This window comes from Planococcus sp. VCh962, from assembly GCF_057748275.1.
The window spans coordinates 1321727-1428184 of the sequence record NZ_JBYLHS010000001.1 but is presented as its reverse complement, the minus strand read 5'-3'; the positions used below and the strand labels follow the sequence as shown (position 1 = coordinate 1428184).

The 106458-nt window shown below is 42.8% G+C and carries 102 protein-coding genes, 1 pseudogene, 1 riboswitch and 1 other annotated feature (1 of these 105 running past the window's edge); of the genes and pseudogenes, 81 read left to right on the top strand and 22 right to left on the bottom strand.

What is annotated here, in order from left to right; genetic code table 11:
- From AC3AQ9_RS07200 to ccpA, 7 genes are all read left to right on the top strand, one after another.
- A partial coding sequence (locus AC3AQ9_RS07200; RefSeq protein WP_488306741.1) for a DNA translocase FtsK occupies nt 1–1958 on the top strand: 1958 nt, incomplete at its 5' end.
- Nucleotides 1959–2114: 156 nt separating this feature from the next.
- Nucleotides 2115–3428 (top strand): UDP-N-acetylmuramate--L-alanine ligase, encoded by a 1314-nt coding sequence (murC, locus tag AC3AQ9_RS07195; protein WP_488306740.1) that lies wholly within the window; start codon nt 2115–2117, stop codon nt 3426–3428.
- Nucleotides 3429–3566: 138 nt separating this feature from the next.
- Nucleotides 3567–4058 carry a DUF948 domain-containing protein gene (locus tag AC3AQ9_RS07190; protein ID WP_488306739.1) on the top strand — a complete coding sequence of 164 codons (492 nt, stop codon included), beginning with the start codon at nt 3567–3569 and terminating at the stop codon, nt 4056–4058.
- A 30-nt stretch (nt 4059–4088) separates the two neighbouring features.
- Nucleotides 4089–5030 (top strand): YtxH domain-containing protein, encoded by a 942-nt coding sequence (locus AC3AQ9_RS07185; RefSeq protein WP_488306738.1) that lies wholly within the window; start codon nt 4089–4091, stop codon nt 5028–5030.
- 16 nt (nt 5031–5046) lie between these two features.
- Nucleotides 5047–5376, top strand: coding sequence for a bacillithiol system redox-active protein YtxJ (gene ytxJ / locus AC3AQ9_RS07180; protein ID WP_488306737.1), 330 nt, complete (start codon nt 5047–5049; stop codon nt 5374–5376).
- A gap of 169 nt (nt 5377–5545) precedes the next feature.
- Entirely contained in the window at nt 5546–6631 is a 1086-nt protein-coding gene (locus tag AC3AQ9_RS07175; RefSeq protein WP_488306736.1) for a bifunctional 3-deoxy-7-phosphoheptulonate synthase/chorismate mutase, read from the top strand.
- A gap of 368 nt (nt 6632–6999) precedes the next feature.
- A complete protein-coding gene (gene ccpA / locus AC3AQ9_RS07170) occupies nt 7000–8001 on the top strand; it encodes a catabolite control protein A (RefSeq protein WP_488306735.1) in 1002 nt (333 codons plus the stop codon).
- Nucleotides 8002–8623: 622 nt separating this feature from the next.
- Here ccpA and AC3AQ9_RS07165 read toward each other — a convergent pair.
- From AC3AQ9_RS07165 to AC3AQ9_RS07155, 3 genes are read right to left on the bottom strand one after another with little or no spacing between them, the layout of a single operon-like run.
- Nucleotides 8624–9802, bottom strand: a complete 1179-nt coding sequence (locus tag AC3AQ9_RS07165; protein ID WP_488306734.1) for an acetoin utilization protein AcuC — start codon at nt 9800–9802, stop codon at nt 8624–8626.
- Nucleotides 9772–10416 (bottom strand): acetoin utilization AcuB family protein, encoded by a 645-nt coding sequence (locus AC3AQ9_RS07160; protein WP_488306733.1) that lies wholly within the window; start codon nt 10414–10416, stop codon nt 9772–9774. Before AC3AQ9_RS07160 ends, AC3AQ9_RS07165 begins: the two co-directional genes overlap by 31 nt.
- Before the next feature lie 21 nt (nt 10417–10437).
- Nucleotides 10438–11070 carry a GNAT family N-acetyltransferase gene (locus tag AC3AQ9_RS07155; RefSeq protein ID WP_488306732.1) on the bottom strand — a complete coding sequence of 211 codons (633 nt, stop codon included), beginning with the start codon at nt 11068–11070 and terminating at the stop codon, nt 10438–10440.
- A gap of 167 nt (nt 11071–11237) precedes the next feature.
- Here AC3AQ9_RS07155 and acsA point away from each other — a divergent pair, with 167 nt between their 5' ends.
- On the top strand, nt 11238–12956 hold the full coding sequence (acsA, locus tag AC3AQ9_RS07150; protein WP_488306731.1) for an acetate--CoA ligase: 1719 nt from the start codon (nt 11238–11240) through the stop codon (nt 12954–12956).
- 71 nt (nt 12957–13027) lie between these two features.
- On the opposite strand, the gene AC3AQ9_RS07145 is transcribed toward acsA, so the two are convergent.
- Entirely contained in the window at nt 13028–16000 is a 2973-nt protein-coding gene (locus AC3AQ9_RS07145) for a transglycosylase domain-containing protein (protein ID WP_488306730.1), read from the bottom strand.
- A 404-nt stretch (nt 16001–16404) separates the two neighbouring features.
- Between AC3AQ9_RS07145 and tyrS the strand changes: the two genes are divergently transcribed.
- Nucleotides 16405–17670, top strand: a complete 1266-nt coding sequence (gene tyrS / locus AC3AQ9_RS07140; protein WP_488306729.1) for a tyrosine--tRNA ligase — start codon at nt 16405–16407, stop codon at nt 17668–17670.
- Nucleotides 17671–17713: 43 nt separating this feature from the next.
- Here tyrS and AC3AQ9_RS07135 read toward each other — a convergent pair whose 3' ends face one another.
- Nucleotides 17714–17983 carry a hypothetical protein gene (locus AC3AQ9_RS07135; protein WP_488306728.1) on the bottom strand — a complete coding sequence of 90 codons (270 nt, stop codon included), beginning with the start codon at nt 17981–17983 and terminating at the stop codon, nt 17714–17716.
- Between the two features lie 485 nt (nt 17984–18468).
- Here AC3AQ9_RS07135 and AC3AQ9_RS07130 point away from each other — a divergent pair, with 485 nt between their 5' ends.
- A complete protein-coding gene (locus AC3AQ9_RS07130; protein ID WP_488306727.1) occupies nt 18469–19350 on the top strand; it encodes a YflT domain-containing protein in 882 nt (293 codons plus the stop codon).
- A gap of 78 nt (nt 19351–19428) precedes the next feature.
- On the opposite strand, the gene AC3AQ9_RS07125 is transcribed toward AC3AQ9_RS07130, so the two are convergent.
- The gene (locus AC3AQ9_RS07125; protein ID WP_488306726.1) at nt 19429–20235 is read right to left on the bottom strand and encodes a cobalamin-binding protein; all 807 of its coding nucleotides are present in this window, start codon (nt 20233–20235) and stop codon (nt 19429–19431) included.
- Nucleotides 20236–20469: 234 nt separating this feature from the next.
- Here AC3AQ9_RS07125 and AC3AQ9_RS07120 point away from each other — a divergent pair, with 234 nt between their 5' ends.
- Nucleotides 20470–21315, top strand: a complete 846-nt coding sequence (locus AC3AQ9_RS07120; protein ID WP_488306725.1) for an STAS domain-containing protein — start codon at nt 20470–20472, stop codon at nt 21313–21315.
- A gap of 283 nt (nt 21316–21598) precedes the next feature.
- Here AC3AQ9_RS07120 and AC3AQ9_RS07115 read toward each other — a convergent pair whose 3' ends face one another.
- On the bottom strand, nt 21599–22699 hold the full coding sequence (locus tag AC3AQ9_RS07115; protein ID WP_488306724.1) for a metallophosphoesterase family protein: 1101 nt from the start codon (nt 22697–22699) through the stop codon (nt 21599–21601).
- Nucleotides 22700–22920: 221 nt separating this feature from the next.
- Between AC3AQ9_RS07115 and AC3AQ9_RS07110 the strand changes: the two genes are divergently transcribed.
- Entirely contained in the window at nt 22921–23055 is a 135-nt protein-coding gene (locus AC3AQ9_RS07110) for a hypothetical protein (RefSeq protein ID WP_488306723.1), read from the top strand.
- A gap of 703 nt (nt 23056–23758) precedes the next feature.
- On the opposite strand, the gene rpsD is transcribed toward AC3AQ9_RS07110, so the two are convergent.
- Complete coding sequence (gene rpsD, locus AC3AQ9_RS07105; protein WP_488306722.1) at nt 23759–24361, bottom strand: 30S ribosomal protein S4; 603 nt, start codon at nt 24359–24361, stop codon at nt 23759–23761.
- Nucleotides 24362–24687: 326 nt separating this feature from the next.
- Between rpsD and megL the strand changes: the two genes are divergently transcribed.
- Complete coding sequence (gene megL, locus AC3AQ9_RS07100) at nt 24688–25896, top strand: methionine gamma-lyase (RefSeq protein ID WP_488306721.1); 1209 nt, start codon at nt 24688–24690, stop codon at nt 25894–25896.
- A gap of 47 nt (nt 25897–25943) precedes the next feature.
- Here the strand turns inward: megL and msrC are convergent, their stop codons facing one another.
- Together msrC and hisJ are read right to left on the bottom strand one after the other, a co-directional pair.
- Nucleotides 25944–26423: a free L-methionine (R)-S-oxide reductase MsrC gene (gene msrC / locus AC3AQ9_RS07095; RefSeq protein ID WP_488306720.1), complete on the bottom strand. Its 480-nt coding sequence runs from the start codon at nt 26421–26423 to the stop codon at nt 25944–25946.
- Between the two features lie 77 nt (nt 26424–26500).
- Complete coding sequence (hisJ, locus tag AC3AQ9_RS07090; RefSeq protein ID WP_488306719.1) at nt 26501–27292, bottom strand: histidinol-phosphatase HisJ; 792 nt, start codon at nt 27290–27292, stop codon at nt 26501–26503.
- 156 nt (nt 27293–27448) lie between these two features.
- Here hisJ and ezrA point away from each other — a divergent pair, with 156 nt between their 5' ends.
- From ezrA to AC3AQ9_RS07030, 12 genes are all read left to right on the top strand, one after another.
- Nucleotides 27449–29152, top strand: a complete 1704-nt coding sequence (gene ezrA, locus AC3AQ9_RS07085; protein WP_488306718.1) for a septation ring formation regulator EzrA — start codon at nt 27449–27451, stop codon at nt 29150–29152.
- A 59-nt stretch (nt 29153–29211) separates the two neighbouring features.
- Nucleotides 29212–30306: a cysteine desulfurase family protein gene (locus AC3AQ9_RS07080; protein ID WP_488306717.1), complete on the top strand. Its 1095-nt coding sequence runs from the start codon at nt 29212–29214 to the stop codon at nt 30304–30306.
- Nucleotides 30307–30340: 34 nt separating this feature from the next.
- Nucleotides 30341–31543, top strand: coding sequence for a tRNA uracil 4-sulfurtransferase ThiI (thiI, locus tag AC3AQ9_RS07075; RefSeq protein ID WP_488306716.1), 1203 nt, complete (start codon nt 30341–30343; stop codon nt 31541–31543).
- Between the two features lie 143 nt (nt 31544–31686).
- Entirely contained in the window at nt 31687–33261 is a 1575-nt protein-coding gene (mbcS, locus tag AC3AQ9_RS07070) for an acyl-CoA synthetase MbcS (protein ID WP_488306715.1), read from the top strand.
- 258 nt (nt 33262–33519) lie between these two features.
- Nucleotides 33520–34437, top strand: coding sequence for an EamA family transporter RarD (gene rarD / locus AC3AQ9_RS07065; protein WP_488306714.1), 918 nt, complete (start codon nt 33520–33522; stop codon nt 34435–34437).
- A gap of 79 nt (nt 34438–34516) precedes the next feature.
- Entirely contained in the window at nt 34517–35530 is a 1014-nt protein-coding gene (gene sppA / locus AC3AQ9_RS07060) for a signal peptide peptidase SppA (RefSeq protein ID WP_488306713.1), read from the top strand.
- A gap of 15 nt (nt 35531–35545) precedes the next feature.
- Entirely contained in the window at nt 35546–36124 is a 579-nt protein-coding gene (locus tag AC3AQ9_RS07055; RefSeq protein WP_488306712.1) for an RDD family protein, read from the top strand.
- Between the two features lie 35 nt (nt 36125–36159).
- On the top strand, nt 36160–36666 hold the full coding sequence (tpx, locus tag AC3AQ9_RS07050) for a thiol peroxidase (RefSeq protein ID WP_488306711.1): 507 nt from the start codon (nt 36160–36162) through the stop codon (nt 36664–36666).
- A 53-nt stretch (nt 36667–36719) separates the two neighbouring features.
- Complete coding sequence (locus AC3AQ9_RS07045) at nt 36720–37643, top strand: class I SAM-dependent methyltransferase (protein WP_488306710.1); 924 nt, start codon at nt 36720–36722, stop codon at nt 37641–37643.
- 78 nt (nt 37644–37721) lie between these two features.
- On the top strand, nt 37722–37907 hold the full coding sequence (locus tag AC3AQ9_RS07040) for a hypothetical protein (RefSeq protein ID WP_488306709.1): 186 nt from the start codon (nt 37722–37724) through the stop codon (nt 37905–37907).
- 101 nt (nt 37908–38008) lie between these two features.
- The gene (locus AC3AQ9_RS07035; RefSeq protein WP_488306708.1) at nt 38009–38869 is read left to right on the top strand and encodes an alpha/beta fold hydrolase; all 861 of its coding nucleotides are present in this window, start codon (nt 38009–38011) and stop codon (nt 38867–38869) included.
- Nucleotides 38870–38915: 46 nt separating this feature from the next.
- A complete protein-coding gene (locus tag AC3AQ9_RS07030; protein ID WP_488306707.1) occupies nt 38916–39530 on the top strand; it encodes a histidine phosphatase family protein in 615 nt (204 codons plus the stop codon).
- 51 nt (nt 39531–39581) lie between these two features.
- Here AC3AQ9_RS07030 and AC3AQ9_RS07025 read toward each other — a convergent pair whose 3' ends face one another.
- Nucleotides 39582–40787: an MFS transporter gene (locus AC3AQ9_RS07025; RefSeq protein WP_488306706.1), complete on the bottom strand. Its 1206-nt coding sequence runs from the start codon at nt 40785–40787 to the stop codon at nt 39582–39584.
- Nucleotides 40788–41301: 514 nt separating this feature from the next.
- Here AC3AQ9_RS07025 and AC3AQ9_RS07020 point away from each other — a divergent pair.
- The 3 genes from AC3AQ9_RS07020 (at nt 41302) to AC3AQ9_RS07010 (ending at nt 43595) form a co-directional block, all read left to right on the top strand.
- The gene (locus AC3AQ9_RS07020) at nt 41302–42186 is read left to right on the top strand and encodes a pentapeptide repeat-containing protein (RefSeq protein WP_488306705.1); all 885 of its coding nucleotides are present in this window, start codon (nt 41302–41304) and stop codon (nt 42184–42186) included.
- A 33-nt stretch (nt 42187–42219) separates the two neighbouring features.
- Entirely contained in the window at nt 42220–43011 is a 792-nt protein-coding gene (locus AC3AQ9_RS07015; protein ID WP_488306704.1) for an aminoglycoside 6-adenylyltransferase, read from the top strand.
- A gap of 185 nt (nt 43012–43196) precedes the next feature.
- The gene (locus AC3AQ9_RS07010; RefSeq protein WP_488306703.1) at nt 43197–43595 is read left to right on the top strand and encodes a GNAT family N-acetyltransferase; all 399 of its coding nucleotides are present in this window, start codon (nt 43197–43199) and stop codon (nt 43593–43595) included.
- Nucleotides 43596–43672: 77 nt separating this feature from the next.
- Here the strand turns inward: AC3AQ9_RS07010 and AC3AQ9_RS07005 are convergent, their stop codons facing one another.
- The 3 genes from AC3AQ9_RS07005 to AC3AQ9_RS06995 form a co-directional block, all read right to left on the bottom strand.
- Nucleotides 43673–44137 carry a DMP19 family protein gene (locus AC3AQ9_RS07005; protein ID WP_488306702.1) on the bottom strand — a complete coding sequence of 155 codons (465 nt, stop codon included), beginning with the start codon at nt 44135–44137 and terminating at the stop codon, nt 43673–43675.
- A 28-nt stretch (nt 44138–44165) separates the two neighbouring features.
- Nucleotides 44166–44612 (bottom strand): GNAT family N-acetyltransferase, encoded by a 447-nt coding sequence (locus tag AC3AQ9_RS07000; protein ID WP_488306701.1) that lies wholly within the window; start codon nt 44610–44612, stop codon nt 44166–44168.
- A 148-nt stretch (nt 44613–44760) separates the two neighbouring features.
- Nucleotides 44761–46419, bottom strand: a complete 1659-nt coding sequence (locus AC3AQ9_RS06995) for an ABC transporter substrate-binding protein (protein ID WP_488306700.1) — start codon at nt 46417–46419, stop codon at nt 44761–44763.
- A 98-nt stretch (nt 46420–46517) separates the two neighbouring features.
- On the opposite strand from AC3AQ9_RS06995, the gene AC3AQ9_RS06990 reads away from it, so the two are divergent.
- The 5 genes from AC3AQ9_RS06990 (at nt 46518) to AC3AQ9_RS06970 (ending at nt 50488) form a co-directional block, all read left to right on the top strand.
- Complete coding sequence (locus AC3AQ9_RS06990) at nt 46518–47771, top strand: MDR family MFS transporter (RefSeq protein ID WP_488306699.1); 1254 nt, start codon at nt 46518–46520, stop codon at nt 47769–47771.
- 302 nt (nt 47772–48073) lie between these two features.
- Nucleotides 48074–48565: a GNAT family N-acetyltransferase gene (locus AC3AQ9_RS06985; RefSeq protein WP_488306698.1), complete on the top strand. Its 492-nt coding sequence runs from the start codon at nt 48074–48076 to the stop codon at nt 48563–48565.
- 196 nt (nt 48566–48761) lie between these two features.
- A complete protein-coding gene (locus tag AC3AQ9_RS06980; protein WP_488306697.1) occupies nt 48762–49331 on the top strand; it encodes an ATP-binding protein in 570 nt (189 codons plus the stop codon).
- A gap of 134 nt (nt 49332–49465) precedes the next feature.
- Nucleotides 49466–49897, top strand: coding sequence for an NUDIX hydrolase (locus AC3AQ9_RS06975; protein ID WP_488306696.1), 432 nt, complete (start codon nt 49466–49468; stop codon nt 49895–49897).
- A 42-nt stretch (nt 49898–49939) separates the two neighbouring features.
- Nucleotides 49940–50488: a GNAT family N-acetyltransferase gene (locus AC3AQ9_RS06970; RefSeq protein ID WP_488306695.1), complete on the top strand. Its 549-nt coding sequence runs from the start codon at nt 49940–49942 to the stop codon at nt 50486–50488.
- Between the two features lie 372 nt (nt 50489–50860).
- Here AC3AQ9_RS06970 and AC3AQ9_RS06965 read toward each other — a convergent pair whose 3' ends face one another.
- Nucleotides 50861–52048 (bottom strand): MFS transporter, encoded by a 1188-nt coding sequence (locus AC3AQ9_RS06965; RefSeq protein WP_488306694.1) that lies wholly within the window; start codon nt 52046–52048, stop codon nt 50861–50863.
- A 202-nt stretch (nt 52049–52250) separates the two neighbouring features.
- Here AC3AQ9_RS06965 and AC3AQ9_RS06960 point away from each other — a divergent pair, with 202 nt between their 5' ends.
- The 11 genes from AC3AQ9_RS06960 (at nt 52251) to AC3AQ9_RS06910 (ending at nt 60343) form a co-directional block, all read left to right on the top strand.
- Nucleotides 52251–52760: a GNAT family N-acetyltransferase gene (locus AC3AQ9_RS06960; RefSeq protein ID WP_488306693.1), complete on the top strand. Its 510-nt coding sequence runs from the start codon at nt 52251–52253 to the stop codon at nt 52758–52760.
- Nucleotides 52761–52868: 108 nt separating this feature from the next.
- Nucleotides 52869–53759, top strand: a complete 891-nt coding sequence (locus AC3AQ9_RS06955) for a DMT family transporter (protein ID WP_488306692.1) — start codon at nt 52869–52871, stop codon at nt 53757–53759.
- 151 nt (nt 53760–53910) lie between these two features.
- Nucleotides 53911–54213: a hypothetical protein gene (locus AC3AQ9_RS06950; RefSeq protein ID WP_488306691.1), complete on the top strand. Its 303-nt coding sequence runs from the start codon at nt 53911–53913 to the stop codon at nt 54211–54213.
- A 31-nt stretch (nt 54214–54244) separates the two neighbouring features.
- Nucleotides 54245–54682: a GNAT family N-acetyltransferase gene (locus tag AC3AQ9_RS06945; RefSeq protein ID WP_488306690.1), complete on the top strand. Its 438-nt coding sequence runs from the start codon at nt 54245–54247 to the stop codon at nt 54680–54682.
- Nucleotides 54683–54734: 52 nt separating this feature from the next.
- Nucleotides 54735–55217 (top strand): DUF5063 domain-containing protein, encoded by a 483-nt coding sequence (locus AC3AQ9_RS06940; RefSeq protein WP_488306689.1) that lies wholly within the window; start codon nt 54735–54737, stop codon nt 55215–55217.
- 83 nt (nt 55218–55300) lie between these two features.
- Nucleotides 55301–55501 carry a hypothetical protein gene (locus AC3AQ9_RS06935; RefSeq protein WP_488306688.1) on the top strand — a complete coding sequence of 67 codons (201 nt, stop codon included), beginning with the start codon at nt 55301–55303 and terminating at the stop codon, nt 55499–55501.
- The gene (locus tag AC3AQ9_RS06930) at nt 55502–55783 is read left to right on the top strand and encodes an OsmC family protein (RefSeq protein WP_488306844.1); all 282 of its coding nucleotides are present in this window, start codon (nt 55502–55504) and stop codon (nt 55781–55783) included. It abuts the gene before it with no gap.
- 216 nt (nt 55784–55999) lie between these two features.
- On the top strand, nt 56000–56389 hold the full coding sequence (locus AC3AQ9_RS06925) for a GNAT family N-acetyltransferase (protein ID WP_488306687.1): 390 nt from the start codon (nt 56000–56002) through the stop codon (nt 56387–56389).
- A gap of 192 nt (nt 56390–56581) precedes the next feature.
- Entirely contained in the window at nt 56582–57649 is a 1068-nt protein-coding gene (locus AC3AQ9_RS06920) for an AbrB family transcriptional regulator (protein WP_488306686.1), read from the top strand.
- Between the two features lie 324 nt (nt 57650–57973).
- Nucleotides 57974–59365 carry a Na+/H+ antiporter NhaC gene (nhaC, locus tag AC3AQ9_RS06915; protein WP_488306685.1) on the top strand — a complete coding sequence of 464 codons (1392 nt, stop codon included), beginning with the start codon at nt 57974–57976 and terminating at the stop codon, nt 59363–59365.
- A gap of 159 nt (nt 59366–59524) precedes the next feature.
- Nucleotides 59525–60343 (top strand): STAS domain-containing protein, encoded by an 819-nt coding sequence (locus AC3AQ9_RS06910; RefSeq protein ID WP_488306684.1) that lies wholly within the window; start codon nt 59525–59527, stop codon nt 60341–60343.
- 52 nt (nt 60344–60395) lie between these two features.
- On the opposite strand, the gene queE is transcribed toward AC3AQ9_RS06910, so the two are convergent.
- From queE to queC, 3 genes are read right to left on the bottom strand one after another with little or no spacing between them, the layout of a single operon-like run.
- The gene (gene queE / locus AC3AQ9_RS06905) at nt 60396–61103 is read right to left on the bottom strand and encodes a 7-carboxy-7-deazaguanine synthase QueE (RefSeq protein ID WP_488306683.1); all 708 of its coding nucleotides are present in this window, start codon (nt 61101–61103) and stop codon (nt 60396–60398) included.
- Complete coding sequence (gene queD, locus AC3AQ9_RS06900; RefSeq protein WP_488306682.1) at nt 61100–61525, bottom strand: 6-carboxytetrahydropterin synthase QueD; 426 nt, start codon at nt 61523–61525, stop codon at nt 61100–61102. The genes queE and queD overlap by 4 nt, the downstream gene beginning before the upstream one ends.
- A complete protein-coding gene (queC, locus tag AC3AQ9_RS06895) occupies nt 61522–62187 on the bottom strand; it encodes a 7-cyano-7-deazaguanine synthase QueC (RefSeq protein ID WP_488306681.1) in 666 nt (221 codons plus the stop codon). The genes queD and queC overlap by 4 nt, the downstream gene beginning before the upstream one ends.
- Nucleotides 62188–62194: 7 nt before the next feature.
- A riboswitch (PreQ1 riboswitch) is annotated at nt 62195–62238 on the bottom strand.
- A 310-nt stretch (nt 62239–62548) separates the two neighbouring features.
- Here queC and AC3AQ9_RS06890 point away from each other — a divergent pair.
- The 4 genes from AC3AQ9_RS06890 (at nt 62549) to AC3AQ9_RS06875 (ending at nt 66600) form a co-directional block, all read left to right on the top strand.
- Nucleotides 62549–63163, top strand: a complete 615-nt coding sequence (locus tag AC3AQ9_RS06890; RefSeq protein WP_488306680.1) for a kinase — start codon at nt 62549–62551, stop codon at nt 63161–63163.
- On the top strand, nt 63160–64554 hold the full coding sequence (locus AC3AQ9_RS06885) for a M1 family metallopeptidase (RefSeq protein ID WP_488306679.1): 1395 nt from the start codon (nt 63160–63162) through the stop codon (nt 64552–64554). Before AC3AQ9_RS06890 ends, AC3AQ9_RS06885 begins: the two co-directional genes overlap by 4 nt.
- Nucleotides 64555–64616: 62 nt before the next feature.
- Nucleotides 64617–65057 carry a DUF4362 domain-containing protein gene (locus AC3AQ9_RS06880; protein ID WP_488306678.1) on the top strand — a complete coding sequence of 147 codons (441 nt, stop codon included), beginning with the start codon at nt 64617–64619 and terminating at the stop codon, nt 65055–65057.
- A 454-nt stretch (nt 65058–65511) separates the two neighbouring features.
- Nucleotides 65512–66600, top strand: coding sequence for a hypothetical protein (locus tag AC3AQ9_RS06875; RefSeq protein WP_488306677.1), 1089 nt, complete (start codon nt 65512–65514; stop codon nt 66598–66600).
- Nucleotides 66601–66844: 244 nt separating this feature from the next.
- Here the strand turns inward: AC3AQ9_RS06875 and AC3AQ9_RS06870 are convergent.
- Nucleotides 66845–67285 (bottom strand): annotated as a pseudogene (locus tag AC3AQ9_RS06870) (universal stress protein); the annotation flags it as partial.
- Nucleotides 67286–67595: 310 nt separating this feature from the next.
- Here AC3AQ9_RS06870 and ald point away from each other — a divergent pair.
- Nucleotides 67596–68711, top strand: coding sequence for an alanine dehydrogenase (gene ald / locus AC3AQ9_RS06865; RefSeq protein WP_488306676.1), 1116 nt, complete (start codon nt 67596–67598; stop codon nt 68709–68711).
- A 225-nt stretch (nt 68712–68936) separates the two neighbouring features.
- Here the strand turns inward: ald and AC3AQ9_RS06860 are convergent, their stop codons facing one another.
- Nucleotides 68937–70034, bottom strand: coding sequence for a M24 family metallopeptidase (locus AC3AQ9_RS06860; RefSeq protein WP_488306675.1), 1098 nt, complete (start codon nt 70032–70034; stop codon nt 68937–68939).
- Nucleotides 70035–70125: 91 nt separating this feature from the next.
- Between AC3AQ9_RS06860 and AC3AQ9_RS06855 the strand changes: the two genes are divergently transcribed.
- Both AC3AQ9_RS06855 and AC3AQ9_RS06850 read left to right on the top strand, forming a co-directional pair.
- Nucleotides 70126–70806 carry a metal-dependent hydrolase gene (locus tag AC3AQ9_RS06855; RefSeq protein ID WP_488306674.1) on the top strand — a complete coding sequence of 227 codons (681 nt, stop codon included), beginning with the start codon at nt 70126–70128 and terminating at the stop codon, nt 70804–70806.
- Nucleotides 70807–70952: 146 nt separating this feature from the next.
- The gene (locus AC3AQ9_RS06850; RefSeq protein ID WP_488306673.1) at nt 70953–72260 is read left to right on the top strand and encodes a DRTGG domain-containing protein; all 1308 of its coding nucleotides are present in this window, start codon (nt 70953–70955) and stop codon (nt 72258–72260) included.
- Between the two features lie 39 nt (nt 72261–72299).
- Here AC3AQ9_RS06850 and AC3AQ9_RS06845 read toward each other — a convergent pair whose 3' ends face one another.
- The gene (locus AC3AQ9_RS06845) at nt 72300–72599 is read right to left on the bottom strand and encodes a YtpI family protein (protein WP_488306672.1); all 300 of its coding nucleotides are present in this window, start codon (nt 72597–72599) and stop codon (nt 72300–72302) included.
- Nucleotides 72600–72693: 94 nt separating this feature from the next.
- Between AC3AQ9_RS06845 and AC3AQ9_RS06840 the strand changes: the two genes are divergently transcribed.
- The 28 genes from AC3AQ9_RS06840 (at nt 72694) to AC3AQ9_RS06705 (ending at nt 104722) form a co-directional block, all read left to right on the top strand.
- Nucleotides 72694–73632: a DHH family phosphoesterase gene (locus AC3AQ9_RS06840; protein WP_488306671.1), complete on the top strand. Its 939-nt coding sequence runs from the start codon at nt 72694–72696 to the stop codon at nt 73630–73632.
- 22 nt (nt 73633–73654) lie between these two features.
- Nucleotides 73655–76708, top strand: a complete 3054-nt coding sequence (dnaE, locus tag AC3AQ9_RS06835) for a DNA polymerase III subunit alpha (protein WP_488306843.1) — start codon at nt 73655–73657, stop codon at nt 76706–76708.
- A 236-nt stretch (nt 76709–76944) separates the two neighbouring features.
- Entirely contained in the window at nt 76945–77598 is a 654-nt protein-coding gene (locus AC3AQ9_RS06830) for a FadR/GntR family transcriptional regulator (protein ID WP_488306670.1), read from the top strand.
- A complete protein-coding gene (gene accD / locus AC3AQ9_RS06825) occupies nt 77582–78454 on the top strand; it encodes an acetyl-CoA carboxylase, carboxyltransferase subunit beta (protein ID WP_488306669.1) in 873 nt (290 codons plus the stop codon). Before AC3AQ9_RS06830 ends, accD begins: the two co-directional genes overlap by 17 nt.
- Nucleotides 78447–79418 carry an acetyl-CoA carboxylase carboxyl transferase subunit alpha gene (gene accA / locus AC3AQ9_RS06820; protein WP_488306668.1) on the top strand — a complete coding sequence of 324 codons (972 nt, stop codon included), beginning with the start codon at nt 78447–78449 and terminating at the stop codon, nt 79416–79418. Before accD ends, accA begins: the two co-directional genes overlap by 8 nt.
- A 139-nt stretch (nt 79419–79557) precedes the next feature.
- Entirely contained in the window at nt 79558–80517 is a 960-nt protein-coding gene (gene pfkA, locus AC3AQ9_RS06815) for a 6-phosphofructokinase (protein ID WP_488306667.1), read from the top strand.
- A 22-nt stretch (nt 80518–80539) separates the two neighbouring features.
- A complete protein-coding gene (pyk, locus tag AC3AQ9_RS06810) occupies nt 80540–82300 on the top strand; it encodes a pyruvate kinase (protein WP_488306666.1) in 1761 nt (586 codons plus the stop codon).
- 27 nt (nt 82301–82327) lie between these two features.
- The gene (locus AC3AQ9_RS06805) at nt 82328–82711 is read left to right on the top strand and encodes an FxsA family protein (protein ID WP_488306665.1); all 384 of its coding nucleotides are present in this window, start codon (nt 82328–82330) and stop codon (nt 82709–82711) included.
- Nucleotides 82712–82896: 185 nt separating this feature from the next.
- Entirely contained in the window at nt 82897–84012 is a 1116-nt protein-coding gene (citZ, locus tag AC3AQ9_RS06800; RefSeq protein ID WP_488306664.1) for a citrate synthase, read from the top strand.
- Nucleotides 84013–84312: 300 nt separating this feature from the next.
- The gene (gene icd / locus AC3AQ9_RS06795) at nt 84313–85581 is read left to right on the top strand and encodes an NADP-dependent isocitrate dehydrogenase (protein WP_488306663.1); all 1269 of its coding nucleotides are present in this window, start codon (nt 84313–84315) and stop codon (nt 85579–85581) included.
- Between the two features lie 222 nt (nt 85582–85803).
- On the top strand, nt 85804–86742 hold the full coding sequence (mdh, locus tag AC3AQ9_RS06790) for a malate dehydrogenase (RefSeq protein WP_488306662.1): 939 nt from the start codon (nt 85804–85806) through the stop codon (nt 86740–86742).
- A 194-nt stretch (nt 86743–86936) separates the two neighbouring features.
- Entirely contained in the window at nt 86937–87413 is a 477-nt protein-coding gene (locus tag AC3AQ9_RS06785; protein ID WP_488306661.1) for a MaoC/PaaZ C-terminal domain-containing protein, read from the top strand.
- A 45-nt stretch (nt 87414–87458) separates the two neighbouring features.
- Entirely contained in the window at nt 87459–88166 is a 708-nt protein-coding gene (locus AC3AQ9_RS06780) for a response regulator transcription factor (protein ID WP_488306660.1), read from the top strand.
- On the top strand, nt 88163–89560 hold the full coding sequence (gene pnpS, locus AC3AQ9_RS06775) for a two-component system histidine kinase PnpS (protein WP_488306659.1): 1398 nt from the start codon (nt 88163–88165) through the stop codon (nt 89558–89560). The genes AC3AQ9_RS06780 and pnpS overlap by 4 nt, the downstream gene beginning before the upstream one ends.
- Before the next feature lie 15 nt (nt 89561–89575).
- Nucleotides 89576–90790, top strand: a complete 1215-nt coding sequence (locus AC3AQ9_RS06770) for a carboxylate--amine ligase (RefSeq protein WP_488306658.1) — start codon at nt 89576–89578, stop codon at nt 90788–90790.
- A gap of 567 nt (nt 90791–91357) precedes the next feature.
- A complete protein-coding gene (gene polA, locus AC3AQ9_RS06765; protein ID WP_488306842.1) occupies nt 91358–93979 on the top strand; it encodes a DNA polymerase I in 2622 nt (873 codons plus the stop codon).
- Between the two features lie 15 nt (nt 93980–93994).
- On the top strand, nt 93995–94864 hold the full coding sequence (mutM, locus tag AC3AQ9_RS06760; protein ID WP_488306657.1) for a bifunctional DNA-formamidopyrimidine glycosylase/DNA-(apurinic or apyrimidinic site) lyase: 870 nt from the start codon (nt 93995–93997) through the stop codon (nt 94862–94864).
- A gap of 9 nt (nt 94865–94873) precedes the next feature.
- Entirely contained in the window at nt 94874–95479 is a 606-nt protein-coding gene (gene coaE, locus AC3AQ9_RS06755) for a dephospho-CoA kinase (protein WP_488306656.1), read from the top strand.
- 100 nt (nt 95480–95579) lie between these two features.
- Complete coding sequence (locus AC3AQ9_RS06750) at nt 95580–96593, top strand: glyceraldehyde-3-phosphate dehydrogenase (RefSeq protein ID WP_488306655.1); 1014 nt, start codon at nt 95580–95582, stop codon at nt 96591–96593.
- A gap of 315 nt (nt 96594–96908) precedes the next feature.
- Entirely contained in the window at nt 96909–97292 is a 384-nt protein-coding gene (speD, locus tag AC3AQ9_RS06745; RefSeq protein WP_488306654.1) for an adenosylmethionine decarboxylase, read from the top strand.
- 292 nt (nt 97293–97584) lie between these two features.
- Complete coding sequence (gene nrdR / locus AC3AQ9_RS06740; RefSeq protein WP_488306653.1) at nt 97585–98061, top strand: transcriptional regulator NrdR; 477 nt, start codon at nt 97585–97587, stop codon at nt 98059–98061.
- An 11-nt stretch (nt 98062–98072) separates the two neighbouring features.
- Nucleotides 98073–99437: a replication initiation and membrane attachment family protein gene (locus AC3AQ9_RS06735; RefSeq protein ID WP_488306652.1), complete on the top strand. Its 1365-nt coding sequence runs from the start codon at nt 98073–98075 to the stop codon at nt 99435–99437.
- Nucleotides 99438–100373 (top strand): primosomal protein DnaI, encoded by a 936-nt coding sequence (gene dnaI / locus AC3AQ9_RS06730; RefSeq protein WP_488306651.1) that lies wholly within the window; start codon nt 99438–99440, stop codon nt 100371–100373.
- Nucleotides 100374–100600: 227 nt separating this feature from the next.
- Nucleotides 100601–100832 (top strand) — a binding site (T-box leader).
- Nucleotides 100833–101001: 169 nt separating this feature from the next.
- Nucleotides 101002–102930 carry a threonine--tRNA ligase gene (gene thrS / locus AC3AQ9_RS06725; RefSeq protein WP_488306650.1) on the top strand — a complete coding sequence of 643 codons (1929 nt, stop codon included), beginning with the start codon at nt 101002–101004 and terminating at the stop codon, nt 102928–102930.
- Between the two features lie 270 nt (nt 102931–103200).
- The gene (gene infC / locus AC3AQ9_RS06720; RefSeq protein ID WP_488306841.1) at nt 103201–103719 is read left to right on the top strand and encodes a translation initiation factor IF-3; all 519 of its coding nucleotides are present in this window, start codon (nt 103201–103203) and stop codon (nt 103717–103719) included.
- A 28-nt stretch (nt 103720–103747) separates the two neighbouring features.
- Nucleotides 103748–103948, top strand: a complete 201-nt coding sequence (rpmI, locus tag AC3AQ9_RS06715; protein WP_033541514.1) for a 50S ribosomal protein L35 — start codon at nt 103748–103750, stop codon at nt 103946–103948.
- A 50-nt stretch (nt 103949–103998) separates the two neighbouring features.
- A complete protein-coding gene (gene rplT, locus AC3AQ9_RS06710) occupies nt 103999–104358 on the top strand; it encodes a 50S ribosomal protein L20 (RefSeq protein ID WP_488306649.1) in 360 nt (119 codons plus the stop codon).
- A gap of 85 nt (nt 104359–104443) precedes the next feature.
- A complete protein-coding gene (locus AC3AQ9_RS06705) occupies nt 104444–104722 on the top strand; it encodes a DUF1294 domain-containing protein (RefSeq protein WP_488306648.1) in 279 nt (92 codons plus the stop codon).
- 4 nt (nt 104723–104726) lie between these two features.
- Here the strand turns inward: AC3AQ9_RS06705 and AC3AQ9_RS06700 are convergent, their stop codons facing one another.
- Nucleotides 104727–105113: a sigma-w pathway protein ysdB gene (locus AC3AQ9_RS06700; protein ID WP_488306647.1), complete on the bottom strand. Its 387-nt coding sequence runs from the start codon at nt 105111–105113 to the stop codon at nt 104727–104729.
- Nucleotides 105114–105207: 94 nt separating this feature from the next.
- Between AC3AQ9_RS06700 and AC3AQ9_RS06695 the strand changes: the two genes are divergently transcribed.
- Together AC3AQ9_RS06695 and AC3AQ9_RS06690 are read left to right on the top strand one after the other, a co-directional pair.
- Nucleotides 105208–105693 (top strand): dUTP diphosphatase, encoded by a 486-nt coding sequence (locus tag AC3AQ9_RS06695; RefSeq protein ID WP_488306646.1) that lies wholly within the window; start codon nt 105208–105210, stop codon nt 105691–105693.
- Nucleotides 105694–105763: 70 nt separating this feature from the next.
- Nucleotides 105764–106458: the 5' portion of a M42 family metallopeptidase gene (locus AC3AQ9_RS06690; RefSeq protein WP_488306645.1), read on the top strand. Its footprint extends 394 nt past the window's final position; only the first 695 of its 1089 coding nucleotides appear in the window; its start codon is at nt 105764–105766; its stop codon lies off the right edge, out of view.

Genomic DNA, 106458 nt, shown 5'->3' with positions numbered 1-106458 from the left:
AAGAGATTTCTGCAGTCAATGAACAACCTGCTAATGAAAAAGTAATGGAAGTTCAAGAAATGCCAGTTATCGTAGAAGTGCCGGAAGTTCAAGAACAAGCTGTTACTGAAGATGCACCGGAAATCCAAGGCAAAGCAGTGATTGAAGATCAAGCGATTGTTCAGCAAAAAACCGGAAATTCAAGGCAACATTTGTCTGATGCCGTATCCAGTGAAGCAGCTCCTGAAGCTGCTGAAGTTGTGATGGCTGAAGTACAAGAAACAGCAGTCGAAGTTCCAAAACCAAAACCGTTGAAGAAAACTGCTGAACCGGAAGGAAAGCGTGAGAAAACGGTGCCGTTTAATGTACTGATGCTGAAGTCAGACAAAGAGCGTCTAAAAAAACCGTTTCCGGCGAAGCCTGCTGTTCCAGAAAGCAAAAAAGAGGAGTCTTCAAAGATTGAAGAGAAACCATCCAAAGGACTAGCGGTAAAAACGCAATTAATGTCTGAAGTGATAGCTTCTTCGAAAACTGAAGAACCGGTTGAAGAGTCTAAAGAAGAAATAATTCCATATGAACATCCTGAAATCGATGTTCTGCGTCCCCCTGAAAATGATTTAGTAGATGAAATTTGGATGGAAGAGCAAGGAGAGCGGCTGATAGAAGCGTTATCACATTTCCAGATTCAAGCATCGATATTAAGCATTGTCCAAGGACCTGCAGTTACTCAATTTGAAGTGACGGTTGCACAAGGAGTTAAAGTCAGCAAAATCCGCAATCTGGCAGACGATTTGAAACTGGCATTAGCAGCAAAAGATATTCGCATTCAAGCGCCGATTCCAGGAAAAAGTTCGATAGGAATCGAAATTCCTAATCGGAAATCTCGCCCAGTCCGCATTTCAGAAGTAATTGGCAGTTCTGTTTTTACTAGTTCAGAATCACCGCTCGAAGCAGCACTTGGACTCGATTTAACAGGGAAACCTGTTACTCTGGATTTACGGAAGATGCCGCATGGCTTGATAGCGGGGGCTACCGGCTCTGGTAAAAGTGTATGCATCAATTCATTGTTGGTAAGTTTATTGTATAAATCGTCTCCGCGTGATTTAAAATTATTGCTGATTGATCCGAAAATGGTGGAGCTCGCTCCGTACAATCATATTCCCCATCTCGTCAGCCCTGTCATTACTGATGTCAAGGCAGCTACAGCTTCGCTTAAATGGGCAGTTGAAGAAATGGAACGGCGTTACAAGCTTTTTGCGCATGCCGGGGTGCGAGATTTAAACCGTTACAATAAACTGGTTAAAGAAAAAGGCGATTATGCGCAGCACTTGCCTTATATTTTAATAATCATTGACGAATTGGCTGATTTAATGATGATGTCGCCTTCTGATGTAGAAGACGCTATTTGCCGGATTGCCCAAAAAGCACGAGCATGCGGTATTCATCTTGTGATTGCGACACAACGCCCTTCAGTAGATGTTATCACCGGGCTCATCAAATCCAATATTCCAACGCGAATTGCCTTTTCAGTATCTTCCCAAGTAGACAGCAGAACAATCCTGGATTCACAAGGAGCAGAACGTCTGTTAGGAAGAGGGGATATGCTGTATCTTGGAAATGGAATGTCGGCACCTGTGCGGCTTCAAGGCACGTTTGTGACGGATGAAGAAATTGAAGAAGTTATTGCTCATGTCCGAAAGCAAGGCGAACCTGAATATTTCTTTAAAGAAGAAGAGCTGATTAAACTTAATGATTCTCCTGATGTGCAAGATGATTTATTTGAAGAAGCTTGCCGTTTTATCATTTCACAAGGCAGTGCTTCGACCTCTCTGTTGCAGCGGAAGTTCCATATTGGCTATAATCGGGCAGCAAGATTAATGGACTTGATTGAACAGCATGGCTTTATCTCTGAACAAAACGGCAGTAAAGCAAGAACAGTTTTGATAACAGAAGAGGATATGGCTGATGTTTTTCAGTAATTAATGCCCATGAAGCTTTGAATAACAGGAAATATCGGTCATATCATCGGCTAGGTGAAAGATGGTATAATCGAGTGATTGCATTTTGTGACCAGCTATAGATTTCGCACGGCGATTCGTATAGACTAATTTTCAACTTCCACAGGAGGTTCATTTATGACAGTTTTACATTTTACCGGAATTAAAGGTTCCGGTATGAGCCCGCTTGCCCAGATCATGCATGATATGGGAGAACAGGTGCAAGGCTCAGACATTGAGAAATATTTTTTTACAGAAGACCGTCTGCATGAAAGAGGCATTACAATCCTGCCTTTTGACGAAAACAATATTCATGAAAATATGACGATTATCGCAGGTAACGCCTTTAACGATAATCATCCTGAGCTGGTAAAAGCACGGGAACTGGGGGCGACAATCATCCGCTACCATGAGTTCTTAGGCGATTTGATGAAGCAGTATGTCTCAGTCGCAATTACCGGAGCACATGGCAAAACATCTACTACCGGTTTGATGGCACATATACTTGATGGTTACAAACCTGTTTCTTATTTAATCGGGGATGGCACTGGCTATGGCAAAGCGAATTCTCATTTCTTTGTTGCCGAAGCATGTGAATACCGGCGCCATTTTTTAGCGTATCATCCAGACTACGCTATTATGACCAATATCGATTTTGATCACCCGGATTATTTTGGAGATATCGATGATGTCTTTAAAGCGTTTGAAGAAATGGCCCAGCAAGTGAAGAAATGTATTATAGCTTGTGGAGATGATGAATATCTGCAAAGAATTCAAGCGCCGGTTCCAGTGGTTTACTACGGATTTGGACCGGAAAATGATTTTCAGGCAACTAATGTGATCAAGACAACAACAGGCACTACCTTTGATGTAGTCATTAGAAATGAATTTTTCCACACCTTTACGATTCCGATGTTCGGTGACCATGCCATATTGAATGCTTTGGCAGTAATCTCACTTTGCCATTATGAGAATATACCAGCAGACATTATACAGCAGCAGTTTTCGGATTACAGCGGAGTAAAACGCCGTTTTACACAAACCGAAGTAGGGGGCCATATTTTAATCGATGACTATGCCCACCATCCGACGGAAATCCGTGCCACTTTGCAATCGGCACGTCAAAAGTTTCCTGACCGGGAATTGGTTGCAATATTTCAGCCGCATACCTTTTCCCGTACACAAGCGTTCCTGCAGGAGTTTGCAGATAGCCTAGGCGAAGCGGATCATGTCTACCTATGCGATATCTTTGGCTCAGCACGTGAAGCGGCAGGAGTCTTGACAATCCATGATCTCGAAGCGAAAATCGAAGGCAGCCACTTTTTACAAATGGATAATGTAGCTTCATTGCTTTCACATGACAAAGGCGTCTTTTTGTTTATGGGTGCTGGAGATGTTACTAAATTCCAAGAAGCGTTTGAAAAACTAATTACTGAAGAAGAGACAGTTTGACTTTCGAGTCAAATTGTCTTTTTTTTATGAAGGAATTCCTATAAATTTGTTGAATTAATCTAAAGACCCTGTGTTTAGGCAGACTAAGGGTAGGGTAGAAAAGATAGTATAACAGTTTTGAAAAAAGGAGGAAACAGCATGGATTGGAGAATATTGCTTTACATAGCTGCAATTGTCGCGGCTATCGGATTTTTAATTTTATGCGTAGCATTGGCTATGACATTAAATTCCCTTAAAAACACATTAAAAGAAGTTTCAGGCACTGTATCCGGCTTGGAAAATCAATTACAGGGTGTGACGTTGGAGACAACGAATCTTCTGCATAAGACAAATGAATTAGCAGAAGATATCCAAGTGAAATCAGAGAAGTTAAATACGGTGGTAGACGCCGTCAGGGGTGTCGGTAATGCTGTAACAGACCTGAACTCTTCTGTACGACGCATCACAACTACAGTTTCTTCGCAAGTTGAAGAAAATGAAGACAAGATTGCTCAAGTTGTTCAATGGGGCAATGTTGTCATGGGTATCCGCGACAAATGGAAAGAGCGCAAAATTTATGAGGCACGCGCTTCATCATCTTATGCACCAGTTCCTGGGCAAAAGCGTTTGCCACATAACGATCAGTTTTAATTGACTAAAACAATAATGGAGGAATGTAAAATGACACAAAACAACAATAATAACCAAGGTCAAAATTATAATGAATCGCAATACAATAAAAACTACTATTCTCCAAGCGATCAAAACACGAATCAGAATCCAAACCAAAACACCAATCAAAACGCCAACCCAAATACGTATTACGCAAATGAAAGTGCTTTTAACCAAAGCGATTACGTGCCGCAGTCATATGGTATGGGGAACCGCTACGATGATTTATATGATTACGAAGAAGAAACAGGCTCAAAAGATTTCATCATTGGAGCATTGATTGGGGGAATCATCGGAGCCGCGACTGCTTTATTCCTAGCTCCTAAATCAGGCAAAGAATTACGCTCTGATTTGAATACACATGCTGGAACTTTGAAAGAAAAAACTTCAAGCTATACTGATACAGCTAAAGAGAAATCCAGCGGCTTGACTCAGCAAGTAAAACAACAGTCGACGAAAGTTGTTGATAAAGTGAAAAACCTTAAAGGCGGCCAGTCTCCAATGGATGATGGCACAGCATCTTCTGAAGGTGAAGAACAAATTGAAATGCTGGATACTGTCCAAAATTCAGTGGACCAAGCTGAATCAGCGGGCCATGAAGCATTTGCTTCAACTGCAAGCGCGCTGAGAGAAGCAGTAGAAGAAGTTAAAGAAGAGAAAAAAGAAGAACAAAAAGGAAGCTCAAGCACTAGCGGTTCTACTAGCACATCTGGTACAACAGGCACAACAGGTACAACAGGCTCGACTAGCACAACCGGATCAACAGGCACTACGTCAACCGGAACTGGCAGCACAAGTACATCTGGAACTTCTGGAAGCACTGGCAGTTCAAACAAAAACAATTCAAGCAACAACAGCTTCAATAAAAACAGCACAAGCAACAATAAATCAAATTCAAGCAGCAATAGCTCCAATAAAAACAATTCGAGCAATAACAAATCAACGAAATGATCTAGGAGCGGGTTAAATGGAAAATTTAGTGCGTGTACAAGATTTAGACAGTTTAAAACAAGCAACAGCTGGAACCCAGCATTACTGGTTATTCAAACATAGCAGCACATGCCCAGTTTCAGCTGCCGCTTGGAATGAGCTCAATGAATATTGTTCCTTGCATCCTAATCAATTATTTTTGTTTCTGGTTGTTCAGGAAGATCGTGAGCTATCGACAAATATTGAGGCGCTTACGCAAATCAAGCATGAATCGCCTCAATTATTTCACTTTGCCAATCAAGTAGTTGATTGGCATGCATCGCATGGCGATATTACCAGTAAAGCGATGCAGGAATTTATTGCATAAACAAAAAGCCGAAGCCTTGCCGCTTCGGCTTTTTGCTGACTTTAGCGCTTTAGCACGTTGAATCACTAAAATAAATTGCGTGACTTTATCGAATACTTTGCTTATAATAGTCCTATTATGTTATTATGATTCACTAAGTAAGGTGATTCACGAAAGGGGAAGTAAAAGAATGAGCCATTCAGAATTAGAGCAGCTTAGAGAAAAAGTCGATGCAGTCAACCTGCAAATTCTTTCTCTTATCAACGAAAGAGCAACAGTCATCCAAGAAATCGGTAAGATCAAGGAGAAACAAGGGGTAAACCGCTACGATCCATTACGTGAGCGCCATATGCTGAATCTCTTAAAAGAAAATAATAACGGGCCATTGGCACAAAAAACCGTTGATCATATTTTTAAAGAAATTTTCAAATCAGCCCTTGATATGCAAGAAGAAGATCATCGTAAAGCACTTTTAGTTTCACGTAAAAAGAAAGCCGAAGATACAGTAATCACAATCAACGGAGAGCGAATCGGTGAAGGTACACCTTCCTTCATCTTTGGTCCTTGTGCAGTAGAATCCCAAGAGCAAGTGTCAAAAGTTGCTGAAGCAATCGGAGGTAAAGGTCTTCGTTTAATCCGAGGCGGGGCATACAAACCACGTACTTCTCCATATGATTTCCAAGGCTTAGGGCTTGAAGGTCTAAAAATGTTAAAAGCGGCTGCGGATCAATACAATTTAGCTGTTGTTTCTGAAATTGTGACCCCTCACCATTTGGAGGAAGCTTTGCCATTCGTGGATGTAGTCCAAATTGGAGCGCGCAATATGCAGAACTTCGAACTTCTAAAAGCAGTTGGCCAAATCAACAAACCGGTTCTTCTGAAAAGAGGGATGTCAGCTACAATTGATGAGTTCATTAATGCTGCCGAGTACATCATCGCTTCCGGTAACGACCAAATTATTCTTTGTGAACGTGGTATCCGGACATATGAAAAAGCAACAAGAAATACGCTTGATATCTCAGCTGTTCCAATTCTGAAACAAGAAACACATCTTCCGGTGTTTGTAGATGTGACGCACTCAACTGGACGCCGCGATTTATTGCTTCCGGCTGCTAAAGCGGCAATTGCAATCGGTGCTGATGGAGTGATGGCAGAAGTACATCCAGATCCTGCCGTTGCATTGTCAGACGCTGCACAGCAAATGGATTTAAACCAATTCGACGAATACTACGATGCTTTGATGAAATTCATGAAGCAATACGAATTGAAAATGTAATTGATAAAAGCCGGGCAACCCCCGGTTTTTTATTTTTAGCTATAAACTGAGCTAATCATTTCAGCAGTCGATATTCCGCAAAACAGGTGTTAAGACATTGGCCGAGGGCGGTGAGGCCGACGTCTTTGCGACGAAGCGGGACGTTAAAAGGTCATTTTAAAGTTCATTTTAAAGTTCATTTTAAATAATTAAATTCCAAGATAATTGTCAGTTATCAATGGATTCTGAGGCAAAAAGACGATGCTTTTATGAAAATCGCAATAGTTTTGTAAAATGTCACCAGTAGAATCTAACATTGCCTTATTTTTAGTTGATATGGTGAAACTTTTTGTCGTATGATAAAAGATATAGGAAAGGAGGGCGCACCCGTGACCGTTACAATTTATGATGTAGCAAGAGAAGCGAATGTATCCATGGCTACAGTATCTCGAGTAGTCAACGGCAATCAGAACGTAAAACCTGCTACAAGAAAAAAAGTATTAAAAGTGATAGAAGAGTTAGGTTATCGCCCTAATGCTGTAGCAAGAGGGCTGGCAAGCAAAAAGACCACCACGGTCGGCGTCATCATTCCCGATATTTCGAATAGTATGTATGCCGAACTTGCCCGTGGGATTGAAGATATTGCAACAATGTACCGTTATAATATCATTCTGTCGAATTCAGATCAAAAGCAGAACAAAGAACTTCAATTGCTTGAAACAATGCTTGGAAAACAAGTGGATGGCATAGTTTTCATGAGCGATGTAATTACAAGTGAACTTCTTTATGAAATGGAGCGATCTCCGACTCCAATCGTTTTAGCAGGGTCTATCGATGAATCGAATAAAATTGCATCGGTAAATATCGATTATTATGGTGCAGCTTATGAAGCCGTGAAGAAATTGATTGACAACGGCCATAAAAAAATTGCCTTTGTTTCGGGACTGCTTAGCTCAAAAGTCAATAAGGATTATAAGCTGAAAGCTTATCTGCAAGCTTTAAAAGATGCAGGAATTGAAATTGATGAGCGGCTTGTTGTTGAATGCAATAATTCCTATGACGAAGCGATTGAGGCTGTTGAAACCTTAAAACCTCTTAATCCTACAGCGTATTTTGTCAGCAATGATGAAATGTCAATTGGTGTTATACATGCAGTAGAAGCCAATGGGAAAAAGATTCCAGAGGATGTCGAAATTATCAGTTACGAAAATTCCAAGTTAGCGCGTATGGCACGTCCTATGCTAACTTCGGTTGCGCTTCCTCTGTACGATATTGGAGCCGTTTCCATGCGTCTTTTGACGAAATACATGAACGCGGAAGAAATAGAAGAAAAACAAGTTATTCTTCCTTATCGTATCGAAGAGCGGGAGTCTACCAAAAATCAAGGATAACCGAATTATAGGCAAAAGATAAAAAGGAGCAGCCCTGTTAAATCAGGGCTGCTCCTTTTCAGCTTGTTGAGGAAGTTAAAGTTTCTATTAGTGATCTTTCCTTAACCGATATTTCGCCCACCAGCTCCGCTTGCCGCGGGCGAGCGCCAAGCCGCTTCGTCGCTTACGCTCCTGTCTCTGCATCGCTTCGCTAGCTTCGAGACATGAAAGGGCGTTGCAGGGTCTCGGCTGTCTCGCTATCCCGCAGGCAAGACATTAGCCGACGCCTGCGAGGCTAAGTCTTTGCGACGAAGCAGCGAAGCGATGCAGGAGCAGTATGTTTTCCTCCGCTAGTTGGCTCCATATCTAAGGAGCAGATACAAACATTGAAGAGCTTTCCGAATCAGCTCCTTATTCCAGAGAATCGCTACAGGTGTCAAAAGGAAACTGAATGCAGCGGAAGGCGGCGACTTCTGCGGGAATAGGGCGAGTCCTGAGACCCCGCAGGGAGCGTCCGCGAGCGAGGAGGCTCAGGCCGCACTCCGCGAAAAGCGTCCGTCCTGGAGCGAAATGAAAAAAAAGAATAAGAGTTTCTCGACAGCCTGAAAAGGAGCAGCCCTGTTAAATCAGGGCTGCTCCTTTTCTATGCGTTTCGGATCATGTATAAGGCTTTGTTCAGCATTTGATGGTTCTTATCGGTAATTTCTTCTTTGCGGGGGATGGCTTGATACATATTAGCTGGATCTTCCCATGTTGGAATCAAAGGTACTGGAGATTCCTGCTGCCATTTGGAAAGCCAATCCTCCGGCAATTTTCCGGAAGGAAGAGGAAAATTGTTCATCTCCATCCAAATGAGCGACCATGCCCGAGGCACAACCCGCCAAATGTCATAGCCACCGCCTCCGACGGCAATCCACCGTCCTTCACAATACTCATGAGCCAGTTCATGAGCGATGCGGGGGATTTCGCGGTAGATGTCCATCGTGCCGTATAAATGAGTCAGGGGGTCCAGATAATGCGCGTCAGCGCCATTCTGTGTTAAAATCACGTCCGGTTTAAAAAATTCGATAATTTCTTTCATAGCAGTCCGGTAAATCTCCAAGAACGATTCATCTTCCGTGAAAGCATCTATCGGAAAATTGAATGAGGTGCCATAGCCTTGGCCGCTGCCGCGTTCGTTGATATTGCCGGTGCCCGGAAACAAATAACGGCCGGTCTCGTGAATGGAAACGGTGCAGACATCTGGATCATCATAAAAGCACCATTGCACACCATCGCCGTGGTGTGCATCGGTATCAATATAAAGTACCCGGGCGCCGTATTTCTTCTTCATATAGTTGATGGCGACAGAGCTGTCGTTATAAATGCAAAAACCCGATGCCTTACCCCGGAAACCATGATGGAGGCCACCGCCAAGGTTTAGAGCGTGCTGTGCTTTGCCTTCCATGACATAATCGACTGCAGTCAGCGTGCCTCCAACCAGGCGTGCGCTTGCTTCGTGCATATTCTCGAATATAGGGGTGTCTTCTGTTCCGATGCCATAGCTTTCCCCGGCTTCCGGTGTAATTTCACCGCGGCTTGCTTGTTTAACAATTTCAATATAGCGCTGATCGTGGGCAAGCATCAATTCTTCATCGGTCGCAATACGGGCAGGCACGACAAGTTCTTCTGGAAGCGCATTCATTTTCCGGAGCAGATCGACAGTCAAAACAAGCCTTTTTTGATTGAAGGGATGGGTTTCAGAAAATTTATACCCCAATTGATCTTCTGAATAGATGAATACGGCATGTTTTATTCGTTCATTTGTGGTGTGTTTGGCCATAAAACATCGAAACCTTCTTTTTGTAAGTCGTTTACGATGGCTAACGGGTTCATGGTTTGAACTCGAAAGACCAAGATTTTGTTTGCGCTGCTTTTTTTATCGGGGTAAACCAGCACACTCAATACATTGACTTGATGATTGTAAAAGACCTTGGACACTTCATACAAAATGCCCGCACGGTTAGGGACACGGACCTCTATATGGGATCCTGGCTGGTGGGCACCTGTCAATTCGATATATTTATACAGTAAATCCGTCTCCGTAAGAAATCCTACCAGTTTTTCCTGGCTGACTACAGGCAGACACCCGATTTTATGTTCGTAGAAAATCAGCGCTGTTTCTTCAACGAAATCCAATGGGTGGGCAGTTATTGGGTTTTTTGCCATCACTTCAGATACTTTTTTCTCATAAGCGTTGATTTTAGGTGAAATTGAAAATCTGGAAGGCAATGCATCTTTCAAATCCCGTTCAGTCACTACGCCTATAACTTTTCCGTCTTCTAAAACAGGCGCGTGGCGAATCCGTTTTTCCTTAAAAAGATCAAGGACATCTTGGACTGTTTGATTAGGGTCCAACGAGTAAACTTCCGTCTTCATAATTTCTTCTATTAACATGAAAACACCCCTTTATTCGATTCAATACATGTAGCGGTTCATAAAACGGAGCTGATCGAACTTTTGTACAGATTCAGAATCGACGCGCTTGCCAATACGGGCCATCAAACAATTGGCAGGATGCGAACTGATTTCAGGGTCATCGGTGGCGTAATACTCCAGTCCCCCTGCTTGCATCATTTTTTCCATTATTTTTCGGTATTCCCATACATTCAAACCGGTACCTTGTAAATCCCAGTGCCAATAATATTCCGTAGTGATTATGATAAAATCTTCAAAAGCGTCATCCATCATCGAAACTTTCAGCAGGGATTTTCCCACACCGGTTCCGCGGAATTTGGGAATGACTTCGATTGCTCCAAGTTCTATCAGATTTTCCATCTTTCCTTCTGACCATCTTTCCAGTGGATCGGGATATAGGAAAGTAACATAACCCACAATCATATTTTGATCCCGGGCGATTAAAATCCGTCCTTCCGGCAAATCAGCAATTTCAATAATGGCTTTATGCTGCTGGGCCGGCTGTCGAAACGCCACAAGGTCTTCATGGAATTCAAGCGCTTTCAATTCATTCGATGGAATGGGTCCTTCAATGACAATTGGACCGTGTTTCGTCTTCAATTCCATGGCATTATAAGTCTTCTTATGTTCCATTATTTCACCGCCTATTGGGTACAATTAGGTATATTATACATGAAAAGGAATTAGAGTACCAAAATTCATCTGTAAAAGCGCGCATTTTCTAAAAAGTTAAAATTGTTCGCATTAAATTGTCAGAATGTTGTAGAATGAAAGAGAATCAATGCGAAAGGATGATTGGGATGAAAGTGGAAACTATACCAGCAACACAAGGGGAGCACCACCTACATAATTATGAGGAAGTTGCATCAGCTTTTGATTGGGCAGAAGTGGAAAAAGAATTCAGTTGGCATCAGACAGGAAAAGTCAATATGGCCTATGAAGCGATTGACCGCCACGCAGAATCCGATCGTAAAAACAAAGTGGCTCTTTATTATAAAGACCAGAACAGGCACGAGGCGTATACGTTTTATGAAATGAAACGTATGACAAACCGGGCTGCCAATTTGCTGAAAGCACATTCGGATTTGGAAAAAGGGGATCGTATGTTTATTTTTATGCCGCGTTCACCTGAATTGTATTTTGCGATGTTCGGCGCTTTAAAAATGGGTCTGATAGTGGGGCCGCTGTTTGAAGCATTCATGGAAGGGGCCATCTATGACCGTCTGGATGACAGCGATGCAAAAGCGATTATTACAACGCCGGAACTGCTTCCGCGTGTGCCCTACGATCGATTGCCGAATTTGAAGACCATCTTCCTGGTAGGAGAAAACATCGAAGAAGACAACCAGGTGGTGGATTTCCTGAAGCACCTTAAAGGTTCTTCTGATAAGTTTGAAATTGAATGGCTCGATAAAGAAGACGGACTAGTGCTGCATTATACGTCCGGATCTACTGGCAAACCGAAAGGTGTCTTGCATGCCCAATATGCTATGGTCCAGCAGTATCAGACAGCGAAATGGGTACTGGATTTGAAAGAACAGGATATATATTGGTGCACTGCAGACCCAGGCTGGGTCACAGGGACAGCTTATGGTGTATTTGCGCCATGGCTGACGGGAACAACTACGCTTATTTTAGGTGGGCGTTTCTCCCCGGAGGGATGGTATAAAGCGATTGAAGATTTCGGTGTAACGGTCTGGTACAGTGCGCCAACGGCTTTCCGCATGCTGATGGGTGCGGGTGACGCATTGGTGAAAGAATTTGATTTGTCTACGCTGCGCCATGTTTTATCTGTCGGTGAACCTCTGAATCCAGAAGTTGTCCGATGGGGAGTGCAAGTATTTGATAAACGGATTCATGATACATGGTGGATGACTGAAACAGGAGCACAGACCATCTGTAATTACCCATCCATGGCCATCAAGCCGGGATCAATGGGGAAACCGGTTCCAGGCATCAAAGTAGCCATTGTAGATGACCAAGGAAATGAGCTGCCTCCAAATCAAATGGGGAACTTGGCAATCGAAAAAGGATGGCCAGCCATGATGCGTCAAATCTGGAATAACCCTTCAAAATACGAGTCTTATTTCCTGAAAGACCAATGGTACGTATCTGGTGATTCAGCATATATGGATGAAGAAGGTTATTTCTGGTTCCAGGGGCGTGTGGATGATGTCATCATGACGTCGGGAGAGCGTGTCGGTCCATTTGAAGTGGAAAGCAAATTGCTTGAGCATCCAGCTGTTGCGGAAGCTGGAGTCATTGGAAAACCGGATCCGGTGCGAGGGGAAATCATTAAAGCTTTCGTCGCATTAAATGAAGGCTATGAGCAATCCGAAGAGTTAATCCAGGATATCCAGCAATTCGTTAAAAAAGGACTTGCTGCTCATGCGGCGCCAAAAGAAATCGAATTTAAAGACAAGCTTCCAAAAACGCGAAGCGGGAAAATTATGCGCCGCGTCTTGAAAGCATGGGAACTTGATTTGCCGACAGGCGATTTATCTACAATGGAAGATTAAAAACCAATTGAAAAGCCCCCAGCTGAATTTTTCAGCTGAGGGCTTTTTATGTGGATCGCCTTGCATTTCACTTACGGATCTGAAGGCTCTTCTGGTTCTGTCGGTTCATCTGCTGGTTCTTCAGGCTCTTCAGGTTCTTCCGGTTCTGTCGGTTCTGCTGGAGTTTCAGCAGGCTCTTCAGGTTCCGCTGGTTGTTCCTCCGGTGTTTCTTCCGGTTCGTCCGCTGGAGTTTCAGCAGGTTTTTCTTTATCTGTATTTTCTTCCTCTTTCGGAGCCGGTTTAGGTTTCGCTTCTGCTACACTCACTGTATTAGAAGCTGGAGATTGCTTACCGGTTATATCAACTGCAACGACATAATAACTGCCGGATCCCGGAACTTTGAATGAGTTTCCGCGGGATTCGGAAATGGAAGCCAATGATCCGCCGCCGCTTCTATAAACTCGGTATCCAACGATATCATTGGAAGGAGAATCACTCCAAGTGATTGTCGTTCCGCTGATGTTGGCGCTAACGCCTGCTGGTGCAACTCCATCATGTTCCAGAGAAGCGCCGGAAACAACTTGCGAAAATCTTGAATTTCCAGGGAAGAGCTTGCTGGCATCTCCGCCAAACGGTGCAAGCATCCGGTCGATAAAGGCTTGTGACACTCCAGAGCCGCCGCTAGTTACAAATTCTCTAGGCGTGCTGTCAAGCGCTAAATAACGGCTGCCGTTAACGGTTGTATAAGAACCTGATGTTAAGCTATCATCCGCTTTCTTTGGCACCATGACATTCGCATTGAATAAGTCGGATGCTACAAGGCTGCCTGAAGAACAGCCGCCACCAGGAGCAAGTCCGGAAATGCTGCAGAATGAGCGGGTCACAACTCCTTCTGGCGATTTAAATGTTTCTTTTGTTCCAATTAAGTCAGGGGCTGTTTTGTAAGCCGTATTCATCAAGCTGGCCCATAGCTGATTGGCTCGAATAGATGGCTGGATATTGGTATTCCTGAAATTATCGAGTGAATACTTCTCTTGATCATAGCCAAGCCACACACTCATGGTTATATTCGGGTTGTACCCAACTAACCAGACATCTCTCGTTTCTTGAGTAGTACCTGTCTTGCCGGCAAAATCGGATTCAAACTCCAATAGCCCGTTTGCACGGTTTGCAGTACCTCTATCATCTTCAAATACATCACGGAGCATATCTGTCACAATATAAGCGGTTTGAGGTGTATAAATTTCTTTTTCTTCTACCTTATGCTCATAGAGTATATTGCCATCCGCGTCTTCAATACGTTGAATCATAAAAGGTTCTATTTTTTTACCGCCATTGGCAAGTGCTGCATAGCCGCTTGTCAGTTCTTCAACGGAACCTTCTATACCGCCTCCAAGAGCAGCAGAAGCATTGTAGTTTTCGACTTCTTCCACTTTTGAAAAGCCGGCATTGATCAAATAGTTGATCGGCATTTTCTCTTTGATCTGAGCATACAAGCGAAGGGCAGGCAAGTTCTGCGATTGCGCCAAGGCATCGCGTGCCGGCATAATGCCTTGTTCGCTGGTCGGGATAAAGTTAGCCGGTTCCCAAGCCTTCCCGTTGTCATTCACTTTAAATTTCACATCGACAACCGGACTGCCGGCTCCGATAGCGCCAAATTCAATTGCTGGTCCATAAACGAGCAAAGGCTTAACTGTAGAGCCGATTGAACGATAAGCTTGTGTTGCGTGGTTCAATTTTTCTACTGCATGATCACGACCGCCGACAAAACTTAAAATCCGGCCAGTTTTGTTTTCGATCGTCATACTGCCGACCTGGACCGGCAGTTCTTTCATCTCTTCTTCGCCTTCTTCATTGACCGACGCTACAGTCAGAGTAGTTCCGTACTTGTCATAGGCATTTTTCGCTTTTTCTTGTGCATCATACATTTCTTTGTTGATGGTTGAATGGATCCGGTAACCGTTTGAACGGACTGCCCGGTCAGCTAGAATGGCATACTCTTCGTAAAGCTTGTCATTTTCTTTGAGAGATGCCGGATCGATGCCATCTTTTTCAGCGAGCACATCCATTATGAGACGTGACGCCCTTTTTTCCAATTCCACTGTAATGTATGGATATTTTTCATATGAACGCTGTTCATCTTTACGGAAATCTTTAACAATATCATAAGCAAGAGCTTGGTTATATTTTTCATCCGTAATATAGCCTGTTTCCTTCATCCGGAACAAAACGGTTTTCATCCGGTCGATTCCCGGCTGCAATCCTTCCGGCTCCTTCAGATCACCATTTGAAGAATAAGGTGTATAGCGGAAAGGGGCTTTTGGAATTCCGGCAATAAATGCCGCTTGAGGCAAGTTCAACTCACTCGCCGATATGTTGAATAGGCCATTGGCTGCTGTTTCAATTCCGGCAATATTGGCCCCGGAAGAGTTTCTGCCATAAGGAATGATGTTCAAATAAGCTTCCATGATTTCGTCCTTGGTCATGAATTTTTCAAGGCGCATGGCTAGCAAAATTTCTTTTGCTTTTCGCTCGTAAGAAACTTCATTCGTTAAAATCTGGTTCTTAATGAGCTGTTGTGTTAAGGTAGAGCCACCTGTCTGGCTGTCGGAGTTAGATACGTCCTGGAATAAGCCGCGAAGAATGGCTTTTGGCACAATTCCATCGTGTTCCAGGAAATATTCGTCTTCTGTAGCAAGAACGGCATCAATTGCTATTTTAGAGACTTTATCCAACTGCGTTTCTTTCCGTTCCAAGTCTGTCCTGATTTTTCCGATAAACACATTGTTATCGAAAAACATTTCAGACGTTTCTTCATAACTGTAAATTTCTCCACGCATTTCATCAGGCGTCCGAAGTTTTTCTTCATCCACCAACGAAGCGAAATAGCCGGCACCGACCGATGCGGCAAATACCCCTCCGGCTACAAGAATAATTGCCAGCAAAAGGGCCAGATTCCAAAAGACACTTGTGGTGATGCTTAGCCTTTTATACCATTTTGCGGAGGTCCATCTATTTAAAGTTTTTTCAGTTTGCCTGAGAACATTTTTTATCTTTTCTTGCAATGTAATCATCCTCCTAAATATGGCTTTATTATAGCATATTCTCTTAATTGCAACGAAAAAGATTGACAATGCGTGAGATTAAAGTAAACTAACTAATATATTTTCATATTCAAACGAGGAAGAGTCCGAAGTAGGGCGCGCGAGCTTTGTCAAGAGAGCCGGTGGATGGTGTGAACCGGTCAAAACGCAGCGGCTGAATTACAGGCTTGGAGTTTACGGAAGTGCCCCGTATGGCACATTAAAGTCGGGAGAACACTTTCTCCAAGCTGGGTGGTACCGCGCAAAAGCGTCCCTGCATGAAATTCATGCAGGGACTTTTTTTATTGTCCTGAGTCTCGGGATTCCAGCTTCTTGAGGCTGCATGGACGCTTTCACTTGTTTTATTTTATGAAGGAGGAATTGGAATGGGTAACGAATTGATCGATGATTTAAAATGGCGAGGTTTGCTGTACCAGCAAACCGATGAAGAAGGTATGGAAAAATTGCTGAATGAGCAGAAAATTTCCTTGTACTGCGGAGTTGATCCTACTGCAGACAGCATGCATATAGGGCATATCGTTCCTCTGCTTACACTGCGCCGTTTCCAGATGCATGGACATCAGCCGATTTTGCTGGTTGGAGGAGCTACCGGCATGATTGGAGATCCATCTGGCCGAAACGAAGAACGCCAGCTTCAATCCACTGACCAGATCGATAAAAACGTCGAAGCAATCAAAGTGCAAATGGAACAGATTTTTGACTTCCAGTCGGAAAATGGGGCACGCATGGTCAACAACCGTGATTGGATCGGTGAAATGAGTGTCATCGAATTCCTTCGGGATTTTGGAAAACTGATTTCAGTCAATTACATGCTGGCGAAAGAATCAGTGGCGTCCCGCTTGGAAAGCGGCATTTCGTTCACTGAGTTCACGTACACACTGATCCAGGCGATCGACTTCAACCACTTATACGACCACTACAATTGCCGGATTCAAATCGGCGGCTCTGACCAATGGGGCAATATCACTTCGGGACTTGAAGTGATCCGCAAAACCCATGATGAAGAAACTAAAGCATTTGGCATCACGATTCCTTTGGTAACAAAAGCTGACGGTACAAAATTCGGGAAATCGGCCGGCGGTGCAGTTTGGCTTGACGCCAAAAAGACATCACCGTATGAGTTTTACCAGTTCTGGATTAACACGGCGGATGCCGATGTTATCAAATACTTGAAAATCTTCACTTTTATCAGCCGCGAAGAAATCGAAGCGCTTGAAAAAACTGTGGAAACAGAAGCACATCTGCGCAAAGCCCAAACGGTCCTTGCGGAAGAGATGACAAAACTGATCCACGGTGAAGGGGCGCTTGAAGATGCGCAGCGCATTACTAAAGCGTTATTCAGCGGCGACTTGAAAGCCTTGTCAGCCGAAGAGATGAAAGCGGCGTTTAAAGACGTTCCATCTGTTGAAATGGCGAAAGAACCTAAAAGCATTGTTGACTTGATTGTTGAGGCAGGGATCACTTCTTCAAAACGCCAAGCAAGAGAAGACGTAACTAACGGCGCGATTTCGGTAAATGGTGAAAAAGTGACTGACCTGGAATATGTCATTGACGAAAAAGACCGCTTGGAAGATGCTTTTGCCATTGTGCGGCGCGGTAAGAAAAAATACCATATGGTGCAGTTTCAATAGACTATAATGAAAATGCAGAAGGCCGGGATTTTTCCCGGCTTTTTTAATTCACTTTTATAGAAAAAGCAAAACTGCGGCTGCCTTGTTCCCAGCTGGCATAAAAATGATAGACATAGATGCCAGGTTCCCTTGGTGCGATGATTCTGCCTTTTTTAAATAAAGCTTCAGCGTTTTCCGTTTCGCTTGTCCAAAGTTCAATAGACAAGCTTTCCGGTAAAGGTTCTTTGGTGAAAGACAAAGTGATTTCCGATTGAGCATCAACTTCTGCCATGGCTTTCTGCTGCCCTTGTTCCCAAGGAGAAGCATAGCCCATATCGACACATTCGGCTTTTAAAAAACTATCCCAGCAGTAGGAACCTGAAGTTACTTTTATGGTCCATAATCCTGTTTTGACAACAGGTAGGGGAGGCGAAGCAATATACGTATAACCAATGATTATTAAGACGAATATAATGAGGATTGAAAAATTCCTGATAATGGAAACCCCTCCTTTGCTCTTACCAAAGTAGACTGGAATAAAGAGGAAAAGTTACAGGGGAATTTTTTTTAAGCGACTTTATTAAATCGACATCAAAATGTTCTAGCGGCCACTATCGGAATAGGAAGGTTATTCTTATTATCCAAATTAAATGGTTATTAGGACAACGAATGACAACAATTTCATCCATATAACATTTGCATTACATCTTATTAGAACGCGAATTGAACAAAGCTTCTCATGTTTAAAAGGAGGCCTTCAGGGTATTTTGAAAATGTAGGATATCTTTGAGTCACCAAAATCTGAGGAGGCGTTTAGGAATGTCAAAAGTAGTTGGTTCTTACCATTCTGAAAATGAAGCAATCAATGCGATTGAAGATCTTAAAAGAAGAGGGTATCGTTCTGAAGATATCTCAGTTCTCAGCAAAGACAAAAAAGAAATCGAAAATGTGACAGGAGAAACTGGCACGCATGCAGGTGAAGGTGCGGCAACTGGTGCAGTGACAGGCGGAGCTCTTGGAGGGCTTGGTGGAGTGCTTGCTGGAATTGGTGCATTGGCAATACCTGGTATTGGACCAATTGTTGCAGCAGGACCAATAGTAGCCGGGTTAACCGGAGCAGCAGCGGGAGCAGGTGTCGGAGGGCTTACGGGTGCTTTAATCGGCATGGGAATTCCGGAAGATGAGGCCCAAGAATATGAAACCCAGTTTAATGAAGGCCGGATTTTAGTATTAGTGGATGATAGTAGCAGCACGATTCCTGACCATAATGATCGAGATGCTTTCATTAGCGGAAGCGGCTCGCAAACGGGTGTAACGCGTGAGACTTATACAAGCGATGGAACCGATTCCAGATTAGGAAGAGATTCCATTCTAAATGATGGCGATTCACGCCTTGGAAATGATCGTGGCTCCTTTACCAGCACTAGCGGAAGGGATGCGGATATAGGCTCAACTAAGGATGCATTTACAAACAATTCAGATTCAGGAATCTCCCGTGAAACGTATACCAGCGATCGGGACGCAGATACTGGGCTGATCAGAGACAGCACTGCGTTGAATCATAATCAGGATCCATTGATCGGCAGCGAGCGCAGCTCCACAACAAGAGGCGATCAGCGTTCGCCATTAGGCAGTGACAGTGATGCTGATTTAGAAGATGATCTTGGCGGACCGAATAAAAGAGGCCGGGCAGGGCTGTAATTTAATATAGAAGAAAAATGCGCAACCCGAATATCGGGTTGCGCATTTATATGGAGTTGAAAAACCTTCATGTCTTCTCTAAGCTTGCTTTTCAAGTATAAACCTCGGCAATTCCATGTCGTCGAACAAGTCAGGGTGAATTAGTTTGCCCAGACGAATGGCACCTTCGATCAGCCGCGGGGAAGGACGGCAATACAGTTCTTCCTCCATTATGTGGATTTTTTCATAAGCTTTCATCGAATTCCAGCCAGGCCGTTTTCGGACAAGTTCCGGTTTCACTTTTGAAGTCATGATGCCAACCCAAGCCAGAAGAATATAATCCGGGTTCCGCCGCAATACATCGTCCCAATCGGTCTGGAAATTTGCTGTTGGAACATCATCAAATACATTGCGTGCTCCAGTGATTTCGCTGATTTCCGTCAGCCAATTGATGCTGCCGGGCGTGAAAACAGGTTTGGGCCACCATTCCCAGTAAAGTGATGGGCAGCTTTCCGCTTGTGCCGAGCGGCTTTTGATTTCCTCAATGACTGAAAGAAATTCAGTATGTACGGATTGGGCATCGATTCCTGATGCATTTCCTACTGTCAGTAAGTCTTGCCCAATATCATGAAGAGATTGTGGGTTCAATACCAAATGAGGAATTTTCCGTCGCATCAGCTCATCTACGTTTTTTTCCATGCCTGGTACGCTTAGTGATGCAAGCACTAAATCCGGTTTTAACGCTTCCAATTCATCCATCCGGATAGACAAATCAGGTCCGAGCCTCGGCAGACTTGTTACATGATTCGGCCAGTCGGAATAATTGTCGATTCCGACCAGTAAATGTTCTCCTCCCAAGAAAGCAAGCAACTCGGTATTGCTGGGACAAATTGAAATAATCCGCATGATTTGCACCTCCGTTTTTTTACAGTTTACCATAGGGGATTTGGAATCAAAATAGACAACGCTTTAGAGTTTCTGTTAAATTAGAGTATATTGAAATAGTTTTAACGAAACAATGCACATGAGAGCCCAATGTATTATCATGGATTTAAGCAGTTAACTTATCGGCAGATCGCAGCAGACACCAGAAGCCAATACCTCTGGATGAAAGTGTGGACTGAAGCGGGAGGAAAAAGAATGTTAAAGAATCAAGAATTGCATGAATATTTGTGTGAACGCACTTGGGAATTGACTGAACAATGGTATGAAACGCTAGATAAAAACAAGGGGGGAGTTTACAGCACAAACGACCCTGATGAAATCGAAAACCTTAAACGGCAAAACCATGATTTCCATGTGCGTTTTTGTACAATGTTTTCAAAAGAGCAAGATGATTTTTTTCAGGATTTTCAGGAATGGATCGAGGAAATCGCTGCAGATGATGGTCACTTGGCCACTCCAATCGTCGTCGTCATCGAAGAATTTTTCCGTACACAGCAGCAGTATTTAGAAATTATTGCGGATTACGCGTCCCGAAACGAAAAGGAAATTACTTTTGACCAGCTGAATCAATGGAATCTTGGAGTAGTCCAAGCCATCGGCAAAGTAATTCTTGAGTTTACTGCTCAAAATACGAAAGTAGCTCAAGCTCGTTTGCAAGCTCAACAGCAAATGATTGTTGAAATGAGCGCACCTGTAATTATGTTGACAAAAAGTTCTGGGTTTCTTCCGCTTGTAGGAGAAATTACGACACATAGAGCACAAATCATTTTTGAAAAAACGTTGAAACAATGTGCCAAACACAATCTTGAAAGATTGGTGATAGATTTGTCGGGCGTCCCGGTTATCGACACGATGGTTGCCCAGCAAGTTTTCCAGCTGATCAGCGGCTTGAATATCATCGGAGTCAAAGCGGCTTTATCCGGCATCAGTCCGGTAATTGCCCAGACTGCTGTACACTTGGGCATCAAGTTTACGGACATCGAAGTATATAATTCACTGGCTCAAGCGTTGAAAGTGAATCGAAATGAACTTGTTAAATAATGTAATGAGAGAGAAGGATTGAAGAAAGTGCTCCAACGCATTTTCATGTTTCGAAGTTAGCGAAGCAATACAGAAGCAGGGGGACGTTTTCTGCGTGAGACATCCCAAACCTGCAGACTGCAGTTTTCCACTTCTATCAATCACCTCGAATATCAAAACCCCCTAAACGATTTAATCGTTTAGGGGGTTTTGCAAATTAATTGTAGAAAACAAAAACATTGTAGGACAGTCAAAAACTTTTTTGTTCATCTAACAGAATATTTCTATATGCAAATTAATAAAGTTATTGAATCCCAAAGTCCTTAGCGAAAAGCATTTTTGTGTCAACGAGTACATCTTCTGCATTTTCATCCAGGGTGAATACCCGTGCACCGCGCAGCCTGTCGTTCTCTTCGCCGCCAAGGCCATAGGCTCCGAATCCAGTACTTCCTGCGTAGCCCAATTTGATTCCGTAATAGTCCCCAACGAATGTGTTAATGTGGTCATGACCAGAGAAGACGCCTTTAACATCGCCTCTTTCCAGCATAGCTGCAAACATACCACTGTTAAAAGGACCTGTGCATACACATTCATTCTTTTCACCTACGATATTATGTTTCTCTACTGCTTTCTGATGACTTTCTTCTGTTCTGTCGGATGGACTTGCATACCACATGTTTTCGAATTCAGGCAGTGGAATATGCATGAATGCCAGTGATGGAACTTTATGTCCAGCTGTTTGTTCCAGTTTTTCTGACGTTTCAGAGTACCATTCAACTTGATCGTGGCGAAGCCAATCCCATGTTTGGTAACCATCAAAATTTTGTCCTGCAACTTCGTCTGGAGCATATCTGCCGCTATCAAATAGCCAGATGTTAAAGGCTGGATCTGTATTCTTGGAGTTATTGATAACCAGATTTGTATTGCCAGTTCCAGTAACATCCTTAGGTCCCGGCTTGTTTACATTGTGTTCATAAGACATATAAATTTCGAGCATATCCGTTTCGTCCAAACCGGTTTTCGGTGTATGGTCTTCATCATGATTACCAAAAGTAACTGCCCATTGGATGCCTCTATCTTCCATTGGCTGTGCAATGGTATCCAAGGCTTGCTTCACTTCTTCGGCAGTATCAATCTCAGCAGTAAGCATGTCACCATTTAATATGGCTATATCCGGGTTTTGATTATCAAGCACCGTGTTCATCAATTCGATCGTGCGGGAATCGACATCCTCGTCATCCTGGATATCGTTAAATTGTACAATCTTGTACTTGCCATCAGAGTTAAATTGTAGCTTTTCATTCTCATTGACCTTCCCTTGAACGGAGAAAGTGGTGAAGTTAGTAGTAAGTAAAATTACAGCACAAGCAATGATGATTATTCCGGTTAATGATTTTAATTTCATAAAATAAACTCCTTTTCTAAGATATAGTTAAACTATAAAACATTAGTATTAAACCTGTATTAATTTACTATATTGTCTTTGTGAATATAGGCAGTTAATTATTTACGATCAAACCGGACGTGTGCTTGCACAGTCTGCTGAGAACCCGCACCGGATGAGCCGGAGGAGTTCCCTTTCTTTGAGTAGAGATTCCGGAGAAGAAATACGCAGTAAGCGTAGAGGTGAAAGTAAGTCCGCATAAAGTTGTTTTTGGAGATACACCACCATCTGAAGTGGAACAGCTTCGAATTGATACAGCCCAATCCAATGCAGAAATGTTTGAAATGATGCTCCTGATGTCAGGAGGCGGTGTTTGATGTTCACAGAAAACAGCTAGATTGTAAAGGACTATGTACTGCTGATCCGTAAAGGAATTAAGATCATTGATGATGTGCCGAATTTCCAAAACCGTGAAGTCAACCCTTTAACTTTAAAATGAAAAGAGGCGAATGAAATGAAAATCAACAAGAACATACGCCGAGTAGGGGACATTAAAGACAGGGTAGCATCAAATGGCAAGGAATGTTTTTAACCGAGCATGTTCAAATGTTGCGTGATCTGGTAGAGGAAGATAAGTATATTCCGCAGCCAAAATTGGATGAATTCGACCTCCAGCTGATTCAGAAAGAAACGAGTCTGGCGTGAAGTGCAAATGCGACATCATCATTCATACTTGGAACGACGGGAAGATAATTCGGCATGAGGGTAAGATTGTGAGCATTGATTTGAAGTCCCGAATACTCACATATGAAGATCCGTTTAAGCAGCGACACTTAACTATCGATGAAATGGTTCAGTAAATATGAATAAGCAGAAAAAATGCCTGACCTGATGAAAGGTTTGGTTTTTTTTGTATGATGAGCGCCTGTCCACTTATTATTTGCCCATCCAAAAATGTTCCCCAAAAGAACGATCTAGTCCGATGTATTACGAAAAATAGATAAATAGAAAAAACCCTGAAACCATTGATTTAACAAGGTTTTCAGGGTTTTAAATACTATCTTTTACTAAGCACTTTTATTAACGAGAGTAGTACTCAACGATCAATTGTTCGCTGATTTCAGCAGACAATTCGCTGCGCTCTGGGTAGCGTACAAAAGTACCTACTTTGTTGTCAGCGTCGAATGATACATATTCAGGTACGAAGTTGCTTACTTCGATTGCTTCGTTAACTACATCAAGGTTGTTTGAACGTTCGCGGAAAGCGATTGTTTGACCTGGTTTCACGCTGTATGACGGGATGTCAACGCGTTTGCCATCAACAAGGATGTGGCCGTGGTTTACCAATTGGCGAGCTTGGCGGCGAGTGCGCGCAAGACCTAAACGATAAACAACGTTATCAAGGCGAGCTTCAAGCAAGATCATGAAGTTTTCACCGTGTTTACCTGGCATTTTACCAGCTTTGTTGAATAAAGTTTTAAATTGGCGTTCGTTTACACCAAACATGAAACGAAGTTTTTGTTTTTCTTGAAGTTGCAAACCGTATTCAGAAACTTTTCTGCGTTGGTTAGCACCGTGTTGACCTGGTGCGTAAGGGCGTTTTTCTAATTCTTTGCCTGTTCCGCTAAGAGAAACTCCTAGACGGCGAGACTGTTTCCATGCTGGACCTGTATAACGAGACATGTATGTCTCCTCCTCTGTTTTTGGTTTTTGAAGTAAAATAAAAACCAGATGTATTCATGCTGTAAGCCATTTTATATTCTTGTACCTTCGCTCAGCAGCCAAGAGTTACGCGATACACCTACTTATATAGGAATAAAATGGACAGACCCGCACATACAACTGCTGCGATTATTTTACACAAACTATAGTATAACCGGACGCTTGCTTAAAAGTCAATAGTTATACTCGGCTCCGAGAAGAGGGAGCTTTCCTTTTTTTGCTATTCAAGGTAAAATGATAATAGATGGATGTAAGCGCTTTCTATTTTGGATAAGGGGTGTATAACAATGAACAAAAAAACGATTAATTTGGAGACGGCTGTAATTCATAAAGGCTATAAAAGTTCTCTTCATCACGACAGCTTAGCGACTCCGCTTTATCAGACGTCCACATTTTCGTTTGCTACTGCGGAAGAAGGCGAAGACCGTTTTGCTGGAACCTGTGAAGGAAATATTTATTCCCGCCTCGGAAATCCGACAGTCCGGGTACTGGAAGAACGGATGACGGAAATTGAGTACGGAGAAGGGGCGCTTGCATTTGGCTCAGGGATGGCATCTGTAAGTGCAATACTGATTCATTTGACAAAAGCTGGCGACCACGTTCTTTGTTCCCGGGGGATTTACGGCTGTACCTTCGGCTTGCTGGAAATGATGGAAGAGAAGTACGGCATCACGCACAATTTGGTTTCCATGACTACTGAACAGGAAATCGAAGAGGCATTGCGTCCGGAAACCGTATGTATTTATGTGGAAACTCCGATCAATCCGACTATGGAAATTGTGGACCTGGAAGCGGTCTGTGCAGTGGCTGCAAGGCGAGGACTGCGAGTGGTGGTGGATAATACTTTCAGTTCCCCTTATCTGCAGAATCCTTTACAAATAGGAGCGGATTTTGTTTTGCACAGCGCCACTAAATATTTGAATGGCCATGGGGATGTGGTGGGCGGAATATTGATCGGCAAAGACGCAGACGAAATGCAGCAGATCCGAATGACTGTCCAGAAAGATGTCGGTGGCATTATGTCGCCGTTTGATGCCTGGCTTTTGCTTCGCGGCATGAAAACTCTCCATGTCAGGATGGACCGGCACAATTCGAATGCCAAGCAAGTGCTGGAGTTCCTGAAACAAGAACCGCTGGTGAAGAAGATTTACTACCCCTTTGATGACAATCATCCACAAGTGGATATTGCAAAACGCCAAATGCGTGACGGCGGGGGATTGATTTCATTTGAAATTGAAGGCGGCAAGAAAGAAGCCCAGGCATTTATGAACGCGCTATCGCTGATCAAGATTGCAGTCAGCCTGGGAGATGCTGAAACGCTTATTCAGCACCCGGCTTCAATGACTCATGCAGTAGTTCCGCAAAAGAGCAGGGAAGCGATGGGGATTACGGAATCGCTGATGCGGCTATCAATCGGACTTGAACATGTAGATGATTTGACCGCGGACTTGGCAAAAGCGTTCGAAACGATAAAAGCAAAATTGCAGAAAGCATAAAAAAACGCCCGGACCTTCCAATAGGAGGTCCGGACGTTTTAATTATGTTAAAGATGCTTTAATAATACTTCTGTAAACAGCTCGAGTCCTTCTTGGTCTTCTTTCGTAAAGCGGCTGAGTTCCGGACTATCGATATCGAGAACACCAATCACTTCACCGTCTTTGATCAATGGAATGACAATTTCGGACTGAGAAGCTGCGTCGCAGGCAATGTGTCCAGGGAAAGCATGAACGTCTTCGACGAGCATGGTTTTCTTTTCAGAAACCGCAGTGCCGCAAACCCCTTTTCCTACTTGAATCCGGACACAGGCAGGAAGGCCTTGGAATGGGCCAAGTACAAGTTCACCGTCTTCCATCAAATAAAAACCGACCCAATTGATCTGTTCTAAGAATTGGTTAAGCAATGCTGAAGCGTTGCTTAAATTAGCGACAATATTGGTTTCGCCTTCCAACAAAGCGTTTAACTGTTTGCTTAACAGCGTGTATTGTTCTATGCTAGTGCCGCTGTAACTGGTTTGAGTGAACATGATATGCCTCATTTCGTTTTTTTATTTATAGGACTAAAAATCCAGCGCCGAAAGATTGTTTGGGCACTTGTGCTTTTTTAATTATAAAGTTTGTCGTAATGCATATGCAAGCCATTTACGCTATGTGCGTCTGAACCGAATACAAGCGGGATTCCGAGTGATTTGGCAATAGGTATGAATTTTACTGGCGGATAGGATTCCTGGCAATCCGGTTTGGAATAGCCGGCTCCGTTCAAGTCCATTTCATAGCCGGCTTTAGCGATTTTTTCAAGAACGCCTTCAATGCGATGGGAATCATCTATTTTTTCCTTATGCGCCAGCTGGAATTTATGGACAAGTGTTGGATGGCCGATTCTTTTGGGTTTATATTGGCCAAGATTGGCTGTTATTGAAGCTTCTACAGTATCGTAGTATAAATCATAGACGGTTTGAACTGATCCTGCTTTTCGGGCAAGCTTCATAAATTCGTCACTGCTATAATCCATACACAGGTACTCATCGTTTACACGAAGGAAGTGAACCGATAAAATAGAATCGTCGAGAGAGGGGCCGTATTCTTCCAGGAAGGAACGGGTTTCGGCCTCATAACCGGCGATATAATCCACTTCCAATCCAACGCGGATGAAAATGTCATTTTTATATGCATCTTTTGCCTTTCTAATAGCGTCTAGATAAGGGCGCATATCTTCTAAACTCATCCCACTGTCTTTGTCAGGAGTCGGATCAGTGAAAGAAGAGGGGAGGGGAGCGTGTTCGGTAAAGGAAATATCGCCAAAACCGGATTTAATCGCTTTTTCTATGTAGGCATGCAGCTTGTCTTTAGTGCCATGAGGGCAAAAAGGGGTGTGGATATGTCCATCTCTTTTCATAAAAACACCAGCTTTCTTTTAATGGTTGAAAATATTTATCTCTTTTCTTCTATTTTCACAAACAAAAGAGTAGAATACATGTTAAAATAGTAGAATCATGTAAAACATTTATATAGAAGAGGAAATGTGATTTTGGAACAGGGGGCTATATGACTTATGATGAAGTATATCATCATTGCGGTCATCATTCTATTAGCGGTAATTATCGTCGGCTTTTTGTTTCGCAAGAAGCACAACGCGGAAATTGAACGCTTGGAACAGTTAAAACTGCAAATACAAAACAAACCGATACTCGAAGAATTGACAAAAGTGAAACAATTGAACATGAATGGCCAGACAGAAGAGATGTTCGAGCGCTGGCGTGACATATGGACAGAAATCATGGATGTACATATTCCGAAAATCGACGCTTCTCTCTTTGATGCAGAAGATGCGATTGACCGCTTCAGATTCGGAAAAGCTACAGAAATTGAAAATGATATTGAAGTCCGCATCGACGACGTAGACCGCCAGATGAACGAAATCTTAAGTGAACTTGAAGAATTGATCGGCAGCGAAGAGAAAAACCGCAGCGAAATGGATATGATGAGAGACCATTACCGCCTGGCGCGGAAAAACTTATTGGCTCATCAGCATTCATATGGAGCAGCGGCTGTTCCTCTTGAAAAGAGACTGGAATCATTCTCCCCGCTATTTGCCGAATACGATCAATTGACAGAGCAAGGAAATTATCTGAAAGCCCGGGAAATTGTTATGGGCTTATCGGATGAAGGAGAATATGTTTTCTCTTTGATTGATGATATCCCGCCTCTATTAACGGATATCCAGTCGAAAATACCATCCTATATCAATGAATTGCGCAATGGAATCCGGGAAATGGAAAGCCAGTCTTATTATCTGAATCACTTGGAATTGACGAACCAATTAGATGACATGGAGCAAGAGCTGGTTGTGATGAAACAGAATATTGCGGACCTGAATATCGCTGAGGCAAAAGAAAAAGCCGAAGCGATGAAAGTACGCATTGATTCGTTTTATGAGCTTCTTGAAAAAGAAGTCAAAGCAAAACATTATGTGGATCAGCATAAAGCGGAAACAGCGCGTCACTTGGAACTGATTACACGTGATACTCGTGATATGTATGATGAATGCGTAGTGGTCCAGCAGAGCTATAAAATTCCTGAAAGCGATGCAGCCATTCCAAAAAAATGCTTGCATACCCTCGAAGATCTGCAGCAGCGTTTCGACTTGCTGAAATCCCGTTCGGAAGAAGAGCATTCCGCTTATTCCAGCTTGGAGGAAGAACTCATTCTTATCCGAGAAGAGCTTGCAAAAATCGATGTGATCCAGCACGACTTTACAAACTCGCTGAAGAGTTTACGGATTGATGAAAACGAAGCCCGCACAAAAGTGGAAGACTTGAAGCGCCAGTTGCAGGAAACAGACAGAATGCTGCATAAAGCCAACACACCAGGCATTCCAGAAGAAATGGATGTCCGGCTTGAAGAAGCGGAAGAGCATTTGTTTGTCGCGATGCAAGGCTTACAGGAAGTTCCATTGAATATGAAATTGGTCGATAATTACTTGGTGAAAGCTGAGAAATGCATCGAAGACGTAGAAGAAAAAGCAAAAGAAATGATTGAAAACGTGCTGTTGATTGAGCGGATCATCCAATACGGCAACCGTTACCGCAAAACGAATCCACAGATGAACGCTAAGCTGCGGGAAGCGGAAGAGTCGTTCAGGCAGCTCCGGTATACGAAAGCATTAGAAGAGGCAGCTACAGCAGTCGAAAGCTTTGAGCCAGGTTCAATGAAACGTATTGAAGTACTGGTCAAAGAAGAGGCGTGGCGAGTTTAAAATCAAAAAGAAAACCACCAGCTCCCGTGCTGGTGGTTTTCTTTTCGGAGGTGGATAAAATGATTTATTTGGATAATAGTGCAACAACCAAACCTCGTAAAGAAGTGCTCGATACATTTGTCGCGGTCAACGAGCAATATTACGCAAATCCGGCTTCGATTCACCGAATGGGAAACGATTCAGAGGATTTATTGGAACGGGCCCGCGCCCAGATTCAGCTGCTACTAAAGATGGAGCATGCCGTCTTTACATCCGGTGGAACTGAATCGAATAATTTAGCATTAATCGGTGTTGCTAAAGCTTATCAACATCGGGGGAAACATATCATAACAGCTGTTACCGAGCATCCATCTGTGTTGAATAGCTTAGCAGCATTAGAAGACCAGGGATTTGATATTACGCGTTTGCAGGTCAATAGTTCAGGTTCCATCGATTTGAATGAGTTGAACAACGCGCTTAGACAAGATACGATTCTTGTAAGCTTGATGCATGTTAACAATGAAATCGGCACAATCCATCCGATTGCAGAAATCAAAAAGCTTCTGAATGGATCCCGTGCTTTATTCCATGTAGATGCTGTTCAAAGCATTGGAAAAATCAAGCTTCCTGTTGATTCCATGCCGGATTTATTGAGCATCTCAGGCCATAAAATCCATGGGCTGAAAGGCTGTGGAGTGTTGGCGTTCAATCAAGTGGAGCTGCAGCCGATTCTTTACGGAGGCGGGCAGGAATTCGGCTTGCGAAGCGGTACAGTAGCCGTGCCACAAGCAGTGGCAATGGCAAAAGCCTTGCGCTTAGCGGAACCGAAGCCTGAATATGCTGAATGGAACAAAGAGCTTCGGACATTCTTCAAGAGGTTCAACGGGGTTAGAATAATCAGTCCGGAAACTGCAGCGCCGCATATATTAGCGATTGCACTTAAAGGTTTGAAAGGCGAGATTCTGGTAACAGGTCTACAGCAAGAATCGATCATTGTGTCGACGTCCAGCGCATGCTCATCTAAAAGCAAGCAAACCAGCCATGTGATTGAAGCTATCGGTGTATCCCGTGAGTTTAAAGCAGGCGTTATCCGCATTAGCTTTGGCGCGTTTACAACTGCACAGGATATAGAAGAATTGAAAAAAGCATTTGAGCGGGTTTACCGCTTGGTTTAATAAATCGACAGGTAATCAAAGGAGTTTAAACAGCATGAAAACAAATCAAGTCCTCGTCCGTTACGGGGAATTATCAACCAAAGGAAAAAACCGCAATTCATTTATCGGACGGCTGCGGGATAACGTCCGCCAGACTTTTTCGGATTTGGAAAGTGTCCGCATCAAAGCCGAGCGTGACCGGATGTTTATCTATTCGGAAGATGGAGAGGATATGGAAAAAGTATTGGAAAGATTGCCAAAGGTTTTTGGCATCCAATCGTTCAGCCCGGTAACTCAGTCCGAATTGAATTTCGATGCGATGAAGCAAGCAGCGATTGCTGTAATCAATAAAGTAAATCGCCAAAACAAAAGTTTTAAAGTGTCGGTAAAGCGGCCAAATAAAGACTTTCCATATGAAAAGCCTGAAATCACGCAGCAAATCGGCTCCTATGTGCTTCGCAACTTTCCAGAGCTGACTGTTCAAATGAAAAATCCGGATATTGAACTAAAAGTGGAAATCCGTGAAGAAGCAGCGTATATGATGGCGGAAGTTATTCCTGGTGCTGGCGGCTTGCCGGTCGGAGCAGGAGGAAAAGCGTTGTTGATGCTGTCCGGCGGCATCGACAGCCCAGTTGCCGGTTACCATATGCTGAAACGAGGGGTAAGGTTGGAGTTAATACATTTCTTCAGTCCCCCCTTCACCAATGAGCGTGCAAAAGAAAAAGTGATGGATTTGGCGGATAAGTTGAGCCAATTCGGTTCGTCGGTCAATTTGCATATCATTCCGTTTACGAAACTGCAGCAGGAAGTTCATAAACAAGTGCCGGATAATATTACGATGACATCGACACGCCGGATGATGATGCGTGTTGCGGATCTGCTGGTAGCTGAAACCAAAAGCCAAGCGATCATTACAGGAGAAAGCCTCGGACAAGTGGCCAGCCAAACTTTAGAATCGCTGCATGCCATCAATGCTGTGACGAATACGCCAGTTCTGCGTCCGTTAATCGCGATGGACAAGCTGGACATCATTGAAACGGCACAGCAAATTGGTACGTATGACATTTCCATCCGTCCATATGAAGATTGCTGTACAATCTTTACGCCTGCAAATCCCAAAACAAAACCTAAGCTTGAGAAAGTTGAATACTACGAGAAATTTGTATCGTTTGATAACTTGATTCAAGAAGCGGTAAAAGAACGGGAAACCCTTAAATTTCCACGGGTGAAAGAAGCGAAGTTTGAAGACTTGCTGTAAATATATAGCACTGACAGCTGCAGATAAAAGCTTAATTTTACCTGCAGCTGTTTTTATTTTTTTATAACGATTTTGAATAATGAAAATCTTCCTGTATAATATTAGAAGTATAAGGTCTATCACTCAAATAAGGGGGATACATAATGAGAAGTGAAGAATTACTGGCGCCGGAAAATTATAATCTAGTCGAAGAAATTGAGAAATTTGCGACAGGCGAGGGCAAACTGGCGATTATTTGGGAAAATGAAAAAGGAGATTCCCAGCAAGTTACATATGATGAACTGATCCTTCGTGCCAATAAGGCAGCGAACAGTTTTGAAAAAGCAGGATTGATAAAAGGAGATATCGTCCTGGTGATGGTTCCACGCTTAATTGAAGCGTACGTCGCCTATATCGGCGCATTGAAAGCGGGCTTGGTTGTGATTCCAAGTTCTGAAATGCTGCGTGCAAAAGACATTTCATACCGCTTGAATCACAGCAATGCAAAAGCCGTCATTGCATATGAGCCATTCATGGATCAATTCAATGAAGTAGAAGAAATGAAAAACGTCATTAAATTCGTCATCGGCCATTCCGATCAGTCCTGGATTTCTTTGACGGAAGAAATGGAATCAGCTTCTGACGTTTATCAAATGGCTGATACACGAAATGACGATATGGCGTTTTTGTCTTATACCTCGGGAACGACAGGAAATCCAAAAGGCGCGGTACATAGCCATGGCTGGGCTTATGCGCATCTGCGCACTTCTGCTGAGCATTGGCTCGGTGCAAAAGAAGGCGATTTGGTTTGGGCGACAGCCAGTCCAGGATGGCAAAAATGGATCTGGAGCCCGTTCCTTGCAACTTTAGGCAGTGGAGCAACCGGATTTGTCTATAATGGCAAATTCGATCCGGAAGTTTATCTGCAGATTTTGGAACGCCGCGAAATCAATGTTTTATGCTGTACACCAACTGAGTATCGTATAATGGCGAAACAGAAAAATCTTGCTTCATTCAATTTAAAAGCTTTGCATAGCGCAGTTTCTGCCGGAGAACCGTTAAATGCAGAAGTGATCAATGTATTTAAAGAAAACTTCGGCCTTGAAGTCCGGGACGGCTATGGCCAGACAGAAAACACCTTGCTTGTAGGCGTTATGAAAGGCATGGATATCCGAATCGGTTCAATGGGCAAACCAACACCAGGAAACCGTGTGGAGATCATCGATGAGTACGGTAAACCTGCAGAAGTCGGCGAAGTAGGGGACATCGCTGTCCATGTCACTACACCGGCATTGTTCAAAGGGTATTTCAAAGATGATGAACGCACGAAAATGCAGTTCCGCGGTGAATACTATGTGACAGGGGACAAGGCATCGAAAGACGATGACGGCTATTTCTGGTTTGAAGGAAGAGGCGATGATATCATCATTTCCTCCGGGTATACAATTGGACCGTTCGAAGTGGAAGATGCCCTCGTCAAACACTCTGCAGTCCAGGAGTGTGCGGTAATCGGTGCGCCTGACGAAATCCGCGGAACCATCGTTAAAGCATTTGTAGTTTTGGTTCCAGGCAATGAGCCTTCCGATGAACTCGTCAAAAGCTTGCAGGATCATGTGAAAGAACTGACAGCTCCTTATAAGTATCCAAGAGCGATCGAGTTTTTGGAGGAATTGCCCAAAACCGCATCGGGAAAAATACGGCGCGTCGAATTGCGCCAAAAAGAACAAGCAAGAAAGTAAGAAAAAGAGTTTGATAAAATATCAAGAAACTAGAGGATGTTATGTCATTCCGCACCAGGCAGACATTGGTGACAAGTCTGGCGGAAGAGCGAATAAGTAACGGAAGTTGAAATAATTTTCGGACATCTCCTCAAAATGCAAGGGCGGCCGGTGCAAACTGGCTGCTTTTTTCGATTGTTTACTTTAGAATTAGACAGGCATATAATAGTTCTATTATTTCGAGAAACAAAATAAAGGAAGAATGGTGAGAAGAGAGAGATGGCAGCAGAGAAAAAAGGCATATTGTATACAATTTTAACATACGCCATATGGGGAATTTTACCGATTTACTGGAAACTGGTCGACCATGTGCCGAGTGACGAAATATTGACGTCCCGCATTCTATGGGCTTTCGTGTTGACGGTTTTGTTTATCATTGTGATAAATGGCGGAAAACAATTGATTACCGACTTGAAAAGTTTATGGCAATCCAAAAAGACATTCTTTATGTTAATGCTGGCCTCTTATTTGATAACCGCCAACTGGTTTTTGTATATATTTGCCGTCACTAACGACCGGATGGTCGAAACGAGTTTGGGCTATTACATCAATCCGCTTGTATCGATGCTTTTGGGTGTTTTCTTTTTAAAAGAAAAATTATCGCCTGCCATTAAATTCGCTTTTGTTCTTGCGGCAATCGGTGTGGGCATCTTGACGGCATCATACGGCACTTTGCCATGGCTAGCTATTGGGATGGCTTTAAGTTTTGCATTTTACGGCTTGATCAAAAAGACAATAAAGTTGGACGCGCTGCGTGGACTGGCTCTCGAAACCTTATTTGTTTTGCCGCTTGCGATTATCTATTATATTTATCTATTTTCCACCAGCCAGGCATCTTTCTTGAACGAAGGAATTTCGACGGACATTCTGCTTATCATCAGCGGTGCCGCTACAGCGTTGCCTTTGGTTTTATTTGCCACAGGGGCTCCGTTAATCCCGATGTATATGATTGGATTTTTACAATACATCGCACCGACATTGATGCTCCTTCTGGGCGTATTGGTTTACGGTGAATCATTCGATCGGATCGACGCTATTTCATTTTCATTTATTTGGGTGGCATTGATCATCTTTACGACATCGAAAGTTTTGGAAGCACGTGGCATGAAAAAAGAGAAGTTGAATGCCCAGCATTGATTCATCCGACGTAAAATGAAACATTTGTACAAGATACCCGTATAATAAAGAGAGAGAAAAAAAGGAGGTCAAATGATAAATGAATACAAAGAGATGGATAGCATTGGTAGTTGCAGCAGCTATTTTGGGAATATCATTGGTCATCAATTCGGCATTTGCGATTTTCCAGAGCAGCCTTGGCACCGGAGTAGATGATTTGCTGGCTACGACGGAAACTGCTGTTTCCGAGCAAGTGATTGAAGAAGGTGACTTTAATAACCGGATTGCAGTTTTGAATGTAGAAGGAACCATCCAGGACACGGGTGAAGCTTCTGCCTTGCTGGGGCCGACTGGCTATAACCACGGCTTGTTCATGGAGCAATTAGAGCAGGTGAAAAATGACAATACGGTAAAAGCAGTCATGCTGAAAGTCAACTCGCCAGGCGGCGGAGTAGTAGAATCAGCAGAAATCCATGATAAAATCACAGAAATCCAGGAAGAAACAAAAAAACCTTTCTACGTATCCATGGGCGCTACGGCAGCTTCCGGAGGTTACTATATTTCAGCTCCGGCTGACAAAATTTTCGTTAACCGTGAAACGATGACAGGTTCTCTTGGCGTTATTATGCAAACGGTCAATTACGGAAAACTGGCAGAGAAGTATGGTGTGGAGTTTGTAACGATCAAGTCCGGACCGTTCAAGGACATTGGAAATCCGACACGTGAGATGACTGCGGATGAACAAGCCCTCTTGCAGGAAATGCTTGATGATTCCTACGAGTCATTTGTTGACGTAATTGCTGAAGGGCGGGATATGCCTGAAGAACAGGTTAGAAAGCTTGCAGATGGGCGCATTATGAACGGACGCCAAGCAGTAGAAGCAAATCTGGCGGATGATTTCGGTTTTGAAGACGATGTTTTATCAGCACTTCGCACTGATTTCAACTTGGAAGACGCAGAAGTGTTTGAATACGGAGCATCCCAAGGGCTTGGATCACTGTTCTCAATGAAGCTGAATTCATTGTTTGGCAAAGACCTGGAGTCTCAAATGATCACTAAATTGCTTACCGAAAATAGTTCGCCGCGGATGATGTATTTGTATGGTGAAAAATAAGGAGGGGCGATAATTATGACAAATCATATGGATAATGAAACGCATGCTGTGGAAAATATGCAGAACAATCGCCCTGTCGAGCCGGAATATAAAGAAGTGATGTTTTATGAACGCAAGCCTGCTGGCTTTTGGGTGCGGTTCTGGGCATACTTGATCGACCTTTTGATCATTGCTTCCGCCACTTCGATTTTAATTAAACCGATATTTTTATTGGTCGGTTTAGAAACCACCGGCAATACTTGGTACGCCCCTTACGCCATCATTTCCGCTATCGCTTTCTATGCCTACTTCGTATTGATGACTAAGTTTTTTGAACAGACTGTAGGCAAAATGATTTTAGGGCTGCGTGTCGTATCTTTAAAAGAAGAAAAGCTGTCCTGGGGGACGTTATTGTTCCGTGAGTGGATTGGCCGTTTTATCTCTGCTACCATCCTGCCTTTATACTGGATTGTCGGTTTTACAAAGTTGAAGCAAGGAATCCATGACTTTGTAGCAGATACGACAGTCATCCATGAAGAGACATACCGCAAACAAATTCTGTTTGAGAAAAAACGTTCTGAAGGGTCTGAGTTGCAAGAGGCCGAAACGTTCTAGTAAGATAAGGGTATGTTGAAAGGGAGGCGTTATTATTGGTACAAATTACATTCAAGCAAAATCCTGTGACTTTGCCAGGCAAAGAAGTTAAAGTGGGAGACCAGGCTCCAGAATTCAAAGTTCTGGCAAATGATTTAAGCCCGGTAACCTTGCAGGATACGACAGGGAAAGTTCGTTTGATCAGTGTAGTTCCTTCACTTGATACCGGTGTTTGCTCGTTGCAGTCAAAACGTTTTGACCAGGAAGCGGCAACACTCGGTGAAGATGTGGAAGTATTGACGATTTCAGCAGATCTTCCATTTGCTCAAAAACGCTGGGCTGAAGAAAACGGCACGAATGGCATTAAGCTGCTATCCGACCACCGCGATTTGTCTTTTGGTGAAGAATACGGTGTTGCCATGCAGGAGCTTCGTTTATTGGCACGGTCGATTTTCGTCATCGATGAAAATGACAAAGTCGCCTACGTGGAATATGTGCCTGAAGGAACGGATCATCCGGATTACGATAAAGCAATTGAAGCCGTTAAGGCATTAACAAACTAATACAAGAAACCCACTCCTGCAGAGTGGGTTTCCTTATTGAGGACGGATAATAAATGAATTCAGCAATGGAAAAAGTGTTTAATTTTATTGATCAGCATGCGACAGAAATGCAGAAAGAGCAGGATCTGCCGTATTTGGAGAGTTTACTGGAAACAACAGAGACATGGCTGGATGGTCATATTAAACCTGTGGAGCAAGCTGGCAAAGAAGATGTCCGAAAAGCGATCCAGCTGGCCGTTTTAAAAGGCATGAAAGAACATGTCCAGCCCCATCACCAGATGACGCCGGATGCGCTTGGCCTTTTAATCGGTTATTTAGTTGAACTTTTTGTGAAAGAAAAAGAATTCACGCTACTTGATCCAGCGCTTGGAACGGGCAATTTGCTATTGACGGTGATGAATTATCTGGATGGCCGTATTAACGGAGCTGGTGTTGAAATCGACGATTTGCTGATCCGATTGGCAGCTTCAACAGCCGATTTGGTCGAGCAGCCGGTCACTTTCTACCGCCAGGATGCCTTGCAGCCTTTACTGATTGATCCAGTGGATTCAGTAGTCGCTGACTTGCCGGTTGGCTATTATCCGGATGAAGAAATAGCGGGAACTTATGAGTTGAAAGCAGAAGAAGGCCTGTCTTATGCCCATCACTTATTTATTGAACAGTCATTGAAACATACAGTGGATGGCGGCTATTTATTCTTCGTTATTCCGAAAGCCTTATTTGAATCGCCTCAAGCTGGACAATTGCATGCTTTCTTGAAAAAGACGGCTTATATCCAGTCAGTCATGGAACTGCCAGACAGCTTATTCAAAAACTCAGCTTATGCTAAAGGTATTTTAATTCTGCAAAAGAAAAAAGAAGGCATCAAAGCGCCGAAGGAAGTCTTGTTGGCACGTGTACCGAACATGTCGAATGCCAATTCAATGGCTAAATTCTTTTCGCAAGTGAGCCAGTGGTTCAAAGAAAATAAGCAATAAAAATGGAACATATTGTGTTATAATGAAAGTCATTCAAACATCCGAAATTGATAGTCTAAAAAGAAAAGAGGGATGAATATGACGGAAACAAATGAAACTCCTAAAAAAGTAAGTTTGCAGGAAGCGGTTAAACGCCAGCTGGAAGCTAAGAAAAATCAGGCCGCAAACAATAAAGGCGGCAGCGGCGCTTCACTTGAAACGAAAAAGATGAAGAGCCAGCAAACAAAAAAAGTGAATAATACACGGCGGAAAATGGGCGTGTAATGAGGAACCCGGCATCTGGATGCCGGGTTTTTCTATAGCAAGAAAGGGTTGAAGCAAAATGTTAGAACCCATTTATTATCCTAAATTGGAGGAACTGTTCTATGGGGAAATGGAAGCAAGCCATAATTGCTACAGCACGCGGCAATTACGAAGTGTTTATAAAAGGGCAAGGAGAACCGCTTTGTGTTACCCATCTTTACTCTGTTTTTAATGACAGTGGCGATTACTATGCAGAAAGTTTTACCAAAACACATACAGTATATTTAGTGAATTTGCGGGAAGCAGGAAATTCGGAAAAAGCCCATGAACCTTTTCAATTAAGTATGCTGGAAGCAGTTTTCGATCTGGAAGCCATAAGGGTGGCACTTGGATTCAAGCAATGGGGATTTGCCGGACATTCTACTGGTGGGATGCTGGGTGTGATGTATGGAATCTATTTCTCGAAAAGTTTGGCGTTCGCCCTCCTTACTGGAGCGGCAGCAAGAGAGTATGCGACATTTTCGGAGGACTGCATTTACAATCCCCGTCATCTGCAATATCAAAAAATGCAGGATTTAATTGAGCAATTAAAGCGCTCGGATTTAACAGAAGAAAAACGAAAAGAACTATCAGAGGAACGCACAAAATTATCTTTATTCAAACCGGAACGATACAGTGATTTATTCCATTTATCCATCACAAAATCGATATCAGCTGCCCGTTTGAATTTTTTTAACCGGGAACTTCAAATTTATGATGTGACAAGAAAATTGCATTTAATCTCCGCCCCTACCTTAATCTTATGCGGCAAACATGATGTACAATGTCCATTAAGCTATTCTGTGGAAATGAAAGAAGAAATACCATTTTCAAAGTTAATTGTTTTCGGGGAAAGCAATCACTATCCGTTTCTTGAAGAAGCCGAACTTTTCAGTAAAGAACTAGACCGATTTTTGGATGAACTTCCATCGACATCTCGGTAAAAATTGCAGTATGATAGTGTTCAATACAATAAAAGGGGAAATGGAAATGACTACAATCGGATTTGTTAGACACGGTATAACTGATTGGAACATCCAACGAATAGCGCAAGGCAGTTCTGATATTCCATTAAACGAAACAGGAAGAGAGCAAGCCCGTGCCATTGCTGACCGTCTCGCACAAGAAGAGCCATGGGATGTCATCCTATCAAGTGATTTGATACGCGCAAGAGAAACAGCGGAAATCATTGCTGCAAAACTTGGCATGTCTATCAGCCATTTTGAGCCTCTTATCCGCGAATTGTCAGGCGGCCAAATTGAAGGGACGACAGAAGGAGAACGCATCCAAAAATGGGGCACGGATTGGCGGACATTGGATCTTGGAATGGAGAAGAAAGAAGAAGGAGCACAAAGAGGGCGAAAGGCCGTTGAAACAGCTTTGGTTAACTATCCCGGCAAGCGAATTTTAATGGTCAGCCATGGTGCGTTGATCGGCTCCACATTGAAAAGCCTGTTGCCTGAACGTTTCACTAAAACAAACTTACATAATACTTCGATCACGATTTTGGAGAATGTTGAAAGCAGATGGGAATGCACGCTTTACAACTGCACGAAGCATTTAGCTGAAGCGATTCAGGAAGAAGCTGCTGGAAAACGTAAATAATTTGAAAAAAAGAGATGCCTGAACGTAAAGGCATCTCTTTTTTACTGAGTATTATTCTGATGCGGTACGATACAAATGAGCTTTTCCTTTATAAGCGATACCGGTCACCACGGCTAATAATAATGCAGATATTATAAAAACACTGCGAACGCCGAAGACATCAGCTAAAACACCCATCAATAAAGAAGACACACCGAATGTTCCGGTTCCGATAGCTGAAAGTGAAGCAAAGACGGCAGGCAATTGCTCTTTTGGCACACTAGTCTGGACAAGCGATTGCTGTGGAATATTTTTAAGCTGGCTGAATAATCCAACCAGGCCGGACAAAACCAAAGCAAGCAGCGGGATGCTATTCAAGCTGAAGAACCAAGTGGCAAGCATGCTGCCGAAAGCCCCGCATACAATGAATAAACTGAGATTCCGTTCAACAGTTGAAGCGTATTTCAAGCAAATTACACTTCCTGCAATCAAGCCTACAAAGAAAGAGCCGTTGATAAATCCCCACCAGCTGTCATTGGCTGACAAAGCACTGTTTACAAAAACATATAGGATAGCTGCAATCCAAACAGTCCCGGCAAAAGTTTCGAGGAAATCCATCCATGCTAGCCGTTTTAATACAGGCGTCCTTGAAACAGTTTGCCAGCCAGCCGTAACTTGCTGCCAAATTCCTCTTTCCGCAGGTGGGTGATACTTCACGTGTGGCAGCATACACATAAGCAAACTGGCCAGCATAAATAATCCGCCAACAAACCAAATCAATTGAAAAGGAGTGATGGCGAGCAGGACCAGGCCGCCGACAAACCACACGGTTGTCTGTATGGTTTGGGTAACGGTTTCCGTAAGTCCGTTAGCTTTTAACAGCAAGGATTCATGGACATAAAAAGGAATCAGTGCCGACCGTACAGGATTTGCACAGCCGTCTAGTAGAGCGATTCCACTTATGAATAAAAACAAAATCCAATAATTTGATGTTGAAAGGGCTGGAAAAATTAATGCCATAGAAAGCAATAGAATTGTTTTGCCGATTTGAGACCCGGCCAGAAGCCTGTTCAAACGGAATCTCTCCATCAAGAGCGGTATCAATAAGTTCGAAACAAACATGGCAGACGTAATGGCAAATGGCACAACTGCAGCAGCAGCAGCTTTTCCGGTCAGCTCAAATACCAGACTGATGATGCTGACAATATATAAAACGTCTCCGACATTCGCCAATGATTGTCCGAACACTAGTAAATGGAAATTTTTATTCAGTTTCATTTTTCATCCCCCAATTATCAAAATGGAAATACTTTAATTAGGGGAAGTTTAAATTGGATTGATCATTGCTTGTCATTCTCCTGTCGCTTATAGAAAAACCAGGGGGATTTTGGTTAATCAAAATTTTCATTTAATTATTATCAGTATACCTTATAATAAAGATATATCTATCGGAAAATGGCAATAAAACCCTGTTTGAAGAGCAATACTATTATGCGCAATTATAAATTTCTCGAAACTTTTGGCGTATTTACGCTTCTGCATCCTTTATTCTATACTCTTGGCATCACGCCTCTGGTTTTACTGCGGACAATCATTATTTCACCCTTAGAAAATAGATTTAAAATTTTACGGTATCTCTTTATCGGCCTTTGTGGTCTATCTAGCAATACAGCTCATATATTTCGGCGGGATTGGGAGGAGAACCGATTATAACTTCCATGCTTCTCGCTTTTTTCGCTTTTGGACTCATCAATCCCTTTGTCTATGATTATCAACAAAAGGAGTGGAAATCATGATGAAAAACGATTCGCAACGAGATAAAGAAGACCTTGGGGCTATGCAGAAAAAGCTAAGGGCTGATTGCGGCAATTGTTTCGCTCTATGCTGCGTGGGCCTTTCTTATATGGCGTCTGCAGATTTTGCTTTTGATAAAGCGGCTGGTGTCCCTTGCCCGAATCTGCAATCAGATTTCCGCTGCAGCATTCATCCGGAGCTTCGGCGAAGCGGTTTTAAAGGCTGCACGGTATTCGACTGCTATGGCTCAGGCCAAAAAGTGTCCCAAGTGACGTTCAAGGGAAAAGATTGGCGAAACAATCCAGATACGGCAAAAGAGATGTTTACCGTGTTTCCGATCATGACCCAGCTGCACGAAATGCTGTGGTACCTGGCTGATGCCATGAAACAGGAAAAAGCCAAACAAATGCATAATGAACTGGAAGAAATGATGCACAAAACAGAACAGCTGACTTTTCTGAAATCACAGGAACTTAAAGAGCTGGATATTCCTGCCCACCGTGCGCGGGTGAATGACTTGTTGGTAAAAGTAAGCGAACTGGAAAGAGCGGATGCATTAAAACGGAACAAAGGACGGAAAAGCAAAAAAATGAACCGGCGGAACGCAGACTTGATGGGAGCGGAATTAAAAGGAGCCGACTTGAAGGGCATTGATTTTCGAGGAGCTTATTTCATAGCGGCGAATTTGCGGCAAGCGGATTTGAGAACAGCGGATGTGATTGGCGCTGATTTTCGGGATGCAGATATAAGCGGAGCGGATTTATCCACGGCCCTTTTTGTGACGCAGGTCCAGGCCAATGCGGCCATCGGGGATTGCAACACAAAATTACCGGAAGCCATCAAGCGCCCCGCTTATTGGGCAAAGAAGCCAAGGGATTTTTAACTGACCAATATACCAATGAAAGCAGGAAAAGCCATGTTGCCACAGGAACTAGCAGTCCAAAAAATTTGTTCAAGTTTAAAAAATGATCCATCTATTCGGGCGATATATCTAAAAGGATCCATGGGCAGAAGTGAATATGATGAGCATTCCGATGTCGATCTTTATTGCCTCGTTGACGAAGAAAACGCCACACGGTTTTTGGAGAATCGCTTGCAGCATTTACAAGCATACCGTCCGATTATTTTTCAAGACGATATTTTCATTATTGCCCCTCAAATTATTGCTGTATTTGACGATCTTTTGCATGTCGATTTGTTTACAATAACTCCAGACAAATTTACGGAAAAAGATTATTTTAAAGTGCTCTATGACCCTGATGGGTTAATGGAAAGATTCACAGAAACTCAGAGCCTGGAACTGGATGAAAATGAATACCGGGATGATGTGATGGATGTTGCATGGTTTTTGTTCCAATATAAAAAAGCTGCTGGCCGAGGAAATGATATCTGGGCTGTGAAAATGCTGTCGAGCGTTATGGATCATTTGGCGAGAGTGCTGCTTTATAAATATGCACCACAGCGGGCTCGTTTGGGATTGAAGACCCTCAGCAATTCATTGCCGCCTGAAGTCTTATTGAAAGTAGAAGAGATATTCAACCTGATGACCACAAGACATCACGCAGAAGCTGCTTCGCAAATCAGTGAGCTGGTGATGGAAGAGATCGAATGGATTCTTGGCCAGATTACAGATGGAAGCCAAATAGAAACCTTGCTTAGAAAAATGGTGGAAATGCATTCTCGAGCAAAAATAAAAAGAAACTTATAACAGGAAAAGAATTTCTGGAGCTTACAATATAGTTATTATGGTGAAGCAGGAAGTGGAAAAATGGAAATAACATTAGAGAAATTGGATGCTGCTGATTCAGATCCGCTATTTGATTTGAAATAGAAAATAGAAGTTTTTTTGAAGAGAAGGTACCTAGCCGGGGAGATGATTATTATAAGCGAAATGTGTTTGAGCAACATCATAACAATCTGCTAAGAGAGCAATCGGCAGGGGATTCTGTTTTTTATCTGATAAAAAACAAAGAAGGGTCCATTTTAGGACGCCTTAATCTGGCAGATATAGATAAACCAAACAAAACCGGATATTTGGGATACCGAGTGGGACAATTATATACTGGCCAAGGAATTGCAAGCCGGGCAGTCAGATTGTTGCTTGAAGCAGCCGACGATTTAAATATTCAGCAGATAAGAGCCAAAACTACTGCAGATAATAAGGCTTCTCAAAAAGTCTTGGAAAGAAACGGATTCAAGCTAATGGAAGCTATGGATGAAGAAATCCATTTAAACGGCAAGCAAGTGAGATTTGTTTATTATATTTGGCAGAATTGTGGAAAATCAGAATAAGAAAAAAACAGTTCCAGTGAGGGAACTGTTTTTATTTTTATATGCAGTGTAGATATATATAGATTATCCAGATTAAATCAACTGATCTCAAACAACTCCGTATGAATGTCTACGAAATAAACTTCCAATTGCTGTTCCAATTTACCGCCGAGAGCAGAATATTCACTGTCTGCTTTTTCAATCAGCTCATAAAATACATCTTCTTGAATTTCGCCATTTTCCAAAGCCGTAAACGTATGCCACAGTTCTACACCATATTTCTTTTCAATCTGTGCGTAGTCATGAGCACCAATCTTCTCCAAAGCAGCCGTCAAATCATTCAAGTAAATAGTGATTCCAACCTCCCGAATATAGGCCTGAACCCAATTAAGCAAGATTTCATGGCCGCCGCTTTCGATTTCAGAATAATACTGGAAAGCCAGAAAACTTTCATTTATAAGAGGATTTACCGAAGGGAAATCATGGCTGCTGATTTCGAAAATGACCGCATTCCAAATATCTGCCCGGTTCATCAAATTACTTTTCTTCATTTTTGGCTTCATGATATCGCTCCTATTGTGATTGAAATAATTAAAGCTTTAAAGGCAACTCATATTGGCAATATTTTGTGTCCAGTATATAGCCATTCTTTTTATAGAGCCTTTGTGCGGCTGCATTATCAGTGGCTGTGCTAAGGCAGATGCTAATCGCCTCTGTTTCAAGGGCATATTCCTTGGCTTTTTGCAGAAGGAGTTCTCCCACACCTTGCTTTCGAAAAGCGGGGTCCACATATAAATCGTTCAATATCCAAGTTCTTTTCAAGGAAATCGATGAAAAGGCGGGATAAAGCTGAGTAAAGCCTGCGGGAACTCCGGCATTATCGGCAATGAATATGACGGATTCGCCTTTTTCTAATCTTGCTGATATGTACGCTGTTGCACTTTTTAAATCAGCGGGCTGATTGTAAAACTGCCGATACAAATCAAATAATAGAGCCACACGTTCAACATCTTCAAGACCGGCGCGATATATTTCCATACAAATTCCTCCATTCTCTTACAAAAAAGTTTGCAGTTTATATTTATTTTACTTTAACAGAAAGTGGGGATGAAGAACCCTGTCAATTGAACTTCACCTTAATTAAGTAACTGGCAAGATTCCCCTGATGAGTTTTCATGAAAAATCCTTATCCGCCAATATGGGGCCGAACCCATAGTTTGGAAAAGTCCACATATCCAAAATGGCTGATATTGATATTCATCAAGTCAGCAGAAAAAGGGATTTGGCGTTTTTCGTAATAAAGCGGAATCAGAATAGAAGAATCCATCAATGCTTTTTCAACTCTTAAATTTAAGGGAAGCCATTTCTCAAAAGGAGTATGTACATATTCCTCTAACAATTGGCTTATATTCTCGTCTGCATTGATCATATTCGCCAGTGGGGAATTGCCGTTTTTGAGAAAATGGTAAAAAGAGAAATTTTGGTTCATTTCAAATACTTCACCTCGGATAAATAAATCGGCCTTCTGGTCTTTCCCGTTATCGAATAGCATTTCTTCGAATGGCAAACACTGGATTTCGAATGGAATCTTTTCTTTTTCAAAGATGGATTGAATCCATTCAGTAGCTTTTTCCAAATAGTCCGTCGTTTTAATGACGAGTGGCTTCGTAAAATCAGGGGGTTGGACTTCCCGGACTTCATAACGCTGATTTTGCCCAACAAGCATGCTTTGATGATTAGGCAAAGCGCGGGAACTGTAGTGGATAATTTCATGGCGGTATTTTGCAATGATCCAATGGAGGTAATCCCGGATTTCTTTTCTGCCTATATCCGATTTTCGAAAGGCGTTCATGATGACAACTCCAACTCCTGAGTCGCTCTCGACCAAAAACGTTTTGTCCGAATCTAATGGTGTCGCTGAACGATAGACAAAATCAAAGTCGCTTGGAACTTGTACAAACTCGACCCGATCCAATAAAGGCCGTTCGCCGAAATAATCCTTAAAAGCATGTAAAACGGTCTTGAGACTATGGCTATTATCAGCGTAAAAACTACCGGTTCCAATCAACTGCCCTTGGCTTTCTTTATAAATACTCGAGTTCATCAATCCCAGCATTTGAAGGCAATAACTGCAGCCGGCAGGAAAATCAAAATCAACCACTAAAGGACCAACTGCCTGGATCTTTTTAATCGGCTCCCATAATTCTTTGAAATGGATATGAGTACGCAGGCGATTCAAGCAATCCGCCACATCTTCAGCCGTCAGTACAGAACCATCATGGAATTTCACATCTTTTTTTAAATATATTCTCAATTTGGTTCCAGATATATCCCAGCTATGGGCCAGTTCAGGCGAAACCATGCCTGTTGCATCTATAGCGACGAGCCGATTATAAATCGTTGCTACAACGTTGGCGCTTTGAATATCGGCCGCTTTCAACGGATGCATGGTTGTAACTGCATATTTTCTCGGAATGATTAATTTGTCGGCATCACTGGTATTTTGAAAAAAGCCGAATTTTGAACGAAATTTATTGATGAGGCGGATTTTACTGTCAATTGACCAGTCATACATTAAATACTTACTGCTTGTTTCAACTGCTTCCTGTTCAATGATTTCCATGAGCTGTTCTTCGTATATTTCTTCCACGTTTTTCAGCCAATGCAACTCCGATGAATTGCCTCTTCCGCGTCCTGAAGTGTAAGTAAACCAACCCTCAGCTGCCCACTTCCTGATATAGCGGGTGGCTTGCTTGGCACTTAAATCGAGGACTTCTACTATTTTCTCTTTTTTTACTTCTCCAGAAGGGAGAGCTTGCCATAGCGCCAATAAATTCTTTTCCACACGGTGTTCCTCCAAAAAGTAGACATATATTCTAAAAATGTCCATTTTTCAATTTATTCGTCTAGTATAATATACATAAGACAAAGGAGGTTAGCAATATGAGCTGGAAAGAATATCCACAAAACATTAAAGTCCGCTTAATAACATCGTTTTTCAACCGGGCAGTAGGATCAGCAGTTATGCCTTTTATGGCGTTGTTCTTCGCGCTGGAAATGAGCAAAGTCTGGGCCGGGATGTTTTTAGTCGGTACCGTCATCATTAGTTTTTTTATTAATTTAATCGGAGGCTATATTTCTGACCGTTTTCCGCGCAAGGGAGTTGTCGTATGGACATCGTTGATCAGTGCTTTAGCATTTCTGGCAATGACCATTAGCTTAGTCCCGAGCGAAAATCTTATTTGGCTCTTTGCAGCTTCCTATATCGGATTTATTGTTTCAAGCAGCCTCGGGAGGCCGGCAATGCACGCCATTATCATCGATTCGACTACTCCGGAAAACCGGAAAGCGGTGTATACGATTGAATACTGGCTGACGAATTTGTCGATGGCAATCGGTGCAGCGCTGGGAGGGTTATTATACGTCAATCATCAGATTGAGTTATTTATGCTATTGACCGTCACGTCCATCTGTTTGCCGATTGCTTATCGCATATGGCTGATTGACGAGCAGAATAGCGTTCTGAAAAAACAGCATCACAATGTGTTGATTGACGTTTTCCAAAATTACAAAGTGGCATTTCAAGATTCGCCTTTTGTGAAAGTAGTGACCGGCTCGATGTTCATCTTCGCTGCGGAATTTTCATTAAACAGTTATATTGGGGTCCGGCTCGCTGAAACGTTCGAAACGGTAAGTGTCGGAAATTTCGATATTGCGGGAGTCCGGATGCTGAGTATCCTAAATATCCAAAACATGCTGTTTGTGGTCTGTTTCACTTTCTTTATCAGCAAAATTACAGACCGCTTTAAAAACCGAAAAGTTTTGCTTGTGGGATTGATTGTCTACAGTATTGGCTATATAACGGTCACTTCAGCGGATAGCTGGTACATCCTGATTCTCTTTAACGTCATAGCCACTCTCGGAGAGCTCATTTATTCTCCGGTCCGGAATGCTGAACTCGCAAATATGATTCCGGCTGACAAAAGGGGCTCTTATTCTGCCTTTTCCAATCTTTCATTCAGCGGAGCCGACCTGATTGCGCGTTCCACAATTGTTATCGGCGCTTTTCTGGTTCCGACGATGATGTCCGTCTATATTGGAGTTATTTTGATGATCGGGACATTCCTTGTTTATACCGGTATGTTTATCAGAGGGACAAGCCAGAAATCACCGGAAACAACTGAAGCAGTCCTTTAAAATTTCCTTCTCCCATGCATCCGTTATGGGTGGAGGATTTTTAAATCCATAAGAAAATAAAAAAACCCGGAACATTCTAATAATTCTATCTGAAATTGGGAATTTTAGGTATAATTAAACATGTAAAAGATCGGAGGAAGTCGGATGAAGATAAAACCAGAATGGACCAGGTTTAAAATGAAAGACGGCCAATCAAAGAAAGTAGAACATTGAATAAAATTACTGAATGACATTATGCCAGAAGCAATATAAATGATTAAAGCAACAATGAAATAAAACAATACTTTCAACTGGAGGCAAACATGGAAATACGAAAAGCAGTGCCAGCCGACGCTGAAAAGCTGGTTAGTTTGATGAAAGAAGTAGAAGAATCGAATTTTATGCTTTTTGAACCGGGTGAAAGAAAAACTTCGCTTGAGCAGATTAAAAAACGACTCGAAGCAATGAATGGGCACTCAGCTGTTTTTGTGGCAGAAGAGAACGGAGAGTTAGTAGGTTATCTATTTGCCATCGGAGATACTTTAAAAAGAAAACGGCATTCGGTTTACGTCGCCATCGGCATTCAAGCAAGCCAGCGGGGAAAAGGAATTGGAACCGGGCTCTTTCAAACATTGGAGCGATGGGCAGCGGAAGAGAAACTGCACCGAATCGAGTTGACCGTAATGGAACACAATGCGGCAGGGATAGCATTGTATCAAAAGATGGGTTATGGGATTGAAGGCATAAAGAAAGATTCCTTGTACATAAATGGGGATTACGTCAACGAGTTTTATATGGCTAAGATAATGGGTTGAACAGATTGGAAGAGAACCGTGGAATTAAGCGATCCGACAGAATTTGCTGAATGGTTAGCCTTGCATTCCATTAGATGGCATAAACAACTGGTGAGATGCAAGGAAACTAAATATACACATGGAGCCCAAAATTTAATTGTTTTGCTTTAAAACATCCGAGAAGACAAAAGAAGAAATATGAACTAAAGGAGCCGTTATGGAATTAATTTTATTATTCGGGCCTCAAGCGACCGGGAAAATGACAATAGGAAAAGAACTCGAAAAAACAACAGGATTCAAACTGTTTCATAATCATATGACCATTGAATTGCTGCACCCATTTTTTGGATTCAGTTCAGAGATGTGGCGGCTGTCGAATCTGTTCAGAGAAGAAATATTTAAATCAGTTGCCAAAAGTGAAATAGAAGGCATCATTTTTACTTATGTTTGGGCATTTAATATGGAGGAAGATTGGGAATTTGTCGAAAAGACTCGGAAGATATTCGAGTCAAGTGGCCACAAAGTTTATTTTGTTGAATTGGAAGCAGACTTGGAAATAAGAATCGAGCGAAATAAATCATTCAGCAGGCTCGACCATAAGCCGACCAAGCGGAATATAGAAGAATCGGAACGAGAATTACTGGATTCAATGAAGAAATACCGCCTAAATTCGTTGGAAGGTGAAATTGAATATGATAACTACATTCGAATCGATAATTCCAATCTACAGCCGGATAAAGTGGCTAATCTTATCAAGGAGAGATTTTCTTTTGACAAGTACCAATAACAAAAAAGGTGTACATTAAAACAAACGCCATAAACTTTGCAGAAAATCTATATTTCAGATTAGCTTTTACTAAAACAAACATTCCAGTTGGATTGTTCGTGCTGCGATTACAAATATTCACAAAGGAGCTTCGTATGAAAAGAGTGGATGTGGTTTATGTCATGCTTCGGGATGCCACTGGAGAAAATATATTAATGGTCAGAAATTACGGAGAATACGAGTCATATTACACGCTTCCAGGGGGAGCGGTGGAAACGGGAGAAACCTTGCAGGAAGCTGCGATACGGGAAGCTAAAGAAGAGACGGGACTCGATGTTTCCCTCGGCGGAATCTTCTCCATCAGTGAAGACTTTTTTGAGGAAAGAGGACATCATGCCATATTTTTCACTTTTGAAGGAAAAATTCTTGGGGGTGAAATCGCCATTGCTTTTCCGGAGGAAATTGAAGAAGTAAGGTGGATGCCATTCCGTGAAGCTGCAGAACATCTATCCATTCCGGAAGGAGCGGAAAAGCTGATCAAGGTCAATCATTCGGTGCCGTATATTTTGAAAGGCAACCTGATATAAATGGTTCAACAGGTCAATCTGTTTACCAAGGAGGTGAGCGTTGTGTTGATTCAGGATGGAAAAATGCTGATCCGGAAGCTGGAAGAATCCGATAAAGAAATAATGGCAAAGTGGCTGACCAATCCAGAAGTATTAGAATACTACGAAGGACGGGACAATCCTCAAGATTTAGAAAAAGTGAACCAGCATTTTTACAATCGGGAAGATGAAACAACAAACTGTCTAGTTGAATACGAAGGGAAAGCAATTGGCTATGTTCAATTTTATCCGTTAGAGGATCAAGCCAAAATTGAATACGGTTATTGGAATCCAGCAGATATTGTCTTTGGCACCGATCAATTTATTGGAGAAGCGGATTATTGGAATAAGGGACTCGGGAAACGGCTCGTTAATTTAATAAAAGACTACTTATTAACTGAAAAACAGGCGGATGTTCTCGTCATGGACCCCCAGGTCTGGAATGAACGGGCAATTGCCTGTTATGAAAAATGCGGTTTTAAGAAAGTGAAATTTCTTCCGGCTCATGAAATGCATGAAGGGGAAATGAAAGATTGCTGGTTGATGGAATATAAAAAACAAGAGATGCTCTGAAAATTGATATGCCAGGTGGCTGAGACATTTTGGAGTGGCGGTAATGTAGAAGTGAACTTAACATGGGTGCCTGGGAACTAGCTTCCTCTTGATAAATTAATCATCCATATGCATTGTGTGACATTTATTTCAGAAGAATAGATTTAACAATTCACGTTGTTAAATCAATTACTTTTGCAAAAGGAGGGAAATTTATTGGGATGGATGATCATTGTTGTCATTGCCTACTTGCCAATTCTTTATCGGATTCACAAGAGACTTAGCTTATTGGAAAATGAAGTCATTAGATTAAAGAAAGAACAAATATAAAAGAGTGGGTTTCGAGGATAGCTAATGGTCCTATCAGCAATATTAGCAGGATGAAACAATGGGTTATGAGTTTCTGTGAGAATATCTCTTTTTCAATAGGAATGCTGCACTAAACACTGTAAATGCAAGAGCTGAAGAAAGAGAAAGAGCCGCTTGTTCACCATGATTTTCGATAATCAGCGAGTAGACAATGGGTGCGACAGCAGACAACAAAAAACTTGGCACAAGCAATTTACCAACAAAAGAACCATAGGTTTTATTGTCAAATAGAACAAGTGGCAGAGAGCCCCGGGCAATGGTCATCAGCCCATTGCCCGCGCCGTATAGAAACGCAAAGATGAAAGCTGTCGTGATAAGCTGGCCGCTGAATAAGCCAATGATAAAGCAAATTGGCAGTAATCCAGAAGCCAAGATTGTCAGCATGAAAGGATGAATGCGGCCTCCAAATAATAGTTCTGCCACCCGTGCGAGAGATTGGCCGATTCCCCGCAGCGCAGAAATCCAAACGGAAACAGCTGCAGCGAGCCCAAGCCCTGACAATATGGCAATCATATGAGCGGACATCGCAGAATTCAAAAAGCTAAGGAGAGAGAAAATCAGTGCATAGAGGCTTCCGGAAATGAGACGCTCTCGGCCGGTAAGATTCAGCTTCGTTATAACTCCTGCATCAGGACTCACAATGGTAGTGTCTTCTTTGAAACGTTCTTGTGGAATAGCCAGATGCAGTGGAAGCGTCAAAAAAGCAAACCCGGCATATACAAGAAGGGCATTACGCCAGCCAAAAGATTCCGCAAGAAAAAAGCCAATTGGCCAGAAAACGGTCGAAGCGAGCCCGCCAAGCAGTGTGATTTGTGAAATGGACCGTTTTGCTCCTGAACCAGCAATTCGTACCAATGAAGCGAAAGCTGCGTCATAAAGAGTCAAGCGCATCGCAAAACCCAGTACAATCCAAGAAGCATAGTAAAAGGATACAGAATAAGAAAAAGCAATGCCGGAACAGCCGAGGGCGAGGAGAACAGAGCCTGCAGACATGACAAAGCGCCCGCTGAACTGGTCAATCAGTTTACCGGTTAATGGAGAGGTGATTCCCATGATAACCAGTGCAGCAGAAAATCCGCCATAGACCAAGGTTCTGCTCCAGTTAAGATCCTTAGAAATCACTACCCCAAAAGCTGCAATCAAATAATAAGAAATGCCCCAGCAGATCAACTGGGATAACCCAAGTAAAAAAACAATTCTCCGAGTGATCATTGATTGGCCCCCTAAACGGATTTCTCCAGCTTTTACCCCGCTTTAACAGTCAGTGGGAGAAAGGAAACATCACTGACTGTGTTTCTTTTTAGTAAAAGCATATACAAAAAATAGGAGTATGAATACAGAAAATATACACAATAAAATTGCATTTAAAAACATCTACATTTTGGCATTAGGAACAGTCGAAAGGAGTTTTATTATGGTACTTGTTCGCAAAGCACAACCGGAACATGTGAAAGGGATTGCTATGGTTTGCACAAAAGGATATTGGGCGACCTATAGTGACATGTATTCAAAGGAGTACATTGAGGCTGTGGTCCAGGATTTCTATAATGAACAACGGATTTTATATGAAGTGACAAACTTTAGTAAAGAATGGGGCGGATACTTTGTTGCACTTGAAGACGGCAAAGTGGTTGGAGCTGGAGGCGGTGGAATGATCGCTGACTCAATAGGGGAAGTGTTCGTTCTCTACTTGGAACCTTCAAGGTTAGGAGAAGGAATTGGGACCGAGTTATTGGATGCGATCACCCGCCAACAGAAGGAGGAATTTGGCGCGAAGGAGCAATGGGTCTCGGTAGCCAAAGGAAATCAAAAAGGCATCCCGTTTTATGAAGCCCGGGAATTTGTCTGCAGAGGTGAAAAGCCGGTTTTCCGTTCCAGTGAACAAGAAATTCCTGCTTCTTTAAGATATTGGCGTCGCCTTTAAACGAGAAAAAGATGGACGAAACGGCATTGAAAAACAGACTAAAGACATCCTCGATGCTTTCAAAGCCGAAGGTGCTGTGTTTTCGAGGATTCCAAAGGAGATTAGAATTTGAATAATAAATTGGCTTTTGCGCTGTTAGTCATTTTGACCACCAGTTTAATGGGGTCTTCTTTCGCGGTTGGAAAAATTGGGATGTTTTATATATCTCCTCTATTATTGGTCGGATTGCGCTTTACGCTGGCAGGGTTATTAATGGCTGCCATTGTACTGGTTCTAAAAAGGCCGCATCCCAAAAAACGAAAAGACTGGTTTCGGATTTTAGTGATCGGCGCTTTTCAAACAGCAGGTGTCATGGGGGCTATCTTTTTAAGTTTGCGGACAATCACCGCCGGAGAATCAGCCATCTTGACGTTCATGAATCCGCTGCTGGTAGTGGTCTTTGGCACAGTGGCCCTTGGCATCCGTTACCGGCTTGTGCAATGGAGCGGTGTGCTCCTTGGGTTTATTGGAGTGTTTGTCACAATGGGCGGACAGCTTCAAGCAGAAATCGGCACTCTTTTAGGATTCTTCAGTGCGGTTTTTTGGGCTGCGGCGACTTTGCTGATTAAACAATGGGGCCAGCAATTTGATGTCTGGGTATTGACCGCCTATCAAATGCTTTTTGGCGGTTTGCTGTTGCTGTTAGGAAGTTTATCATTGGAAAACACCCAGCTGGTGGTCAATTCTGCTTCGGTCATGATTGTATTATGGCTAGCGATTCCTGCGTCAATTGTCCAATTCGCTGTCTGGTTTTTCCTGCTGCAAAACGGCAATCCGGGAAAAGTCAGTGCATTCCTGTTTCTTGCCCCGTTCTTTGGGATCATTTCCGGATGGCTGTTGCTCGGTGAAGCCATCGGCCTAGCTCTCCTTGTTGGAGGTGCTATGATTTTTGCAGGCATTTTCTTAGTGAACTGGCCGGATAAACGGATGGCAGAAGTGGTTCCTAAAGAAGGAATTTAATGCAAAAAGCGAGAATTAATTTTAATATGCCTTTTGTTGATGTAGCTGGCATTCTTGTATGTCGTTGAATGCATTTTTGAAACAACAGCAGGAAAAGCTTATTTTCCTATAGGCTAATGATTTTAGGTTGAATTGGAGAGGATGGCTGTAGATGTTTGAATTTGTGTTCAGGATATTAGGGAATGCGGTATTATTTAAAGCCGGGGATAAATTACAAAACGCTCTTCTGAGCCCTTCAAATTTCGAAAAGAACGTGGAACGGCTAAATCAGGAAGACTGGTTTTCAGCACTAAGGCAGGACTTCAGATACGACCATATCATCCGGTACAATCCAAAAGTGAGGAAATTTCTTGGAGACACCAAAAAGACGCTGCACCTCCTTCAGTATAGTGAAGAACAAGAGAAGTTCAAAAACTTGGTCCATCAAGAATATACCAAGCTCATGAAGAAATAATGGCAAACAAGCGAAGGAGAATAAAACCGCGATGAAAATAGAAGTATCTTTGAAAAAGGAAGAGCAATTCCGGGGGTTTTTGAAACAGAAAATCAGGGATTTCAATGATGCTTATTCCATCCCCCATAGAGATTCAAGAAAGGAAGGAGCAGTAAAACCACTCAGTATGAAAGTGAGTGATGATTCCGGCGAATGGATTGGCGGGATTTCTGCAAGCCTTTACTGGAATTGGTGTGAAATCCATCATTTTTGGTTCGAAGAAAAATGCCGGGGCAAAGGACTAGGTTCTAAACTGCTTGAAGCAGCGGAAAAACAAGCCAAGGAACTAGGGGCAGAGAAGGTGCTGCTGACTACATATGATTTTCAAGCCTACTCTTTTTATGTAAGCAAGGGCTATACGGTAGCAGGTGAAATCAAAGATTACCCGCCAGGGCACAGTTACTTTACTTTAATTAAATCATTGGCTTAAATATAGTAAACTGGAATTTTGCCAGATACTCAAGGACTGGAAGTGACAGGACATGGAAACGACAAAAGTAGAAACTTTTTTGCAGGCAGCAAAGGACTATTGCCATTTAATTGAATCGTTGGGCACTTTAGGAGAAATTGAGAAATTCAAACAATTGCATATTGCTGTTACCGAATTGTACACGAAAGCTCTTTATCTGCCAGAAGCCGAGCCTGGAAAAGATGACTCTTTTGACATTGATTTTCAATTGCCTCAAGTTGACTTCGGGACACACAATGTCTATTGGGGAGTCTATGACCCTTATCACTCGGATGAGGAAATGGAAGAGATGATGGAAGAGCCCTTAAACGAAACGTTGACGGACGACATACTGGATATTTACAGTGACATCAAACGGGGATTAATTCTTTATGAGCAAGGTGACCATACAGAAGCGGTTTGGGAATGGAAATACAATTTCGAGATTCATTGGGGCACGCATGCGGCCAGTGCTATACGGGCATTGCATTCAGTGAATTATCTTGCTTCTTTTTGAAAGTCCTGACTATCTAATGATAAGTTAATTTGTTTGCAGGAAAATTTTCTAATTGTTATGGTAAAAAGAAGGAAGGTGATCAAATGAGTGAACCTATCGAGTTGACAAAAATAACAATCGTTCAAAAAGACACGGCCAATAAAATTCGTGAAGCATATATTGGTGATTTTGAAGAACCTGTACTGTATGGTGTGCACGGTGGTGTTAAGGCGTTTTATGGTGTAGATACCAATCTGGAATATCCATCAACGCTGGACCATATTGTAGCTGCTACTGGCGGTTGACTGGTCGGGACCTTATCAGGCGCGCTGGAAGCGCGTAAAATTCCGACTTCACCCGATAAAGTACGTGCCAATGTGCAAGGAACCATTGAAGCACCTGAAGGCATATTGAAAATAACGAAAATCAACTGCCATTATTTTGTGAAAGTGCCAGAAGGCAAAGAAGCAGCGGCAGAGCGGGCTTTAACCGTTTTTGATCAAGGATGCCCAGTTGCCCAAACCTTAAAAGGGGCCGTTGAATTTGAGCATTCTTGGGAGATTGAAACTTATAAACAAGAAATCTGAAGCATGAATATAAAAAAGTTTGCCTTGCAGAAGGCGAACTTTTTTATATTCATGCAGGGAAATAGTTAGTAGGGAAAAATAATAAAGGAAAAAGACAGGTTTAAATTTTGGAAAAATAGAGAATATAAATGTAGGATAAGGAACTTTATTGGATGATGCTATTTTATTGAATAAAGAAGAGAAAGATTTTAGATTTTGAAATCGAGGGATAACAGCATGTTATGCAAATATAAAAAATCGTATATGAAAGTTGCAATGGGATTGATGTCATTAATGTCCAAAGGTTTTAATTTCAAAGAATTGAAGGAGACCATTCAGGCATACGAGGAAAATCCGAAATGGCAGTTATATCTTTGGAAAGAAGGAGACAACGTAACAGGGCTCGCTGGAGTCGAGCAACATGAAAACCATTTCATTCTTTTGCATTTCTCAGTAAATCCATCTTACCAAGGAGAAGAAATTGCCCAAAAAATGCTTGAAGCTTTGCGAAATCAAATGAAGGAAAAAGAAATCCATTTGTCCAAAGAAGCAGCGAGATTTCTTGCCAAAGTTCGAGGCACATCTGATGAGCCTATTCCATTTTACAAGGAACAAGCCATTTCATGAAAGCGACAAAGGAAAGCTAACCGTTCCCTTGAACGAAAAAAATAGATTCAACTAAAAACTTGTCCTCGCGGCAAGTTTTTTTATGCAGTGGATAAACAGGCAAGCATTAAAGAAAATAAAAAATTTTATCCATGAGCGAAAAAAGTTATAATTGAAAAACAAGAGTGGATATTAAGAAAGAAGATGACCGATTTGACCATACATCCAATGGGAAAAGCATTTATAGTTGGACTGGCAGGAGCTCTATTGTTCGAGGTAATTGGTGCGCCGATGCCGTGGCTGCTAGGTTCGCTTTTCACAGTGTTAGCCGTACAATTATTTACACCAATTTCATTGCAATGGCATCCAGTTTTTCGGAATACGGGATTGGTATTTGCCGGATATGTTATTGGTTTTGCTTTTACTTTAGAAGCTTTACAGGGGATGAAACAGTATTTTGGGATTATGCTGGTGATTAATATTGCTTTCTTTCTGCTTTTTCTGTTTATCAGCTTTTTAATGGCTTCTCGGACGGAAGTAGATAAAGGGACCGCAATGACGTGTTGTGTTCCAGGTGGAATGTCGCAAATTATTACATTTGCTGAAGAACAGAAAGGCATCGATTTGACTGCTGTAACGTTTTATCATGTGCTGCGGGTCTTGCTGATCGTCGCAATTGTACCTTTTATCGTAGCAAGCGGAAATTCACCGCAAGCTGGAGAAACAGCTGAAGGCAGTTATTCGCTGTACCTTTTAGTTTTGCTCGGTTTCTGTTATCTATCGGGTATGGTATTTAAATTAGGAAGAGTGCCAACTGCGTTTTTGCTGGGACCCGTTTTTTTTATCATGCTATTGAATATCTTAAGCATTGAAGTGCCGGTTATGCCAAGCCTGCTGCTGCATATTGCTCAATTGCTAATAGGGATTTATATTGGTCTCCTCTTAAAGAAAGAAGACATAAACTTGACGCCCAAACTGATTTTTTATTCGTTTTTTTCGAGTGCAGTCCTAATTGCTTTCGCATATGGCATCAGTTATATTTTACAGGACTTATATGGTTTAAGTTTTTCTACCAGTTTTTTAAGTGTGGTACCAGGCGGGCTTGACCAGATGGGGATTATTGCAGCTTCGGTTCATGCTGATGTTACGGTAGTGACGGCATTTCAATTATTCCGGATTTTATTTCTGTCCATTTTTATCGTGCCTTTTGTGAAATTTTTAGCTGGAAGGGAAACTAAGGAGGAAAAGGCCAAATTGGCCGATTCAACTACTAAAAATTAAACAGAATGTATGAATTATGTAAATAAGACCTTGACTTGCTTTAAGAACATGATAAGATTTAAAACAATTGATTATGTAAAAATAATAAGTGACGTTGAAGATGGTACAGTAAACTTTTCGTGTGCAGCAAGCAGAGACTGAATGTATGGTGGAAATTCAGGCAGCGATATGGATGAAGTACGCCATCCGTTTTTTCAACTTTTTAATGAAGTGGATGGTCTGTTGGCTGTCAAATAGGGTGGTAGCGCGGAGAAACCTTCGTCCCTTTTTATGGGGATGATAGGTTTTTTTATTATAATTTTTTATTTTCAGGGGGAATCATTCATGTTTCAGATTAAAGAAGTTATATCACCAACGGTCAAAGAAGCGGTCGCATTGATCGTTCTCATTGTCATGATTATCAGCGTAAGCCTCATCCGATTTGAAGCAGTTCCGCATATTCCAATTCTCTTATCTATTTTGCTGCTATTTTGCTTTGGCCTGCTCAAAAAAGTGCCATATCGCAAATTAGAGAGCGGATTGGTAGCAGGAGCGGGAGCCGGAATGAGTGCGGTATTTCTTTTTTTCTTCATCGGTATTTTAATCAGCACTTGGATGATGAGCGGTACCATTCCAACATTGATTTATTTTGGCTTTAATCTGGTAACCCCATTGTTTTTCTTCGCGATTGTTTTTGTAGTCTGTTCGATAATCGGGATATCGATTGGAAGTTCTTTGACAACAGTTGCTACAGTTGGAGTTGCTTTTATCGGAATGGCAGCAGTAATGGATATTTCATTGGCAATTACAGCAGGGGCAATTGTTTCTGGCGCTTTTTTCGGGGATAAAATGTCTCCGTTGTCGGATACGACAAATCTGGCTTCTTCTATGGTTGGCGTGGATTTGTTTGAACATATCCGCAATATGGGATGGACAACGGTTCCGGCTTTTGTGCTGTCACTATTAGTCTTTGCTTTCCTGTCTCCTGATGTATCGGGGGCTCAAGTGGATGACGTCGCGTTTTTCCAGCAAGGCCTTCGTGATACGGGCGCCATCCACTGGTATACAATCATTCCATTGCTTGCATTAATCATTTTGACGCTAAGAAAAGTTCCAGCAATGATGACCCTTGCCATCAGTTCTTTGACGGCTGTAATCATTTCTTTTTTCCATCACAGCTACAGTGCTGCTGAAATTATGGCCATTCTGTATAGCGGATTTGTGTCGGAAACGGGTATCAATGAAATAGATGCTTTGCTTTCAAGAGGCGGCATGGAAAGCATGTTGTTTACAATTGGTTTGGTCCTGCTCGCGCTCAGCATGGGGGGATTACTTTTCACGCTCGGGATTGTCCAATGTTTATTGGCGAAATTGGAAAGCCTATTGAAGAAAGTTTCTTCAGTTATTGCTGCATCGGCCTTGACGGCAATCGGCATCAATGTGCTGATCGGTGAGCAATATTTATCTATTTTACTGACTGGCCAAGCTTTTCATACGCAATATGAAAAATTAGGACTTGCCGGCAAGAATCTAAGCAGGGTAATGGAAGATGCAGGAACGGTCGTCAATCCTCTTGTACCTTGGAGCGTCTGCGGGATCTTCATCACTTCCATTTTAGGCGTTTCTACCTTGGAATATCTGCCGTTCGCATTCTTCTGTCTGTTATCGCCGATATTGACGGTTTTATACGGCTATACAGGAAAAACCTTGACATACCGGAAAGCCGAAGAGCTTTAATATGTAAAATAAAAAGTTGCTTGCATGAACAATTGCAAGCAACTTTTTATGTGTTGATAATTTACAAGTAAAATTTTCGTCTTTTTACTTTTTATGCTAAGAAAAAATATTCTTTTGAGCTATAATAAAGGAATGAGTATATAAAAAGGTGGAGTCCCTATGAACGGCATTTATAATTTTTCCCAATACATACAGGATAATATTAACGCTTTGCCACATGATATCGTGGATAATGTTATTTGCAGAATGAATCTTATCATCTCGGAAGCGGAGAAGGAACAAGCGGTTTTGATGTACGATCAGCTTTTGAATTTTTTCGGTGAACTGTTGGTGAACGAAGACGAAGAATCGGTTCCTGAATCATTGATTGAATGGAGCAAGAAGAATGCGGCAATGCAAGTCGCTTCAGGAGGCAGAATTTCTGAAATCGTCATTCGCTATTCACCTACCAGAGAAATTTTCAATGAACTATTCACTGAAATCAGTATAAATCTGGATTTGTCTGTTAAGGAAGCGGCATTCATCTTAAAACGGATCAATACGCTTTTGGACGTTAGTTTAAATGAGACATTTTTTGCTTTTGAACGGCTTACCGCCGAATATCAGGAAGAAACAAAAAAAGAACTGACAAGATTATCAGCTCCGATTGTTCCGATCAAAGACGATATTGTCGTATTGCCGCTGATCGGTTTTATTGATGAGGAACGGATCAAGCATATTATCGATAATGTTGTTCCGCGATTAGCGGATATGAATGTGAATCATGTTATTTCAGATTTTTCAGGTCTAGTAACAATCAATGTTCAAGTCGCAGAAGCGATTCATCAAATTGGAAGCACCCTTAAATTGATGGGAATTCATGTGGTTGCGGCTGGGCTGCGGCCGGATCTTGCTCAGACAATCATTAAGAGCGGCATAGACATGTCAACCATTGAGTCATTTGCTACTGTAAAGCAAGCCTTAAAAAGCATCAGCTGATAACAAAGAAAAAGGCGTGGAATCTATTATGATTCCACGCTTTTTCTTATAGTTACACTCCGCGTTTATTGCCCCATACAAGTGCGTGGAGCTGTGGCAAGACTTTGGCGTCGTTCATAATCGCAGAACGGATTGACTGGTCAATCAGCCATTCATAACGTTCTAAAAGAGCAACCGTCAAATGTGCATCATCGGTGGTTGCTGTATCGCTGTTGCCTGTCTGCAAAAAGAACGGGACGCCTGGATAGCGCAAGTGGATATCTTCTGCATACTTAAAGTCTTCTTCGTCGAAAATGACGACTTTCAAGCTGGCATTTGAGCCGTCCAACTTTTGCAAGAAGCCATCCAATTTATCGAAATCAGTGACCATGCCGGAACTTGGCGGCTTCGGCGAAATCGTGATGTCGTCAATTTTCGGCATCCAGTCCTGCCAAATAGATCCTTGTGTTTCCACTCCGACTTTCCAGCCGTTTTCGTGGCATAAATCGACAAGCTCTCCTATGCCTTTATGAAGGGCCGGGTTGCCGCCAGAAATCGTTACATGCGAAAATGCTTCGCCGCCGATACTCTTCAGCTCGGCGATGATGTCAGCAGGCTGCTTTGAAACACTGCGGCCTGTGCCGTCCCATGTGAATTTAGAGTCGCACCAAGAACAGGAATAATCACATCCTGCTGTTCGGACAAACATCGTTTTTTGTCCGATGACCATTCCTTCTCCTTGGATGGTCGGACCGAAAACTTCCATTACCGGTATTTTCATAGCAAGTCCTCCTTGCGCGGGCGATAAACGACATAACTTGTCGGTGTCTCGCGCACTATGACTTGAAGGCAATTCGGTTTATTGACAGTAGCCTTGAGAATGTCTTGGATGGACTGCCAAATCTGCTGTGCCAATAGTTCAGTTGTTGGAAACTTATTTTCGAATTCAGGGTGATTATTCAAAACCGAGTGATCGTATTTTTTATGGATGGCTTTTTTAATGGATTTAAAGTCAATCAGGAACCCAGTGGCATCCAGTTCATCTCCGCCGACTGTGACATTGACAAAATAGGTATGACCGTGCATTTCCTTGCACTGTCCCGCATCTTCGCTTGGAATAAAATGCGCTGCTGAGAAATTTAAGTCTTTGTTCAGTTCAAAACGGAATTCATGTGGAATAGATGGATAGAATTGCTGCATCATACAGGCTCACCTGCTGATTTCCGCTCTTTGTATACAGCCAAACCTTCATTGCGCAAGATACATGCCGGACATTCTCCGCAGCCGGTGCTTGGGACGCCGTTATAGCAGGTCAATGTTTTTTCTTGCACAAAATCGAGGGCATCCAGTTCATCGGCAAGTTCCCACACTTCCGATTTATCAAGCCACATTAATGGCGTATGAATGATGAATTGTTTGTCCATCGCCAGGTTCAATGTCACATTCAGCGATCGGATGAATGTGTCGCGGCAATCCGGGTAACCGCTGAAATCTGTTTGGCTGACTCCGGTAACTAAATGACGAGCACCGATGGCATCTGCATAAACAGCAGCAAATGAGAAGAATAAGTGATTTCTGCCTGGCACGAAAGTTGAAGGCAGTTCTCCTTCTTTTGCTGTCACTTCGATGTCATCACGGGTCAGCGCATTGGCTGATAGCTGGTTGATCAAAGTCATGTCGAGCACTTTAAAAGACACACCGAGTTCTTCCGCGATTTTCCGTGCGCATTCGATTTCAGCAGAGTGGCGCTGGCCGTAATCGAATGTCACGGTTGCAACTTCACTAAAGTTTTTCAAAGCCCAAAATAGGCAAGTGGTACTGTCTTGGCCGCCGCTGAAAACGACAACCGCTTTTTCTTTTTTCAATTGAAACATCTCCTTAGTTTTTTAGAGAGGGAGTTTGCGAACCTCTTATTTTTGAACACTGTTAATAATAACATAGAACGGCATTAGCAAAAGAATAGAAAGAAAATTCATTTGCCGTCTATTTTTATGAATACTTTGCATTTCACAGCATCATTTTCACCAGGTGACAGTCAAAGGTTTGTGAATTTTATTGTGGACTATTTTGAAGGGGTTCAAAGCAGTTTCCTGATCGAATGGCTCCAATTTGATTATCAATAATAAAATATGGCGAGCCGTTTCTCTAAAGTTTTTGAAGGGAAAAACCGCCAATTGTCGAATGGTAAATAGAAGAATCAAGGAAAGGTTTGAGCGGAAGGTGAAAATGGAATTTAGCAATTTTATCAAAAATATTCCTGTAGCAGAGTTTTCAGGAAGAACGATTATTGGAATTGATGGACTAAGCCGTTCAGGAAAAACCACTTTCGCCGGCCAATGGGAAAAGTATTTAATAAATGAAGGTGTGGCGGTTCATCTGTTCCACATCGACGACTTTATTGTAGAACGAAAACGGCGCTACGGCACAGGATTGGAAGAGTGGCAGGAATATTACTTTCTGCAATGGGAAGCTGAACACTTGGCTGATTATTTCTTCGCCAAATTAAAAACCGCTGATTTATTGAAGTTATGGTTTTACGATGCTGAACAGGATAGCCAGCGGGTAAAAACCATTGAACTTCCGAAAGAGGGGGTCATTTTGATTGAAGGTGTATTTTTGCAGCGGAAAGAATGGCGTCCTTTTATTGATCATGTGGTGTATTTGGATTGTTCAGCAGAAGACCGGTTCTTTCGGGAACCCCTAAATCTAAAAAATCATACCGATTTATTGAAGCGGCGCTATTGGAAAGCGGAAGCGTATTACGAAGAAACAGTAAAGCCCGCAATACAAGCTGACTGGGTGCTTGAAAATGCCACCAGCAAGATAGGAGATTCTATATGAACAGCAAGGCATCAGGCAAACGGAAGATATGGATTTTACTGGCGGTGGCTGCTGCTGCGATTTTAGTCGGAGCTCTTTTTATTTTTATGTCGCGCGACAGCAATGAAAAAGGTTCAACTGAAATGGGGGCGAGTGCTGACTATAAAATAGAGCTGGAAATGGATGAGCAGAACCGTTTTCAAATCAGCACCGAAATAGAAGTTTTAAATGAGTCAGAAGATGCTTTTGAAAATCTCGGATTTTATCTTGTGCCAAATGCCATAAATTCAGATGATCTTTCAGCGCTAGCACAGGAACCAGCAGAAATAACCGTCAATTCAGTCAAACAAGGGGATAAAGAACTGGCCTATGAATTAGACAATAATGAGCTAATGATTGAATTGGAAAACGCTTTAGAGCCGGGGAGCAGCAGTCGAGTTGAGATAGATTATGTACTGAAGCTTCCGAGAAACGGTATGCGTTTGTCCCAAGACGGGGATAATTACTTTTTAGCTCAGTGGTATCCGATGCTGGCTCAATACGATAATGGGTGGGATATTCAAGATTTTGATATGAATGGTGAATCGTATCATACAGGATTTGGCAATTTCGAAGTGAATTATACAATGCCTAAGAATTACCTGGTTGCGAGTTCAGCCACCGAAGGAAATATCGAGCCTAGTTCCGCGGGCACTATAAAAGGCGAACGCATCAAAGATTTTTATTTGTCTTTTTTGAATACGGAAGAATGGCTGTATGAATCGGTTCAAGCAAACGACACAGTACTGCGGCTGTTTATGCCGATGGACCAAGACTTTCTCGATGAAAATATAGCCAAGGCAAAAGCGGCTTATACTTTCTTTGAAGAAAATATCGGTGACAATCCGTTCCCGGAACTTGATATCATCGCGAATGACGGTTATATGGAATATCCGAACGCCATAGAGGTGGCCAAAACTCGGGATGCTCTTGATGAAGTATTAGTTCATGAAATTGCCCATCAATGGTTTTATTATATTGTTGGCAATGATCCTTACGAAGATGCTTGGCTAGATGAAAGCCTGACTGAATTTGCGGCATCCATTTTTTTAGCAGATTACTATAATGATGAACAGTACGGCTTTAGTTCAGCAGAAAACTCTGCTGCTTACTACCGAACCGCAAATTATGCGAATTTGCCACTGGAAAAGTTCAGTGAAGGGACATATGTTTCAACGGTATACGGGGAAGCGCCTTTATTGCTCCGGGATTTCTTCAAAGAACGGGGAGGACAGGAAGAAGCGCTGAAATTTCTTTCCGCTTATTATCAGGAGTTTCAATTCAAATATGTCAGCAGCCCGGTTTTCAAAGATTTTTTCATAGATCATTACGGTGAAGAACAGAGAGATTTTTTAGACAGTTGGCTCAAATAAAGTTGGATGGACTGTAATTTTTATGGGGCATTGCCGTCTAATTGAAAAAGAAGGTGCTGACGATGGAAAAGCTGAAGAAAATGTTGCTGATGGGCTTGGTATTAGGAATTGCCGGCTGCCAAAGCTCTGCTGACGAGCCAGAAGCTCCGGATACAAAGGGGAATGTATTATACGGAAGAGATCAAATCTTTGACCGGCACGGAGAAATCGAAAACATGGACCGGTTTGAAGTATTTTTATCAAATGTAAGCCAGCAGCAAGAAGATGCTGTCCGAATTGTTCATTACACTATTGAAGGCGATCCGATTTATCAAAATCTTAGCTTCCAGCAAGGAATTATTCAGTACGTCTATGACTCCACCAAAGATACGTATGGTTCTGGGGAAGTCACAGAAATGGCTTGTGCTTCCATAAAAAAAGAAGAGCAGACAGAATTTACTGATTATGTCCTGGCTGAGTGCGATTCAAATATAAATCCGGTCATATTGAGTATTGAAAAATAAATTAAGTCCAGCAGTGCTTCTATATTGGAAGCACTATTTTTAATTAATCAATACAGCTTTGTTTATATTCACTTGCTATACAAGCTTATTGCCCTGTCCTCTTCTCAATACGTTGTTACAGTGTATGCATAGAAAAATAAATTTATATGAATCGGATAAAAATTTATGATTTAGAGATGCGGTCTTATATACTGTAAGAAAATCACTTGCTACTTAATGAAAAGATTGCCCGCCCATTAACCGTTTTATTAATGGATATGGCGTAATTGCAAGTTAGCTCGGGAAGGGTACAGGAAAGTTTGTTTTGAGCGATTAAGTGAATATGGATAATTGAACACCGCATAGGGTGTCCATGTGCCTATTAAGTGGCCCAGGCAAGAAGAATTTATCTGAAAAGACAAAAGGAAACCAATCTTTCAACGTTTTAAGAGATGAAAGAAAACGGAGGCCCTATATGAAAACGACATTAAAGTTTTTCACTTTATTTTTAATTTTGATCGCAATGTCAATCTTAAGCTATTTATTGATTTTCAATCAAGGGTTGCTCGGGGGTCTAATGATAGCCGCGGTGTTTCTTTTCCTATGCATTGTCGTGTTAATAATGAGTGTTTATGGGTTTATGACAAATCGCTTGGAATTTATGAGCTTTCGCAGCATAAGTGAATACACGGGCTTAATGATTTTTTCCATTTCATTGGCTATTGTAGTGGGGCTAGTTGCCATCGCTAATTCTTATGTTGAATATACGATGGGAGACAACAGTTTAACATATGGAGAAAAAACGCGTCTTTTTGCCAGTACGATTTTTCAAGTTCCATCCCAAAAAGAATTAAACAAGACCGAGAAAAATGGAGTGACTTATTTTTATTCAAAGGAAACTGAACAGCAAGTTGAAAAAATTGATAAATTGCTGCAAGAAAAAGAAGAGTTGTTCGATTATTATTTCGGTATTGAAGATGACGAAGGATTGACCATTGAATTCCATGAAAATTTTGAATCGCTGGAAGCGAATGCGGGCATGGAGGGGATCGCAGGCTACTACAGTACAGGTAACCGGACAATCCATTTAGTTCCGGAAGATATCATGTGGAAATTGATTCTTCTGCATGAATACACCCATTATCAAAGTCATTTGTTTTCTGAAGAAAATCATTTGCCGATAAATCGGATTCCCATATGGTTTGAAGAAGGGCTGGCTGATTTTATAGCTGAAGACAATAGTTATTGGTATGACCTGAAAAAGATAAAAGTAATTGATTTTCACGACTTGGATTCAGCTGTAGAATTTGAAAGAGCCGCTTCGGGTAATTTCGATCCCTATGCCCAAAGCTTCTTAGCGATTCAGGCATTGGTTAAGGATCACGGTACGGAATTTATTCCGGAGATTTTAGCGTCTAGGACCACCAGTGAATTTTATGGAAATCTTCAAGAGCTGACGGGCATGGAGCTTGAGGAGTTTCAAAGGAGTTTTTTGAAGGACCTGAAAAAAGAACAGCAATCTGGAAATGACAAGTTAGATCAAGCCTATCATGCAATAAAGTAGGAGCTTGCAATCTGCAGAGAATTAAAAGTATATAAAAGTGAGAAAGCCACAATTTGCTAATGCAGCAAATTGTGGCTTTCACTTTATTTTCGATGTCTTACCGTCTCCCAATATCTTTTCCTACTTCTGAACCCGAACCTCTTTGCATTAATGTCTTATCACCCACTATGTGTTCAGAATTTCGGTCAGAGCCGCTTTCATCGCTTGTTCTGTATGAATCGGTGTCGTTGTTGTCGTTGTCCACTTCTTCTGTGCGTACGACCAGCACGTCACATTTTGCCGAGCGCACAATATGTTCGGAAACACTGCCGATCAGGAAGCGTTCAACTGTATTCAAGCCCGTCGCTCCACAAATGATCAGATCTGCATTTACCTTTTTAGCCAATTCACGGGAAATCATTGATTTCGGAGATCCATAATCCACGATAGTATTGACACTTTCAACTCCTGCCGCATGCGCTTCTTTTTTATAGCCGCCGAGTAAATCTTCAGCAAATCTTTGGGCCCTGTCAGCAATGGAGCGATCGTAAGCTTCAATAGCGGCAAAAGAACGAGTGTCAATGATGTTTACCAAATTAAGTGTGGCATGGTTCCGTTTGGCAATGCCCACCGATTTTTTGAAAGCCCATTCCGCTTCTTTCGAACCGTCTACTGCTACTAGGATCTGTGAATACTTCAATGTCATTTTGCATTCCTCCTTGTCTATAGCTATACTCTTCGATAAATTGCTGAAAGTTCCTTCTTTTCTCATGAACTTTTGCAAATGTCTGTCTTTTATAGACAGATTTATTATATTTATATAGCAGAAAATAATATTTCTTTATATCAAATACTGAATATCTATAAGCCGAAAATTAATAATTAAATGAAAAAAACGACTAATTATAAAAAATACGAGCCAAAACCTGAAATATCTGATAGAATGGATTTGCTTTGCATATTTCAAGTTTTTCTTAAATTACTATTCTAGAGAACACAAATTGGAGGGTTTTGTAATGCGTATTGGGGTACCAACAGAAGTTAAAAACAATGAAAACCGTGTGGCGATGACACCGGCTGGCGTAGTCAACTTATCTCTCTTTGGCCATGAAGTGGTTATTCAATCGGGAGCAGGACTTGGCTCAGGCTTTACAGACGAAGATTATAAAACAGCTGGAGCTCAAATCGTAGAAACTGCGGAAGAAGCATGGGCACAGGAAATGATCATGAAAGTAAAAGAACCGGTTGCTTCAGAGTACGGTTATTTCCGTGAAGGCATGATTCTCTTTACATATCTTCATTTGGCTCCAGAGCCAGAATTGACAAAAGCGATGCTCGATTCTAAAGTAATCGGAATTGCTTATGAAACAGTTCAGCTTCCAAACAACACATTGCCATTATTGACTCCGATGAGTGAAGTGGCAGGCAAAATGTCAACTCAAATCGGCGCTCAATTCCTTGAGAAGATTCACGGCGGCGGCGGAATTCTGCTTGGAGGCATTCCAGGAGTTTCACGCGGTAAAGTAACGGTTGTTGGCGGCGGTGTTGCTGGAACGAATGCAGCGAAAGTTGCTGTGGGCATGGGAGCAAGCGTTACCATCCTTGACTTGAACCCGGATCGCCTTCGCCAGCTTGACGACTTGTTCGGCGGAGATGTTCAAACATTGATCTCAAATCCATTGAATATTGCTGATTCTGTAAAAGAAGCAGACCTAGTTGTTGGAGCTGTATTGATTCCAGGTGCGAAAGCTCCGAAATTAGTGACTGAAGACATGATCAAATCAATGAAACCGGGTTCTGTTGTAGTTGATATCGCAATCGACCAAGGCGGAATTTTCGAAACAAGCGATCGCATCACGACTCACGACAACCCGACTTATGTAAAACATGATGTTGTCCATTATGCGGTTGCGAATATGCCAGGAGCAGTTCCACGGACTTCCACAATGGGTCTGACAAACGTAACGGTTCCTTATGCGGTGCAAATCGCTAACAAAGGCTTCGAAAAAGCTGTGCTTGAAAACGAAGCATTGAAAAAAGGCGTCAACACATTCCAAGGTTATGTAACTTATAAAGCGGTTGCAGAAGACCAAGGCGTCGAATACAAATCAGTCGACGAATTGTTGGCATAAGAAATACAAAAAGCAGTTCCGCATTTTTGCGGAACTGCTTTTTAATTTGTTTAAAAAGTTTGAAAGTCTTTTTAATGTATTCTATTTGTGATGAGTAATTGCAGGAGCAAAGGATGAGCTGAAGCCGTTCCCGCGGCAAGTGTTCGCCCTGGAGCGAAATGACTTCTATAAATTTACCTACGTCTCAAGAAAAGGCAGTTCCGTTTTTGGCGGAACTGCCTTTTCTTAGTTATTTATGATCTGAAGTTCTTTTGGATACTTCGTCAATACTTCGACGCCGTTTTCAGTCACAGCGACATCATCTTCGATGCGGACACCGACTTTTCCTGGTACATAAACGCCTGGCTCAATCGTAAAGACCATTCCGGCTTCCATGGCCATATTATTGGAACCATGAAGAGACGGAAATTCGTGGACAGAAATGCCAAGGCCATGGCCTAAACGGTGAGTGAAAAATTCTCCATAGCCAGCGTCTTCAATCACTTGACGGGAAGTCTGATCCAGTTCAGCTGCCGTAACACCTGGTTTGACAGCATTGACCGCAGCAAGCTCAGCCTGCAGGACTACATCATAAACCTTTCTCTGTTCTTCATTAGGCTCACCGAATGCCAAGGTCCGGGTGATATCTGAACAATACCCTTTATGGACAACACCGAGATCGAATAACACTAAATCGCCTTTCTGGATTTTGCGGTCGCCGGTTTTGCCATGCGGTGATGCCGCTTTCGGTCCACTGAGGACAGTAGTATCAAACGACATATGGGTGACGCCGCGTTTTTTTAGCGCCAACTCGATTTCAGTCATTACTTCGATTTCCGTGATGCCTTTACGCAGGGTTCTGGCTCCGATTTCAATTGCGTAGTCAGCCAATTCAGCAGCTTCTCTCAAAATTTGAAGCTCGGATTCGTCTTTGATGACCCGCATGGCATTGATTTTATCGTCTAAAGCGATAAATTCCGGATTGCCGAATAATCGATTCAACGCTTCGTACCGGTCAACTGTCATATGTGATTTTTCAATTGCAACTCTGCGGATAGTTTCCGTTCGCTCAGAAGCGGTGCGGTGCAAAACTGCCATAGCATCTTCAGTATCAACATGGCCGACAATGTCACCGGTCCAGCCGGCGCTTTTGGCATCTGGAATTTCCATCTGCGGACAGATCAAAAACGGTTCCGCATTTTTTAGCACCATAACTCCAAGAAGGCGTTCGTGCGGGTCACTTTTAAATCCGCTTGTGTAAAACACATTGTCCGGATTTGTAACGAACGCCGCGTCGATATCGAATTCGTTTAAATAATTTTGCAGTTGCTTGATTTTGTTCATATGTATTCCTCCTTCTTTATATGTGTAGCATATCAAAAATCAGGGTATAATACTGCTTGAAATGATTGCCAATAAATTCAGGAGGGATTTCATGCAAATTTCTTATCATGGACATTCTGTTGTGAAAATCAAAACAGGAGGCACGACTATCCTGATCGATCCGTTCATTAACGGCAACAGCTTGACAGATCTGAACGTAATCGATGAAAAGCCAGATGCCATACTACTGACACATGCCCACAATGACCATGTCGGCGATACGGTGGAGCTTGCAAAAAGCAATGACGCGCAAGTTGTCGCACCAGTTGAACTGGCGAATTACCTGGCAACCCATGGAGTGAATACGGTTGGGATGAACCTCGGGGGTTCTCACGATTTTGATTTTGGAACGGTCAAGTATACTAAGGCGTTTCATAGTTCATCGTATTCAACCACTGAAGGAGAAGTCATTTATGGTGGCATGCCGGCTGGAATTCTCTTTAAAGCGGAAGGCAAAACAATTTATCATGCAGGGGACACGGAAGTGTTCGGTGACATGGCAATAATCGGGGAACGCAATAGCATTGATGTGGCGTTTTTGCCGATCGGTGATTTTTTCACGATGGGACCGGAAGATGCTGCCTATGCTGTAGAATTGTTGAAGCCCAAAACCGTTGTGCCAATTCATTACAATACTTTCCCGCCAATCAAACAGGATCCGGAGCAATTCAGGGCAATGGTAAAAAATGCAGAAGTGAACATTATGCAAGTAGGCGGAATAATCGACCTATGAACGGCCATCCGGAGAACTCGTTTCTCCGGATTTTTTTCGGCTCAAAAAATTATTCTTGGAGGTATTCTTGCCATATCGACTTCTTCGTTTTTCTAGGGAATATGATACACTAAAGGGAAGAGGAAGCAGAAAGAAAAGGTGAGTTTATGGCAACGAAACATGAACAGATTTTGGAATACATCGAGACGCTGCCGGTTGGGGAGAAAATTTCGGTAAGACGGATTGCGAAAGAACTGCAGGTCAGTGAAGGGACGGCATACCGAGCGATCAAAGAAGCGGAAACGCAGCGCCTTGTTTCGACGATTGAGCGGGTCGGCACAATTCGGATCGAGCGCAAGAAGAAAGAGAATATTGAACGTCTGACGTATGCAGAAATCGTCAATATCGTAGATGGTCAGGTGCTGGGCGGGCGGGCAGGACTTCATAAGTCATTGACGAAATTTGTCATCGGTGCGATGCAGCTTGAAGATATGATGCGCTATACGGAAGCGGGAAATCTGCTGATTGTCGGAAATCGCCTTAAAGCACATGAATATGCCTTGAGGGCAGGTGCGGCTGTTCTCGTAACAGGCGGATTTGATGCCACGGATGCTGTAAAGCGATTAGCGGATGAATACGAACTGCCTGTCATTTCAACTAGCTATGATACATTCACGGTTGCTACGATGATCAATCGCGCAATATATGATCAGCTGATCAAAAAAGAGATCCTGCTGATTGAGGATATTTTGATCCCTTTGGAAAATACTTATTTACTTTTTGAGAAAGATCCCATTAGCCGCTATCGTAAACTGAACAAAGAAACTACACATGGCGGCTTTCCGGTAATTGATCAAAACGGCAAATTGGTTGGAATCATTACATCCCGGGATATTATTGGCCATACCGATGAAGAGACCATTGAAAAAGTGATGACAAGAGATCCAATTACTGTCTCGCTTCAAACCAGTGTGGCTTCAGCCGGCCACCGGATGATTTGGGAAGGCATTGATTTAATGCCGGTTACCGATGATCATGGAAAACTGAAAGGGGTCATCAGCCGCCAGGATGTTCTAAAAGCCATTCAAACTGCCCAGCGCCAGCCGCAGCAAGGCGAAACAATTGATGACATTATCAAAAGCCAGCTGCGTCTTCAGCAATCGGAAAAATTGGTAATGGAATTCCGTGTAACTCCTCAAATGACGAATTCCTATGGTTCGGTTTCATATGGCGCCTATACGACGATTTTAGTGGAAGCGGCGACAGCAGCGCTTAAAACAAAAAACCGAAGAGACAGCGCGTTAGAAAATATGTCCGTTTATTATTTGCATCCAGTACAACTGGACTCCACCTTAATTGTAAAACCGGTGATTTTGCACATCAGCCGAAAATCCGCCAAAGTGGACGTAGAGGTGTTGTTTGACAATAAGATTGTCGGAAAGGCGCTGCTGACATTCCAATTGCTGGACAGATGATCCATAAAGCAAAAAAAATCTCCCCGCTAGGAGAGATTTTTACTGATTCAACCGAGTTTCTTCTGCCACAAACTTGTGATAATGCTTAGCTGCTTTGTAATTGGAAACCATCATGGCTACTCCAAGAATGATAAAGACGGCAGAAACAATATAGGTCACAGCCGATTGGTTGACGAAAAGTATATTGACGCCAAAGAAGAAAATGAAGCTGCCCAGTGAAAAAGAAGCAACCGCTGCATACCATTTCTTGCGAATTGGTAGAGTTGCACGGAATTGTTTTGTTTTATAATAAAAATAAAAAACAAATGATACAATGATTAAACCAACAAATACTAACATTAGGGACCTCCTGTATTCCAGAACTCAACTCTATTGTACTGAGAAACGGATAAAAATGCGAATGGATTTCCTTAGATAACGGAGGAACTTGGACATGAACAGTCAAATCATCGACACAATTAAACAGTACGAGACAATCGTCATCCATCGCCATGTGCGGCCAGATCCTGATGCATACGGCTCACAGCTCGGCTTGAAATACCTGCTTCAGCATAATTACCCGGAGAAACGGATTTTAGCAGCAGGAGAACATGACTATACGCTGGATTTCATGGATTTTCCGGATGCGGTTCAAGACAGTGATTTTGACGGCGCCCTTGTGATTGTCACTGACACAGCAAACACAGAACGCGTAGACGATCAGCGCTATGCTTTAGGCTCAAAAATCATTAAAATCGACCACCATCCGAATGACGATGCCTATGGTGATATTTTATTGGTGGATACCAATGCCAGTTCCGCCTCGGAATTGGTGTATGAATTATATACATATGGACAAGAACAAGAAAACTGGCAAATGCCGGATACTGCAGCTCGCTTGTTATACGCAGGCATCATCGGAGATACCGGCCGTTTCCTGTTTCCAAGTACGACACAAAAAACCTTCGAAGTTGCCGGTGAATTGATCAAATACAATTTTGACCGCAATGAGCTGCATAAAGGCATGTACGAAATGGACCGCAATCTGCTTCATCTGCAAGGTTACATCTATCAGAACTTTGTGATGGACGACAGCGGAGCCGCTTATGTCAAAATCACCTTGGATGTGCTAAAGGAATTTGGCGTAACCGCTACTGAAACGTCGTTGCTGGTTGGTTCACTCGGTAACGTCAAAGGATTGAAGGCATGGGTGATCTTTATTGAAGAAGAAACGGAAATTCGTATACGCCTTCGTTCAAAAGGGCCAATCATCAATGAATTAGCTAAAGAATTTGGAGGCGGCGGCCATCCAATGGCATCCGGGGCAACTGCCTATTCGTGGGAAGAAGCGGACCGCGTCATTAATCGGCTGATTGAAATTTGTGCATCATAAAAAAGGAGGAATTGTCTTGTCAATGGTTTATCCGCATATAAGCACATCGGCTGATTTGCTGAAAAGCACGGTGCGCCTTGACGAACTTTTCCCTTTTCTCGTCGAACAAGGGACAGCAGCTGCGGCCATCGTCAATACAAAACTATACGGCGTTCTTCCTTTTTGGGAAGCGTGCCATAAGGCCGGCATCCACGGGGTGGTCGGCCTTTCCACGTTCATCGAATTCGAAGGACAGCAGTATCCGGTTGTGCTGTATGCGCAGACGAATACCGGCTATAAAAACTTATTAAAAATAACGAGCGCTTTATCGACCCGGGATAAAACCGCTCTTCCGGAATCCTGGCTAAAAGCTTATCGCAATGGCTTGATTTGTGCGATTCCGAATAAAAACGAATGGATTATGGCAAAACGTATTGAAGTTTTCAGTTATTTAAAAAGCGTTTTCGGCGAACGTTGCTTTGGCAGCATTGAACGGCCAGGCGGAGAAAAAATAGCGGAAGAAGACAGCTTTGCAGCTGTGTGCGGGCAATTGGAGCTGCCGATTATGGCAACGCAGGAAAGCCGCTATTTGCAGGAAGCGGATGCCTTTGCATTTGAAGTTGCTTCCGCTATTGGCCAAGGCCTTAAAATGAGTGATGCAGAGCGGAAACGACCTGCACATACAAAAGCATATGTCCCAACAGCAGAAGAATTCGCTGCCTGGTTCGCATCCAATCCGGAGTGGTTGGAAGAAACCAAGAAAATGCTGGCAAGCTGCCAAGTGGCGATTCCGATGAATCAGCAATTGCTGCCAGTATTTCCTTTAGCTGAGGGTACTGACCGCCGTGCTTATATTTTGGAACTTTGCCAAAAAGGATTGGCTGATCGGGTTCCAGGATACAGTGAAGCCTATACGGAACGCCTTCAATATGAATTATCCGTAATTGGCAATATGGGCTATATAGATTATTTCCTGATTGTTTCGGATTTCATGAAATTCGCCCGGGACAATGGCATTTTGACGGGGCCGGGGCGGGGTTCATCTGCAAGTTCGCTGGTGGCATTTTCACTGCATATCACCGATGTTGATCCGTTGGAACATGGACTGCTGTTTGAACGTTTTTTGAATCCCGAACGGGTTACGCTGCCGGATATTGACATCGATTTCGCGGATCATCGACGGCATGAAGTGGTGGAATACGTAGCGAAGAAATATGGCGATGTCCGCACCGCTCAAATTATCACTTTCGGGACGCTGTCAGCGAAAGCGGTCGCCCGGGATACTGCCCGTGTTTTTGGTTTTGAAGCAGAAGAACTGGATGCTATCTCTAAGATGATACCGAATCGGATTGGGACAACGTTAAGGTCAGCGCTAAAAGAATCTCCTGCATTAAATGAATGGATTATCGCACAAGAAGAGCGCAAGCTATGGTTTAAGACGGCTCTGAAACTCGAAGGCTTGCCGCGCCATGCATCGACTCACGCAGCTGGCGTGATTTTGAGCCCGACACCGCTTGTTGACCATGTGCCGATTGAAAAAGGCAGTGAAGGCATCTACATCACACAATGGCCAATGGGAGAGCTGGAGGCGGTTGGCTTATTAAAAATGGACTTTTTAGGGTTGCGGAATCTGACCATACTTGAACAAATTCGCAGGCTCGTGCATATGGATACGAAAAAATGGATCGATTACAGCATTCCTTTAGAGGACAGCGAAACCTATGCGCTACTTGCAGCTTCGGATACTACGGGAATCTTCCAATTGGAGTCTGATGGCATGCGGCGGGCACTTCAACAAATCCGCCCGACAGCATTCGGCGATATCGTAGCAGTCAATGCGCTGTTCCGGCCAGGCCCAATGGAATTTATCCCGCTTTATGCAAAACGGAAGCATAAGCAGGAACAGGTCGATTATGTCCACCCTATACTTGAACCGATTTTAAGTGAGACCTACGGAGTCATTGTGTACCAAGAGCAAATTATGCAGATTGCCGCTAAAATGGCGGGCTTTTCATTAGGGGAAGCGGATTTGCTGAGACGGGCTGTCAGCAAAAAGAAACGTGAAATTCTTGATGAGGAGCGGCTGCATTTTACCCGTGGCGCAGTGGCGAAAGGTTTCACTGAAGCTGCCGCCACAGAAGTCTATAACTTGATTGTTCGTTTTGCTGATTATGGCTTTCCGAAAAGCCATGCTGTTGCCTACAGCATGATTTCTTATCAGCTGGCTTTCATGAAAACCCATTATGCCGTCTATTTCTACGCGGCTATATTGGCTAATAGCGCAGGGAACGCTGAAAAAACACAGCAATTGCTGCAGGAAATCAAAGAAAAGAAAATCGGTCTGCTGCCGCCTTCTGTCCAAAGAAGTTTTTATTCATTTTCAGTGGAAGAAGGCAGGATCCGAATAGGATTGAACACGGTTAAAGGCGTGCCGGGAAGCGTCGTCAAAGCGCTGCTGGAAGCAAGAAAGGAAGGGCCTTTCACCAGCATGTTTGATATTGCTGAGCGCATTTCTGCCATTCATTTTACCCGCAAGGCTTTCGAACCGCTCATTAAGGCAGGGGCATTGGATGACTTTGGGTTGGACCGGGCAGTGCTGCTCGCTTCCTTGGATAGCGCTATTAAACACGCGGAATTGGTTAAACCGAACGAAGAACCCGGCTTATTTGACGATTTGGGTTCGAGTTTTATGAAACCCAAATATGCAAAAGCTTCCCCGATTCCAGAGAATATGAAACTGGATTTTGAAAAGGAAGTCCTTGGCTTTTATTTATCGACACACCCTATTGCCAGAGAAAAAGAAAATCGGGCTAAAATCTATGCGGAATTAAAAGGTTTGAAAAACAGGCGGGACCGGGAGCAAGTCGCTGTTCTTGGAATGGTGGAAGAAATCAAACGGATCCGGACGAAAAAAGGCGATGCCATGGCATTCGTCAATTTGCAGGACGATACCGGTTTGGCTTCTGTCACGCTATTTCCAAAAGAATATGCAAAATACAATGCACTGCTGGAACAGCATGCTGTACTTGAAGTGCAAGGAATCATTGAAAACCGCAATCATAAACTTTCGCTCATCTGCAAAACGATTGAAACGTAATGCTGTCAGTTGAAAAAAAGACATTGCAAACCATTCGAAAATGGTTTGCAATGTCTTTTTATTTCCGGCTAGAGCGAAATGTAATATGAAATCCGCCAAGTCGCAGTAATTAACTATATTTCCTGTTTTTTTACAAAGAAAAGCAGTTTTTTCTTTACGGCAGCTGAAAAGTTTTGTATCCTAAACATTATGAGTGGCCAGACCACTTTCAAATTAATGGAAACCGAGGGGCGATCATGAATCAACCAAAGCGATATTTAGATATAGTCAAAGATATTCGTGATATGATTCGGCGGGAAAAAATCCGGCCGGGCGACCGCATTCCATCTGAAAGAGAATTGGCTGAAACAATGCAAGTCGGAAGATCCACACTTCGGGAAGCGCTGCGCAGTCTGGAACTGCTGGGCCTGATTGAAACCCGGAGAGGAGAAGGCACATTTTTGGCTGACCATAGAAACCATCAGCTTGTCGAGGTTTTATCCACATTCATACTACAGGACAACCAATCACAAAAAGATGTTTGGGAAACAAGGCTCATGCATGAGGCTGCGGCAATTCGTTTGATTTGCCAAAATGATTCGCTGAGCGGGCTCCTCGTATGGGATAGCTTTAAAAAAAGACTGAACGATGATGATGGTTTTATACGAGAAGACTTCGTTCGGGAAGTAATGGTATTGTCCGGAAATCGATTATCTTTAAAAATATGGTTTTTATTGCAGCAATATAGCGGTAATCCTTATGCAGACGCTGTCACTGAGCCGGAAAAAGATTTGATTATGCCGATATTGAATGCGCTCGAACAGCGAGACACAGAGTTAGCTGTCCAGTCTTTTAAAGCATGGAGTGGATGGATACAAAAGGGGAGAATGCAAAATGGCGATGATTCGTGAAATTTTCAAACGGAACAAAGACAAAAAAGAAGCGACAATTCCAACAAAGAAATCGAAAGATGTACCAGAAGGATTAATGACAAAATGTCCTTCCTGCAAACATATAACGTTAACGAAAGAGTTGACCAAGCTCAATAAGGTTTGCCCGAAATGTGATTATCACTTTAAAATGACTGCTTATGAACGGGTTGAAAGTTTGTTGGATGAAGAATCTTTTACATCAATAGACGATCACTTGAAAACAGAAAATCCTTTAGGATTTCCCGGGTATTCTGAAAAAATCAAGTCTGACAGTGAAAAGACCGGATTGAATGAAGCGGTACTGACAGGTTCTGGATTGCTTAAAGGCCAGAAAGTGATGGTTGCGATTATGGACTCTCATTTCCGTATGGGATCAATGGGATCTGTAGTGGGAGAAAAAATCACCCGAGCTATTGAAGCGGCAACCAAACAGCGCTTGCCGTTTATCATCTTTACAGCAAGCGGCGGTGCCCGCATGCAAGAAGGGGTACTATCCTTGATGCAGATGGCTAAAACGAGCGTTGCATTAAAACGTCACAGCAATGAAGGATTGCTGTTCATTTCGGTTCTCACCCATCCAACTACAGGCGGGGTTTCAGCCAGTTTCGCTTCGGTAGGCGATATTAATATCGCTGAGCCGAAAGCATTGATCGGCTTTGCGGGGCGCCGGGTAATCGAACAGACTGTCCGGGAGAAATTGCCTGAAAACTTCCAGACAGCAGAGTTTTTGCTGGAGCATGGCCAGCTGGATGCCGTAGTGCACCGTGAGAATATGCAAGATACATTAGCGACACTTGTGCAATTGCACGTTAAGGAGGCAGAAAAAAATGCCTAAAAATAATGCGGCACCGAAAACATTAGGTTTTGAAGAACCGTTGATTCAATTGCGCCAGAAAATTGATGAACTGAAAGACTATACAAAAACGGCAGAAGTTGATTTAAGCTCAGAAATCCAAAGCTTGGAAGAGCGTTTATCGAAGCTGGAAAATGATATTTATGAAAATATGAAACCGTGGGATCGAGTACAAGTGGCCCGCCATCCTGAACGTCCGACAACGCTTGACTATATTCCGTTCTTATTTGAAGATTTTATTGAGCTTCATGGTGACCGGCTTTATGGCGACGATGAAGCGATCGTTGGGGGAATCGCTTCTTTCAACGGCCAGCCAGTCACAGTAATCGGCCATCAGCGGGGGAAAAGCACAAAAGAAAATATACGCCGCAATTTCGGGATGCCTCATCCGGAAGGATACAGAAAAGCGTTGCGCTTAATGAAACAGGCAGAAAAATTTGGACGGCCGATTATTTGCTTGATTGATACAAAAGGCGCTTATCCGGGGAAAGCTGCCGAAGAGCGGGGACAAAGCGAAGCGATTGCCCGCAACCTGGTCGAGATGGCAGGTCTAGAAGTTCCCGTTCTATCCATTGTCATAGGAGAAGGCGGAAGCGGCGGTGCATTGGCTCTGGGAGTCGGTAATCATATTTTGATGCTTGAGAATTCAACTTTCTCGGTTATTTCCCCAGAAGGTGCTGCATCAATCTTATGGAAAGATTCCGCGCTTGCCCAGACAGCAGCAGAAGCGATGAAAATTACGGCACCGGATTTGCTGGAGATGAAAATTATCGAGCGGATGATACCGGAAGTCCGTGGAGGAGCCCATCATGACTATGAAAAGCAAGCCCGTTTCATCGGCGAAGCGATCAAACAATCATTGGATGAGCTGAATGAGTTATCCGGGCAGCAGTTGATTGATCAACGTTATGAAAAATTCAAATCTATCGGTATTTTCAGTGAATAAAGAAACCGCCTAGGCGGTTTTTTTTATTCACTTCTGCCATTACAAAATCTTAATGGAAGAATCATGTTTTCAAGACTGACAGGTGGGAATCCACATGGTATGGTGAAAAGAGTAAATGGAATTGCAGGAGGCGATAGTTATGAAACGAATCGGAGTATTAACAAGCGGTGGAGATTCCCCGGGAATGAACGCGGCTATCCGGGCGGTAGTGCGTAAAGGGATTTTTCATGGTGTAGAAGTATCCGGTGTGTATTCTGGTTATCAAGGATTGATTGAAGGCAGAATAAAAAATATGGAAGCTGGCGATGTAGGCGATATAATCCAGCGGGGCGGAACGAAATTATTCTCTGCACGGTGCGAAGAGTTCAAAACTGAAGCAGGGCAGTTAAAAGCGATTGAGCAGATGAAAAAGAACGGTTTGGATGGCCTGGTTGTCATCGGTGGGGACGGTTCGTACCAAGGAGCAATGGCCTTGACCAAAAGAGGCTTCCCTTGTGTTGGTGTTCCGGGAACGATCGACAATGACATTCCAGGAACAGATTATACGATCGGTTTTGATACCGCATTAAACACGGTGATTGAAGCAATTGATAAAATCCGGGACACGGCGACAAGCCATGAGCGTACATTTATTATAGAAGTAATGGGACGTGATGCTGGAGACTTGGCACTTTGGGCAGGACTGGCAGGCGGAGCGGAAACCATATTGATTCCGGAAGATACGTTCGATCTGGATGATATGATCGACCGGCTGGAAAAAGGCAGAAAGCGCGGCAAGAAGCACAGTATCATTATTGTTGCTGAAGGGGTCATGAATGGCAACGAACTGGCTGCATTGATAGAAGAACGTGCAAAAATCGAAACACGGGTTTCCGTGCTAGGCCATATTCAGCGCGGGGGTTCACCAACGGCGCGTGACCGGGTTCTGGGAAGTCTATTTGGGGCCCGTGCTGTAGAAGTGCTGCTAGAAGGATTAGGCGGCCGCGCTATTGGCATGAGAAATCATCAAGTGGTAGACTATGATATGACCAAAGCTTTTACTGAAAAGCATGACACGGATATGAGTTTATATACCCTATCCAAAGAACTATCAATTTAAAATGCCAAATGGAGTGAGTATATTGAGAAAAACAAAAATCGTCTGTACAATCGGACCAGCAAGTGAAACACCAGAACTTCTAGAATCTTTAATTGAAGCCGGCATGAACGTTGCCCGCTTGAACTTCTCGCACGGCAGCCATGAAGAGCATGCGGCGCGCATTCAGCGCATCCGTGAAGCTTCGGAAAAAACCGGGAAGATTGTCGGGATTCTATTGGATACAAAAGGGCCTGAAATCCGGACGCATAATATGGAAAACAACGGCATTGATTTAGTGACAGGGCAAGCAATTGCGATTTCAATGACTGAAGTAGTGGGAACAAATGAAAAATTTTCCATCTCATATGACCATTTGATTGAAGATGTAAATGAAGGCTCCATCATCTTGCTTGATGACGGCTTGATTGAATTGCGTGTGACCAGCATCGATAAAGAAAATGGCTTGATTCACACAGCCGTTGAAAATGCGGGGACTTTAAAAAGTAAAAAAGGCGTGAACGTACCAGGCGTTTCGGTGCAATTGCCAGGAATCACAGAAAAAGATGCACAGGATATTCTATTTGGCATTGAACAGGGCGTAGACTTTATCGCAGCTTCTTTTGTCAGAAGATCTTCTGATGTCATGGAAATCCGTGAGTTGCTGGAGAATAACAATGGCTCCCATATTCATATCATTCCAAAAATCGAGAACCAGGAAGGTGTCGACAATATTGACGAAATCCTCATGGTTTCAGATGGCTTGATGGTAGCGCGCGGTGACTTAGGTGTAGAAATCCCAGCTGAAGTAGTGCCTATCGTTCAAAAATCTCTAATCGAAAAATGCAATAGTGCTGGTAAACCGGTAATTACCGCTACCCAAATGCTTGACTCCATGCAGCGCAATCCACGTCCAACACGAGCAGAAGCAAGTGACGTGGCAAACGCGATTTTTGATGGCACGGATGCAATCATGTTGTCTGGTGAAACGGCGGCCGGACTTTATCCAGTAGAATCCGTCGAAACGATGCACCGAATTGCGATGACCACTGAAGATGCATTGAATTATAAGCAGATCGTTTCGACGCGCAGAAAAGAAAAAGAGTCGAATATGACAGAAGCGATTGGTCAAGCTGTCGCTTATACCGCCTTGAATCTTAAAGTGAAAGCGATTATTGCTCCTACTGAAAGCGGCCATACTGCAAGAATGATTTCCAAATACCGTCCAGGTGCAATGATTATCGCAGTTACTTCTTCCGATATTCCATCTAGAAACTTGACGCTGGTCTGGGGAGTTCAGCCGATTGTCGGAACAAAAGTTGAATCTACGGATGAATTGCTTGAAAATGCGGTAGATGAAAGCTTGAAACATCATTATGTGAAGCATGGCGATTTAGTCGTGATCACTGCGGGGGTTCCAGTCGGACAGGCAGGAACAACCAACCTGATGAAAGTCCATATCATTGGAGACAGCATCGCCAAAGGCCAGGGAATCGGTAAGTCTGTGGCTTACGGAAACACGCTCGTTATCAGAAGTGCCGAAGAAGCTGCCGGTATTGATACGGAAGGTAAAATCATTGTCACAATCGGAACCGATCGCGATATGATGCCTGCTATCCAAAATTGCGCCGGAATTATAACAGAAGAAGGCGGTTTGACAAGCCATGCAGCTGTAGTGGGCCTAAGTCTTGGCATCCCGGTAATCGTAGGCGTGACCAATGCTACATCTTTCATTCAAAATAACTACGATATTACAATCGATGCTGAAACCGGCATTATTTATCACGGCCATGCCAGTGTTCTGTAACAATATATTAGGAGGTCTTCCTGAACAATGAAATGGCTTTTCTTAGCGCTGATCCTTGTACCGACGCTTGAATTGGCTCTGCTTATATGGGCCGGAGGAAAAATTGGCTTTTTTGCAACACTCGCCATTATTGTGGGAACCGGGTTGCTCGGCGCTTATTTAGCGAAAAAGCAAGGGTTGAAAGCGATCCGAGATGTCCAGGAAAGTTTCAGTCGATTTCAATCTCCTGGAGACCATTTGCTGAATGCAGCATTTGTTTTAGTTGGAGGCGTTCTGCTTCTGACTCCAGGCTTTATTTCAGATATCGCAGGTTTGACTATGCTGTTCAAGCCTACTCAAAAACTATACAAACCATTGGTATATAAACTTATTCAAAATAATATGAAGAACACTCGGGTTATCGTCCGGTAATTCCGAGTGTTTTTATCTCTTTTTAGGAAAAATATATAAAAACAAGCGTTTTCATTCACAAAGCCTTCAAAATTGATTATAATGGCTAGGTAAGGGATTTGGTTCAGGTTCACAAAAGCAAGAAAACCCATCATTCGGGCTTTTTTTTTGGAATGGTGAATTATACTGGAGAAGGAGCGATTAATATGACATCGGCAAAAGGTTTAGAAGGCGTAGTAGCGACACAGTCAGCCATCAGTTCTATTATTGATGACACTCTTACATACGTTGGCTACGATATCGATGATTTGGCAGACAATGCTAGTTTTGAAGAAGTAGTTTATCTGCTTTGGCACCAGCGTTTGCCAAAAACAGATGAGTTAGCAGAATTAAAACAGCAATTAGCGGATGATATGTCAGTGCCGCAGGAAGTGCTGGATCATTTTAAAACATACCCAATTACTAAAGTTCATCCGATGGCGGCTCTTCGCACAGCAGTTTCTATGCTTGGACTGTTTGATGAAGAAGCAGAGGATATGAGCACTGAAGCGAATTACCGTAAAGCGATTCGCATCCAAGCGAAAATTTCTACACTTGTTACTGCTTTTGGCCGTATTCGTAAAGGCGAAGAACCGGTAGCACCTAAGAGCGATTTGAGCTATGCAGCAAACTTCCTTTATATGCTTTCAGGCACTATGCCTGAAGATATTGAAGTGGAAGCTTTCAATAAAGCGTTAGTGCTTCATGCAGACCATGAATTGAACGCATCAACATTTACTGCCCGCGTTGCAGTAGCTACATTGTCTGACGTATACTCAGGCGTTACAGCGGCAATCGGCGCATTAAAAGGGCCATTGCACGGTGGAGCAAACGAGCAGGTTATGAAAATGTTGACTGAAATCGACTCTGTCGACAATGTTGATTCGTTCATCAACGAAAAATTGGCGAACAAAGAAAAAATCATGGGCTTTGGACACCGCGTTTACCGCAAAGGTGACCCACGTGCGAAACACTTGCGTGATATGTCCCAAAAATTAACAAAAATCCGCAACGAAGAAAAATGGTACGAAATGTCGGTACGCATCGAAGAAATCGTAACAGGGCAAAAAAATCTTCCGCCTAACGTGGATTTCTATTCTGCTTCTGTTTACCATTCTTTGAACATCGAACATGATTTGTTTACTCCAATCTTCGCTGTATCACGCACATCCGGCTGGTTGGCGCATATTCTTGAGCAATATGCAGACAACCGTTTGATCCGCCCGCGCGCTGAATACATCGGACCTGGAATGCAAACTTACGTACCAGTAGAAGAAAGATAAGTAGAAAAGCGGAAGCGCCTGTTCAGTCCCGACAGGCTTAAGTCAGAACACCGAGACGGCGTGTTTTTTGCCGTACGGGTGGGCTGCCTTACTAGGCGCTGCAACTAGACAAGAAAAGCGGAAGCGGCCGTTCAGCTTCGACAGGCATAAGACAGACAGGCATCGTGGCGTGTTTATGCCACAGAGCTTGGTTGGCTTGTGGCCTGAGAAACTGGCCGCTGTAAAGCATCAATCAAATAAACACCATAGGGCTCGCACATCGTGCAGCCCTATGAATTTGACCACAGGAGGCTATTACAAATGACAAACGGTGAAAAAATCTCAGTCCAAAATGGCGTATTAAACGTTCCAAACCAAGCGGTAATTCCTTTCATTATCGGTGACGGAACTGGTCCTGATATCTGGAATGCAGCATCACGCGTTCTTGAAGAAGCAGTAAACAAAGCTTATAACGGTGAAAAAGCGATCGTTTGGAAAGAAGTGCTTGCTGGACAAAAAGCATTCGACGAAACAGGAGAATGGCTTCCACAAGAAACTCTTGATGTAATCAACGAATACTTGATCGCTATCAAAGGGCCTCTTACTACACCAATCGGCGGCGGTATCCGTTCATTGAACGTTGCTCTTCGCCAAGAGCTTGACCTGTACACTTGCTTGCGTCCTGTCCGTTACTTCGATGGCGTGCCTTCACCGGTAAAACGCCCTGAAGATACTGACATGGTCATCTTCCGTGAAAACACTGAAGATATCTATGCAGGTATCGAGTATGCAAACGGTTCAGACGAAGTGAAAAAGTTGCTTGCTTTCCTGCAGGACGAAATGGGCGTTAACAAAATCCGTTTCCCTGAATCATCAGGTATTGGCATCAAGCCGATTTCCGAAGAAGGAACAAAGCGTTTAGTTCGCGCTGCAATCAACTACGCATTAACTGAAGGCCGTGAGTCTGTGACTCTTGTCCACAAAGGAAATATCATGAAGTTCACTGAAGGAGCTTTCAAAAACTGGGGCTACGAAGTGGCTGAACAAGAATTTGCTGATAAAGTATTTACTTGGAACCAGTACGATGCGATTAAAGATGAGCAAGGCACTGATGCTGCAAACAAAGCACAAGAAGACGCTCTTGCTTCAGGCAAAATTCTTATCAAAGATTCAATCGCTGATATTTTCCTTCAGCAAATCCTTACACGTCCAAGCGAGTTCGACGTTGTTGCAACAATGAACTTGAACGGAGATTATATCTCTGATGCTTTGGCTGCTCAAGTAGGCGGAATTGGGATCGCACCTGGTGCGAACATCAACTACGATACTGGACATGCGATTTTCGAAGCTACTCATGGTACAGCTCCTAAATACGCTGGCCAAGACAAAGTAAACCCTTCATCTGTTATTCTTTCAGGCGTTTTAATGCTTGAGCACCTTGGATGGGGCGAAGCTGCTAAATTGATCACGAATTCAATGGAGAAAACAATTGCTTCTAAAGTTGTAACTTACGACTTTGCACGTCTAATGGACGGCGCAACAGAAGTGAAATGCTCTGAGTTCGCTGACGAATTAATTAAAAACCTATAAGATAAGAAGAGGGGGAAACCCCTCTTTTTTCATATAGATTAATAAATTTTAACTATTCAGTTTTTATTTAGTATCCAGCTCCAGCACCTAGCCCTTCGAGGTTTCCTCAGTCTTGAATCCATGGCAAAAAACGCCATGGCTTTCAAGCCCGAAAGCAGCTTGTTGGGTTTGACAGGCGCTTCCGCTTTTCTTTTTCAAAATCGAATCCAAAGGAGAGTTTTTATGACATTCAAACGTAAAAAGATTTCTGTTATCGGTTCAGGTTTTACAGGCGCGACTGCGGCATTCCTATTGGCTCAAAAAGAACTGGGTGATGTGGTGCTGGTCGATATCCCGCAAATGGAGAATCCAGCTAAAGGCAAAGCGCTTGATATGGCGGAAGCTGGCCCTGTCCAGGGGTTTGACGCCCGTGTTTCCGGTACAGCCGATTATGAGGATACGAAAGACTCTGATTTGACCATCATTACAGCCGGTATCGCCAGAAAACCGGGTATGAGCCGGGATGACCTTGTCCAAACCAATCAGAAAATCATGAAATCTGTTACGGCTGAAGTTGTAAAACATTCACCAAACACGACGATCATCGTTTTAACCAATCCGGTTGATGCGATGACTTACACTGTCTTCCAGGAATCCGGATTCCCGAAAGAGCGCGTCATTGGCCAATCAGGGGTCTTGGATTCTGCCCGATTCCGGACATTTGTGGCCGAGGAATTGAACGTTTCCGTAAAAGATGTTACGGGGTTTGTTTTAGGCGGGCACGGTGACGACATGGTGCCTTTGGTGCGCTATTCTTATGCGGGCGGAATTCCTCTGGAGACCCTTCTTCCCAAAGAACGTCTGGATGAAATCGTTGACCGTACGCGCAAAGGCGGAGCGGAAATCGTTAATTTATTAGGCACCGGTTCAGCTTATTATGCACCTGCAGCATCTTTGGTGGAAATGGCTGAAGCCATTATTAAAGACCAGCGCCGCATATTGCCATCCATCGCTTATTTAGAAGGCGAATACGGCATGGACGGCATTTATATGGGCGTGCCTACGATTCTGGGAGCCGGTGGAATCGAAAAAATCTTGGAAATTGATCTGAATGATGAAGAAAAAGCGTTATTGAACAAATCGGCTGAATCGGTCAAAGCTGTTATGAAAGTTTTAACTTAAGGAATAGCCGGTCGAGCAGGAATAATCCTGCTCGATTTTTCGGGTTTTAGGGACAGTGTGATAAGCCGCTGCAAAGCTCGTGCACTATTGCTGCCGGAAAGCATTTGAAAAGCTTGCCGGGACTGAGAGGGCGCTTGCACTTTTATGACATTAATTGATACTATAGGAGTATCAAGATTTAGGGGGGAAATTTATTGTTGCTTGGAAAGAAGCGTAAACTAGGCAGGAAAGTCGAAGCCATGAATGTGGGAGAAAAGTTGAAGCTGACAGAAAAAATTGAAGATAAAGATCTTCTGCTTTATCTGGGTTTGACAAATGACGGGAACCCGCTGTATATACAGCATGATTTTGCTTCGCAAACCGTTTATGAAAAGCCTGTAGTGCCCAATATTATGTTGACCGGCATTATTACTTCTGCCATTTCCAAATACTTGCCTGGCCCTGGGTCTTATATTAATGAACAACGTTTAAAATTCAGGCAGCCTGTTTATCATTACTCAACAATTGAATTTTTACTTGAAGTTACTGATGTGGATGTGAAAGATAACGAAGTGACAATTCGTATCGAAGCAACCAATGAAGAAGGTAATGTTGTAGTGGAAGGCACCGTTTTGGTCAATCCGCCGCAAATCATCAATCAGCTGACCACTCAAGCGATGGATAATTTCTAAAGCGGTTTGAAATGGGGGTTTCAAACTGAATGTGGAGGATGTTAAATGCTGAAGAAAATACTTATCATTGAAGATGAACACTCGATCGCTACTTTGCTATCTTATAATCTGGTCCAAGCTGGCTATGAAACCATTGTGGCCAACGATGGAAAAGAAGGGTATGAATTGGCGTTAAATGAAAACCCGGCGCTGATTCTGCTTGATTTGATGCTGCCTACTATGGACGGAGTCGAAGTGTGTAAATCTTTGCGGCAACAGAAAATGAATACTCCGATCATCATGCTGACAGCAAAAGATGATGAGTTTGATAAAGTATTAGGGCTTGAATTAGGAGCAGACGATTATATGACGAAACCGTTCAGTCCACGCGAAGTCGTTGCGCGTGTCAAAGCTGTTCTTAGACGGACAGAACAATCTGCGGCACCATCTGCTAACCCGTCTGCTCCACTGGCCTTCGGCGGGTTGAAAGTATTTCCTGAACAATTTGAAGTGTATTTGAATGAAGAGCAGATTGAATTTACTCCAAAAGAATTCGAACTTCTTGTTTATTTGATGGAAAATAAAAATCGTGTTTTGACACGGGACCAACTGCTGAGTGCTGTTTGGAAATATGATTTTGCCGGCGATACCCGCATAGTAGATGTACATATCAGCCATTTGCGTGAAAAAATAGAAGAAAATAGCCGGAAACCGGTCTTCATCAAAACGATTAGAGGGCTTGGTTATAAATTCGAGGAGCCGAAGGCAGGATGAAATCATTTAGACATCGATTGCTAATGACAATTCTGCTTTGGATCGGTGTGCTGTTAGCTGGCCTTTTGATAGTAATTGGCCAGCTTTTTCCTATATATGCGGAAACTCATAATACAGCACAGGTGTGGCTGATGCTGTTTTTTATATTCGTGGTCGCGATGATTTTTTCGGCAATTATCGGTTATCGCATCATACAAGTACAGGCGCTGCCGGTTGAAAATGTCACACAGACAGCATTGGAACTGGCAAAAGGAAATTATCGTGCACGGGCATTTGAATACAGCAATGTCGGAACGGTCGAATTAAGCACTACCATCAATATTTTAGCTAGAAACCTTCAGGAAATCACCGCCATCCGTGAAATGGAGCAAGAACGTCTTAAAACCTTGATTGAGAATATGGGCAGTGCATTGATCATGATTGACCGGCAAGGCGGAATAACCCTCGTTAACCGGTCGTTTATGCAGGAATTTCAGTTGTCAGCTGAAGAGATTGAAGGCAAATTTTACAAAGAGATCAAGATTCCGTATGAGTTGGAGCGTTTCATTGAACAAGTATTCATGACAGAAACTTCTGCCCGCAACCAGCTTGAATTTAAGCAAGGCATCCATACCAAACATATAGATGTATATGGAGCGCCGGTTCTTGGAGAACATGAACAATGGCTGGGAATTGTCATCGTTTCCCACGATATTACGGAACTGAAACGGCTGGAACAAATCCGGAAAGACTTTGTAGCCAATGTCTCACATGAATTGAGAACTCCAGTTACTTCCATCAAGGGATTCACGGAGACGCTGCTTGATGGTGCATACAAAGATCCGGCGACTGCACTTTCATTTTTAGAAATCATTCAAAAGGAAAATACTCGGCTCGAAATGCTTATTAAGGATTTGCTTGAACTATCGAAAGTTGAGCAAGCCGGCTTCCGAGTAGATGCTATCCCGACCGATATGAAGAAAGTCATTGAACGGGTTGGCGAAATGGTCGAAAGAAAGCTGGAGGAAAAAAATATCCAGTTGAAACTTCAGCTTGAACCAGTTATTGTACAAGGGGACCCTAACCGCCTTGTTCAAGTGATGATGAATTTATTGGCCAACGCGATTGCTTATTCCCTGTCCCAAACAACCATTACCGTGCGTTTGTATCAGCAGGACGGCAAAGGGGTCATAGAAGTTGAAGACCAGGGCATAGGAATTGAAGCGTCTGAAATTGACCGGTTGTTTGAGCGTTTTTATCGGGTTGACCGTGCGCGAAGCCGAAATTCTGGCGGAACTGGCCTGGGGTTATCAATAGTAAAACATTTAATAGAGGCACATCATGGAAACGTGAAAGTGGAAAGTGAAGTAGGAGTAGGAACCACTTTTACAATTCATTTGCCTTTAGCTAGTTAATTTTAGGAGGAACGTATGGACAATTTACCTTTTTTGCCGATTATTGTAGGCACTGATATGAATGCCTATAATATGGCGATTTCATTTCATGAAGCATATAACATCAAACCCGTTTTAGTAGGAAAAGAGCCTCTGTCTTTTACAGCAATGAGCACCATAACAACGAATATTGAACTTCGTTCTGGATTGGCGGACCCTGCGCAGTTTTCAGAAATCCTTTGTGATATCGCACGCAAGTATAGAACTCCTGGGAAAACATTGCTGCTGGTCGGCACCAATGATTTATACGTCCGTTTGATCATTGAAAACGCAGCAACCTTGAAAGAGCATTTTGTCTTCAATTACATTACGGAAGATTTGATGAACCAGCTGCAAATGAAATCGAGTTTCTATAGATTATGCAAGGAATATGGCATCGACACGCCGACTACATTCTTCTATGATTGCCGTTCAAAACAGCCGTTTGATGAGCAAATGATGTATCCGGTCATCATCAAGCCAAGCAATGGCATTGAATACAACCTCAACAAATTCGAAGGCCAGCAGAAAGTCTATAAAGTTGAAAATCCGAGAGAACTTCAAGAAGTAATCCAGACAATTATCGCCAGTGGATACCAAGATGAATTAATCATCCAAGATTTTATTCCTGGAGATGATACATATATGTGGGATTCCGTTATCTATGCCAGCTCTAAAGGCAAAACGCAATTGGTGACTTTCGCTCAGGTAGTGCTGCAGGAGCACACGGTTACAGCCATTGGGAATTATACGGCATTGATTACACGTTTTAATAAAGACATGATGGTCAAGCTGCAGCATTTCCTGGAGGCAGTCGGTTATACCGGCTTTGCTAACTTTGATTTGAAATACGATGAACGGGATGGAAAATTCAAAGTGTTTGAAGTGAATATCCGCCAGGGGCGTTCCAGTTATTATGTAACTGCCTTAGGCCATAATATGGCATCTTCTTTTGTCGATGATTTAATTTATGGCGTGGAAAAGCCGGTAACGTATTTAAATGAAGAATTTTTATTCACAGTGGTTCCGAAAATAGTGTTGCGCAAGTTTGTCGACAACAAAGCAGTGCAGCGGGACATCGATCATTTATTGAAAAAAGGCAAATACGTCAACCCTCTGTTTTACAAGAAAGATACCCATTTCAAACGGAAATTGTATCTGTTCGCTCGCCAAATCAATTATTATAAGAAATACAAGAACAACCAATGGTGATTTATTTACAGAATATTAACACTGGCTTCATATTCGAGTGTTAAGGTTTAATAGAACCCCCCTTCAACCGCATGAAGGGAAGAGAGCCCTCCCCGGGGCTCTTTTTCTTTTAGGCTAAATTGATTGCTATTTAAGTCGAATGAAAAAATAATCCTTTGAAATGCTGCTTCAGGTAAGGCAAGGCTTAATATTGCTGCATTGTATCTGTACTGAAGTCGACTCAGCAGTTTAAGGAATATCAATAGTTATAAATTATGTATTCAACTTAATTATGATAAGCATATGAAATATTATGGAAGCGAGATGCGATTCAATAATAATATGCTTAAGATTTTTAATAATCCTAAATTCTGTAAACGAATTTGGAATAAGCCTGAGCCTTCATTTCTTTTCTTTTTGCCTGCGTGGTAAAATATATGGAATGAAGGCTTATCTGCATTTAAAAATAAGCTCTATGATTTTGGGAAGGAAGCGTCTGTGTGCTAGGCTCTACTATGGAGACTCTCAAGTCCTTAAGTCTATTGGAGCTAAACGGATGTCTGCACTTTCCTTATTGAAAGGGGTAATATTGTGGCGAAGAAAATACTTTTATTGGATGGAAATAGTTTGGCGTATCGTGCGTTTTTTGCCTTGCCGCTATTAACGAATGACCATGGAGTCCATACGAACGCAGTATATGGCTTTACGATGATGCTTCAAAAAATACTGGAGGAAGAAAAACCGACGCATATGATCGTTGCATTCGATGCGGGGAAAACCACATTCCGACATGAAACATTTAGTGAATACAAGGGAGGACGGCAAAAAACGCCGCCTGAACTGTCGGAGCAATTCCCTTATTTGCGCAAATTGATTGATGCCTACCGAATTAAGCGCTACGAGTTGCCGAATTATGAAGCGGATGACATTATCGGTACCTTGAGTTTAGAAGCGGAACAAGCTGGAGATGAAGTGATTGTTATTTCCGGAGATAAAGACTTAACGCAGCTCGCTTCTCCTTCAACGACGGTTTACATTACCCGTAAAGGAATCACCGATATTGAAAAATACACAGTTGACCACATTCAAGAAAAGTATGGGTTAACTCCTGAGCAGATCATTGATATGAAAGGCTTGATGGGTGATGCTTCCGATAATATCCCGGGCGTACCAGGTGTTGGTGAAAAGACAGCCCTGAAATTGCTGGCAGCTCATGGTTCAGTCGAAGGCGTATATGAAGCGATCGAGCAGCAAAAAGGCAAATTGAAGGAAAAACTGGTCGAAAACGAAGAACTCGCTTTGATCAGCAAAAAGCTGGCTACGATTGAACGCAATGCACCGATCGATATCAAGATTGATGAGCTCGCCTATTCAGGTCCCGATCATGACGAATTGATTCAAGTATGGAATGAACTGGCATTTAAATCCTTGCTTGAAAAGATGGAGTACACGGCTGAAGAAACCGTTAAAGAGGATTTGAAATTCGAGGTCTTGCAGGAAATTGATGCGGCCATTCTGGAAGATGAAATGGCTGTTCACTTGGAGTTATACGATGAGCAATATCATACGTGTGACTTGCTCGGAGTTTCGCTCGCTACAGCAACTAAGACCTATGTCGTTCCAATGGACGTGATTAAGCATTCCGAGGCTTTTAAAACATGGTTCCGTGACGATACCAAGAAAAAATACATGTCGGATTCAAAAGCAGCGACAGCGGCTTTCTATCGCTGCGGCATTGAAGTCGGCGGTGTCGATTTTGATTTGATGCTAGGCGCTTATATTGTGAACCCATCACTGACATATACAGATATGGCAAATATCGTACAGGAATATGGCTATACGGATGTTGCCCAGAACGAACAGATTTACGGCAAAGGAGCTAAAAAAGCTGTTCCGGAAGATTCGGTTTTGAATGAACACATTGCCAGAAAAGCGCGTACCATTTGGGAAGTCCGCCCACTCGTGCTGAAAAAACTCCAGGAAAATGAGCAATTCGATTTGTACTATAACTTGGAATTGCCGCTTGCAACAATATTAGGAGCAATGGAATCACTAGGAGTCAAAGTGGACAAAGAGCAACTTACGGCTATGGGAGAAGAACTGAGCCTGAAACTGGCAGAAATTGAAAAGAATATCTACTGGATTGCTGGCGAGAAGTTTAACATCAATTCTCCAAAACAATTGGGAGTAATATTGTTTGAAAAACTGGGTTTGCCTGCTTTAAAGAAAACGAAGACCGGTTATTCAACAGCGGCGGATGTGCTCGAAAAACTGGAAGGGCAGCATGAAATCATTTCGCAGATTCTGATATACCGCCAGCTCGGCAAAATCCTGTCTACTTATATAGAAGGTTTATTGAAGGAAATCCATGAAGACGGTAAAGTTCACACCCGCTTCCAGCAAGCACTGACGACTACCGGGCGCCTTAGCTCCATCAATCCGAATCTGCAGAACATTCCGGTGCGCCTAGAAGAAGGACGGAAAATCCGTAAAGCGTTTGTGCCATCGGAACCAGGCTGGCTGATGGTCGCAGCGGATTATTCACAGATTGAATTGCGCGTCTTAGCGGACATGTCGAAAGACGAGAGCCTGATTGATGCCTTTAAGCATGATATGGACATTCATACGAAGACGGCAAGCGATGTTTTCCATGTGCCGATTGAGCAAGTGACGTCGGATATGCGCCGTGCCGCGAAAGCTGTTAACTTCGGCATTGTTTATGGCATCAGCGATTATGGTTTATCACAGAGCTTGAACATTACCAGGAAAGCAGCAGCGGAATTTATCGATACTTATCTAAAGAGTTTCCCGGGAGTTAAAAACTATATGGACTCCAGCATCCAATCAGCGAAGAAAAATGGGTTTGTTACGACGCTCATGAACCGGCGCCGTTATTTGACGGATATCAATAGTTCCAACTTTAATTTGCGCAGCTTTGCAGAGCGTACTGCAATGAACACGCCGATACAGGGAAGTGCCGCCGATATCATCAAAAAAGCGATGATTGACATGGCGGAAGCACTCGAACGCGAAGGCTTGCAGACACGCATGCTGCTTCAAGTACACGATGAATTGATATTCGAGGCGCCTCCTGAAGAGCTTGAAAAATTGAAGGTTCTGGTGCCGCAGATTATGGAAAATACTGTACAACTGAATGTGCCGCTAAAAGCGGATTTTGCATTCGGTGATACTTGGTACGATACAAAATGATAGGAGGGCTTGGAGATGCCTGAACTTCCCGAAGTGGAAGGCGTCGTTCGCCTGATTCGCCCGGCCGCCATCGGGAAAAAAATCCGCGAAGTATTTGTTTCAGATACCATCCGCGTTTCCAAAACGAATGGAAAAGAAGCCATTATCAAAAAAATGGAAGCTGATTCGTTTATCGACAGCTTGATCGGGGCACAAATTATTAGCGTTGAACGGCGCAGCAAATATATTTATTTTACATTGAAAACAGAAGACGAATTTTTACTGGTTAATCATTTGGGCATGTCGGGAGCATGGTTTTATGTCGACAGCCTGCTGGCAATCAATGAAGAGAAATTTCGGCGGCATGTCCATGTTGTGCTGACTCTGAGCGATGGCAATCTGCTTGCCTATTCGGATATTCGGCGCTTTGGGGAAATGAGGGTGCTGAAAGAAGAAGCGGATTATCCTCCGCTTCTTTTAATGGCACCGGAACCTTTTGCAGAAGGGGCATTGGAACATTTCCTGCATATGGCGGACAGCCCGAAATACAAAAATAAAGCAATCAAAGAAGTTATTATGGATGGCCAGGTAATTTCCGGCTGTGGCAATATTTATGCAACAGAGGCACTCTATAAAATGAAGATTCATCCAAACCGGGCAGCTGGCAGAATAAGCCGCGTCCGGAAAACTCAATTGTTTAGAGCGATTGTCGCAATTCTGCTGGAAAGCATTGAAGCTGGCGGCAGTACGATATCGGATTACCGGAATATAAATGGGGAATCCGGAAGTATGCAAAACCGCTTCGGGATGTATGGGAAAAAACAGTGCATGCTATGCGGCAGCGCAACAAAATCACTGAAAATTGGTGGCAGAACTTCTGTGTATTGCCCAACATGCCAAAAGTGAGGTCTTAATATGATAATCGGGTTAACAGGAAGTATTGCCAGCGGAAAAAGCACCGTCTCTGACATGCTGGAGGAATTAGGGTACCCCATAGTGGATGCGGATAAAGTGGCCCGCCTTGTTGTGGAGCCGGGAAGCGATACGCTGCAGAAAATTGCGGATTTGTTCGGCACAGAAATCATTCTGCCAGATGGCAGCATGGACCGGAAAAAAGTCGGCGAATTGATATTCAACGATCCGGCAAGCCGGAAAAAACTGAATGATGTGATTCACCCTGCAATCCGGATGGAAATGATGCGGCAGCGCAGTGAATTGCTCAAAAAAGGCCATAAAATAGTAATTATGGATATACCGCTTCTTTTTGAGAGCCGTTTGCGCCATATGGTCGATAAGGTTCTCGTTGTCAGTGTGACTGAAGAAAATCAGTTAAAACGTCTGATAGAACGGAATGGCTTAACAGAAAAAGAAGCAAAGGCCCGCATTTCTTCCCAATTGCCGATGTCAGTCAAGGAAGAAGGTGCAGATGCTGTCATTTACAATAATGGCTCAATTGAAGAGACAAAATGGCAGTTAAACCGCATCTTGGAGCAGTGGAGAGAAAAAAATTCTGAAGAATGATAATTCATACTACTTTAAGGTTCCAGATTCCGTAAAATGTGTTATACTATATAACGAATTAAAAATTTAAGTATAACTTATTTAATTGGAGGACTCGTACATGACAGTTTCTATTGCGATTAACGGATTTGGCCGTATTGGCCGCATGGTTTTCAGACAGGCTATTTTAATGGATGACATCACGATTACAGCTGTTAATGCCAGCTACCCTGCTGAAACTTTAGCGCATTTGATTAAGTATGACACAAATCACGGAACCTTCGATGGCGACGTCTCTGCAGAAGGAGATGCATTAATCGTCAACGGCAAACGGGTTCAACTCGTCAATGAACGGGATCCTTTGAAACTGCCATGGAAAGATATGGGCATCGATATTGTCATTGAAGCAACAGGTAAATTCAATTCCCGCGAGCAAGCCGGCCTTCATTTAGACGCTGGTGCAAAAAAAGTTATTTTGTCTGCTCCAGGGAAAAATGTCGATATCACGATTGTTATGGGAGTTAATGATGATAAGCTGGAAATTGAGAAACACGATGTCATTTCCAACGCCAGCTGCACAACCAACTGCTTGGCACCAGTAGCTAAAGTTCTGCACGACGCATTCGGTATCGAAAACGGCTTAATGACAACCGTTCATTCTTTTACGAATGATCAGAGAAACTTAGACAACCCTCATAAAGATTTACGCCGTGCCCGTGCATGCAGCCAGTCCATTATTCCGACTTCTACCGGTGCCGCGAAAGCGCTCTCTTTAGTTCTTCCGGAACTTGAAGGGAAACTGCATGGCATGTCATTGCGCGTGCCGACTCCAAATGTCTCTCTTGTTGATTTAGTGGTTGATCTTGAACGGGATGTTACAATAGAAGAAGTCAATGAAGCATTCATCAGAGCTGCTGAAGGAAGTTTGAATGGAATTCTTAGCTTGACGATGGAACCGCTTGTATCCGTTGATTTTAATACAACTACCGAGTCAGCGATCATAGATGGTTTATCGACGATGGTGATCGGAAACCGCAAAGTGAAGGTTTTGGCTTGGTACGATAACGAGTGGGGCTATTCCGCACGAGTGGTGGATTTAGCAAAAAAAGTAGCAAAATCAATCGTATATGCTTGAAAATTAGCAGATGCCGCATCCTGTGTATAACAGGATGCGTTTTTTTCATGAAAAAATTTCCTGAAAAAAATAATCAATTTTAAGTAATATTTATTGCATTTCAGTTCATTACATCATATACTAACATTCGTAGTCAAAAAACGACTGCAAACTTCTTCGTTTTCGTATAAGTTTGGCGCGAGACGGATGGAGCAATCTTTATTCACATGACTGCTTAAAGGGTTAGGACCTCTTTGGACTAACTTTCCCCCGTGGTAGTCAACTTTGAATATTTTGCGCATCAAAACAAAATGATATCAAAGGGGGAAACGAACCATGGAAACAATGGGACGTCACGTAATTGCAGAACTTTGGCAGTGTGATTTTGACAAATTAAACGATATGGATTTTATCGAACAGACTTTTGTTGATGCAGCACTGAAATCCGGAGCGGAAGTCAGAGAAGTAGCTTTTCATAAATTTGCACCTCAAGGCGTAAGCGGTGTGGTCATTATTTCTGAATCTCACCTGACTATTCATAGCTTCCCAGAACACGGATATGCAAGTATCGACGTATATACTTGCGGAGATCTTGATCCGACAATTGCAGCGAATTATATCGCAGAAGCACTTAATTCCGGTACACGTGAATTTGTAGAAGTGCCTCGCGGAATGGGTCCTGTCAGTGTTGGGAAATCCAAAGTTTCAGTAAATGCATAATCCATTTAACATGAAAAACAACGAGCAGAGGATAAAATCCTCTGCTTTTTCTATTTTACAGAAGAAATTTTGTTATACTAGATAGAGCAGATAAGTTGAACTAAAGAATTGTCTTTTCAAATACCATTTCGGCCGCTTTGGGTAAGGCAAAGACCAGTGTTTCTGGTACGGCTCCTGCATTGCACCTTTCTCTGCTTCGTTGCGTTAGCTTCATAGCAGTTTTGCAGAATATCACCAAATAAAAATTTCAAGTTCAACTTATGATAGATAGAAAGTTTAGGGAGATGTCAAAATGAAATGTCCAGCTTGCCAGCATAATGGTACACGCGTAGTTGATTCGCGGCCAGTCGATGATAACAAATCCATAAGAAGGCGCCGGGAATGTGAATCCTGCGGCTATCGTTATACCACGTTTGAAAAAGTGGAAGAAATGCCTTTGATTGTTGTCAAAAAAGATGGTTCTCGTGAAGAATTCAGCCGTGAAAAAGTTTTGAGAGGTTTGATCCGGGCATGCGAAAAACGGCCAGTTCCGCTGGAAGTGCTAGAACAAGTAGTTTTTGATATTGAAAAAAATCTTCGGCGCACAGGCAATGCCGAAGTGAAATCCGAAGATGTCGGAGAACTGGTGATGGATCGATTGGCGGGCATTGATGAAGTAGCCTATGTCCGTTTTGCTTCGGTTTACCGGCAGTTCAAGGACATCACGGTGTTTATCGACGAATTGAAGGATTTACTCAAAAAGAATCCGGAAGACAAGAAATCTGAGTAAGGCGGTGAACCATGTCTGCACTATATAAAGAACTTCAAGCTGCGGATTCTTTTAAAATTCGGTTGCCGTATCCATTTTCAAATTATGACCGCCAATTATTGACTTTGCTGTATCAGCCATTGATCGGTGCGGAAGCCGTCTCTTTTTATATGACGCTTTGGGCTGAAGGGGAAGAGATGAAGGAAGAAACGACTCATTATACATTGATGAATATTCTCGGCATTCCGATTGCTAAAATTTTTGAAGCACGCATTCAATTGGAAGCCATCGGTTTGCTAAGAACTTATCGCAAAGACGAAGAAAGCCGTTCCTTCATCTATGATTTATGCCCTCCGCTTGATCCTAAAAGCTTTTTCATGGACCCGTTGCTGTCGATGTTTTTATTCAGCAAAATTGGCGAATCGGCTTATCGAAAAGTGAGAGACCGTTTTGTGATACATACGGAAATAGGAGAAGGCTACGAAGAAGTTTCCCGTACATTTACGGATATTTATCAGCCCGTTCATGCAAAAGCGGGATACCCAGCGGAACAGCCAGATTTACAGGAGCGCCCGAATGGCGGCTATGAGACCGATTCAGATTTTGATTTTGGATTGCTGCGGCAAGGATTGTCGGAACAATTAGTGCCAACCCGGGTGTTGACGGCCACGATAAAAGATACGATTTCAAAACTGGCGTTTCTATACAGCTGGGGACCGCTTGATATGCAAAAAGTGATATTATTGGCAATTGATGATGATTACAAACTGACCGTCGACGGTATTAAAAAGGCCGCGTCTGAATATTACAAGCTTACGGTAGCGACAACAGCGCCGCAATTGGTACAGGCCCATAAAACTGAACCGAAGATTGTGGAAGAACCGAAAACAAGGCAAGATGAGTTAATCTTGTATTTGGAATCAGCTTCACCTGTTGAAGTGCTCCGCGATATTGCGAACGGCAAAGAACCGCTGCCGGCAGATGTTCAATTGGCAAATCAGCTTGTTTTGCAATATGGGATGAAGCCGGCTGTAGTTAATGTGCTGCTGCAATACGTTTTGCTTCGGACCGATATGAAGCTGACCAAAGCGTATGTTGAAAAAATAGCATCTCATTGGCTCCGCAAAAAAGTTACGACGGCGAAAGATGCGATGGAACTTGCCCGCACCGAACACGAGCAATATGTTAAATGGAAATCGGAAGGTTCTCCGACTGCGGCTTCCAGGAATACGTCGAAATCAAGCCGCAAACCAGTGAGGGAAGAAAAATTGCCTGAATGGTTTTATCAGAAAGATGAAGCTCCTGCAGTTAACAACGAACCGAAAAATGATAAATTGGAAGTGGAAAAACAAAAACTTCTCGCAAAACTTGCGCTGAAGAAAGGTAAAGGTGATTAAATGGAGCCGATTCGCGAAACATTGAAACGAGTGGTGAATGCCCCGGCTTTTTCAGAACGCTATAATGATATGCGGAAAGAAGTGCTCGAACATCCAGGAGTTCAAAAATTCTTGGAAGATCATTCAGCGGATATCGATAAAAGTGTCGTTGATAAAGGATTGGGAAAGTTATATGAATATATCAATCAATCGCATGATTGCAATAAATGCTCGAGCCTCGGAAACTGCATTAACACGTTAAAGGGCTTTGAACCGAACCTGGTTCTGGAACGCGGCAATATTGGCATTTCCTATACGCCTTGCCGATTGAAAAATGAGCATGACAATAAACGCCGAGCTTCTTCAATGATTCACAGCATGTATATGCCGAAAGAAGTGCTGCAGGCGACTTTTTCAGATTTTGAACCGGATGCGAGAAGAATGGAAGCGTTCCTTGCGGCAGGAGACTTTTTGGAGAAAGCAAGTGGTCCAGATAATCTTCCCGATAAAGGGTTATTCCTCTATGGCAAATTCGGTGTCGGAAAATCGTACTTGCTGAGTGCCATGGCAAATGAACTTGCTGAAATGGGTGTCAAAACCGTATTGGTATTTGTACCGGAATTTATGCGCGAGATGAAGCAGGCGATCGGCGATCAGACTTTGCAGGAAAAAGTGGATTATGTGAAAAAAGCGGATGTCTTGATGCTTGACGATATTGGAGCGGAAGCGATGTCGAGCTGGACACGCGATGAAGTGCTCGGCACCATTCTGCACTACCGCATGGCAGAAAGGCTGCCAACTTTCATGACCTCTAATTTCAGCTACTCTGAACTTCAGCATCACCTGACTTATTCACAGCGCGGCGAAAAAGAAGATCTAAAAGCGGCTCGAGTTATGGAACGCATCCGTGCATTGACGGTTCCAGTAAAACTGGATGGCCCTAATAGAAGAAATTAATAAAGAAAAGCGTAGGTGCCTGGAAAGGCCCGACAAGCGCTGGAGGACTTGGTTTGAATGGCGTATTTTGCCATTCGGGCCAAGTACGAAGCGACCTCGAGGGCCTAGGCGCCGGAGCTGGACAATAAGAAAAGCGGAAACGGCCGTTCTAGTATGCTTTTTTCTTTAAAGAGACGGTTGCGTTTTTGATTTTTTAGCAGTATAGTAAAAATAATCGAATTATGATTTAAAATGCTTTGACAAGGACAAAAGCGGAATTGTACGACTTTCAGAGAGAGAAGCCCAGGCTGCAAGCTTCTTAGTTCCGGCAAAACGCTTACCACCTTCGAGCAGCAGCTGTGAACTTGTAGTAGCAGCTGACGGTACCGGCCCGTTAGCCGATGCAGAGCTTCATTTTGGATAGTTTTTCTGTCCAGGATAGAAGAAGGGTGGAACCACGAACAGAGCTTCGTCCCTTTGGGATGAGGCTTTTTTTATTTGTTCAAAAAACAATAGAAGATGGCGTTGTATTTCATAGCTGACTAAATGATAAAGAATGAAACAGCAAAAGTAGCTGCTGCTTAGCAGGGCTGTTTTGTGAAAGATCATCAGCAGAAATTGACGTATCTTAAAAAAAGGAGAGAGTAATATGTCAGACATGATTCAATTAACATTCCCTGATGGTGCAGTAAAGGAGTTCCAAAAAGGCACAACTACAGAAGAAATTGCTCAATCCATCTCCCCGGGCCTTCGCAAAAAAGCTTTGGCTGGTAAAGTGGGCGAGCAGTTAATCGACTTGAAATCACCCATCAATGAAGACGGCAGCATTGCCATCATTACTCCTGAATCTGATGAAGCACTTGAAATTCTTCGTCATTCAACTGCTCATTTATTAGCTCAAGCGGTTAGACGCCTGTATCCCGATGCCAAATTTGGTGTGGGTCCGGTAATTGAAAATGGATTCTATTACGATATTGACTCCGAACAGCCGATTACAGCTGAAGATCTGTCCGCAATTGAAAAAGAAATGAAAAAAATCATCAATGAAAATTTGGAAATCGTGCGCTTGGACGTTTCACGGGCAGAAGCTCAAGAGCGTTTCGCAGCTATCGAAGATCCGTATAAATTAGAACTTCTTGAAGCAATTCCGGAAGATGAGCAAGTGTCGATTTACGAACAAGGCGAATTCTTCGACCTTTGCCGCGGCATTCACGTACCATCGACTGGAAAACTGAAAGAATTCAAATTGCTGAGTGTAGCAGGAGCTTATTGGAGAGGCGACAGCGACAATAAAATGCTGCAGCGCATCTACGGAACTGCTTTCTTCAAGAAAGAAGACTTAAAAGAACATCTGGCTTTCCTGGAAGAAGCGAAAGAACGCGACCATCGCAAAATCGGGAAAGAATTGAATTTATTCATGAACTCCCAAAAGGTAGGCCAAGGTTTGCCGATGTGGCTGCCGAAAGGCGCAACAATCCGCCGCATCATTGAGCGCTATATTGTCGATAAAGAAGAGCGTTTGGGCTATGACCATGTATATACTCCGGTGATGGGCAGTGTTGACTTGTACAAGACAAGCGGACACTGGGATCATTACCAGGATGATATGTTCCCGGTTATGCAGATGGACAACGAAGAATTGGTGCTGCGCCCGATGAACTGCCCGCACCATATGATGATCTACAAACAAGGCATCCATTCTTACCGCAACTTGCCAATTCGCATTGCGGAGCTTGGGCTTATGCACCGTTACGAAATGTCCGGCGCACTTTCGGGCCTTCAGCGTGTACGCGGCATGACATTAAACGATGCACATATCTTTGTGCGCCCTGACCAAATCAAAGAAGAGTTCAAACGCGTAGTAAATCTGGTGATTGAAGTGTATAAAGACTTCGACATTAAAGATTATTCATTCCGTTTGTCTTACCGCGACCCGGAAGATACAGAGAAATACTTCGACGACGATGCTATGTGGAACCGTGCCCAAGCAATGCTGAAAGAAGCGATGGATGATTTGGGGCTTCCATATACTGAAGTGGAAGGCGAAGCGGCATTCTACGGCCCTAAAGTGGATGTCCAAGTGAAAACAGCTCTTGGCAAAGAAGAAACTTTGTCGACTGTCCAGCTTGATTTCCTATTGCCTGAGCGTTTTGATCTTTCTTATATCGGAGAAGACGGCAAGCAGCACCGTCCAGTCGTTATCCACCGAGGTGTCGTTTCCACAATGGAACGCTTCGTTGCCTTCCTGATTGAAGAATATAAAGGTGCCTTCCCGACTTGGCTGGCTCCAGTGCAAGTGGAAGTGATTCCAGTTTCTCTTGATGCCCACAGTGCGTATGCGAAAGAAGTTCAGGAGAAATTGCAGAACCACCGTCTGCGCGTTGATATTGATGAACGCGATGAAAAACTGGGATATAAGATCCGGGAAGCCCAAATGCAGAAAGTTCCTTACATGTTGGTCATCGGTGATCAAGAACTTGAAAACGGATCGGTCAATGTCCGCAAATACGGAGAACAGAAGTCAGAAAGCATGCCATTTGAAGACTTCCTGAAATTGATCCAAAGCGAACTTCGATAAACGGGTTGACATGTATCTTAGTGCGTGATATTATAGATAAGGTTATAGAATACTTATATGTGCAAAGCAGGAGCACCCGCTTCTCACCTGATCGACCGATTGTTGGCAGGTATACACGATATTGACTTTTTCACGCTTTCGCGTGCTGTCATAATTTGCGGGTGGACCTCTGTGGTCCATCCGTTTTTGTTTTGGATCGGAACCTGTCAACCGGCAATCGTCGGTTTGAACATTTAAGCTATTCGCGACACTATCCGGAGGTGGATTAATATTAGCAAAGACATTAATGTAAACGAAGGTATTCGTGCACGTGAGCTACGGGTTATTGATCAGAACGGTGAACAACTCGGCATAAAAACACGTAACGAAGCACTTGAAATTGCTGGCCGTGTCAACTTGGATCTTGTACTAGTGGCTCCACAAGCTAAGCCACCGGTTGCACGTATCATGGACCATGGTAAATTCAAGTTTGAACAGCAAAAGAAAGATCGTGAAATCCGCAAGAATCAAAAAGTCATCGTAGTCAAAGAGGTTCGTTTGAGCCCGACAATTGACGAACACGATTTCAACACGAAACTTCGCAATGCGATCAAGTTCCTTGAAAAAGGCGACAAAGTGAAAGCTTCAATTCGTTTTAAAGGCCGTGCAATTACGCACAAAGAAATCGGACAACGAGTTCTTGAGCGCTTCGCCGAAGCGTGCAAAGATGTGTCTACGGTTGAACAGCGCCCTAAAATGGATGGCCGCAGCATGTTCTTGATGCTTGCGCCAACAAACGAAAAAGAATAATAGTACAATTGTTTAGGAGGAACTCGAAATGCCGAAAATGAAAAGCCACCGCGGTGCGATGAAACGTTTCAAGAAAACTGGAACAGGTAAAGTAAAACGCAACCGTTCACACACAAGCCACTTATTTGCAAACAAATCGACTAAGCAAAAGCGTCACCTTCGCAAAGGGAAACTTGTTTCTGCAGGCGATTTGAAACGCATCAAATCTCTAATTTATAACATGAAGTAATCCAAAAATAAAAATCGAATTTTTCATATTCAAGCAGGAGGTAATGAATTATGCCACGCGTAAAAGGTGGAACAGTGACGCGCCAGCGTCGTAAAAAGGTAATTAAATTAGCAAAAGGTTATTACGGTGCGAAGCACATTCAATATAAAGTAGCTAACCAACAAGTGATGAAATCTGGTAACTATGCTTACCGTGACCGTCGCAACAAAAAACGTGATTTCCGCAGACTGTGGATCACTCGTATCAACGCAGCAGCTCGTTTGAACGACATTTCTTACAGCCGTCTAATGCACGGTTTGAAAGTTGCTGGAATCGACATCAACCGCAAAATGCTAGCTGAAATCGCTGTATCTGATGCAGCTGCTTTCACTGCACTTGCAAATGCTGCAAAACAAGCAGTAGCTAAGTAAGAAAAGCCCGGCCATTGCAGCTGGACAATAATTAAAATAAAAGACTGACGAATTTTCGTCAGTCTTTTTCTATGGAGGCATTTAGATGTTTTATATTATACTAGGATACTTTGGAGCTTTATCCATTCTGGCATTTTTCATGATGTACATAGACAAAAAGCAGGCGCAAAAGCGTGGCCGGCGAATCCCTGAAAAAAACCTCTGGACAGCTGCTATTTTTGGCGGCGGCATTGGCGCTTATCTTGGCATGATGGTATTCCGCCATAAGACGCGCCATACCAATTTCCGGATAGGTTTCCTCATGCTCGCTGTAATTGACGCGGCAATCCTTTTATGGAGTTATCAAACTTTCAGCCAAGGGTGAGCGTTCACCCTTGGCTTTTCATTAATTGTTCTATCGGATTTTTCCAATTGATCTGCGCTTTTGGATAACGCATCCTAATTTCTTTTTCAAGAAAATAAAAATCCTCTTTTGTGAATTTCTGCAGCTTAGTGGGATTCTCTGCCCAGACAAATATAGACGCGACTTCAAATGCCTCTTTTGTCGTTCCAAAATACTTTTCTCCTTCAAATACTACACCGTGCATCGTCATGAAAAAATTCCTGCGGACATTTTTCGCATCATCATAAAAATAATAAGCACCACTTTTTATAGCTGCATCAAACTTCCGCTTTGGATCGAATAAATAGCGGAGCAGGCGGTAGAACAAGTAAAGTATAAGGGCAATAACAATAAGGCGAATTAAAAAAGCCACATGAAGACCTCCTGTCCACAATTGTTCTAATGTATAATATACGGATGGAAAGTATAATAGTTTCAAGATTTTATTTAAATTAAGGAGTGTTTTTATGGAACTGCGAGAGTTATTTTTAATGCAGGAAGAACTGGACCGATATATTCAAGCAAATCAAGGAGTCAATGAAGATGTCTTCCGGAAAAAAGGCTTGGCTTTGCTGGTGGAACTGGCGGAACTGGCCAATGAAACTCGCTGCTTCAAATTTTGGAGCACAAAAGGGCCGTCAGATCGAGCTGTGATTTTAGAGGAATATGTTGATTCCATTCACTTTTTGCTGTCACTGGGCATTGAGAAAAAATTAACTGACCTGGAAACTTGGCCAAACCCTGTAGTTGAAGGGGATTTAACGGAATTGTTCTTAGGAACCCAAGCGGCTATACATAGTTTTATAGAAGGCTATACGATGGAAAATTACCAGGAGACTTGGAGCTGGTATGGAGCAATTGCAAGAGCGCTCGGGTTTACATATGATGATGTATTGAAGGCTTATATCGCTAAAAACCAGACAAACTACAATCGGCAAAATGAAGGTTATTAGCATAATTTTTTGATAATAAGAAGGATTTGATTTATAATAAATGGACATAAACATTTAGGGGGTCGAATTAATGGCGAACATAGATGAAACATTAACGATGTTAAAAGAATTGACGGATGCGAATGCGATTGCCGGAAATGAACGGCAATCACGTGAAGTCATGAAAAAATACATAACACCGTTCGCAGACTCAGTGGAAACAGATGGTTTAGGAAGTTTGATTGCCCGTAAAGAAGGTCTTGCAGACGGACCAAAAATTATGGTAGCTGGACATTTGGATGAAGTCGGCTTTATGGTTTCACAAATTGACGATAGAGGCTTTCTGAAATTCCAGACCGTTGGCGGCTGGTGGGGACAAGTCATGTTGGCACAGCGCGTCACGATCACGACTCGCAGCGGCAAAGAAATCATTGGAATCATCGGTTCAAAACCGCCGCACATTCTATCGCCGGAAGCACGTAAAAAACCGGTCGAAATTAAAGATATGTTCATTGATATCGGCGCTTCCACGCGTGAAGAAGCGAAAGAGTGGGGTGTTATGCCAGGAGATATGGTTACGCCGTATTTTGAATTCCATGTCATGAACAATGATAAAATGCTGATGGCGAAAGCTTGGGACAACCGCATTGGCTGCGCCATTGCCATTGACGTTTTGAAAGGGTTAAAAGGCGTAGATCATCCGAACATCGTCTATGGAGTTGGAGCTGTTCAAGAAGAAGTCGGTCTTCGCGGTGCGAAAACTGCAGCAGCTATTATTCAGCCGGA

Excerpts from the sequence above, each read along its gene's own strand:
- murC (WP_488306740.1), top strand. The coding sequence starts at position 2,115 with ATGACAGTTTTACATTTTACCGGAATTAAAGGTTCCGGTATGAGCCCG.
- AC3AQ9_RS07190 (WP_488306739.1), top strand. The coding sequence starts at position 3,567 with ATGGATTGGAGAATATTGCTTTACATAGCTGCAATTGTCGCGGCTATC.
- AC3AQ9_RS07185 (WP_488306738.1), top strand. The coding sequence starts at position 4,089 with ATGACACAAAACAACAATAATAACCAAGGTCAAAATTATAATGAATCG.
- ytxJ (WP_488306737.1), top strand. The coding sequence starts at position 5,047 with ATGGAAAATTTAGTGCGTGTACAAGATTTAGACAGTTTAAAACAAGCA.
- AC3AQ9_RS07175 (WP_488306736.1), top strand. The coding sequence starts at position 5,546 with ATGAGCCATTCAGAATTAGAGCAGCTTAGAGAAAAAGTCGATGCAGTC.
- AC3AQ9_RS07165 (WP_488306734.1), bottom strand. The coding sequence starts at position 9,802 with ATGGCCAAACACACCACAAATGAACGAATAAAACATGCCGTATTCATC.
- AC3AQ9_RS07160 (WP_488306733.1), bottom strand. The coding sequence starts at position 10,416 with ATGTTAATAGAAGAAATTATGAAGACGGAAGTTTACTCGTTGGACCCT.
- AC3AQ9_RS07155 (WP_488306732.1), bottom strand. The coding sequence starts at position 11,070 with ATGGAACATAAGAAGACTTATAATGCCATGGAATTGAAGACGAAACAC.
- acsA (WP_488306731.1), top strand. The coding sequence starts at position 11,238 with ATGAAAGTGGAAACTATACCAGCAACACAAGGGGAGCACCACCTACAT.
- tyrS (WP_488306729.1), top strand. The coding sequence starts at position 16,405 with ATGGGTAACGAATTGATCGATGATTTAAAATGGCGAGGTTTGCTGTAC.
- AC3AQ9_RS07135 (WP_488306728.1), bottom strand. The coding sequence starts at position 17,983 with ATGGGCTATGCTTCTCCTTGGGAACAAGGGCAGCAGAAAGCCATGGCA.
- AC3AQ9_RS07130 (WP_488306727.1), top strand. The coding sequence starts at position 18,469 with ATGTCAAAAGTAGTTGGTTCTTACCATTCTGAAAATGAAGCAATCAAT.
- AC3AQ9_RS07125 (WP_488306726.1), bottom strand. The coding sequence starts at position 20,235 with ATGCGGATTATTTCAATTTGTCCCAGCAATACCGAGTTGCTTGCTTTC.
- AC3AQ9_RS07120 (WP_488306725.1), top strand. The coding sequence starts at position 20,470 with ATGTTAAAGAATCAAGAATTGCATGAATATTTGTGTGAACGCACTTGG.
- AC3AQ9_RS07115 (WP_488306724.1), bottom strand. The coding sequence starts at position 22,699 with ATGAAATTAAAATCATTAACCGGAATAATCATCATTGCTTGTGCTGTA.
- rpsD (WP_488306722.1), bottom strand. The coding sequence starts at position 24,361 with ATGTCTCGTTATACAGGTCCAGCATGGAAACAGTCTCGCCGTCTAGGA.
- megL (WP_488306721.1), top strand. The coding sequence starts at position 24,688 with ATGAACAAAAAAACGATTAATTTGGAGACGGCTGTAATTCATAAAGGC.
- msrC (WP_488306720.1), bottom strand. The coding sequence starts at position 26,423 with ATGTTCACTCAAACCAGTTACAGCGGCACTAGCATAGAACAATACACG.
- hisJ (WP_488306719.1), bottom strand. The coding sequence starts at position 27,292 with ATGAAAAGAGATGGACATATCCACACCCCTTTTTGCCCTCATGGCACT.
- ezrA (WP_488306718.1), top strand. The coding sequence starts at position 27,449 with ATGATGAAGTATATCATCATTGCGGTCATCATTCTATTAGCGGTAATT.
- AC3AQ9_RS07080 (WP_488306717.1), top strand. The coding sequence starts at position 29,212 with ATGATTTATTTGGATAATAGTGCAACAACCAAACCTCGTAAAGAAGTG.
- thiI (WP_488306716.1), top strand. The coding sequence starts at position 30,341 with ATGAAAACAAATCAAGTCCTCGTCCGTTACGGGGAATTATCAACCAAA.
- mbcS (WP_488306715.1), top strand. The coding sequence starts at position 31,687 with ATGAGAAGTGAAGAATTACTGGCGCCGGAAAATTATAATCTAGTCGAA.
- rarD (WP_488306714.1), top strand. The coding sequence starts at position 33,520 with ATGGCAGCAGAGAAAAAAGGCATATTGTATACAATTTTAACATACGCC.
- sppA (WP_488306713.1), top strand. The coding sequence starts at position 34,517 with ATGAATACAAAGAGATGGATAGCATTGGTAGTTGCAGCAGCTATTTTG.
- AC3AQ9_RS07055 (WP_488306712.1), top strand. The coding sequence starts at position 35,546 with ATGACAAATCATATGGATAATGAAACGCATGCTGTGGAAAATATGCAG.
- AC3AQ9_RS07045 (WP_488306710.1), top strand. The coding sequence starts at position 36,720 with ATGAATTCAGCAATGGAAAAAGTGTTTAATTTTATTGATCAGCATGCG.
- AC3AQ9_RS07040 (WP_488306709.1), top strand. The coding sequence starts at position 37,722 with ATGACGGAAACAAATGAAACTCCTAAAAAAGTAAGTTTGCAGGAAGCG.
- AC3AQ9_RS07035 (WP_488306708.1), top strand. The coding sequence starts at position 38,009 with ATGGGGAAATGGAAGCAAGCCATAATTGCTACAGCACGCGGCAATTAC.
- AC3AQ9_RS07030 (WP_488306707.1), top strand. The coding sequence starts at position 38,916 with ATGACTACAATCGGATTTGTTAGACACGGTATAACTGATTGGAACATC.
- AC3AQ9_RS07025 (WP_488306706.1), bottom strand. The coding sequence starts at position 40,787 with ATGAAACTGAATAAAAATTTCCATTTACTAGTGTTCGGACAATCATTG.
- AC3AQ9_RS07020 (WP_488306705.1), top strand. The coding sequence starts at position 41,302 with ATGATGAAAAACGATTCGCAACGAGATAAAGAAGACCTTGGGGCTATG.
- AC3AQ9_RS07015 (WP_488306704.1), top strand. The coding sequence starts at position 42,220 with ATGTTGCCACAGGAACTAGCAGTCCAAAAAATTTGTTCAAGTTTAAAA.
- AC3AQ9_RS07005 (WP_488306702.1), bottom strand. The coding sequence starts at position 44,137 with ATGAAGCCAAAAATGAAGAAAAGTAATTTGATGAACCGGGCAGATATT.
- AC3AQ9_RS07000 (WP_488306701.1), bottom strand. The coding sequence starts at position 44,612 with ATGGAAATATATCGCGCCGGTCTTGAAGATGTTGAACGTGTGGCTCTA.
- AC3AQ9_RS06990 (WP_488306699.1), top strand. The coding sequence starts at position 46,518 with ATGAGCTGGAAAGAATATCCACAAAACATTAAAGTCCGCTTAATAACA.
- AC3AQ9_RS06985 (WP_488306698.1), top strand. The coding sequence starts at position 48,074 with ATGGAAATACGAAAAGCAGTGCCAGCCGACGCTGAAAAGCTGGTTAGT.
- AC3AQ9_RS06980 (WP_488306697.1), top strand. The coding sequence starts at position 48,762 with ATGGAATTAATTTTATTATTCGGGCCTCAAGCGACCGGGAAAATGACA.
- AC3AQ9_RS06975 (WP_488306696.1), top strand. The coding sequence starts at position 49,466 with ATGAAAAGAGTGGATGTGGTTTATGTCATGCTTCGGGATGCCACTGGA.
- AC3AQ9_RS06965 (WP_488306694.1), bottom strand. The coding sequence starts at position 52,048 with ATGATCACTCGGAGAATTGTTTTTTTACTTGGGTTATCCCAGTTGATC.
- AC3AQ9_RS06960 (WP_488306693.1), top strand. The coding sequence starts at position 52,251 with ATGGTACTTGTTCGCAAAGCACAACCGGAACATGTGAAAGGGATTGCT.
- AC3AQ9_RS06950 (WP_488306691.1), top strand. The coding sequence starts at position 53,911 with ATGTTTGAATTTGTGTTCAGGATATTAGGGAATGCGGTATTATTTAAA.
- AC3AQ9_RS06945 (WP_488306690.1), top strand. The coding sequence starts at position 54,245 with ATGAAAATAGAAGTATCTTTGAAAAAGGAAGAGCAATTCCGGGGGTTT.
- AC3AQ9_RS06940 (WP_488306689.1), top strand. The coding sequence starts at position 54,735 with ATGGAAACGACAAAAGTAGAAACTTTTTTGCAGGCAGCAAAGGACTAT.
- AC3AQ9_RS06935 (WP_488306688.1), top strand. The coding sequence starts at position 55,301 with ATGAGTGAACCTATCGAGTTGACAAAAATAACAATCGTTCAAAAAGAC.
- AC3AQ9_RS06925 (WP_488306687.1), top strand. The coding sequence starts at position 56,000 with ATGTTATGCAAATATAAAAAATCGTATATGAAAGTTGCAATGGGATTG.
- nhaC (WP_488306685.1), top strand. The coding sequence starts at position 57,974 with ATGTTTCAGATTAAAGAAGTTATATCACCAACGGTCAAAGAAGCGGTC.
- AC3AQ9_RS06910 (WP_488306684.1), top strand. The coding sequence starts at position 59,525 with ATGAACGGCATTTATAATTTTTCCCAATACATACAGGATAATATTAAC.
- queE (WP_488306683.1), bottom strand. The coding sequence starts at position 61,103 with ATGAAAATACCGGTAATGGAAGTTTTCGGTCCGACCATCCAAGGAGAA.
- queD (WP_488306682.1), bottom strand. The coding sequence starts at position 61,525 with ATGATGCAGCAATTCTATCCATCTATTCCACATGAATTCCGTTTTGAA.
- AC3AQ9_RS06890 (WP_488306680.1), top strand. The coding sequence starts at position 62,549 with ATGGAATTTAGCAATTTTATCAAAAATATTCCTGTAGCAGAGTTTTCA.
- AC3AQ9_RS06885 (WP_488306679.1), top strand. The coding sequence starts at position 63,160 with ATGAACAGCAAGGCATCAGGCAAACGGAAGATATGGATTTTACTGGCG.
- AC3AQ9_RS06880 (WP_488306678.1), top strand. The coding sequence starts at position 64,617 with ATGGAAAAGCTGAAGAAAATGTTGCTGATGGGCTTGGTATTAGGAATT.
- AC3AQ9_RS06875 (WP_488306677.1), top strand. The coding sequence starts at position 65,512 with ATGAAAACGACATTAAAGTTTTTCACTTTATTTTTAATTTTGATCGCA.
- ald (WP_488306676.1), top strand. The coding sequence starts at position 67,596 with ATGCGTATTGGGGTACCAACAGAAGTTAAAAACAATGAAAACCGTGTG.
- AC3AQ9_RS06860 (WP_488306675.1), bottom strand. The coding sequence starts at position 70,034 with ATGAACAAAATCAAGCAACTGCAAAATTATTTAAACGAATTCGATATC.
- AC3AQ9_RS06855 (WP_488306674.1), top strand. The coding sequence starts at position 70,126 with ATGCAAATTTCTTATCATGGACATTCTGTTGTGAAAATCAAAACAGGA.
- AC3AQ9_RS06850 (WP_488306673.1), top strand. The coding sequence starts at position 70,953 with ATGGCAACGAAACATGAACAGATTTTGGAATACATCGAGACGCTGCCG.
- AC3AQ9_RS06845 (WP_488306672.1), bottom strand. The coding sequence starts at position 72,599 with ATGTTAGTATTTGTTGGTTTAATCATTGTATCATTTGTTTTTTATTTT.
- AC3AQ9_RS06840 (WP_488306671.1), top strand. The coding sequence starts at position 72,694 with ATGAACAGTCAAATCATCGACACAATTAAACAGTACGAGACAATCGTC.
- dnaE (WP_488306843.1), top strand. The coding sequence starts at position 73,655 with ATGGTTTATCCGCATATAAGCACATCGGCTGATTTGCTGAAAAGCACG.
- AC3AQ9_RS06830 (WP_488306670.1), top strand. The coding sequence starts at position 76,945 with ATGAATCAACCAAAGCGATATTTAGATATAGTCAAAGATATTCGTGAT.
- accD (WP_488306669.1), top strand. The coding sequence starts at position 77,582 with ATGGCGATGATTCGTGAAATTTTCAAACGGAACAAAGACAAAAAAGAA.
- accA (WP_488306668.1), top strand. The coding sequence starts at position 78,447 with ATGCCTAAAAATAATGCGGCACCGAAAACATTAGGTTTTGAAGAACCG.
- pfkA (WP_488306667.1), top strand. The coding sequence starts at position 79,558 with ATGAAACGAATCGGAGTATTAACAAGCGGTGGAGATTCCCCGGGAATG.
- AC3AQ9_RS06805 (WP_488306665.1), top strand. The coding sequence starts at position 82,328 with ATGAAATGGCTTTTCTTAGCGCTGATCCTTGTACCGACGCTTGAATTG.
- citZ (WP_488306664.1), top strand. The coding sequence starts at position 82,897 with ATGACATCGGCAAAAGGTTTAGAAGGCGTAGTAGCGACACAGTCAGCC.
- icd (WP_488306663.1), top strand. The coding sequence starts at position 84,313 with ATGACAAACGGTGAAAAAATCTCAGTCCAAAATGGCGTATTAAACGTT.
- mdh (WP_488306662.1), top strand. The coding sequence starts at position 85,804 with ATGACATTCAAACGTAAAAAGATTTCTGTTATCGGTTCAGGTTTTACA.
- AC3AQ9_RS06780 (WP_488306660.1), top strand. The coding sequence starts at position 87,459 with ATGCTGAAGAAAATACTTATCATTGAAGATGAACACTCGATCGCTACT.
- pnpS (WP_488306659.1), top strand. The coding sequence starts at position 88,163 with ATGAAATCATTTAGACATCGATTGCTAATGACAATTCTGCTTTGGATC.
- AC3AQ9_RS06770 (WP_488306658.1), top strand. The coding sequence starts at position 89,576 with ATGGACAATTTACCTTTTTTGCCGATTATTGTAGGCACTGATATGAAT.
- mutM (WP_488306657.1), top strand. The coding sequence starts at position 93,995 with ATGCCTGAACTTCCCGAAGTGGAAGGCGTCGTTCGCCTGATTCGCCCG.
- coaE (WP_488306656.1), top strand. The coding sequence starts at position 94,874 with ATGATAATCGGGTTAACAGGAAGTATTGCCAGCGGAAAAAGCACCGTC.
- AC3AQ9_RS06750 (WP_488306655.1), top strand. The coding sequence starts at position 95,580 with ATGACAGTTTCTATTGCGATTAACGGATTTGGCCGTATTGGCCGCATG.
- speD (WP_488306654.1), top strand. The coding sequence starts at position 96,909 with ATGGAAACAATGGGACGTCACGTAATTGCAGAACTTTGGCAGTGTGAT.
- nrdR (WP_488306653.1), top strand. The coding sequence starts at position 97,585 with ATGAAATGTCCAGCTTGCCAGCATAATGGTACACGCGTAGTTGATTCG.
- AC3AQ9_RS06735 (WP_488306652.1), top strand. The coding sequence starts at position 98,073 with ATGTCTGCACTATATAAAGAACTTCAAGCTGCGGATTCTTTTAAAATT.
- dnaI (WP_488306651.1), top strand. The coding sequence starts at position 99,438 with ATGGAGCCGATTCGCGAAACATTGAAACGAGTGGTGAATGCCCCGGCT.
- thrS (WP_488306650.1), top strand. The coding sequence starts at position 101,002 with ATGTCAGACATGATTCAATTAACATTCCCTGATGGTGCAGTAAAGGAG.
- rpmI (WP_033541514.1), top strand. The coding sequence starts at position 103,748 with ATGCCGAAAATGAAAAGCCACCGCGGTGCGATGAAACGTTTCAAGAAA.
- rplT (WP_488306649.1), top strand. The coding sequence starts at position 103,999 with ATGCCACGCGTAAAAGGTGGAACAGTGACGCGCCAGCGTCGTAAAAAG.
- AC3AQ9_RS06705 (WP_488306648.1), top strand. The coding sequence starts at position 104,444 with ATGTTTTATATTATACTAGGATACTTTGGAGCTTTATCCATTCTGGCA.
- AC3AQ9_RS06695 (WP_488306646.1), top strand. The coding sequence starts at position 105,208 with ATGGAACTGCGAGAGTTATTTTTAATGCAGGAAGAACTGGACCGATAT.